67 protein-coding genes are annotated in these 83092 nt (G+C 74.5%); 57 read left to right on the top strand and 10 right to left on the bottom strand.

Annotation, left to right across the window (positions count from 1 at the left end):
- The first annotated feature begins 119 nt into the window (after nucleotides 1–119).
- The 5 genes from IEW07_RS11625 (at nucleotide 120) to IEW07_RS11605 (ending at nucleotide 7511) form a co-directional block, all read left to right on the top strand.
- On the top strand, nucleotides 120–959 hold the full coding sequence (locus IEW07_RS11625; RefSeq protein WP_188537388.1) for a fumarylacetoacetate hydrolase family protein: 840 nt from the start codon (nucleotides 120–122) through the stop codon (nucleotides 957–959).
- Nucleotides 960–984: 25 nt separating this feature from the next.
- Nucleotides 985–1953 (top strand): TIGR03885 family FMN-dependent LLM class oxidoreductase, encoded by a 969-nt coding sequence (locus IEW07_RS11620; RefSeq protein WP_188537386.1) that lies wholly within the window; start codon nucleotides 985–987, stop codon nucleotides 1951–1953.
- 201 nt (nucleotides 1954–2154) lie between these two features.
- Nucleotides 2155–2841: a class I SAM-dependent methyltransferase gene (locus IEW07_RS11615; RefSeq protein ID WP_188537384.1), complete on the top strand. Its 687-nt coding sequence runs from the start codon at nucleotides 2155–2157 to the stop codon at nucleotides 2839–2841.
- A 112-nt stretch (nucleotides 2842–2953) separates the two neighbouring features.
- A complete protein-coding gene (dnaE, locus tag IEW07_RS11610; protein ID WP_188537382.1) occupies nucleotides 2954–6358 on the top strand; it encodes a DNA polymerase III subunit alpha in 3405 nt (1134 codons plus the stop codon).
- A gap of 208 nt (nucleotides 6359–6566) precedes the next feature.
- The gene (locus tag IEW07_RS11605; RefSeq protein ID WP_188537380.1) at nucleotides 6567–7511 is read left to right on the top strand and encodes a DUF2382 domain-containing protein; all 945 of its coding nucleotides are present in this window, start codon (nucleotides 6567–6569) and stop codon (nucleotides 7509–7511) included.
- Between the two features lie 157 nt (nucleotides 7512–7668).
- Here the strand turns inward: IEW07_RS11605 and IEW07_RS11600 are convergent, their stop codons facing one another.
- Nucleotides 7669–8868 (bottom strand): MFS transporter, encoded by a 1200-nt coding sequence (locus tag IEW07_RS11600; protein ID WP_188537378.1) that lies wholly within the window; start codon nucleotides 8866–8868, stop codon nucleotides 7669–7671.
- A 172-nt stretch (nucleotides 8869–9040) separates the two neighbouring features.
- Between IEW07_RS11600 and thrS the strand changes: the two genes are divergently transcribed.
- Together thrS and IEW07_RS11590 are read left to right on the top strand one after the other, a co-directional pair.
- A complete protein-coding gene (gene thrS, locus IEW07_RS11595) occupies nucleotides 9041–11152 on the top strand; it encodes a threonine--tRNA ligase (protein WP_188537376.1) in 2112 nt (703 codons plus the stop codon).
- Nucleotides 11149–11727: an HIT family protein gene (locus IEW07_RS11590; RefSeq protein WP_188537374.1), complete on the top strand. Its 579-nt coding sequence runs from the start codon at nucleotides 11149–11151 to the stop codon at nucleotides 11725–11727. The genes thrS and IEW07_RS11590 overlap by 4 nt, the downstream gene beginning before the upstream one ends.
- 91 nt (nucleotides 11728–11818) lie before the next feature.
- Here the strand turns inward: IEW07_RS11590 and IEW07_RS11585 are convergent, their stop codons facing one another.
- Together IEW07_RS11585 and IEW07_RS11580 are read right to left on the bottom strand one after the other, a co-directional pair.
- A complete protein-coding gene (locus IEW07_RS11585) occupies nucleotides 11819–13909 on the bottom strand; it encodes a M3 family metallopeptidase (RefSeq protein ID WP_188537372.1) in 2091 nt (696 codons plus the stop codon).
- Nucleotides 13910–14116: 207 nt separating this feature from the next.
- The gene (locus IEW07_RS11580; protein WP_188537370.1) at nucleotides 14117–14353 is read right to left on the bottom strand and encodes a DUF6953 family protein; all 237 of its coding nucleotides are present in this window, start codon (nucleotides 14351–14353) and stop codon (nucleotides 14117–14119) included.
- A gap of 92 nt (nucleotides 14354–14445) precedes the next feature.
- Here IEW07_RS11580 and IEW07_RS11575 point away from each other — a divergent pair, with 92 nt between their 5' ends.
- The 10 genes from IEW07_RS11575 (at nucleotide 14446) to IEW07_RS11530 (ending at nucleotide 26081) form a co-directional block, all read left to right on the top strand.
- The gene (locus tag IEW07_RS11575) at nucleotides 14446–15753 is read left to right on the top strand and encodes a Mur ligase family protein (RefSeq protein ID WP_188537368.1); all 1308 of its coding nucleotides are present in this window, start codon (nucleotides 14446–14448) and stop codon (nucleotides 15751–15753) included.
- 11 nt (nucleotides 15754–15764) lie between these two features.
- On the top strand, nucleotides 15765–16511 hold the full coding sequence (locus tag IEW07_RS11570) for a type 1 glutamine amidotransferase (RefSeq protein WP_188537367.1): 747 nt from the start codon (nucleotides 15765–15767) through the stop codon (nucleotides 16509–16511).
- A gap of 140 nt (nucleotides 16512–16651) precedes the next feature.
- Nucleotides 16652–17413: a YebC/PmpR family DNA-binding transcriptional regulator gene (locus tag IEW07_RS11565; RefSeq protein WP_188537365.1), complete on the top strand. Its 762-nt coding sequence runs from the start codon at nucleotides 16652–16654 to the stop codon at nucleotides 17411–17413.
- Entirely contained in the window at nucleotides 17410–18036 is a 627-nt protein-coding gene (gene ruvC / locus IEW07_RS11560; protein WP_188537409.1) for a crossover junction endodeoxyribonuclease RuvC, read from the top strand. Before IEW07_RS11565 ends, ruvC begins: the two co-directional genes overlap by 4 nt.
- 136 nt (nucleotides 18037–18172) lie before the next feature.
- The gene (gene ruvA, locus IEW07_RS11555) at nucleotides 18173–18814 is read left to right on the top strand and encodes a Holliday junction branch migration protein RuvA (protein WP_188537363.1); all 642 of its coding nucleotides are present in this window, start codon (nucleotides 18173–18175) and stop codon (nucleotides 18812–18814) included.
- Nucleotides 18815–18816: 2 nt separating this feature from the next.
- Complete coding sequence (gene ruvB, locus IEW07_RS11550; protein WP_229741800.1) at nucleotides 18817–19950, top strand: Holliday junction branch migration DNA helicase RuvB; 1134 nt, start codon at nucleotides 18817–18819, stop codon at nucleotides 19948–19950.
- Nucleotides 19951–20072: 122 nt separating this feature from the next.
- Nucleotides 20073–20564, top strand: coding sequence for a preprotein translocase subunit YajC (locus IEW07_RS11545; RefSeq protein WP_188537361.1), 492 nt, complete (start codon nucleotides 20073–20075; stop codon nucleotides 20562–20564).
- A gap of 87 nt (nucleotides 20565–20651) precedes the next feature.
- On the top strand, nucleotides 20652–22538 hold the full coding sequence (gene secD, locus IEW07_RS11540) for a protein translocase subunit SecD (RefSeq protein ID WP_188537359.1): 1887 nt from the start codon (nucleotides 20652–20654) through the stop codon (nucleotides 22536–22538).
- A complete protein-coding gene (gene secF / locus IEW07_RS11535) occupies nucleotides 22538–23557 on the top strand; it encodes a protein translocase subunit SecF (protein ID WP_188537357.1) in 1020 nt (339 codons plus the stop codon). Before secD ends, secF begins: the two co-directional genes overlap by 1 nt.
- Before the next feature lie 127 nt (nucleotides 23558–23684).
- Nucleotides 23685–26081 (top strand): RelA/SpoT family protein, encoded by a 2397-nt coding sequence (locus IEW07_RS11530; RefSeq protein ID WP_188537355.1) that lies wholly within the window; start codon nucleotides 23685–23687, stop codon nucleotides 26079–26081.
- 260 nt (nucleotides 26082–26341) lie between these two features.
- Here the strand turns inward: IEW07_RS11530 and IEW07_RS11525 are convergent, their stop codons facing one another.
- Nucleotides 26342–26953: a type IV toxin-antitoxin system AbiEi family antitoxin gene (locus IEW07_RS11525; protein WP_188537353.1), complete on the bottom strand. Its 612-nt coding sequence runs from the start codon at nucleotides 26951–26953 to the stop codon at nucleotides 26342–26344.
- A 100-nt stretch (nucleotides 26954–27053) separates the two neighbouring features.
- Nucleotides 27054–28625 (bottom strand): DUF349 domain-containing protein, encoded by a 1572-nt coding sequence (locus tag IEW07_RS11520; RefSeq protein ID WP_188537352.1) that lies wholly within the window; start codon nucleotides 28623–28625, stop codon nucleotides 27054–27056.
- A gap of 215 nt (nucleotides 28626–28840) precedes the next feature.
- Here IEW07_RS11520 and hisS point away from each other — a divergent pair, with 215 nt between their 5' ends.
- Nucleotides 28841–30205: a histidine--tRNA ligase gene (gene hisS / locus IEW07_RS11515; RefSeq protein ID WP_188537350.1), complete on the top strand. Its 1365-nt coding sequence runs from the start codon at nucleotides 28841–28843 to the stop codon at nucleotides 30203–30205.
- Between the two features lie 143 nt (nucleotides 30206–30348).
- Here hisS and IEW07_RS11510 read toward each other — a convergent pair whose 3' ends face one another.
- On the bottom strand, nucleotides 30349–31635 hold the full coding sequence (locus IEW07_RS11510; RefSeq protein ID WP_188537348.1) for an APC family permease: 1287 nt from the start codon (nucleotides 31633–31635) through the stop codon (nucleotides 30349–30351).
- Between the two features lie 154 nt (nucleotides 31636–31789).
- Between IEW07_RS11510 and aspS the strand changes: the two genes are divergently transcribed.
- The gene (gene aspS / locus IEW07_RS11505; RefSeq protein ID WP_188537346.1) at nucleotides 31790–33604 is read left to right on the top strand and encodes an aspartate--tRNA ligase; all 1815 of its coding nucleotides are present in this window, start codon (nucleotides 31790–31792) and stop codon (nucleotides 33602–33604) included.
- A gap of 228 nt (nucleotides 33605–33832) precedes the next feature.
- Complete coding sequence (locus IEW07_RS11500; protein ID WP_188537344.1) at nucleotides 33833–34477, top strand: maleylpyruvate isomerase family mycothiol-dependent enzyme; 645 nt, start codon at nucleotides 33833–33835, stop codon at nucleotides 34475–34477.
- Nucleotides 34478–34487: 10 nt separating this feature from the next.
- Here IEW07_RS11500 and IEW07_RS11495 read toward each other — a convergent pair whose 3' ends face one another.
- Nucleotides 34488–35087 carry a phosphatase PAP2 family protein gene (locus IEW07_RS11495; protein ID WP_188537342.1) on the bottom strand — a complete coding sequence of 200 codons (600 nt, stop codon included), beginning with the start codon at nucleotides 35085–35087 and terminating at the stop codon, nucleotides 34488–34490.
- Between the two features lie 56 nt (nucleotides 35088–35143).
- Between IEW07_RS11495 and dtd the strand changes: the two genes are divergently transcribed.
- The 3 genes from dtd to IEW07_RS11480 are packed head-to-tail and all read left to right on the top strand — an operon-like array spanning nucleotide 35144 to nucleotide 38520.
- A complete protein-coding gene (dtd, locus tag IEW07_RS11490) occupies nucleotides 35144–35599 on the top strand; it encodes a D-aminoacyl-tRNA deacylase (RefSeq protein ID WP_188537340.1) in 456 nt (151 codons plus the stop codon).
- Nucleotides 35596–36990: a heparan-alpha-glucosaminide N-acetyltransferase domain-containing protein gene (locus tag IEW07_RS11485; RefSeq protein WP_229741794.1), complete on the top strand. Its 1395-nt coding sequence runs from the start codon at nucleotides 35596–35598 to the stop codon at nucleotides 36988–36990. Before dtd ends, IEW07_RS11485 begins: the two co-directional genes overlap by 4 nt.
- Nucleotides 36991–36999: 9 nt before the next feature.
- Nucleotides 37000–38520 carry a replication-associated recombination protein A gene (locus IEW07_RS11480; protein ID WP_188537338.1) on the top strand — a complete coding sequence of 507 codons (1521 nt, stop codon included), beginning with the start codon at nucleotides 37000–37002 and terminating at the stop codon, nucleotides 38518–38520.
- Between the two features lie 4 nt (nucleotides 38521–38524).
- Here IEW07_RS11480 and IEW07_RS11475 read toward each other — a convergent pair whose 3' ends face one another.
- Nucleotides 38525–39481, bottom strand: a complete 957-nt coding sequence (locus IEW07_RS11475) for a sugar-binding transcriptional regulator (RefSeq protein ID WP_188537336.1) — start codon at nucleotides 39479–39481, stop codon at nucleotides 38525–38527.
- 122 nt (nucleotides 39482–39603) lie between these two features.
- On the opposite strand from IEW07_RS11475, the gene IEW07_RS11470 reads away from it, so the two are divergent.
- The 30 genes from IEW07_RS11470 to IEW07_RS11325 all read left to right on the top strand — a co-directional run bounded on the left by IEW07_RS11470 (nucleotide 39604) and on the right by IEW07_RS11325 (nucleotide 73221).
- Nucleotides 39604–41349 (top strand): glycerol-3-phosphate dehydrogenase/oxidase, encoded by a 1746-nt coding sequence (locus tag IEW07_RS11470; protein WP_188537334.1) that lies wholly within the window; start codon nucleotides 39604–39606, stop codon nucleotides 41347–41349.
- A gap of 108 nt (nucleotides 41350–41457) precedes the next feature.
- Entirely contained in the window at nucleotides 41458–42207 is a 750-nt protein-coding gene (locus IEW07_RS11465) for an MIP/aquaporin family protein (protein ID WP_188537406.1), read from the top strand.
- A gap of 199 nt (nucleotides 42208–42406) precedes the next feature.
- Nucleotides 42407–43906 carry a glycerol kinase GlpK gene (glpK, locus tag IEW07_RS11460; protein WP_188537404.1) on the top strand — a complete coding sequence of 500 codons (1500 nt, stop codon included), beginning with the start codon at nucleotides 42407–42409 and terminating at the stop codon, nucleotides 43904–43906.
- Between the two features lie 343 nt (nucleotides 43907–44249).
- Nucleotides 44250–44882, top strand: coding sequence for a 30S ribosomal protein S4 (rpsD, locus tag IEW07_RS11455; RefSeq protein ID WP_188537332.1), 633 nt, complete (start codon nucleotides 44250–44252; stop codon nucleotides 44880–44882).
- A 191-nt stretch (nucleotides 44883–45073) separates the two neighbouring features.
- Nucleotides 45074–45502, top strand: coding sequence for a DUF948 domain-containing protein (locus tag IEW07_RS11450; protein WP_188537330.1), 429 nt, complete (start codon nucleotides 45074–45076; stop codon nucleotides 45500–45502).
- Nucleotides 45503–45515: 13 nt separating this feature from the next.
- Nucleotides 45516–45899: a hypothetical protein gene (locus IEW07_RS11445; protein ID WP_188537328.1), complete on the top strand. Its 384-nt coding sequence runs from the start codon at nucleotides 45516–45518 to the stop codon at nucleotides 45897–45899.
- Nucleotides 45899–48595: an alanine--tRNA ligase gene (alaS, locus tag IEW07_RS11440; protein ID WP_188537326.1), complete on the top strand. Its 2697-nt coding sequence runs from the start codon at nucleotides 45899–45901 to the stop codon at nucleotides 48593–48595. The genes IEW07_RS11445 and alaS overlap by 1 nt, the downstream gene beginning before the upstream one ends.
- Entirely contained in the window at nucleotides 48592–49254 is a 663-nt protein-coding gene (gene ruvX / locus IEW07_RS11435) for a Holliday junction resolvase RuvX (protein WP_229741793.1), read from the top strand. Before alaS ends, ruvX begins: the two co-directional genes overlap by 4 nt.
- Nucleotides 49251–50474 (top strand): endolytic transglycosylase MltG, encoded by a 1224-nt coding sequence (mltG, locus tag IEW07_RS11430; protein ID WP_188537324.1) that lies wholly within the window; start codon nucleotides 49251–49253, stop codon nucleotides 50472–50474. The genes ruvX and mltG overlap by 4 nt, the downstream gene beginning before the upstream one ends.
- The gene (locus IEW07_RS11425; RefSeq protein WP_188537322.1) at nucleotides 50465–51358 is read left to right on the top strand and encodes a shikimate dehydrogenase; all 894 of its coding nucleotides are present in this window, start codon (nucleotides 50465–50467) and stop codon (nucleotides 51356–51358) included. The genes mltG and IEW07_RS11425 overlap by 10 nt, the downstream gene beginning before the upstream one ends.
- Before the next feature lie 64 nt (nucleotides 51359–51422).
- Nucleotides 51423–52670: a chorismate synthase gene (aroC, locus tag IEW07_RS11420; RefSeq protein ID WP_188537320.1), complete on the top strand. Its 1248-nt coding sequence runs from the start codon at nucleotides 51423–51425 to the stop codon at nucleotides 52668–52670.
- On the top strand, nucleotides 52667–53263 hold the full coding sequence (locus tag IEW07_RS11415) for a shikimate kinase (protein WP_188537318.1): 597 nt from the start codon (nucleotides 52667–52669) through the stop codon (nucleotides 53261–53263). The genes aroC and IEW07_RS11415 overlap by 4 nt, the downstream gene beginning before the upstream one ends.
- Nucleotides 53260–54363, top strand: coding sequence for a 3-dehydroquinate synthase (gene aroB / locus IEW07_RS11410; protein ID WP_188537316.1), 1104 nt, complete (start codon nucleotides 53260–53262; stop codon nucleotides 54361–54363). The genes IEW07_RS11415 and aroB overlap by 4 nt, the downstream gene beginning before the upstream one ends.
- A 172-nt stretch (nucleotides 54364–54535) precedes the next feature.
- Nucleotides 54536–55099, top strand: a complete 564-nt coding sequence (gene efp, locus IEW07_RS11405; RefSeq protein WP_188537314.1) for an elongation factor P — start codon at nucleotides 54536–54538, stop codon at nucleotides 55097–55099.
- A complete protein-coding gene (gene nusB / locus IEW07_RS11400) occupies nucleotides 55096–55506 on the top strand; it encodes a transcription antitermination factor NusB (protein WP_188537312.1) in 411 nt (136 codons plus the stop codon). Before efp ends, nusB begins: the two co-directional genes overlap by 4 nt.
- A 200-nt stretch (nucleotides 55507–55706) precedes the next feature.
- Entirely contained in the window at nucleotides 55707–56669 is a 963-nt protein-coding gene (locus tag IEW07_RS11395) for an ABC transporter ATP-binding protein (RefSeq protein WP_229741792.1), read from the top strand.
- Nucleotides 56659–57450, top strand: coding sequence for an ABC transporter permease (locus IEW07_RS11390; RefSeq protein ID WP_188537310.1), 792 nt, complete (start codon nucleotides 56659–56661; stop codon nucleotides 57448–57450). The genes IEW07_RS11395 and IEW07_RS11390 overlap by 11 nt, the downstream gene beginning before the upstream one ends.
- Before the next feature lie 248 nt (nucleotides 57451–57698).
- Nucleotides 57699–58322: a bifunctional pyr operon transcriptional regulator/uracil phosphoribosyltransferase PyrR gene (gene pyrR, locus IEW07_RS11385; RefSeq protein WP_188537308.1), complete on the top strand. Its 624-nt coding sequence runs from the start codon at nucleotides 57699–57701 to the stop codon at nucleotides 58320–58322.
- Nucleotides 58319–59320 (top strand): aspartate carbamoyltransferase catalytic subunit, encoded by a 1002-nt coding sequence (locus tag IEW07_RS11380; protein WP_188537306.1) that lies wholly within the window; start codon nucleotides 58319–58321, stop codon nucleotides 59318–59320. The genes pyrR and IEW07_RS11380 overlap by 4 nt, the downstream gene beginning before the upstream one ends.
- Before the next feature lie 4 nt (nucleotides 59321–59324).
- Nucleotides 59325–60635, top strand: a complete 1311-nt coding sequence (locus IEW07_RS11375) for a dihydroorotase (protein WP_188537304.1) — start codon at nucleotides 59325–59327, stop codon at nucleotides 60633–60635.
- Between the two features lie 59 nt (nucleotides 60636–60694).
- A complete protein-coding gene (locus IEW07_RS11370; protein ID WP_188537302.1) occupies nucleotides 60695–61201 on the top strand; it encodes a PH-like domain-containing protein in 507 nt (168 codons plus the stop codon).
- A gap of 50 nt (nucleotides 61202–61251) precedes the next feature.
- Nucleotides 61252–62499, top strand: a complete 1248-nt coding sequence (carA, locus tag IEW07_RS11365; protein WP_188537300.1) for a glutamine-hydrolyzing carbamoyl-phosphate synthase small subunit — start codon at nucleotides 61252–61254, stop codon at nucleotides 62497–62499.
- A gap of 1 nt (nucleotide 62500) precedes the next feature.
- On the top strand, nucleotides 62501–65821 hold the full coding sequence (carB, locus tag IEW07_RS11360; RefSeq protein WP_188537298.1) for a carbamoyl-phosphate synthase large subunit: 3321 nt from the start codon (nucleotides 62501–62503) through the stop codon (nucleotides 65819–65821).
- Complete coding sequence (pyrF, locus tag IEW07_RS11355) at nucleotides 65814–66725, top strand: orotidine-5'-phosphate decarboxylase (protein ID WP_188537296.1); 912 nt, start codon at nucleotides 65814–65816, stop codon at nucleotides 66723–66725. Before carB ends, pyrF begins: the two co-directional genes overlap by 8 nt.
- Nucleotides 66726–66952: 227 nt before the next feature.
- On the top strand, nucleotides 66953–67267 hold the full coding sequence (gene mihF, locus IEW07_RS11350) for an integration host factor, actinobacterial type (protein ID WP_188537294.1): 315 nt from the start codon (nucleotides 66953–66955) through the stop codon (nucleotides 67265–67267).
- Nucleotides 67268–67364: 97 nt separating this feature from the next.
- Nucleotides 67365–67988 (top strand): guanylate kinase, encoded by a 624-nt coding sequence (gene gmk, locus IEW07_RS11345; RefSeq protein ID WP_229741791.1) that lies wholly within the window; start codon nucleotides 67365–67367, stop codon nucleotides 67986–67988.
- 28 nt (nucleotides 67989–68016) lie between these two features.
- A complete protein-coding gene (gene rpoZ / locus IEW07_RS11340; protein WP_188537293.1) occupies nucleotides 68017–68532 on the top strand; it encodes a DNA-directed RNA polymerase subunit omega in 516 nt (171 codons plus the stop codon).
- Complete coding sequence (gene coaBC, locus IEW07_RS11335; RefSeq protein WP_503826678.1) at nucleotides 68459–69820, top strand: bifunctional phosphopantothenoylcysteine decarboxylase/phosphopantothenate--cysteine ligase CoaBC; 1362 nt, start codon at nucleotides 68459–68461, stop codon at nucleotides 69818–69820. Before rpoZ ends, coaBC begins: the two co-directional genes overlap by 74 nt.
- Before the next feature lie 66 nt (nucleotides 69821–69886).
- On the top strand, nucleotides 69887–71092 hold the full coding sequence (metK, locus tag IEW07_RS11330) for a methionine adenosyltransferase (RefSeq protein WP_188537289.1): 1206 nt from the start codon (nucleotides 69887–69889) through the stop codon (nucleotides 71090–71092).
- Nucleotides 71093–71094: 2 nt separating this feature from the next.
- Nucleotides 71095–73221 carry a primosomal protein N' family DNA-binding protein gene (locus tag IEW07_RS11325; RefSeq protein WP_188537287.1) on the top strand — a complete coding sequence of 709 codons (2127 nt, stop codon included), beginning with the start codon at nucleotides 71095–71097 and terminating at the stop codon, nucleotides 73219–73221.
- On the opposite strand, the gene IEW07_RS11320 is transcribed toward IEW07_RS11325, so the two are convergent.
- The gene (locus IEW07_RS11320; protein ID WP_188537286.1) at nucleotides 73205–74323 is read right to left on the bottom strand and encodes a glycosyltransferase family 4 protein; all 1119 of its coding nucleotides are present in this window, start codon (nucleotides 74321–74323) and stop codon (nucleotides 73205–73207) included. The two genes, IEW07_RS11325 and IEW07_RS11320, sit on opposite strands and share 17 nt — an antisense overlap.
- Nucleotides 74320–75477 (bottom strand): alpha/beta fold hydrolase, encoded by a 1158-nt coding sequence (locus IEW07_RS11315; protein WP_188537285.1) that lies wholly within the window; start codon nucleotides 75475–75477, stop codon nucleotides 74320–74322. Before IEW07_RS11315 ends, IEW07_RS11320 begins: the two co-directional genes overlap by 4 nt.
- Before the next feature lie 200 nt (nucleotides 75478–75677).
- On the opposite strand from IEW07_RS11315, the gene leuS reads away from it, so the two are divergent.
- From leuS to IEW07_RS11295, 4 genes are all read left to right on the top strand, one after another.
- Nucleotides 75678–78170, top strand: coding sequence for a leucine--tRNA ligase (leuS, locus tag IEW07_RS11310; RefSeq protein ID WP_188537282.1), 2493 nt, complete (start codon nucleotides 75678–75680; stop codon nucleotides 78168–78170).
- Between the two features lie 20 nt (nucleotides 78171–78190).
- Nucleotides 78191–79159: a DegV family protein gene (locus IEW07_RS11305; RefSeq protein WP_229741790.1), complete on the top strand. Its 969-nt coding sequence runs from the start codon at nucleotides 78191–78193 to the stop codon at nucleotides 79157–79159.
- 145 nt (nucleotides 79160–79304) lie between these two features.
- Nucleotides 79305–80414, top strand: a complete 1110-nt coding sequence (locus tag IEW07_RS11300; RefSeq protein WP_229741788.1) for a ComEA family DNA-binding protein — start codon at nucleotides 79305–79307, stop codon at nucleotides 80412–80414.
- Nucleotides 80411–83077, top strand: coding sequence for a ComEC/Rec2 family competence protein (locus IEW07_RS11295; RefSeq protein WP_188537281.1), 2667 nt, complete (start codon nucleotides 80411–80413; stop codon nucleotides 83075–83077). Before IEW07_RS11300 ends, IEW07_RS11295 begins: the two co-directional genes overlap by 4 nt.
- The last annotated feature ends 15 nt before the right edge of the window (nucleotides 83078–83092 follow it).

The raw sequence follows: 83092 nt of genomic DNA, 5'->3' as shown, positions 1-83092 counted from the left end.
CCGCCGACTCGGGCATCCAGTCTGCTCTACAACGGAACAGACGGTGCAGTCCCATTAGGATCGGGGCGGAACCCGCCTCCCGGACCCCGGCGGCACCCGCCCAGAGAAAGGCAGCACCCGTGAGACTCGGCACCGTGCGACGCGACGGCACCACCCAGGCCTTCCGCCAGGAGGGCGGGCGGACCGTCTACCTCCCCGTCCCCGACGTCGGGGCCCTCCTGGCCGGCGGAGACCTCGGTCTGCCGGGGGAGCCGGGCCCGGAGCCCGCGCCGGAGCAGCTGCTCACCCCCGTGCTGCGTCCCGGCAAGATCCTGTGCGCCGGGCTGAACTTCTACGACCACGCCGAGGAGGTCGGCCAGGAGATCCCGCAGCACCCCACGATCTTCGCGAAGTACGCCAACGCCCTCATCGGCCCCACGGATCCCATCGCCATGCCCGAGGAGTCGGAGAAGATCGACTGGGAGGCCGAGCTCGTGGCGGTGATCGGCACGGCCGTCCGCCACGCCACCCCCGAGCAGGCCCGCGCCGCGATCGCCGGGTACACGATCATGAACGACATCTCCGTGCGGGACTGGCAGGGCCGGACCTCCGAGTGGTTCCAGGGCAAGAACTTCGACCGCACCACCCCCGTGGGCCCCGTCGTCGTCACCCCCGACGAGGTGGACCCCGAGGCCGGGCTCGCGATCCGCTGCACCGTCGACGGCGTCCGCCACCAGGACTCCGCCACCGACCGGATGATCTTCTCCGCCGTGGACCTCGTGGAGTACCTCAGCCGCTTCATGACCCTCGAGCCCGGCGACCTCGTGGCCTGCGGGACCCCGGCCGGCGTGGGGCTGGCCAAGAAGCCCCGCCGGATCTGGCTGAAGGACGGCCAGGAGGTCGTCACCGAGATCGAGGGCATCGGCGCGCTGCGCAACGTCTGCACCCCGGCCGAGGAGCTCCCGCCCCTCGGCGCCTGAGCCCGTCCCGTCCCCTGGAGGACCCATGACCGTCATCGGTTTCCACGCCTCGCACGAGCAGATCCCGCCCGAGCGGCTGCTGCGCGACGTCCAGCACGCCGAGCAGGCCGGCTTCGCCGCCGCCATGTGCTCCGACCACCTCGAGCCGTGGTCCCCGCGCCAGGGGCACTCCGGTTTCGCCCTGTCCTGGCTGGGCGCCGCCCTGGCCACCACGAGCCTGCCGTTCGGGTTCGTGCACGCCCCCGGCCGCCGCTACCACCCGGTGGTCACCGCCCAGGCCACGGCCACCCTCGCCCGCATGTTCCCCGGCCGGGTGTGGGTGGCCCTGGGCAGCGGGCAGAAGCTCAACGAGCGGGCCGTCTCCCCGGAGTGGCCGGCCAAGGAGCAGCGCCAGCAGTTCCTCGAGGCCAGCTTCGACGTCGTCCGCCGGCTGCACGCCGGGGAGAAGGTCACCTGCGACGGGCCCGTCCACGCGGACCGCGCCCGCGTCTGGGACGCCCCGGAGGTGGCGCCCGCCCTGGTCGTGCCCGCCCTCACCCCGGCCACCGCCCGGCGCTTCGCCCCCCTGGCCGACGGCCTGATCACCGTCAACCAGCCGCTGGAGGACCTGCGCCGGCTGCTCGACGCCTACCGCGAGGGCGGCGGCACCGGGCGGGCCGTCCTGCAGGTGCACCTGAGCTGGGCGGCCTCCGAGGAGCAGGCGCGTGCGGTCGCCCGCGACCAGTGGCGCACCAACGTCTTCGACCCCGTCACCATGGCCGAGCTCTCCTCGCCCCAGGACTACGAGCGCAAGGCGGTCCAGGAGGACGTGGGGGACGAGCGGATCGCCGGGGCGGTCAACGTCTCCGCGGACCTCGGCCGGCACGCGCAGTGGCTGCACGAGTACGCGGAGCTCGGCTTCGACGAGCTCCAGCTCCACCACGTGGGCCAGGAGCAGGCCCCCTTCATCGACGCCTTCGGGCAGGGGGTGCTCCCGCAGCTCGCCGGCGGCTGACCGCGGCCCCAGGATCTCGGTCCGGGGGCCAGGGGTGCGCATGGATGACGCGGCCGGGGCGGCGCTCGGCGGGATCCTGGCGGTGCGCACGCACGAGACCGCCCGCCCCCGCAGCCGGCCGCTCCCCGGGGCTGATCCCGCGGGGGAGAAACATCTGCCGGGCCCCTGGGAACGCAGGGGCCCGGCGGCCATCCTGAGCACATGAGCACCCCGCCTCCTGCCGGGAACACGGCCGCGGCCGCCTTCGACGCCCGTGCCGAGCAGTACGACCGGTGGTTCGACGAGCACACGGCTCTCTACCGCGCCGAGCTCACCGCGGTCGCCGAGCTGCTCGCCCCGGTCCGGGCGGCCGCCGGGGCCGGGGCCGAGGGCCTGGAGATCGGCGTGGGGACGGGGCGCTTCGCCGCCCCGCTGGGCATCAGCCACGGCCTGGAGCCCGCACCCCGGATGGCCCGGCTCGCCCGGGCCCGTGGGATCGACGTCGTCGCCGGGGTCGCCGAGGACCTGCCCTTCGGCACCGGACGCTTCGCCTACACCGCGCTCCTGACCTCGTTGTGCTTCGTGACCGACCCCGCCCGCGCCCTGCGCGAGGCCCGCCGTGTCACCGTCGGGGGCGGGGCGGTCCTGGTGGCCTACCTCAACCGGGTCGGCCCGCCCGGCCAGGAACTTGCGGCGCGCCAGGCCGAGGACCCCTACTACTCCCACGCCCACCTCATGACCACGCCCGAGCTCGAGGCCCTGCTGCGCGGGGCAGGCTTCCTCCCGGAGGACTCCCGGCAGGTCCTCGCCGGTCCCGAGGGCGCACCCGTGGTGCGGCCCGGTGCCGAGGAGGGGTTGTTCTGCGTGCTCCGCGCCCGCGCCCAGGGCGCAGGGCACACCACGGCATGAACCTGTCCTGGGCGGTCTCCCGCTCCCGGATCCGCCGAGGCCGGGTGCTGCTCCGGGAGGGTCCGATGATTTGCAATTGACTTAAGCTTCGAACACATATTCGAATATGGGGGTGAGCTTTCCGCACCTGCACGTCGCCACCGCCTTCAGCGCCCACTACGGGGTCAGCCGCCCGCACGTCCTGGCGGCGGCCGCCGCGGCGGACGGCGCCGACGCGCTCGCGTGCACCGACCGGGACGGGCTCTACGGCGCGGTCAAGCACCTCGGGGCGTGCCGGGAGCACGGGCTCGACCCTCTGCTGGGCGCCGACCTCGCCCTCCTGGGGCCGGGGCGCGACGGCCCCGCCGGGCGGGTGGTGGTCCTGGCGGCCGGCGGCACCGCCGGCGCCGGCTACGCCGCCCTGTGCCGGCTGGTCTCGGCGGCCCACGCGGCCCACGCGGCCGGCGGGGCCCCCGGGGTGACGGCCGAGGACGTCGCCGCCCACGCGCGCCCGCCCGGCCACGAGCACCCCGTGCTGGTCGTCCTGCTCGGGCCGGCCTCCGACGTCGGCCGCGCGCTCGCCGCCCGCCGCTACCGCGCCGGGCGCGCCGCCCTGGCCCGGTGGCAGGCCCTGCTGCCCGCCGGGGCGATCGCCGTGGAGGTGGTCTCCCACCTCGCCGCCCCCGGCACGGCGTGCAGCACCTCCCACGCGGCCCGCACCCTGCGGGCCGCCCTCGAGGCGGGACTGACGCCGGTGCTCACCAACGCGGTGCGCTACGCGACCCCCGCCGAGGCCGCGACCGCGGACGTCCTCGACGCCGCCCGCGCCCTCACCCCGCTCGAGGCCCTCGGCTCCCTCCGCGGCGCGGGGACCCGGCCCGCCGGCGCCCCCGGGGGCCGCAGGGGGGCCGGGGAGGGCGGGAGCGGGACGGGGCGGCGGAGCGCGCCGCCGCCGGGCGCGGAGCCGCTGCAGCCCAACGGGCAGGGCTGGCTGAAGCCGGCCCGGCAGATGCGCGCGCTGGCCCGCGAGATCGCCCGCGCCGCGGACCTCGGGGCCGCGGGGGCCGCCGCGCTGCTGAGGGGCACCGAAGAGGTCGCCGACCGGTGCCGGCTGGACCCGGTCGCCGACTGCGGATGGGGCCGCCCGGTGGTGCCGGAGGCCGCCGTACTGGGCCTCGCCCGGCCCGCGGCCGAGGAGCTGCGGGTCCGCTGCGAGGCCGGCCTGGCGCGCCGCTACCCCGGCCGCCGCACGACGCCGGCCGTGCGGGACCGGCTCGAGCAGGAGCTGGAGGTCGTCGAGCACCTCGGCTTCGCCTCCTACTTCCTCACCGTGGCCGAGGTCTCGGCCACGATCGGGGCGATGGGGATCCGCCACGCCGCCCGCGGCTCCGGGGTCTCCTCCCTGGTCAACCACCTGCTCGACGTCTCCCAGGTGGACCCCCTCGAGCACGGGCTGCTCTTCGAGCGGTTCCTCTCCCGCGACCGCTCGACCCTGCCGGACATCGACATCGACGTCGAGTCCGCCCAGCGCCACCGCGTCTACCGCGAGGTCTTCGCGCGCTTCGGCCCCGAGCGGGTGAGCCTCATGAGCATGCAGAACGCCTACCGGGCCCGCGGCGCCGTCCGGGACGCCGGCCTCGCGCTCGGCCTGGACCCCGACACGGTCGACACGGTCGCCAAACAGCTGTGGCACCTGCCGGCCTCCGCGCTGCGGGAGACCCTCGCCGACCAGCCGGAGCTGCGGGACCTCGCGGACCAGGTGGCCCGCGAGAAGCAGCTGGACCTGCTCGTGGACCTCACCGAGCGCCTCGACCGGCTGCCCCGGCACATCTCCGTGCACCCGTGCGGGGTGATCCTGGGGGACCGGACCCTCCTGGACCGCACGCCGGTGCAGGCCAGCGGGATGGGGCTGCCCATGAGCCAGTTCGACAAGCACGACATGGACCCCATGGGCATGCTCAAGCTCGACATCCTCGGCGTGCGGATGCAGTCGGCCCTGGCGCACGCCGTCGAGGAGGTCGCCCGCACCGATCCGCGGCGGCCCCGCCTGGACCTCGAGGCCCTCCCCGTGGACGACGAGAGGACGTTCGAGCTCATCCGCTCGACCCACACCCTGGGCTGCTTCCAGATCGAGTCCCCGGGCCAGCGCGAGCTCATCGGCAAGATGGCGCCCGAGTGCTTCGGGGACCTCGTCGTGGACATCTCCCTCTTCCGGCCAGGGCCCATGCACTCGGACATGGTCCGCCCCTACCTGGAGCACCGCCACGGGTGGTCGCGGCCGGTGTCCGTCCACCCGGACCTCGACCCGATCCTCGACGAGACCCACGGCGTGACCGTCTTCCACGAGCAGGTGCTGCGCATCCTCGACGTCTTCACCGGCTGCGGCCTCGCCCGGGCCGACGAGCTGCGCCGCCGGCTGGGCTCCGAGCGGCAGCTCGAGGTGGAGGCGTTCTTCCGCGAGCGCGCCCGGGAGCGGGAGTACCCGCTGGACGTGGTGGACCGCGTGTGGGGGATCCTCGCGGCGTTCGGCTCCTTCGGCTTCTGCAAGGCCCACGGAGCCGCGTTCGCCGTGCCCACCTACCAGTCCGCGTGGCTGAAGGCCCACCACCCGGAGGCGTTCCTGGCCGGGCTGTGGGAGCACGACCCCGGGATGTACCCGAAGCGCCTGCTGGTGGGAGAGGCCCGCCGGATGGGCATCCCCGTCCTGCCCGTGGACGTCAACCGCTCCGACGAGCACTACCGGGTGGAGCGGCTCGACGACGACCCCTCCCGCCTCGGCGTGCGCCTGGCCCTCGCCGGGATCCACGGGGTCTCCGCGGCCGAGGTCCGCCGGATCTCGGCCGGCCGGCCCTACGCCTCCCTCGCCGACCTGCGGGAGCGGGCCCGCCCCGCCCGGCGCACCCTCGAGCGGCTCGCCGCCGTCGGCGCGCTCGACGGCCTGCTGCACCGCTCCGGCAGCGCGGCCTCGCGGGCCGACCTGGTGCACGCCCTGCGCGCCCGGGCGGACGCCGCCCGCCCGCCCCGCCCCCGGGGCCGGGAGGTCGAGGGGCAGCTGGCCCTCCCGCTGGGGGACCTCGAGCTGCGGGCGCTGGTCCCGGAGCGGCCGGAGCCCACCCTGGAGCAGAAGGTGCGCACCGAGCTGGACCTGCTCGCCGTGGACGTCTCGGCCCACGTCATGGACGGCTGGGCGCCCCTGCTCCACGAGCTCGGGGTGACCCCCGCGGAGCGGCTGCTCGAGCTGCGCAGCCGCTCCGAGGTGCTGGTGGCGGGCGTGCGGGTCTCCACCATGACCCCGCCCCAGCGCAGCGGCCGGCGGGTGGTGTTCGTCAGCCTCGACGACGGCACCGGCGCCGTCGACTGCGCGTTCTTCCCCGACGCCCAGGAGTGCTCGGGCCCCCACCTGTTCGGCACGCGGATGCTTCTGGTGCGGGGCCGGACCCGGCGCACGGGGCCGCGGGGGATCAGCATCAGCGCGCTGCAGGCGTGGGACCTCACCGATCCGGGGACCCCCGCCGCGGCCCGCGCCGTCCTGGCCTGAGCGCCCCGCGGGGACCGGAAAATACTCCCCGGAAGGGGCGAGCGCACGGGGTTTCTCTCTTGGTGAAGCCATTGGTAAGTGGGGTGATAGGCAGTATGGTTACTAACAACAGCGGACGATCTGCACCCCGCCCCCCGGCGGGAACCGTCCGCACCGGGGTCTCTGCCCAGAGGCCCCGTTGCCCCGCAGAAAAGGAAAAGGAGTTCTCATGGCTACGTACGACGTCAACGCCCTTCTCTCGGCCACCGCCTATGGTTCCGACGGCGACAAGATCGGCAAGGTCGAGCAGGTCTTCCTGGACGACAACACCGAGGAGGTCACCTTCGTGACCGTCAACACCGGTCTGTTCGGCAGCAAGGAGAGCTTCGTCCCCGCGGACGGCGCCCAGCAGGACGGCGACCGCCTGGTCCTCCCGTACACCAAGGCCGTCGTCAAGGACGCCCCCAACGTGGACGCGGACCAGCACCTCTCCCCGGCCGAGGAGGAGGAGATCTACCGCTACTACAAGATGAACTACTCCGGCACCGACACCGACCGCACCGCCGGCTACACGGACACCGACCGCGACCGCGCCGGCCGTGACGACCGCTACGCGGCCGACACCGACCGCAACGCCGTGCCCGCCTCGGGCGTCGCCGGCGCCGGCTACGCGGACACCGACCGCGACCGCGGTCTCAACGACCGCGACCGCGACCTCACGGACCGCGACCGCACCGACCGCGAGAGCGTGACCCGCCACGAGGAGCGGCTGCACGTCGGCAAGGAGAACGTCGCCACCGGCCGCGCCCGCCTGCGCAAGTACGTGGTCACCGACACCGAGACCGTCGAGGTTCCCGTCCAGCGCGAGGAGGTCCGCGTCGAGCGCACCCCGCTCAACGGCAACGAGTCCGTCTCCGACCGCGCCATCGGCGAGGAGGACGTCGAGGTGACGCTGCACGAGGAGCGCCCCGTCGTCGCCAAGGAGACCGTCGGCGTCGAGCGGGTCGGCCTGGAGAAGGAGACCGTCACCGACACCGAGCGCGTCGACGCCGAGGTCCGCAAGGAGCAGGTCGACGTGGAGAACGACGTCGACCGCCGCAGCGGCCTCACCGACCGCGACCGCGACCTCACCGACCGGGACGTCACCGACCGGGACCGCCGCGACCGCATCTGATCCGTCCTCCCGCCGGTGAGCCACCGGCAGGAGACCCCGGAGCCCCCGTCACCGTGTGGTGACGGGGGCTCCGTCGTCATGAGGGGGGCATCGTGAGGGGCGGGGCGCCGTCGCCCCGGTGGCGCGGAACGCCGCGGACGGCGGGGAGCGGGAGCGCTCAGGCGCCGCCGGCGGCCGGGCGCCCGCCCCGCCGGGCCGGCACCGCCGCGTAGTACACGAGACCCAGCACCACCACGCCGGCGGCCGCGACGTACATGCCGCGGTAGCCCAGCGCCGGCACCAGCGCGCCCAGCAGGACCGGGCCCAGCGCGACCCCCACGTCCATGCTGAGGAAGAACGTCGAGGTGGCCAGGCCCACGCGGGTCAGGGGCGCCGAGCGCACCGCCGCCGCCTGGGCCGCGGAGAGCACCGCGCCGTACCCGACGCCCAGGACCGTGCCGGAGGCCAGCATCACCGCCGCCGAGTCCGCGGCGGCGAGCAGCAGCAGCGCGACCGCGAACAGCACCAGCGCCGGGTAGAGGACCGCGTTGTCCCCCCGCCGGTCCTGCAGCCGCCCCGCGAAGGGTCGGCTCACGAGGATCGTGGCGGCGTAGGCCAGGAAGTACGCCCCAGCGGGACCGACCAGGTCCTCCTGCACGGCGAAGGGGTTGATGAAGGACAGGATCGAGGCATAGCCGGTGCCCACGAAGAGCATGAGCGCGGCCACCGGCAGGGCCCGGGCCTCCACGAACTGCGACGGCGCGAAGGAGCGCAGGCCCCGGCGCTGCTCCGCGGACAGGGTCAGCTCGGGCACCCGCGTGACCACCCCCAGGAGCGCGCCGGCCGCGGCCACGCCCGTGCACGTCCAGAACAGGACGGGGTACCCCGCCGCGGTGGACAGGGTCAGGCCGACCAGGGGGCCGAGCGCCGCGGCCAGCGTGGTGGAGAGCATGAAGTACCCGGTGCCCTCGCCCCGGCGCCCCGGCGGGATCAGGGCCTGCACGGCGGCCGGCAGGACGGTGGTGGACATCCCGAAGGCCACGCCGTTGAGCACGCGGACCACCAGCAGGCCGGCGAACCCGGTGTCCAGCAGGTAGGCCGCCGAGCACAGCGTGAGCAGGACGAGGGCCGCGAGGAGCACCCGCCGGCGCCCCACGATCTCCATGTACTTGCCGGTGAGCAGCCGCGCCACCACGGCTCCCACGATGAACGTGCTGGTGGCCACCCCGGCGCTGGACTCGTCCGTCCCGAACCGCTCCATGGCGTAGAGGGCCATGACCGTCATCAAGAGGTAGAAGTTCATCGAGACCAGGAACTGGCCCGCCCACATCAGCACGAAGCCCTTCGTCCACACCCGCTGCGGTTGTTCTTCCGCCATCCGGCCTCACCTCCGCCGTTCATCCTCTCACTGCCCGCCCGCCGTCCCGTCCCGGGCCGCCCCGCCGGGGACGGGTACCATCGGAGGCAGTGCGTGCCGCCCCGGGCGGCGCCGCTTCCACGCGCCCCCCGTACGGGTGCGTGCCGTCTGCTGACCGAAGGAGCCCCCTCCCATGACCACCGCGCCGGATCCCACGCCAGAGTCCGCCCCCCTCACGATCACTGTCGACGGCGAGCAGCGCACGGTCGGGACCGGCACCACCGCCGCGGACCTGTACCGGGAGGACCGGTCCGTCGTCGTGGCCCACGTCAACGGGGTGCTCAGGGACCTCGCCACGGAGCTCGCCGACGGCGACGTCGTGGAGCGGGTGCTGGTCTCCGACCCGGAGGGCCTGGAGGTGCTGCGCCACTCCGCCGCCCACGTCATGGCCCAGGCCGTGCAGCAGCTGCACGAGGACGCGAAGCTCGGCATCGGCCCCTACATCACCGACGGCTTCTACTTCGACTTCGACGTCGAGCACCCCTTCACGCCCGAGGACCTCAAGGCCATCGAGAAGCGGATGCAGAAGATCGTCAACTCGACGCAGTCCTTCCGCCGCCGCGCGGTGAGCGAGGAGGAGGCCCGCGCCGAGATGGCCGGCGAGCCGTACAAGCTCGAGCTCATCGGCCTGTCCCAGGGCCCCGGCTCCGGCGGGGACGTCGACGCCGCCGCGGAGGGCGCCTCCGTGGAGGTCGGCGCCGGCGAGCTGACGATCTACGACAACGTGGACCGCAAGAGCGGGCAGACCGTCTGGAAGGACCTCTGCCGCGGCCCGCACCTGCCGGACACCAAGCTCATCAGCAACGGCTACGCCCTCATGCGCTCGGCCGCCGCGTACTGGCGGGGCTCCGAGAAGAACAAGCAGCTGCAGCGCATCTACGGCACCGCGTGGCCCTCCAAGGAGGAGCTCGTCGCCTACAAGGACCGCCTGGCCGAGGCGGAGCGGCGCGACCACCGCAAGCTGGGCGTGGAGCTGGACCTGTTCTCCTTCCCGGACGAGCTCGGCTCCGGCCTGCCCGTCTTCCACCCCAAGGGCGGGATCATCAAGCGGGAGATGGAGGACTACGTCCGCGACCGCCACGTCGCCGAGGGCTTCCAGTACGTGGGCACCCCGCACATCTCCAAGGACGGGCTGTTCCACACCTCCGGGCACCTGCCGTACTACGCGGACACCATGTTCCCGCCCCTGCACGTGGACGAGGAGCGGGACGAGGACGGCACCGTCACCAAGCCGGGCCAGGACTACCGGCTCAAGGCGATGAACTGCCCCATGCACAACCTCATCTACCGCTCCCGCGGCCGGTCCTACCGGGACCTGCCGCTGCGGCTGTTCGAGTTCGGCCACGTGTACCGGTACGAGAAGTCCGGCGTGGTCCACGGCCTCACCCGCGTCCGCGGGTTCGCCCAGGACGACTCCCACTCCTACGTCGCCCGGGAGGACGCCCCGGCGGAGATCCGCCACCTGCTGGACTTCATCCTGGGGCTGCTGCGGGACTTCGGCCTCAACGACTTCTACCTCGAGCTGTCCACCCGCGACCCGGAGTCGGACAAGTTCATCGGCTCCGACGAGGAGTGGGCGGAGGCCACCCGCGTCCTGGAGGAGGTCTGCACCGAGACCGGCCTGGACCTCGTGCCGGACCCGGGAGGGGCCGCCTACTACGGGCCGAAGGTCTCCGTGCAGGCCAAGGACGCGATCGGCCGCACCTGGCAGATGTCGACGATCCAGTACGACTTCAACCAGCCGGAGCGCTTCGACCTCGAGTACCAGGCCGCCGACGGCACCCGGCAGCGCCCGGTGATGATCCACTCCGCCAAGTTCGGCTCGATCGAGCGGTTCATGGGCGTGCTCGTGGAGCACTACGCGGGGGCGTTCCCGGCGTGGCTGGCGCCCGTGCAGGTCGTGGCCATCCCCGTGGCCGAGGCGTTCAACGACTACCTGCAGGGCGTCGTGGAGACCCTGCGGGCCCGCGGAGTGCGCGTGGAGCTGGACGCGGGCTCCGACCGGTTCCCCAAGAAGATCCGCACCGCCTCCAAGGAGAAGGTCCCGTTCGTGCTCATCGCCGGCGGGGAGGACGCCGAGGCCGGCGCGGTCTCCTTCCGCTTCCGCGACGGCTCGCAGGACAACGGCATCCTCGTGGGCGAGGCCGTGGAGCGGATCGTGGCGCACGTCCAGCGGCGCGTCAACGAGGACCCGACGGCGGCCGTCCACGACAGCTCCGAGGAGACGGCGGGGGTCGGGCAGTGACCGGCGGGGCGTCCGCGGCCGGGCCCCCGCACCACTGGATCCGCCAGGACGAGTTCGAGATCCCCGGGGTCCCCGACAGCTTCCAGCGGCTGTGGACCCCGCACCGGCTGGCCTACGTGCGCGGCGAGGACCCCTCGGTGCACGCGGACCCGGGCTGCCCGTTCTGCAACGGGCCCCGCCGCGCGGACGAGGAGTCCCTGATCGTCCACCGCGGCGAGCACTGCTTCGTGATCCTCAACCTGTTCCCGTACAACCCCGGGCACCTGCTGGTGTGCCCGTACCGACACGTGGCGGACCTGACGGAGCTCGACGACGACGAGGCGCGGGAGCTCACGGCGCTGACCTGCACCGCCATCGAGACGATCCGCCGGGTCGCCTCCCCGCACGCGTTCAACGTGGGGCTCAACCTGGGCGCCGCGGCGGGCGGGTCCCTCTCGGAGCACCTGCACCAGCACGTGGTGCCGCGGTGGAGCGGGGACGCGAACTTCATGCCGGTGCTCGCCGGGACCAAGGCGATCATGCAGACGCTGGGGGACACCCGCCAGGACATCGCCGAGGCCTGGCCGGGAGCCTGACACCAGGGCCCGGCCGCGCTCCGCGGCGTGGCGCCGTCCCGCCCGGTCGTTCCCGGGCGGGACGGCGCCGTGCTCGCGGGCCCCGTGCCGCTCAGGCGCGGACGGCCGACTCCGCGGCGGGGGCGCCCCGGCGCCGGTGCACGAACTCCTCCCGGGGCAGCAGCCCGCGCCGCTCCAGGAGGGCGCGCAGGTGCGGGCGGCGGCCCACCAGCGCCTCGAACATCTCCAGCGCCGCGGCCTCGTTGCCGCGGGAGAGGACCTCCTCCTGGAAGCGCCGGCCGTTCTCCCGGGTGAGCCCGCCCCGGGCGGTGAACCACTGGACGGTGTCCGCGTCGAGGATCTCCGCCCAGACGTAGGTGTAGTAGCCGGCGGAGTAGCCGCCGGCGAAGATGTGCTTGAAGTAGCCGGTCCGGTAGCGCGGGGGGATCCCGTGCACGTCCACGCCGGCCCGCGCGAGCGCGTCGTCCTCCACGGTGCACGGGTCCGGCAGCTCGGCGGGGTCCGTGATCCCGTGCCAGGCGAGGTCCAGGTAGGTGGAGGCCAGGTACTCCACGGTCCGGTAGCCCTGCCCGTGCGCGGACGCCTCCCGCAGGGCCCGGAGGGTCTGCGCCGGGAGGGGCTCCCCGGTGGCGTGGTGGCGGGCGTAGTGCGGGGCGACGTCGGGGTGCAGCACCCACATCTCGTGCACCTGGGAGGGGTACTCGATGAAGTCCCGCGGGACCTTGGTGCCCGAGAACGAGGGCAGGTGCACGTCCGAGAGCAGCCCGTGCAGGGCGTGGCCGAACTCGTGGAAGACGGTCACCACCTCGTCGAGGGTCAGCAGCTTGGGCTGCCCGGCCGGCGGGCGCGTGAAGTTCGCGTTGTTGACGACGACGGGCCGCTGCCCGGCCAGCCGGTTCTGGTGGACGAGGGAGCTCATCCAGGCCCCGCCCTGCTTGGTGGGCCGGGTGAACCAGTCGCCGAGGAACAGGCCCACCCCGCGGCCGGCCTCGTCCGTGACCTCCCAGACCCGCACCTCCGGGAGGTAGCCGTGCAGGTCCGGGCGCTCGGTGAAGACCAGCCCGTAGAGCTCCCGGGCGGTGCGGAAGATCCCGTGCTCCAGGACCGACTCCAGCTCGAAGTACTCCCGCAGCGCCGAGGAGTCCACGGCGAAGCGCTCCCGGCGCAGCCGCTCCGCCCAGAAGGGCCAGTCCCAGGCCTCGAGGCGGTGGCCCGCCAGCTCCTCCAGCTCGGCGCGCTCCTCGAGGGCGTTGCGCACGGCGGGCTCGGTGATCCGGGCGAGCATCTCGTGCACCGCCTCCGGGGAGGGGGCGGTGCTGGCCTGCATCACGTAGTCGGCGTGGCTCACGCAGCCGAGCAGCCCGGCCTGCTCGGCCCGCAGCTGCGCGATCCGCGCGGCCACGGGCAGGAGGTCGATGCCGCTCTGGGAGCCCTCGCCGCCGTGCTCGCCCGTGCCGCGGTTCACGGCGGCCAGGTGGATCCGCCGGCGCAGCGCCCGGTCGGTCAGCACGGACAGCGCCGGCTGGACGGTGAACAGGGACGGGGTGAGCAGCCACCTGCCGGGGTGGCCGTTCTCGGCGGCGGCGACGGCGGCGGCCTCGACGTCGGCCTCGGCCATCCCGTCCAGCTCCGCACGGTCCTCCACCAGCACGGCGGAGGAGTGCACCTCCTGGATGAGGTCGTTGCCGAACCGGATGCTCAGCGCGGAGAGCTCGTCGTTGATGGCCCGCAGCCGGGCCTGCTCGTCGAGGGTGAGCTCGACGCCGGAGCGCTCGAACCAGGACAGGTACTCGTCCAGCACCCGCAGCTGCCAGGGCTCCAGATCCGTGCGGTCCACCCGCCGCACCCGGTGGTAGAGCTCCTTGTTGAGCGTGAAGTCCGCCCTGTGCTCCGAGAGCCGGGGCGCGAGCTCCTGGTAGATGCGGTGGATGCCGGGGGTGTTGTGCGCCGCGGTGAGGGCGAAGAACACCGACTCGACCCGGTCCAGGGCCAGGCCCCCGCGCTCGAGGGCCTCGACCGTGTTCTGGAAGGTCGGCGGCGCCGGGTCGGCGAGGATCTGCCGCACGCACTCCAGGTCCTGCGCCATCGCGGCGTCGAAGGCCGGCAGGAAGTGCTCCTCCCGGATGCCGCGGAAGTCGGGCAGCTCGTAGGGGAGGTCGCTGGGGCGCAGGAGAGGGTTCACCGGGATCAGCTTCTGTCGGGCTCGGGGCGGGTCGGGCGCGCGGATTTGCTCGGGACACAGTACCGCGCCCGTGTTGCGGGGAGGCTACGTCCCAGGCGGCACGCCCCGGGGCCGGCAGCTCCTGGCCCGGGACGCGCCTCCGCCCCGGGCCCCCTCCCGGCGGAGGCCCGGATGAAGTTCAGGGGTGGAGGCCCAGGGTCGGCCGGGTCACTCGGTGAGCGACCAGAACCGCCTGTCCCGGTCCCACTGGACCGCGCCCTTGTGCGCCCGGCGGAAGCTCTTCAGGACGTCCTTGTGGATCGCCGTGTGGCCCCGCTCGTTCTCGTGCACCCACTCCGGGCCGAACTGCTCCCGGATCTCCGCCACGGCCTCCTCCTGGGAGACCCGGGCCCGGGTCCTGATCTGGCCGATCAGCCAGTCTGCGATCTCTTCTGCTGTAGTCATGGGCTCACCCTATGGGCAGCCCGGCCCCGCGACCACGCCGCGCCCCCGGCCGGGGGAGCGCCGGCACCGGGCGCACGCGCGCACGCCCTAGGATGGAGCGCATGTCCAGACCCCACGTGCGCCTGCTCGGCCAAGGCATCCGGTACCTGACGAAACTGCGCGGCGGAGGCTCCGCGTTCCCCGGCCTCGTCATGGAGCGGCTGCACCCCGGCTTCGTGGCGGAGGAGCTCGCGAAGCTCCCGCACGGGGTCGTGGTGATCAGCGGCACCAACGGCAAGACCACCACCACCAAGATGGCCGTCCAGCTGCTGCGCGCCCAGGGCTACAAGGTGTTCACCAACCGCACCGGCTCCAACTTCGTCCGCGGCGTGGCCGCGGCGCTGCTGGGGGAAATGAGCCTCACGGGCCGCCTCGACGCGGACATCGCCGTGCTGGAGCTCGACGAGGCGCACGCCGTGCACTTCGTGAAGCAGGTGAAGCCGCGCTACGCGCTGCTGCTCAACGTCATGCGCGACCAGCTCGACCGGTTCGGCGAGATCGACACGACCCGCCGGATGCTCGCCCAGGTCGCCGCGGCCACCACGGGCACCGTGGTCCTGAACCGCGAGGACCCCCGCATCGCCTCCCTGGCCGAGCACGTCCCCGAGGGCACCGGCGTGCGCTGGTTCGGCCTCGCGCCCGCCCTGCGGCCCATGTTCCCCTCCGACGACGACATGCGCTCCGCCGGCGGCCCCGACGCCGAGGAGGACCACGAGCAGGAGCTCGCCCCCCGCCCTCCCGCCGCGGTGGAGCTGACCTCCTTCGAGGCGAACCGGGTGCGCCTCACCGTGGACGGCGAGCCCCTCGACGCCACCGTGGAGCTCTACGGCGTCTACAACATCTACAACGCCGCGGCGGCACTGGCGCTCGCGCTCGCGGTGGCCGGCCCGGACGCCGACCGCACCGCGCTGCTCGACGAGCTCTCCCGCGTCACCCCGGCGTTCGGCCGCGGCGAGACCATCGAGGTGGGCGGGCGGCCCCTGCAGCTGCTGCTCGTGAAGAACCCCGCCGGGTTCCGCCTCTCCCTGGCCTCGGCCCGGCCCGGGGACTACGCCACGATGATCACCATCAACGACGAGTACGCCGACGGCCGCGACGTCTCCTGGCTGTGGGACGTCGACTTCCACTCCCTGCGCGAGGGCGGCGTGGACGTGGTCTCCGGCACCCGCGCCTGGGACATGGCGCTGCGCCTGGACTACGACGAGGTGGCCGTCCGGGAGGTCGTCCCGGGCCTCGGCGACGCCCTGCGCCGGTTCGTCGCCGGGGCCGGGGACCGGCCCATGCGCGTCTTCTGCACCTACACGTCCATGCTCGAGCTGCGCCGGGAGCTGTCCCGGGTGGCCGAGGTCGCCGAGATCTGAGAGCCGACCGAATGACTTCCTCCACGCCCACCCCCCGGACCGAGCGCACCGTGCACCTCGTCCAGCTCTACCCGCGGGACATGAACATCTACGGGGACTGGGGCAACACCCTCACCCTCAAGCGCCGGCTCGAGCGGTACGGCTACGCCGTGCGGCTCACCGACCACGACCCCGGGGACCGGTTCCCCGCCGACGCCGACCTGCTCGTGGGCGGCGGCGGCCAGGACTCCGGGCAGTTCCGGGTCCAGGAGGACCTGCAGCGGATCGCCCCCGAGCTGCGCGCCATGGCCGCCGACGGCGTGCCGATGCTCGCGATCTGCGGGCTCTACCAGCTGTTCGGCCACGAGTTCCGCACCGGGGCGGGGGAGACCCTGCCCGGGATCGGGCTGCTGGACCTCACCACCGTGGGCGGGCCCACGCGCCTGATCGGCAACATCGTGCTCGAGTCCCCGGAGTTCGGGACGGTCGTGGGCTACGAGAACCACTCCGGGATCACCCGCCTGGGCCCGGGCCAGGCCCCGCTGGGGCGGGTCGTCAAGGGCGCCGGCAACAACGGCGAGGACGGCACCGAGGGGGCGCGGCTGCACAACGTCGTGGGCTCCTACCTGCACGGGTCGATGCTGCCGAAGAACCCCGCGGTGGCCGACCACCTGATCCGCGCGGCCGTGGAGCGCCGGTGCGGGGGCTTCGACGCGGAGCCCCTCGACGACACCTTCGCCGAGCGCGCGCGGGAGGTCGCGCAGGCCCGGCCCCGCTGAGCGCAGGCCCCGGGCGCGACCGCACCCGGTAGAATGGACCAGGACTTTTCCGGCCCGTCCCGCCATCCCGCCGGGACGGGCCGTGTCGGACCGACGACCGGGACCCTCCGGGACGTCCCGCTGATTCCGAGGAGGAACGCATGTCAGGGCACTCCAAGTGGGCCACGACCAAGCACAAGAAGGCCGCGATCGACGCCAAGCGCGCCAAGGCCTTCGCCAAGTACATCAAGGGCATCGAGGTGGCGGCCCGCATGGGCGGGGCCGACACCGCCGGCAACCCCGCCCTGGACCTCGCCGTCTCCAAGGCCAAGAAGAACTCCGTCCCGGTGGCCAACATCGACCGCGCGATCAAGCGCGGCGCAGGCCTGACCGGTGAGGTCGTGGACTACACCGAGATCCTCTACGAGGCGCGGGGCCCGCAGGGCACGGCCCTCTACATCGAGTGCCTCACCGACAACAAGAACCGCGCCGCCTCCGAGGTGCGCGTGGCGGTGACCCGCAACGGCGGCACCATGGCCGACTCCGGCTCCGTGGCCTTCCTCTTCGAGCGCAAGGGCGTCGTCGAGGTCGCCAAGAAGGACGGGCTCGCCGAGGACGACGTGCTCATGGCCGTCCTGGACGCCGGGGCCGAGGAGGTCGTGGAGCTGGAGGACGAGTTCGAGGTCGTCTCCGAGGCCACCGACCTCCCGGCCGTCCGCACGGCCCTGGACGAGGCGGGGCTCGAGTACAACAACGACGACCCGCAGTTCCGGCCCACCATGAAGGTGGAGCTGGACGCCGAGGGCGCCCGCAAGTTCCTGCGGCTCGTCGACGCGGTGGAGGAGCTCGACGACGTGCAGAACGTCTACTCGAACGCCGAGATCCCCGCCGAGGTCATGGCCCAGCTCGAGACCGAGGACTGACCACGGCCTCCCAGCGGATCCTCGGGATCGACCCCGGGCTGACCCGGTGCGGGTTCGGCCTGATCGACATGGCCGCCAACCGGACCGCGTCCTTCGTGGACGTCGGGGTCGCCGGCACGGAGGCGGCCGACCCGCTGGACCGGCGCATCCTGCGGATCTGGGAGGCGGCCGAGCGGTGGATCGAGCGCTACGCCCCGGACGCCGTGGCGCTGGAGCGGGTGTTCGCCCAGGCCAACGTGAACACGGTCGTGGGCACGGCCCACGCCTCGGGCGCGGTGATCGCCGCCGCGGCCCGGCACGGGATCCCGGTGGCCTGGCACACCCCCTCCGAGGTGAAGGCCGCGGTCACCGGGGACGGCACGGCCGACAAGGCGTCCGTGGGCCGCATGGTCGTGCGGATCCTCCGCCTCGAGGAGGCCCCGAAGCCGGCCGACGCCGCCGACGCCCTGGCCATCGCGATCTGCCACGGCTGGCGCGGGGGCGGGACGGGCATGGACACCACCGCCCGCACCGAGACCCACCAGGGCGCCCGGCCGGTGGCCCACCGGCGCCGCGCCATGACCCCCGCCCAGCAGGCCTGGGCCGAGGCGGAGGCCCGGGCCCGCCGGGGCGGCCGCCGCTGACCGGGCCGGGGCCGATCGGGCCGCGGAGGCCGTGGTGGTCGCGTCGGGGCGCACTGCTAGAGTGGCCGCGACAGCGTATTCGTAGGTGTGTTCGACTCGGCGCGGCCGGGCCGGAGCACGGGGAAGGAGCCGCGCGGTGATCGCGTCCATCACGGGACAGGTCGAGCACGTCGGCCTCACCACCGCCGTCGTGTCGGTGGGCGGCTTCGGCGTCCAGGTGCACGCCACGGCCGAGACGCTCTCGGGGCTGCGCACCGGGGCGGAGGTGCGGCTGGACACCGCCTACGTGGCGCGCAAGGACGAGGCGCCCCTGCTCTTCGGCTTCCGCGGGGCGGCCGAGCGGGAGGTCTTCGAGATCATGCTCGGCGTCAGCGGCGTCGGCCCCCGCACCGCGCTGGCCGTGCTCTCGGTGCTCGGCCCCGACGACGTCCACCGCGCCATCGCGCAGGGCGACGCCAAGGCGTTCACCCGGGTCCCCGGCATCGGCCCCAAGGGCGCGCGGCGGATCGTCCTGGAGCTCGCCGACAAGCTCATCGTCCCCGAGCGGCCCGCCGCGCCGGCCGCCGCCCCCGTCGAGCCCTGGCGGGCGCAGCTGCTGGAGGCCCTCGTGGGCCTGGGCTGGAACGAGAAGGACGCGGCCCGCGGGATCGCCGACGCCCTCGCCGACCGCGACGACCTCGTGGCCTCCGGCGACGTCCCGGTCCTGCTCCGCACCGTCCTCGCGTGGCTGGGCGCCGCGAAGGCCGGCACCCGCAGCGCCGCCGAGCGGGGGGCGTGACCGTGGCCCGCGAGGACGGCGCCGCCGTCAACTCCCGGGACCGGATCGTCTCCGCGGACAACGAGCCCGACGAGAAGCAGCTGGAGGCCGCCCTGCGGCCGGCCAACCTCGACGAGTTCGTGGGCCAGAAGCGGGTCCGCCAGCAGCTCTCGCTGGTCCTGGAGGCGTCCCGGCTGCGCGGGCGCTCCGCCGACCACGTCCTGCTCTCCGGCCCGCCGGGCCTGGGCAAGACCACCCTCGCCATGATCATCGCGGAGGAGATGGGCGCGCCCCTGCGCATCTCCTCCGGCCCGGCCATCCAGCACGCCGGCGACCTCGCCGCGATCCTCTCCTCCCTCACCGAGGGGGAGGTGCTCTTCCTCGACGAGATCCACCGCATGTCCCGGCCCGCCGAGGAGATGCTCTACATGGCCATGGAGGACTTCCGGGTCGACATCGTCGTCGGCAAGGGCGCCGGCGCCACGTCCATCCCGCTCGACCTCCCGCCCTTCACCCTCGTGGGGGCCACCACCCGCGCCGGGCTGCTGCCGGGGCCGCTGCGCGACCGCTTCGGCTTCACCGGCCACCTCGAGTTCTACTCCGTGGACGAGCTGGAGCTCGTGCTGCGCCGCTCCGCCGGTCTCATGGACCTCGCGATGACCGCCGAGGGCTTCACCGAGGTCGCCTCCCGCTCCCGGGGGACCCCGCGCATCGCCAACCGGCTGCTGCGCCGGGTCCGGGACTGGGCGCTCGTGCACGGCGTCGACCGGATCGACGCCCGGACCTCGTCCACCGCCCTGGACATGTACGAGGTGGACGCCCGGGGCCTCGACCGGCTCGACCGCTCCGTGCTCGAGGCGCTCGTCGCCAAGTTCGGCGGCGGGCCCGTGGGCCTGTCCACCCTGGCGATCGCCGTGGGGGAGGAGACCGAGACCGTCGAGACCGTCGCCGAGCCCTACCTGGTGCGGGAGGGCCTGCTGGGCCGCACCCCGCGCGGGCGGATCGCCATGGCCGCCGCCTGGGAGCACCTGGGCCTCGTCCCGCCGGAGCACGCCGCCTTCCGCGACCCCGGCCTGCGCGCCGCCTTCGGCGGGGTCCCCCCGGTCGCAGCCGTGGCCGACGAGGCCGCGGACGCGCTACCCCTGTTCGAGGACTGACCCCCCCCCGGCACCGCGGCGGCCGGGACCGCGGTCCCGTCACGGACGGCGGCCTCCAGGGGGCTCCGGGTTCCATCCCCTACCATGGGACCCGACACCCGCAACCGACCGAACGGAAGTCCGTGAGCCAGCTCGTCCTCGCCCAGTCCCTCGCCGCCCAGGCCGCCCAGCCGACGGGAGGCGGCACCGCCTGGCTGCTCCCGCTCATGCTGGTGGCCATGGTGCTGCTCCTCTGGCTGCCCATGCGCCGCCAGAAGAAGGCCATGGCGCAGATGAAGGAGAAGCAGTCGACCATGATGCCGGGCACGGACGTCATGACGAACTTCGGCCTCTACGGCACCGTGCGGGCCATCGACCGGGACGCCAACAAGGCCGACCTGGAGATCGCCCCCGGCACCGTCGTCACGGTGCACCTGCAGACGCTCACCACCGTCGTGGAGGAGCAGGCCCCGGCCGAGCAGTCCGCCGCGGCCGCCCCGGAGGCCCGCACGGAGAGCCGCGCGGAGACCCGCACCGACACCCGCTCGGACGCCGCCGACGAGCTCCCCGGCTCCACGGCCGCGGAGCACCGGGACGACGAGGCCCCGCGCGAACCCGGACAGCGCAACGACTGACCCCCCTCGGGACCACGGGCCGACCTCTGGTCGGCCCGTTCCCATGAGCAGGCCCGGGACACCGGGCCGCTGCGCGTAAGGAAGACCATGGCACTGACCACACGCAAGACGTCCGGCGCCGCCGGACCCGAGGCCCCGGGCGGCTCCCGCGCGGCGCGCCCCTCCGGCGGATCGGGCGCCCCGGTGCGCTCGGGCGTCCTGGCGGCCCTGTCCGGGGCCCGCCGCTCCCTGATCGGGCTGCTCCTGCTGCTCGCGCTGCTGGCCGGGCTGCTGGCCTGGGGCGCCGGCACCGACCGCACCGGCTGGGGGCCGAAGCTGGCCCTCGACCTCGAGGGCGGCACCCAGATGATCCTGTCCCCCTCCCTCCAGGGCGAGGACGCGGGGCAGCAGATCACCTCGGAGCAGCTGAACCAGGCCGTCGAGATCATCCGCCAGCGCGTGGACGGCTCCGGCGTGGCCGAGGCGGAGATCGCCACCCAGTCCGGGAGCAACATCGTGGTCTCCATGCCCGGCGTGCCCTCGGCGCAGACCCGCGAGCTGATCCAGACGTCCGCGGAGATGAACTTCCGGCCCGTGCTCACCAGCGGCCCGGCCGCGGCGGTGCCCGAGGACCAGCGCACGCCGGAGGACGAACTGCCGGAGCCCACGGCCGAGCCCGCGGACTCCTCCGACCCCAACTGGATCACCCCGGAGCTCTACCAGGAGTTCGAGGCGACCGACTGCACGGTCCCGCTGCCCCCCGAGGAGCGCGAGGCGCAGCCGGCCGACGAGCCGGTCGTGGCGTGCGAGCCCGAGACCGGCACCAAGTACCTGGTGGGCCCGGTCGAGATCCAGGGCACCGGCATCGCCGACGCCTCCTACGGGACCGCGCAGAACTCCCAGGGCGCGTCCCTGAACCAGTTCGCCGTGAACATCCAGTTCGGCCCCGAGGCCACCGACCGCTTCCGCCAGCTCTCCGAGCGGCTCTACGGCATCGGCCAGTCCTCCCAGGGCGACCCCCGCAGCCAGTTCGCCATCCTGCTCGACGGCCAGGTGGTCTCCGCCCCGTCGATGAACGCCGTGATCGCCGACGGCCAGGCGCAGATCACCGGCAGCTTCACCGAGGACCAGGCCCGCTTCCTGGCCGAGCAGCTCAAGTACGGCGCCCTGCCGGTGAGCTTCTCGATCCAGTCGGAGCAGCAGATCTCCGCGACGCTGGGCTCCGACCAGCTGCGGATGGGCATCATCGCCGGCATCATCGGCCTGGTGCTGGTGTGCGTGTACTCGCTGTTCCAGTACCGCCTGCTCGGCCTCGTGACCATCAGCTCCCTCGTGGTCGCGGGCGTGCTCACCTGGCTCGCGATCACCCTGCTGGGCTGGTCCGCGAACTACCGCCTGTCCCTGGCCGGGGTCGCGGGCCTGATCGTGGCCATCGGCCAGACCGCCGACTCGTTCATCGTCTACTTCGAGCGCATCCGCGACGAGATCCGCAGCGGCCGCTCCGTCCCCGCCGCCGTGGACCACGGCTGGCGGCGCGCCCGCCAGACCGTGCTCGCGTCCAAGGCCGTGAACCTGCTGGCCGCCGCGGTGCTCTACTTCGTGGCCGTCGGCAACGTCCGCGGCTTCGCCTTCACCCTGGGCCTGACCGCCATCGCGGACCTGCTGGTCGTCTTCCTGTTCACCCACCCGGTCATGGTCCTGCTCACCCGCACCCGCTACTTCGGCGGCGGCGGGAAGCACTCGGGGCTCAGCCCCGAGGCGCTCGACGCCGTGCCCCTCTACCGGGGCGCCGGGCGGCTGCGGGAGCCCGGCGCGGAACACGACGGGCTGACCATCGCCGAGCGCCGCCGGCGCGCCGCCCAGGCCGGCACCGAGGCCGGGACCCCGCCGGGCACCCCGGCCGACACCCCGGCCGGAGGCCCCGGCACCGCACCGGCCGGCGCCCCGGTGGGCGCGTCGCCGTCCACCGACCGCACCCCTGAGGAGAACGCCTGATGTCCCGGTTCGCTGATTTCGGCAACGCCCTGCACAGCGGGCGCACCTCCTACCCCTTCGTGGCGAAGGCGAAGCTCTGGCTCACGATCGCCGCCGTGCTCGTGGTCCTCTCCGCGCTCGTGCCCGTGGCCAAGGGCGGGTTCAACCTCGGCATCGACTTCACGGGCGGGTCCGAGTTCACGGTCTCCGCCGTGCCGGAGGCCGACGTCGCCACGGGGGAGCGCGCCGTGGCCGAGTCCTCGGACGCCGCGGAGGCCGAGGTCACCAACATCGCCCCCGAGACGATCCGGGTGCGCACCGAGCAGCTGGACGACGACGAGACCCTCGCCGTGAAGGAGGCGCTGGTGAGCGCCTACGGGGTCGGCGAGGACGACGTGACCTCGAACTTCGTGGGCCCCACCTGGGGCGCCGGCGTCACCAGCCAGGCCCTGTGGGGACTGGTGGTGTTCGTCGTGCTGGCCACCGCGCTCATGGCCCTGTACTTCCGCACGTGGAAGATGTCCGTCTCGGCGATCGCGGGCATGCTCGCGACCGTCGCGATCACCGCGGGCGTCTACTCGCTCGTGGGCTTCGAGGTCACCCCCTCGGCGGTCATCGGCTTCCTCACGGTGCTCAGCTACTCCCTCTACGACTCCGTGGTGGTCTTCGACAAGGTCCGCGAGAACACGGAGGGCCTGCTGGAGGGCACCGCGCCACCCGAGCGGGCCGGCCGGACGTTCTCCGACCAGGTGAACCTCGCGGTCAACCAGACCCTGGTGCGCTCGATCAACACGTCCGTGGTGGGCATCCTGCCCGTGGGCTCGATCCTGTTCATCGGCTGGCTGGTGCTCGGCGCCGGCACGCTCAAGGACCTGTCCCTGGCCCTGTTCGTGGGCATCATCGTGGGCACCGTGGCCACCCTGTTCGTGGCCTCGCCCCTCTACGCGCTGCTGCGCCGCTCCGAGTCCGCCGTCCGCGCGCTGGAGGCCCGCGTGGCCGCTCCCGGGGAGCGTGCCGCCGAGCCCGCCGCGGCGCACTAGAATGTAGTCCACACCGTGGGCGGGTCGCGCAGGAGCCCCGCCGCACAGCACACGTCAGCTCGACGCCCGGGGCGGCGGCCGCACGGCCGCCGCCCCGGGCGCATCTTCCCGGAAGGGAGCACCGGTCATGAGCTCGTCCGACGACGGCGCCGTCCCCGCAGGCCAGGGCACCGCACCGACCCCGCCGCGCCGGTCCGACATGGCCGGCACGCACTACGTCCTGCCCGCCTCCCGCCCGATTGTGGGACGGGCCGTGTTCCCCGGCCGCAGCGACCGCACCCGCTCGAGCCTGTCCTACCTCTCCGGCCGGCCGATGACCCACTCGCCGATCCTCGAGCCGCTGCTGCGCACCGTGCGCACCACCCACCCCGAGGAGGACCTCGAGGTCCTGGAGCGGGCCTTCAAGGTGGCGGAGAAGTGTCACGAGGGGCAGAAGCGCAAGAGCGGGGACCCCTACATCACCCACCCCGTGGCCGTGACCACGATCCTGGCGGAGCTCGGCATGACCGGCGCGACCCTCGTGGCCGCGCTGCTGCACGACACCGTCGAGGACACCGACTACACCCTCGAGCAGCTCCGCGCGGAGTTCGGGGAGGAGGTCGCAGCCCTCGTGGACGGCGTCACCAAGCTGGACAAGGTCCAGTACGGGGACGCGGCGCAGGCCGAGACGGTGCGCAAGATGATCGTGGCGATGGCCAAGGACATCCGGGTGCTCGTGATCAAGCTCGCCGACCGGCTGCACAACGCCCGCACCTGGCGCTTCGTCTCCGCGGAGTCCTCGGGGAAGAAGGCCCGCGAGACCCTCGAGATCTTCGCGCCGCTGGCCCACCGCCTGGGCATGAACACCATCAAGTGGGAGCTCGAGGACCTCGCGTTCGCCGCGCTGTACCCCAAGGTCTACGACGAGATCGTGCGGATGGTGGGGGAGCGCCAGCCCCAGCGCGAGCGGTCCCTCGCCAAGATCCGGGAGCGGATCGCCGAGGACCTCGGGGAGGCGGGGATCGAGGCGACCATCACGGGCCGGCCCAAGCACTACTACTCGATCTACCAGAAGATGATCGTGCGCGGGAAGGACTTCGACGAGATCCACGACCTGCAGGCGGTCCGGGTCCTGGTGAACACGGTGCGCGAGTGCTACGCCGCCCTGGGCGCGCTGCACGCGCGGTGGCGGCCCCTGCCGGGGCGGTTCAAGGACTACATCGCCATGCCGAAGTTCAACATGTACCAGTCCCTGCACACCACGGTGATCGGCCCGGACGGACGGCCGGTGGAGATCCAGATCCGCACCCACGAGATGCACCGCCGCGCCGAGTACGGCGTGGCCGCGCACTGGAAGTACAAGGACCAGGTCAACCAGGCGAACTCGGCCACCCCGAAGGCGCAGGAGGGGGACCTCAACTGGCTGCGCTCCCTCGTGTCCTGGCAGGAGGAGACGAAGGACTCCTCCGAGTTCCTCGACTCCCTGCGCTACCAGATCAACACCTCCGAGGTGTACGTGTTCACGCCCAAGGGCGAGGTCATGGCCCTGCCGGCGGGCTCCACCCCGGTGGACTTCGCCTACGCGGTGCACACCGAGGTGGGCCACAAGACGATCGGCGCCCGGGTCAACAGCAAGCTCGTGCCGCTGTCCTCGGAGCTCCAGCACGGGGACTGGGTGGAGGTGCTCACCTCCCGGTCCGAGCACGCCGGACCGTCCCAGGACTGGCTGAAGTTCGTGCGCTCCCCGCGGGCGCGCAACAAGATCCGCCAGTGGTTCTCCAAGGAGCGCCGGGAGGAGGCCATCGAGAAGGGCAAGGACGCGCTGACCCGGGCGCTGCGCAAGCACCACCTGCCGCTGCAGCGCACGCTCACCCAGGAGTCCCTGCTCGCCGTGGCCCAGGACTTCCACCGCTCGGACATCAGCTCCCTGTACGAGGCGATCGGCACGGACGTGGTCAGCGCCCAGGACGTCGTCGAGAAGCTCGTGGGCAACCTGGGCGGCGCCGACGGCGCGGAGGAGGACCTCGCCGAGTCCACCCTCGCCACGCAGCCGGTCCGCCCCCGGGTCTCCGACTCCGGCGTGGTCGTCAAGGGCGCCTCGGACGTCTACGTGAAGCTCGCCCGCTGCTGCACCCCGGTGCCGCCGGACGACATCATGGGGTTCGTCACCCGCGGCGCCGGGATCTCGGTGCACCGCAGGGACTGCGCCAACATGCTGGCGCTGACCTCCACGGAGCGGGTCGTGGAGGTGGAGTGGGCGCCCACCCAGTCCAGCGTCTTCCTCGTGGAGATCCAGGTGGAGGCCCTCGACCGGAAGTCGCTGCTCTCCGACGTCACCCGGGTGCTCTCCGAGAACCACGTGAACATCCTCTCCGCGTCCGTGCACACCTCGAAGTCGCGCCTGGCGATCTCCCGGTTCTCGTTCGAGATGGGCGACCCCCGCTACCTGGACCACGTGCTCAACCAGGTGCGCCGGATCGACGGGGTCTACGACGTCTACCGCACCTCCGGCCACCGCCCGATCTCGGAGCCCTCCGGGCGCTGAAGCACCGGGCGCTGCGCCGCCGGGTGCTGAACCGCCGGGGCGCTGAACCGCCGGGGCGCTGAACCGCCGGGGCGCCGAGCCGCTGAGGCACCGTGCCGTCCGGCCGGGACCCGCACCGTGGGCGCCCGCTCGCCTCAGTGCGCTGGTTCGCCCCAGCGCACCGGCCGGCCTCAGTGCGCCGGCTCGCCTCAGCGCACCGGCTCGCCTCAGCGCACCGGCTCGCCTCAGCGCACCGGCTCGCCTCAGCGCACCGGCCCGCGTCAGCGCACCGGCCGGCCGAGGGCCCGGGCGGCCCGGCGGACCCGCACCAGCGCCGCCTGGCGCCCGGGCATCCGCTCGAAGCTCTCCAGGGCGGCGTGCACCAGGTCCGGCGGGCAGTGCAGGTGGGGGGCGTGCATGAGCTTCTCCAGGGCCGCCGTGCCCTCGCGCCCCGGCACGTGCAGGGCCAGGTCCACCGCGGTGCGCAGCGGCGTGGTGACGCGCACCGGACCGGCGTCGTGCAGGTCGTAGGCGCCCAGCGTCACCTGGTGCAGGGTCAGCCCGTCCGGGACGGGGGACATGGTGGTGCGCCGCAGCTTGTCCAGCAGCACGGGCAGGGTCGCGGGGGCGCGGGCGCAGTCGTAGAACCACGCCGCGGAGAGCCGCCCCAGCGCCCCGCGGAGCAGCAGGTGCGGGGGCAGCTGCGCCACCAGGGCCGCGACCTTCACCGCCCGGGTCACCGGCCGGCCCCGCAGCACGTGGGCCTCCAGCACCACGGGCACCACCACGCCGTCCGCCACGAGCGCGGAAAGCTCGACCCGCGGGAACGGGCGGCCGGGCAGCAGGAGGGCGTCGGGGTGCCACGGGTCGTCGGGGAGCCACGGGGCGTCCATGGCCCCAGCCTGGCCCGGCGCCCCGGCCACGCGGAAGGCCCCGCGGCGGCGCTGTGGACAACGCGGCCGCGGGGCCTCCCGGGGGCTCGATGCAGGTGGCTCAGTGCAGGTCGGCGGCGGAGCGGCGCAGCGTCTCCAGCCACTGCCGGCTCGTGGCGAGCTCGCCCTCGAGCTTGGCGGCCCGCCTGGTGTCCCCGCCGGCCTGGGCCTTGGCCAGCGCGGCCTCCTGGTCCTCGATCTTCGCCTCGAGCTGGGCGAGCATCGAGTTGGACCGGGCCTTCGTCTCCGGGTTGGAGCGCTGCCACTTCTCGTCCTCGACCTTGCGCACGGCGTCCTCGACGGTGCGCAGCTCCGCCTCGACCCGGCGCATGTGGGCGCGGGGGACCTTGCCGGCCTGCTCCCAGCGGTCCAGGATGTCGCCGAGCGCGCGCTTGGCGGCCTTGAGGTCCGTGACCGGCAGCAGCGCCCTGGCTTCGGCCAGCAGCTGCTCCTTCACGGCGAGGTTGCCCTCGAACTCCTGGTCCAGCTGGTCGTTGGCGGCCTTGCGCGCCTCGAAGAACCGGTCCTGGGCGGCCCGGAACCGCGTCCACAGGGCGTCGTCGTCCTTCTTGGAGGCCCGCTTGGTCTGCTTCCAGCGGTCCATGAGCTGCCGGTACTCGCCGGCGGTCGCGCCCCAGTCCGTGGAGCCGGACAGGGCCTCCGCCTCGGCGATGAGCGCCTCCTTGGCCTTCTTCGCCTCGGCGTTGTCCGCGTCCAGCTGGGAGAAGAACGCGCGGCGGTGCTTGTCGAAGGTGGTGCGCGCGGTGCGGAAGCGCTTCCACAGGGCCTCCTCGGCGGACCGGCCCAGGCGCACGCCCGACTTCTGGTGCGCCTTCCACTGCTCGAACAGCTCGGCCATCCGCGCGGACGCCTGCTTCCACTGGGTCCGCTGGGGGTCCTGGGCGGCGATCTTCTCGGCCTCCGCCACGATCGCCTCCCGCGCGGCGACGTTCTGCGCGCGCTGGGCCTCGTGGGCGGCGCGCTCCGCGGCCTCCAGCTCCCGGATCGCCGGGCGCAGCGCCTCGAGCCGGGCCTCCAGGGCCTTGACGTCCCCCAGCATGTTGCGCTGGGCGACCTGCTCGACGAGGTGGTCGACCGTCTTGAGCATGTCCGACGACGGGGCGCCCGCGGCCACGCGCTGCTCGAGCAGCGCCACCTGGGCCTCCACGTCCTCGAACTTCCGGGCGAAGTAGCCCAGCGCCTCGTCCTCGGTGGCGTCCGGGAACTGCCCGCAGAGCACCTCCTCGCCGTCGACCACGACGTAGACGTGGCCGTCCTCGGTGACCCGGCCGAAGGGCCGGGCCCGCTCCAGGGTCTCCGGGGAGGCCAGGGCGGGGGCCGCCGCCGGGGCCGGCCCGGGGTTCGACGCGGGCGCGGGCGCAGGTGCCGCGGGCACCGCCGGTGTCGCGCTCGGGCCCGGGGCCGGTGCCGCCGGGGCGGCGGGCGCCGCCGGTGCGGCCGAGGCCTGCTGGGGAGGCGCCGGCACGGCCGGCTTCGGCGCGGGTCCCGGGGCGGGGACGGGGCGGGGTGTGGGCTGGTCGTCGGATTCGAGACGTTCGGTCACCGCTGAAACTACTTTCGCTCTCGCCGGGACCGCCGCCGGAGCGTGCGCCCGGTGATCGGCGTCCGGCATCGGACAATCGTCGTGCCCATACTACCGAGGGCGTCCAGGCCGGCCGCTTCCGGGCGGGTCCCTCCGGTCCCGGGCCCCGGTGCTTTGGGCCGGGCGGGCGTCGCTCTCTAGGATGAGGGGCGGACGCGCACGCCCCGGCCGCCGCACCGCACCGCCGCGCCGCCGTCCCCGCATCCTGTCGCCCGACCGCCGTCCCACCCGAGGAGCACGTCCCCATGGCCCGCAAGACCTCCCTGTCCGGTTTCCCCGAATGGCTTCCGGAGGAGCGTCTGGTCGAGCTGCACGTGCTCGACGTCCTGCGCGAGACCTTCGAGCTGCACGGCTTCTCCTCCATCGAGACCCGCGCGGTCGAGACCGTGGGGCACCTGCTGCGCAAGGGCGAGATCGACAAGGAGGTCTACGCCGTCTCCCGGCTCCAGGAGGACGAGGACGCAGGCTCCCCGAAGGGGGAGGACCAGCTGGCGCTGCACTTCGACCTCACCGTGCCCTTCGCCCGCTACGTGGTGGAGAACAGCGGCTACCTCACGTTCCCGTTCCGCCGCTACCAGATGCAGAAGGTGTGGCGCGGTGAGCGCCCCCAGGAGGGCCGCGCCCGCGAGTTCACCCAGGCGGACATCGACGTGGTCGGCGACGGCACGCTGCCCTTCCGCTACGACGTGGAGCTGGCGCTCGTGATGATCGACGCCCTGTCGAGGCTGCCCATCCCGCCGTTCACGCTGCGGATCAACAACCGCAAGCTCGCCGAGGGCTTCTACCGCGGGATCGGGCTCACCGACGCCGACGGGGTGCTGCGCAACATCGACAAGCTGGAGAAGATCGGCCCCGAGAAGGTCGCCGAGGCGCTGCGCGAGGAGCTCGGCGCCACCGCCGAGCAGGCCGCGGCCGCCCTCGAGCTGGCGTCCATCCGCACCGACGACACCTCCTTCGTGGAGCAGGTCCGCGCCCTGGGCGTCACCGACGAGCTGCTCGACGAGGGCCTGGCCGAGCTCGCCGAGGTGGTCGGCGAGGCCTCCCGGCGCGCCCCCGGCAAGGTCGTCGCAGACCTGTCGATCGCCCGCGGCCTCGACTACTACACCGGCACCGTCTACGAGACCGTCCTGGTGGGCCACGAGCACCTGGGCTCCATCTGCTCGGGCGGCCGCTACGAGTCGCTGGCGTCCACGGGCAAGAAGACGTACCCGGGCGTCGGGCTGTCCGTCGGCGTGACCCGGCTGGTCACCCGCATGCTCTCCCAGGGCATGGCCGTCCCGTCCCGCAAGGTCCCCACGTCCGTCCTGGTCTCCCTGGTCGACGAGGAGTCGTGGTCCCAGGCCCAGGACGTGGCCGGGCAGCTGCGCGCCCGCGGCGTCTCGTGCGAGGTCTCGGCGACGGCCGCCAAGTTCGGCAAGCAGATCAAGTACGCGGAGCGCCGCGGCATCCCGTTCGTGTGGTTCACCACCCGCGGCGAGGACGGCGCCCTGGCCCACGAGGTGAAGGACATCCGCTCCGGCGAGCAGGTCCCCGCCGACCCGGCCGCCTGGGCCCCGCCCGCCGAGGACCTGCGCCCGGTCGTCCGGGCCGTGGCGGCCGTCGGCGCCTGACTTCCGGCGCGCCGAGTCCCCTCCCACACGCGCCCTGCCACGGCGAGTCCCCTCCCACGCGGCAATCCCCCATGTCACTGCATGGGGGATTGCCGCGTTCAGGGGGACTCGGCGCAGGGCGGGGGCGGCAGCGGGGGTCAGGGTCAGTCGTGGCGGCGGGCCAGCACGAGCGCGCGGCCGGCCAGGCCCACCGCGAAGACCCCGAGCATCGTGAGCACCGACGGCCACGGCAGCGTGAACGCCAGCAGCAGGCACCCGGTCAGCCCCACCGCGTTGACAGCCCGCGGTGCCCACCCGGGACGCTGCGCCATGGTCAGCGCGGAGAGGTTGGCCAGCGCGTAGTAGACCAGCACGCCGAAGCTGGAGAACCCGATGACCGTGCGGACGTCGCCGAGCAGCACGAGCACCACCACGATCCCGGCCACGGCCAGCTCCGCCGCCCACGGCGACCGGCGCCGCGCGGAGACCGCGCCCAGCGCCGGGGGCAGGTCGCGCCGCCGCGCCATGGCCAGGACCGTCCGGGAGATCCCGGCGACCAGGGCCAGCAGCGCCCCGAGCGTGGCCAGCGCGGCGGCCACGGTGACCACGGCGGCGCCGGCGGTCGTGGCCCCCGCGAGCCAGCCGGCGCTCTCCACCGCCGCCAGCAGCGGGGCCGGGGACGCCGCGAGCCGGTCGACGCCGAGGAAGCGCAGCAGCCCCAGCCCGAGCAGGCCGTAGAGCAGCAGGGTGACCGCGAGCGCGCCCAGCACGGCCCGGGGGATGGTCCGCTCGGGGTCCCGGACCTCCTCGCCCATGGTGGCCACGCGGGCGTAGCCGGCGAACGCGAAGAAGAGGGTACCCGCCGCGGGCAGGACGCCCCACGCCGTGCCGTCCCAGGCCGCGCCGGCACCGGCGGCGGGCCCCTCGCCGGAGAGCAGGAGCACGGCCAGGCCCAGCAGCACGGCCAGGACCGGCAGGACCAGCAGCTGCGTGAGCCGGGCGGTGCGGCTGACCCCGCCCAGGTTGACGGCGGTCAGTCCCACCACGGCGGCGACGGCGAGCAGCCGCGCCCAGGCGTCGTCGGCCCCCGCGAGCTCGGCCGCGTAGAGGCCGAACGTCAGGGACATGGCGGCCGCAGAGGCCGTCTTGCCGGTCACGAACCCCCAGCCGGCCACGAACCCCGGCCACGGGCCGAGCCGCTCGTTGGCGTACACGTAGGTGCCGCCCGAGGCGGGGTAGCGGGCCGCGAGCTGGGCCGTGGAGGTGGCGTTGCACCACGCCACGACCGCGGCGAGCACCAGGGCCAGCGGCAGCCACGGGCCCGCGTGCGCGGCCGCGGGGGCGAACGCGACGAACACCCCGGCGCCGACCATCGAGCCCACGCCGATCAGGGCGGCGTCCAGGGTGCCCAGCCGCCGGGCGAGGCCGTGCGGGGCGGGGGAGGTGCTCATCGTGGTCCTGTCGTCCTGCCGCCGGAGGGGCGGGCTGTAAACTCGTGTCCGAACGAGAGTAGGGGCACCGGGCAAACCCCGGGTGAACACCGCGGGACACACCGCGCGCCGTGTCGTCCCCGTCCGAACCTCCCGAACAACGAAGGGTTTTTGAGTGCTGCGCACACACAACCTCGGCGGACTGCGCGCCGAGCACATCGGAGAGACCGTCACGCTGGCCGGCTGGGTCGGCCGGCGCCGCGACCACGGAGGCGTGGCCTTCCTGGACCTGCGCGACGCGTCCGGGATCGCCCAGATCGTGGTGCGCGACGAGGCGGACTTCCACCACCTGCGCAACGAGTTCGTCCTGCAGGTCACCGGCACCGTGGAGCGCCGGCCGGAGGGCAACGAGAACCCGGCCCTGGCCACCGGCGAGGTCGAGGTCATGGCCCGGACCGTGACCGTGCTCAACACGGCCGCCCCGCTGCCCTTCCAGATCGACGAGCACGTGGAGGTCGGCGAGGAGACCCGCCTGCGCCACCGCTATCTGGACCTGCGCCGCCCCGAGCCGGCCCGCATCCTGCGGCTGCGCTCCGAGGCCAACCGGGTGGCCCGCGAGCTGCTGCACGGCGACGACTACCTCGAGGTTGAGACCCCCACGCTGACCCGCTCCACCCCCGAGGGAGCCCGCGACTTCCTGGTCCCCGCCCGCCTGGTCCCGGGCTCCTGGTACGCCCTGCCGCAGTCCCCGCAGCTGTTCAAGCAGCTGCTGCAGGTCGGCGGCGTCGAGAGGTACTTCCAGATCGCCCGCTGCTACCGCGACGAGGACTTCCGCGCCGACCGCCAGCCGGAGTTCACCCAGCTCGACATCGAGGCCTCCTTCGTGGAGCAGGACGACGTCATCGCCCTGGGCGAGCGCATCGTCGCCGCCCTGTGGAGGCTCATCGGCGTGGAGATCCCCACCCCGATCCGGCGCATGACCTACGCCGAGGCCATGGCCCGGTACGGCTCCGACAAGCCGGACCTGCGCTTCGGCCTGGAGCTCACCGAGCTCACCGAGTACTTCCAGGACACGACGTTCCGCGTGTTCAAGGCCCCCTACGTGGGCGCCGTGGTCATGCCCGGCGGGGCCTCCCAGCCGCGCCGCACCCTCGACGCCTGGCAGGAGTGGGCCAAGCAGCGCGGGGCCAAGGGCCTGGCCTACGTCCTGGTCGGCGAGGACGGCACCCTGGGCGGCCCCGTGGCCAAGAACCTCACCGAGGCCGAGCGCGAGGGCCTGGCCGCGGCCACCGGCGCGCAGCCCGGCGACTGCATCTTCTTCGCCGCCGGCGAGCGCAAGGCCTCCCGCGCCCTGCTCGGCGCCGCCCGCGGGGAGATCGGCCACCGCACCGGCCTGATCGACGAGGACGCCTGGGCGTTCGTGTGGGTCGTGGACGCGCCCATGTTCGAGCCGGCCTCCGACGCCGTCGACTCCGGCGACGTCGCCGTGGGCGCCGGCGCCTGGACCGCCGTGCACCACGCGTTCACCTCGCCCAAGCCCGAGTTCCTGGACACCTTCGACCAGGACCCCGAGTCCGCGCTCGCCTACGCCTACGACATCGTGTGCAACGGCCACGAGATCGGCGGCGGGTCCATCCGCATCCACCAGCAGGACGTGCAGAGGCGGGTCTTCGAGGTCATGGGCATCGGCGAGCAGGAGGCGGACGAGAAGTTCGGCTTCCTGCTCGAGGGGTTCAAGTACGGCGCGCCCCCGCACGGCGGCATCGCCTTCGGCTGGGACCGCGTGGTCGCGCTGCTGGCCGGCGCGGACTCGATCCGCGAGGTCATCGCGTTCCCGAAGACCGGCAACGGCTTCGACCCGCTGACCGCGGCCCCGGCGCCCATCACGCCGCAGCAGCGCAAGGAGGCCGGCGTGGACGCCAAGCCGGAGCCCAAGGTCAAGCAGGTCGAGGGCGCCCAGGGCGAGCCGGTGGAGGCCGCCGCGAAGTAGCCGGCAGAGCAACCCCGCGGCCGGGACCGACGCACCGCGACGGTCCCGGTCCCGTCGTCCTCGGGAGGAAGGGAGGGCCGCCGCCGGAGCCCCGGCCGGGGCAGATGACCGTCCGTGACGGCCCGCACCCCCGGATCGGGGCGTGAGGGGTGCGCGGGCGGTCGATGTCGTCCATCATGGGGCGCGGACGGCCGTCGTCCCGACGGCACCGCCACCGAGGGGGCCCCCATGACCCGTCACCCTGCCACCGACCGAGACCCCGCCCTGACCCGCACGGCCTTCGAGAACGCCGGGGCCTGCTTCGCCGAGCTCGTCGCCGACATCGCGCCCGACCAGTGGGCCACCCCGGCCCTGGGCGCCTGGGACGTCCGGTCCCTCGTCGGCCACACCAACCGCGCCCTGACCACCCTCACCCGCTACCTCGACGAGCCCGAGGCGCAGGAGGTGTGCACCAGCCCGGGCCAGTACTACGCGCTGTCCGCGCGGGCGACCACCCCGCAGGAGGTCGAGGCCCGGGGCGTCGCCGCCGGCCAGGACCTCGGCGACGACCCCGCGGCGGCCGTGCGCACGGCCCTCGAGCGGGCACGGGCCGCCCTGGCGCGCTTCCCCGTGCCGGAGGACCCCGTCATCCGCACCGTCGTGGGCGGCATGCGGCTCAACGCCTACCTCCCCACCCGCACGTTCGAGCTCGCCGTGCACGGGCTCGACCTGTGCTCCGCCTGCGGACTGGAGATCCGCCCGCCCGACCACGTCCTGGCGGACGCGACCCGGACGGCGATGGAGATCGCCCATGAGAGCGGGCGCGTCCCCGACGTCCTGCTGGCCCTCACCGGGCGCCGGCCCCTCCCCGCCGGGTTCTCCGTCCTGCCCTGAGCGGCTGCGCTCAGAGCACCCGGTCCGCCGCCGCGGCGTAGCCCAGGCCGATCAGGAGCCCGATGAGGGCCCCGGCCACCGCCTGGGCCGGGGTGTGGTCGCCGGTGCGCACCCGGGACACGGCCACGGCCAGCGGCACCGCCGTGGCCGGCGCGGCGGCCCACGGCACCACGAGGACGCCGATCGCCACGGCCCAGCATGCGGCCATCGCCACGTGGGCCGAGACCTTCCACCGCAGGGTCACCACCAGCAGCACGAGGATGCCCCCCAGCACGAACGCCGTGGTCAGCGGCACGACGGGCGGCGCCCCGAGCGCCACCTGCGCCCCCCCCACGAGCGCGGTCAGCGCCCCCGTGGCGGCGTAGACCGGCAGCCGCTGCGCCCGGGTCCGCACGAAGTGCCCGTCCACGAGCCCGCGCCGGGCCAGCACGCGCAGCACCAGCATCGGCAGGGAGGCCACGACCAGCGCCGTGCCGAGCCCCCACAGCGCGCCCGGCCACCCGGCCCCGGACCAGCCGGCGAGCACCAGCAGGGAGAGCACGAGCGGGGCCGGCGCGAACGCCTCGGCCACCAGGGTGCTGAGCCGTGCCGCGCCGCGCGTGTCGTCCATGGGACGGGACTAGCGGCGGTCCCGGGCGCCGCCGGCCGTGTGGTGGACTGGGGCGCATGCGCATCGTTCTGCAGAGAGTGACCCGGGCCGCCGTGAGCGTCGGCGGCGAGACGGTGGGGGCCTTCGACGGGCCGGGCCTCGTGGCCCTGGTGGGCGTGACCCACGACGACGACGCCGCCGTCGCCGCGAGGCTGGCCGAGAAGACCTGGACCCTGCGGCTGCTGGCGGGCGAGCGCTCGTGCGCCGACCTCGCCGCCCCGGTCCTGGCGGTCAGCCAGTTCACCCTCTACGGCGACGCCCGGAGGGGCCGGCGCCCGTCGTGGTCCGCGGCCGCTCCCGGTCCCGTCTCCGAGCCGCTGTTCGACGCCTACGTGCAGGCGCTGCGGGACCTGGGCGCCCGCGTGGAGACCGGCCGGTTCGGGGCCGAGATGCAGGTGGAGCTCGTCAACGACGGGCCCTTCACCGTGATCCTGGACAGCGCGGAGCTGGAGCGGCCCCGGCGGTCCTCATGAAACTCTCAGCGTCCGGCTGGCACCCTGGGCGCGAGGGGCGCCGGTGCACCGGTGCTCCGGGCACGGCCACCGGCCGGGACCTCGTGGTCCGGGAGGTGGCCCGGGCGACGGGGGAAGCCATGGGACGGTCCGCACGGACGGAGGAGCCCTCCCGCGCGGGGGCCGGGAGCGCTCCCGTCGGGCGGGGACGACGGCTGACAGGCGTCGACGCGGCCCGCGGACTGGCCCTGATCGGGCTGATGTCCGTCCACATCCTGCCGTCCTGGGACTACGCGGACGACGAGCCGACCTGGTCCTACATCCTGTTCTCCGGGGACTCCGCGGCGCTGTTCGCCCTGCTGGCCGGGGTCGGGCTGGGCCTGACCACCGGCGGCCGGCACCCGCACGAGGGGCGGGACCTGACCCGCGACCGGGTGGGACTGACGGTGCGCGCGCTGCTGATCGCCCTGGTGGGCCTGGGCATCGGCTACCTCATGCCGGAGGACGCCCCGGCGGACAACATCCTGATCTACTACGGGGTCTTCTTCCTGCTCGCCCTGCCGTTCCTGGGGCTGGGGGCCGGGGCGCTGTTCGCCGCGGCGGCCGGCTTCGGCCTCGGCGCCCCCGTGCTCATCTGGGGGGCGGGGGAGTCGCTGCCCGAGTTCGTCTCCGGGAACCCCACGGTCACGGACCTGCTGGCGGAGCCGGGGGCCACGCTCGCGCAGCTGGTGCTGACAGGCACCTATCCGGGCCTGACCTACGCGACCTACCTGCTCGTCGGACTCGGCGTGGGCCGGCTGGACCTGCGCCGGAGGGAGGTCCAGCTCCGGCTGCTGGTGGTGGGCCTGGGGACGACGCTCCTGGCCCGGGCGGGCTCCTACGTCCTGCTCCACGTCGCCGGCGGCTACCAGCAGCTGCTGGACAGCCCCGGGGTGGACGAGGAGGGACTGGCGGAGGCCCTGCTCTGGGGGCCGGACCAGCCGGCCGGCTCCACGGCGTGGTGGCTGGTGATCGACACCCCGCACTCCAACACCCCGTTCGCCATCGCGGCGAGCCTGGGGGTGGGCCTGGCGGTGCTGGGCTTCTTCCTGCTGGTCTCCCGCGGTGCCGGGGGGTGGCTGCTGCCGTTGGCGGCGATGGGCGGGATGACCCTGAGCCTGTACACCGCGCACCTGGTGGCGCTGTCCCTCGAGGTCCACTACGACCACCCCTACCTGTGGTTCTCGATCCAGCTGGCGGCCGCGGTGCTGTTCGCGGTGGCCTGGCGGCGCTCGCTGGGGCAGGGGCCCCTGGAGCGGGGGGTCGGGGCCGCGGTGCACGGCGCCCGCCGGCTGGTGCCGGGCGGCCCCTCCGTGACCGGGGGGGCACCGGTGAGACCGGGGGGCGGCCGGCCGCCGCAGGACAGTCGCTAGCCTGGAGGGGTGACCGGCTCCCTCTTCGACGACCTCGAGACCCCCGATCCCGGCGCCCACGGCGACCGGAGCACCGGCCAGGACGGCGACCGCGACGACCCCGCGGCGCCCGTGCGCCCCGGGGGCCGCTCCCGCCGGTCCCGCAGCCGCGCCCCGCTGGCGGTGCGGATGCGCCCGCGCACCCTCGACGAGGTCGTGGGCCAGCAGCACCTCCTGAAGCCCGGCTCGCCGCTGCGGGTCCTGGCGGGGCAGGACCGGGGCCCGGCGGGACCGTCGTCGATCATCCTGTGGGGCCCGCCCGGGACGGGCAAGACGACCCTGGCCCACGTCATCGCGCGCGGGGTGTCCCGGAAGTTCGTGGAGCTCTCGGCCATCACCGCCGGGGTCAAGGACGTGCGCCGCGTGATGGACGAGGCGCTCACCGACCGGGACCTGCACGGGCGCACCACCGTGCTGTTCCTCGACGAGATCCACCGCTTCACCAAGGCCCAGCAGGACGCGCTGCTGCCGGGGGTGGAGAACCGCTGGGTGGTGCTCGTGGCGGCGACCACCGAGAACCCGTCCTTCTCCGTGATCTCGCCCCTGCTCTCGCGCTCGCTGCTGCTGACGCTGCAGCCGCTGGAGCGCGCCGACATCGCGGCGCTGCTGGACCGCGCGGTCGTCGACCCCCGGGGCCTCAACGCCGAGGTGGAGCTGTCCGAGGAGGCGCGCGAGCACATCCTGGACCTGTGCGGCGGCGATGCCCGGAAGGCGCTGACCTCCCTGGAGGCGGCGGCCGGGGTCGCGTTCTCCGAGCTGGACGACGGCCACGACGCGGACGGCGACGACGCGGACGGCGACGACAACGGGGACGGCGGGGACCGCGAGGACACCGGCGCCGTGGCGCGCCGGGTGCCCGTCATCACCCGGGAGCACGCGGAGGAGGCCCTCGACCGGGCGGCCGTGCGCTACGACAGGAACGGGGACCAGCACTACGACGTGGTCAGCGCGTTCATCAAGTCGATCCGCGGCTCCGACGTGGACGCGGCCATGCACTACCTGGCACGGATGATCGAGGCCGGGGAGGATCCGCGGTTCATCGCCCGCCGGCTGATCATCTCCGCGTCCGAGGACATCGGGATGGCCGACCCCTCCGCGCTGCAGACGGCCGTGGCCGCCGCCGACGCCGTCCAGCTCATCGGCATGCCCGAGGGCCGGATCCCCCTGGCCCAGGCCGTCGCGCACCTGGCGACCGCGCCGAAGTCCAACGCCGCGTACACCGCGATCAACGAGGCGATCGCCGACGTCCGCGCCGGCCGGGCCGGTCCGGTGCCCCTGCACCTGCGCGACGCCCACTACCCGGGGGCCGGGCAGCTGGGCCACGGCCGCGGCTACGTGTACTCCCACGACGAGCCCAACGGGGTGGCGGCGCAGCAGTACCCGCCGGACGAGCTCGTCGGCACGGACTACTACCGGCCCACCGAGCACGGCCGCGAGCGGGAGATCGCCCACCGGCTCGGCATCCTGCGCGGCATCGTCCGGGGCCGGTAGCGGCTCACCGCCCGGAGAGCCGGCGCAGCACGGCGTCGGCCGTGCGCTCGTCGATGACGAGGTCCGTCACCACCCCGGCCCGCAGCGCCCCGATCACCCCCGGCACCTTGTGGTCCCCGGAGACCACGCACAGCCGCCGGGGGATCCGGCGCAGCTCCAGCGGCGTGGGCCCGGTGGCGCGGCGGTTGAGGCCGATGTCCGCGTAGGTGCCGTCCTCCCGCAGGAACACCGTGCACACGTCGCCCACCACCCGGTGGGCCGCGAGCTCCCGCAGGGCGTCCTCGTCGAGGTAGTCGCCGCTGTAGACCTGGGAGATCATCGGCCCGCGGAACGCCCCCACGCTGAACACGGCGAGGTCCGCGGCGTTGCGCACCGCCAGCACCCGCCGGACGGTCGACTCCTGCCACATCAGGGTGCGGGTGCGCTCGTCGTCGAAGAACGCCGGGGTGGGGAACGGCAGCAGCGACGCCCCGAAGGCCGAGGACATCTGCCCCAGCAGAGCCGGCGACTGCGCCGTCAGCGGCGAGCGCGCGCTCACCGCCCCGTTCATCTGCACCACGACGGCGTCCCGCGTCGGCTTCGGCTGCAGGTGCGCCGCCACGGCCGACGTCGTCGTCCCCCAGGCGACGGCCAGCGTCGTCCCGTCCCCGAACCAGTCCGCGAGCAGCGCCGCGGCGGACCGGGCCACCGACTCCAGCCGCTGCGGCTCCGTGGCGGCGCGCGCGGTCCCGGCCACGTGCGCGGTGACCCCGAACACCTCCCGCAGCCGCCGGGACACCTCGTGGCCCGCCGCAGGGGGAGCGGAGAGCGTGATCCGCACGATCCCCCGGTCCCGGGCGGCCTGCAGCATCCGCGACACCGTGGGGCGCGAGACCCCGAACCGGTCGGCCACCGCCTCCATCGTCATGCCCTGCACCCAGTACAGCTCCGCCGCGTGGTGCAGCTCGGCATCTCCGTGCACCTGCAACCCCTCCTTCTGCACGTCTGTTCATCCAGGTTGAGCATAGGTGCAATCGGGAGAAGAGTGTGAGGCACAGCACACCCGGGGCCACCCGCCCCGGCCGACCACAGGAGCACGACACCATGTCCCTCCCCACCCTCTCCGCCACCGACCGGGACCGTGCGCTCGCCGAGATGAGCGACGGGCCCGAGCTCGACGTCCTCGTCGTCGGCGGGGGCATCACCGGAGCCGGCATCGCCCTGGACGCCGTCACCCGCGGCCTGCGCACCGGCATCGTCGAGGCCCAGGACTGGGCCGGCGGCACGTCGCAGTGGTCCAGCAAGCTGGTCCACGGCGGTCTGCGCTACCTCCAGCAGCTCGACTTCAAGCTGGTCTCCGAGGCCCTCCGGGAGCGCGAGCTGCTCCTCGACTTCCTCGCCCCGCACCTGGTCCGCCCGGTCCCCTTCCTCTACCCGCTCACCCACCGCCTCTGGGAGCGCCCCTACGTGGCCGCCGGCATCGGCCTCTACGACGCCATGGCCCACGTCGGCGCCAAGGTGGCGACCCTGCCCTACCAGCGCCACTACGGCCTCAAGGGCATCCGGCGCGCCTTCCCCGACGTCCGGCCCGGCTCGATGGTCGGCGCCGTCCAGTACTGGGACGGCCGCGTGGACGACGCCCGCCTGGTCCTCACCATCGTCCGCACCGCCGTGCGCTTCGGGGCGCTCGCCGCGAACCGCACGAAGGCCGTCGCCTTCCCGAAGGACGAGAGCGGACGGGTGGTCGGCGCGACCCTGCGCGACCAGGAGACGGGCCAGGAGCGCACGGTGCGCGCGCGGACGGTCATCGCGGCGACCGGCGTGTGGACCGAGCGGACCCAGGACCTGGCCCACGCCGAGGGCGGGCTGCGCGTGCTCGCCTCCAAGGGCATCCACATCGTCGTCCCGCGCGAGCGGATCCGCGGCGAGATCGGGCTGATCCTGCAGACCGAGAAGTCCGTGCTGTTCGTCATCCCCTGGGAGCGGTACTGGCTCATCGGCACCACCGACACCCCCTACGAGCAGGGCCTCGAGGACCCGGTCGCCTCCGGCGAGGACATCGACTACGTCATCGACCACGCCAACGTGGTCCTCGACCGGCCGCTGACCCGCGACGACGTCATCGGCGTCTACGCCGGCCTGCGCCCCCTGCTCCAGCCGGGCACCAAGAAGGGCGGGGAGGCCCAGTCCACCAGGATCTCCCGCGAGCACACGGTCACCGAGATCGCTCCGGGGCTGATCTCCATCGCCGGCGGCAAGCTGACCACCTACCGGGTGATGGCCGAGGACGCGGTCGACCTGGCCCTGGGCGAGGAGCGCGCCGCGCAGGTGCCGTCGGTGACCGACCGCACCCCCCTGCTCGGCGCGGACGGCTACCTCGCCCTCCACCGGCAGGCCGCCGCCCTCGGGGCCCCCCACGGCTGGGACGAGGAGCAGGTCCAGCACCTGCTCGGCCGCTACGGCTCCGCGATCTCCGAGATCGTCGAGCTCGTCGAGGAGCGCCCCGACCTCGCCCGCCCGCTCGCCGGGGCCGCGCCGTACCTGCGGGCCGAGATCGTCCACGGCTGCACCCACGAGGGAGCCCTGCACCTCGAGGACCTCTTCGACACCCGCACCCGCCTCACGTGGGAGCAGCCCCGGCACGGGCTCGATGCCGTCGAGGAGATCGCGGACCTCGCCGCCGAGGCCCTCGGCTGGGACGAGCGGCGGCGAGCCGCCGAGGTCCGCGCCTACCGGGAGCGCTGCGCGGCCGAGGACGCCGCGGCCGCCACCGCCGACGACGCCGCCGCCGCCGCGGCCCGGGACGTCGCCCCCGACGTGCTCGAGCTCGTCCACCGCGCCTCCGGCTGAGCCGGTCCCGCCCACCGGGCCCCGGGCCGATCGGCCGGCCCGCCCGCCACCCACCCCTCGTCACCCACCACCCGAGGAGCCGCAGTGCTGCCCACGTCCACCCTCCTGATGCAGACGGTCGAGTCCGGGGCCGTCACCCTGCCCACCGTGTTCTGGTCCGAGGTCGCCGGCACGGCGACGCTGATCCTGCTCGGCGCCGGCGTCGTCGCCAACGCCGTGCTCCCCAGGAACAAGGGGGAGGGAGGCGGCTTCCTCATGATCAACTTCGGCTGGGGCCTCGCGGTCTTCGCCGGCGTGTACGTCGGCTGGCAGTCCGGGGCCCACATCAACCCCGCCGTCACCGTGGGGCTGTGGGCCAGCGGCGCCGCCGAGTACGCTCCCGGGATCGCCGTCACCCCGGTCAGCACGCTCGTCTACTTCGCCGGGGAGTTCGCGGGCGCCTTCCTGGGCGCGGTCCTGGCGTTCCTGGCGTACAAGAAGCACTTCGACGAGGACGGGGACCCCGGGGCCAAGCTCGCCGTGTTCTGCACCGCCCCCGCCATCCGCTCCTACGGGTGGAACGTCGTCACCGAGGTGATCGGCACCTTCGTGCTCGTCCTCGTGATCCTCCTCTTCGGCAACACCCCCTCCCAGATCGGCCCGCTGGCCGTGGCCCTGCTCGTGGTCGGCATCGGCGCCAGCCTCGGCGGGCCCACCGGCTACGCCATCAACCCCGCCCGGGACCTCGGGCCCCGCATCGCCCACGCCCTGCTGCCCATCCGCGGCAAGGGCCGCAGCGACTGGTCCTACTCCTGGGTGCCGGTCCTCGGCCCCGTCCTCGGCGCGATCCTCGCCGGCGGCTCCTACCGGATGTTCTGAGCCCGCCCCTGCGCAGCGGTCCCTCCGCAGCCGTCCCTCCGCGGCCGTCCGATCCCACCCTCCGACCCACCGTCCGTTCCACCACCACGCAGCTCCACCGAAGTCCCGAAAAGAGGTCCCGAAAAGAAGTCCCGAAGAACTCCCGACGAAGTCACAACGAAGTGAGGTACCACCCGTGAGCACCTACCCGAAGTACGTCATGGCCATCGACCAGGGCACCACCAGCTCCCGTGCGATCATCTTCGACCACCAGGGCGAGATCGTCAGTGTGGGCCAGCTGGAGCACGAGCAGATCTTCCCGCGCGCCGGCTGGGTCGAGCACGACCCCCTCGAGATCTGGCGCAACGTCCGCAAGGTCGTCGCCGACGCCGAGGCCAGCGCCGACATCAACACCCGGGAGATCGCCGCCGTCGGCATCACCAACCAGCGCGAGACCACCGTGGTGTGGGACCGCACCACCGGGCAGCCGGTCCACAACGCCATCGTCTGGCAGGACACCCGCACCCAGCCGCTCGTGGAGGAGCTGGCCGGGGACGCGGGCATGGACCGCTTCCAGGAGCGCACCGGCCTCCCGCTGGCCAGCTACTTCTCCGGGCCCAAGATCCGCTGGATCCTCGACAACGTCGACGGCGCCCGGGAGAAGGCCGAGCGCGGAGACCTCATGTTCGGGACCACGGACTCCTGGCTCGTGTGGAACATGACCGGCGGCGTGGACGGCGGCGTGCACGTCACCGACGTCACCAACGCCTCCCGCACGATGCTCATGAACCTCGACACCCTCGACTGGAACGAGGAGATCTGCGCGGAGATGGGCGTGCCCGTCTCGATGCTGCCGGAGATCCGCTCCTCGTCCGAGGTCTACGGCAAGGGCCGCACCCGCGGCTTCCTCAAGGACGTGCCGATCGCCGGGATCCTCGGGGACCAGCAGGCCGCCATGTTCGGCCAGGCCTGCTTCGAGAAGGGCATGGGCAAGAACACCTACGGCACCGGCAGCTTCGTGCTGATGAACGTGGGCACCGAGGTGGTGCCCGCCAGCCACGGGCTCATCGGCACCGTCTGCTACAAGATCGGGGAGCAGCCGGCGGTCTACGCGCTGGAGGGCTCCATCGCCGTGACCGGGGCCCTGGTGCAGTGGCTGCGCGACAACCTCGGCATCATCTCCTCCGCCGCGGAGGTCGAGCCGCTGGCCGCCTCGGTCGAGGACAACGGCGGCGCGTACTTCGTCCCGGCCTTCAGCGGCCTGTTCGCCCCGCACTGGCGCCCCGACGCCCGCGGCGCGCTCGTGGGCCTCACCCGCTACGTGACCAAGGCCCACGTGGCCCGCGCCGCGCTCGAGGCCACCGCCTACCAGTCCCGCGAGGTGGTCGACGCGATGGACGCGGCCTCCGGCAGCGCCATCACCGAGCTGCGCGTGGACGGCGGCATGACCGCCAACGAGCTGCTCATGCAGTTCCAGGCGGACCAGCTCGGCGTGCCCGTCGTGCGCCCGGCCGTCACGGAGACCACCGCCCTCGGCGCGGCCTACGCCGCGGGGATCGCCGTGGGCTTCTGGTACGACACCGAGGAGGTCGCCCGCAACTGGGCCGAGGACAAGCGCTGGACCCCCGCGATGGACGGCGACCGGCGCGAGCGGCTCTACCGCAACTGGAAGAAGGCCGTGACCAAGTCCGAGGACTGGGTGGACGCCGACGTCGACTGAACCTTCCCCCGGTCCCTCCGGGACCGCGACGCCCCAGCAGGCGCGCCGCCCGGCACGTGCGGGCGGCGCGCCTCCGCCACGCCCTCCGCCGGCGCCACGCGGAGGCGGCGGGCAGGCTATACTGGGACGTCGGCCGGCAAGGCCCGTGCTCCCGCACGCCCGACCACCGCGTCAACCACGGTGGCCGGACGGACGGCCACGGCGCTTGCAGGACGAGAGGATTGCGGCTGATCCTCACCTCTCCGGCGGGACCGATCCCGTCCTCGGAGGCCGGACCGACCAGAACACGCTCCCCCCGCACCGGACGACGGACGGGGAGAGCACCGCATTGTGAAAGGTAAACGTGGCTAACAACACGCGTGCGCGCCGTCAGGTGCGCAAGTCCCGCGCCCTCGGGATCGCCCTGACCCCGAAGGCCGAGAAGTACTTCGAGCGCCGTCCCTACGGCCCCGGTGAGCACGGCCGTGCCCGCCGGAAGGCCGACTCGGACTACGCCGTCCGTCTTCGCGAGAAGCAGCGTCTCCGGGCGCAGTACAACATCCGCGAGAAGCAGATGCACATCGCCTACGTCGAGGCGAAGCGCCAGGAGGGCCAGACCGGTGAGAACCTGGTCGCCCTGCTCGAGTCCCGCCTGGACGCCCTCGTCCTGCGCTCCGGCTTCGCCCGCACCATGGCCCAGGCCCGCCAGATGGTCGTGCACCGCCACATCCTGGTGGACGGCCAGCGGGTGGACCGCCCCTCGTTCCGCGTGAAGGAGGGCCAGCTGATCCACGTGCACCCCAAGTCGGAGAAGATGGTCCCCTTCCAGGTCGCCGCCGCCGGCGCGCACCAGGCCGTGCTGCCCGACACCCCGGGCTACCTCGACGTCCAGATCGAGAAGCTGCAGGCCAAGCTGGTGCGCAAGCCCAAGCGCGCCGAGGTCCCCGTGACCTGCGAGGAGCAGCTCGTGGTGGAGTACTACGCCCGCATGGCCTGATCCTGCGGGCCCCCGTCCCCGGCGCCCGCCGGGGATGGGGCCTCACCGGGCAGAGCCCGCGGCGCCCGCGCCGCGGGCTCTCCTGTTCTGTAGAGTTGACCACCGGGCACCGCGCCGGTGCCCGTCCCCGCACGTCCCGGGTCGGTCCGCCCGCCCGGCCCCGGACCGACCAGCAAGGAGCGCCCCGCCCCATGACCGGTGGAGAAATCGCAGGACTGCTCGCGGCCGGGGTGTTCGCCGTCCTGGTGGCCCTGCTCGCCGTCCCGATCCTCAAGCTCGGCAAGGTCTTCGACGAGCTGCGGCTGGCCGTCCGCTCGCTCAACAACGAGACCGTCCCGCTCATCGACGAGGTCACCCGCACCGTGTCGACCACGAACTCGCAGCTCGAGAAGGTGGACGGGATCACGACGAACGTCTCCGACGCCTCGGCGAACGTCTCCGCGCTGTCCTCCCTGGTGGCCTCCACCGTGGGCCAGCCGCTGATCAAGGTCGCGGCGTTCTCCCACGGCGTCCGGCGGGCCTTCACCGGCGACGGCGCCCCCGCGGCCGCCCACCGCGCCGACCCCTTCGGCGCCGACGGAGCCGCCTCCGAACCGGGTCCCCGGGACCCGGCGGCGTAGGGAAGGACCGACCATGAGCCTCTGGGGCAAGATCGCCCTCGTCGCCGCCGGCGCCGTCGTCGGCGCGGCCGCCACCCGCCTGGCCCGCACCCCCGGCCAGGACCTCGCCGTGCGCGCGGGCTCCGACGCCGCCCGCCCCCCGCGCGCCGACGACTGGCGCTCCCGCCTCTACCGCTTCGCCGCCGTCGTCAGGGCCGGCATGGACGAGCGCGAGGCGGAGCTGCGGGAGTCCTTCGGCGTCACCGCCCCCGGGGCCTCGCGGGCCGGGCTCGCGGGCCGCGGGCCCGCCCCGCAGGTCCTCGACGGCCCCGGGGCCGCCACCCCCCACCGGCCCGGGGCCGCGCCCCCGGCCGGACCCACAGACCCCTCGACCGACCGCGAAGGAAAGCACCGGTAATGCTCTCTCAGGAAATCACCAAGCGCTGGCTGGACTACTTCGAAGGCCAGGGCCACACCGTGGTGCCCTCCGCCTCGCTGATCTCCTCCCAGCCCGGTGCCATGTTCACCATCGCCGGCATGGTCCCGTTCATCCCGTACTTCCTCGGCCAGGAGACGCCCCCGTTCCGGCGCGCCACCTCCATCCAGAAGTGCATCCGCACCCTCGACATCGACGAGGTCGGCAAGACCGCGCGCCACGGCACCTTCTTCCAGATGGCCGGCAACTTCTCCTTCGGCGACTACTTCAAGGAGAAGGCCATCCCCATGGCCTGGGAGCTGCTGACCAGCCCGCTGGAGAAGGGCGGCTTCGGCCTCGACCCCGACCGGCTGTGGGTGACCGTCTACGAGGGCGACGAGGAGTCGTACGCCCTCTGGAAGGACACGGTGGGCCTGCCCGCCGAGCGGATCCAGCGCATGGGCCGCGACGAGAACTACTGGGACACCGGCCAGCCCGGCCCCGCCGGCCCCGACTCGGAGATCTTCTACGACCGCGGCGCCCGCTACGGCCGGGAGGGCGGCCCGGCCGTCGACGACGACCGGTACATCGAGATCTGGAACCTCGTGTTCATGCAGTACCAGCGCGGCGAGGGCACCGGCAAGGACTACGAGATCCTCGGCGACCTCCCCGAGAAGAACATCGACACCGGCCTGGGCGTCGAGCGCCTGGCCATGCTCCTGCAGGGCGTCGAGAACTTCTACGAGACCGACCAGGTCCGCCCCGTCCTGGACAGGGCCGCCGAGCTCTCCGGCCGCACCTACCGCGGCTCCGAGCGGGCCGGCGAGGAGGGCTACGACGACGACGTGCGGATGCGCGTGGTCGCCGACCACGTCCGCTCCTCGCTGATGCTCATCGCCGACGGCGTCAGCCCCTCCAACGAGGGCCGCGGCTACATCCTGCGCCGCCTGCTGCGCCGCGCCATCCGCGCGATGCGCCTGATGGGCGTCACCGAGCCCTGCCTGCCCGTGCTCCTGCCGGCGTCCCGGGACGCCATGAAGGGCGTCTACCCCTACGTGGCCGAGGACTTCGAGCGGATCTCCCGGATCGCCTACGCCGAGGAGCGGGCGTTCCTCAAGACCATCGAGTCCGGCACCACCCGGCTCAACGAGGCCGTGTCCACCGCCCGGCAGCGGGGCCGGGCCGTCTCCGGCGCCGAGGCGTTCGCGCTGCACGACACCTACGGCTTCCCGATCGACCTGACCCTCGAGATGGCCGCCGAGGCCGGCGTCGCCGTCGACGAGAAGGCCTTCCGCGGGCTCATGGAGGAGCAGCGCCACCGCGCCCAGGAGGACGCCCGCGCCAAGAAGGGCGCCCACGCGGACCTCTCCGTCTTCCGCCGGCTGGTCGACGAGGGCGGCTCGGTCTTCACCGGCTACACCCAGCTGCGCGACGAGACCGTGCTGCGGGCGCTGCTCAAGGACGGGGTGAGCGTCCCGGCCGCCTCGGCCGGCGAGCACGTCGAGGTCGTCCTCGACGAGACCCCGTTCTACGCCGAGGCCGGCGGCCAGGCCGCCGACACCGGCACCATCAGCGGCGACGGGTTCGTCCTCGAGGTCTCCGACGTTCAGCAGCCCGTCAAGGGCCTGTCCGTGCACAAGGCCGTCGTGCGCGAGGGGGAGGCCGTCTCCGGGACGCCCGTGGTCGCGCAGGTCGACGTCGCCCGCCGCCGCGCGGGGGAGATGGCCCACTCCGGCACGCACATCGTCCACGCGGCCCTGCACGACATCCTGGGCCCCGAGGCCGTCCAGCGCGGCTCCTTCAACAAGGAGGGCTACCTGCGCTTCGACTTCGCCTGGGGCGAGGGCCTCAACGAGGAGCAGCGCCGGGAGGTCGAGGAGGTCTCCAACGCCGCGATCCACCAGAACTTCGAGGTCGTCACCCAGGAGATGGCCCTGGACGAGGCCAAGGCCCTGGGCGCGATGTCCCTGTTCGGCGAGAAGTACGGGGACCGCGTGCGCGTGGTCGAGATGAACGGCCCCTGGTCCCGGGAGCTGTGCGGCGGCACCCACGTGGGCGGCACCGCCCAGATCGGCTCGCTGACCCTGCTCACCGAGCAGTCCGTGGGCTCCGGCAACCGCCGCGTGGAGGCCCTCGTGGGCCTGGACTCCTTCCGGCACCTCGCCGCCGAGCGCACCCTCGTGCACCAGCTCACCGACATGCTCAAGGTGCAGTCCTCGGCCGAGCTCCCCGATCGCCTCGCCACCACGCTGGACAAGCTCAGGACCGCGGAGAAGGAGCTCGCCGCCCTGCGCCGCGAGAAGCTCCAGGCGCAGGCCGGCTCCCTGCTGGACGGCATCCGCCAGGTGGGCCCGGTCAAGGTCCTCGCGCACGACATGGGCGAGGTCGCCGGGGCCGACGACGTGCGGTCCCTGGCCCTCGACCTGCGCGGCCGCATGATGGCCGACGCCTTCGTGGTCGCGGTGACCGGCGTGGCCAAGGGCCGCCCGGTGGTCCTCGTGGCCACCACGGAGGGCGCCCGCGCGGCCGGCGTGAAGGCCGGCCAGCTCGTGCGCACCGCCGCGAAGGTCCTCGGCGGCGGCGGCGGCGGCAAGGACGACGTCGCGCAGGGCGGCGGGCAGGACCCGTCGCGGACGGGGGCCGCCCTCGACGCCGTCCTCGCGGACGTCGCCGACGCGACGGGCGGCGCCACCGCGTGAGCGGCGGCTTCGCCCGGGGCCGGCGGATGGGCGTCGACGTCGGCCTCGCCCGCGTCGGGGTCGCGCTGAGCGACCCCGACGGGATCCTCGCCACGCCGCTGACCACGCTGCGGCGGGACCCCCAGAAGGGCTTCGACGTCAAGCTCCTGGCCGGGCTGGTCCACGAGCACGACGCCGTGGCCGTCTACGTCGGCCTCCCGCGCAGCCTCGACGGCGGGGAGAACACCTCCACCGCCATGGCCCGGGACTACGCCTCCGCCCTCGTCCGGCGGCTGCGGGCCAAGGGCTGGGCCGTGCCCGTGCGGCTGATCGACGAGCGGCTGTCCACCGTGGACGCCCACCGGGCGCTCCTGGAGGCCGGCGTCGCCCGCCGCCACCACATGGACAAGGTGGACCAGGTGGCCGCCGCGACCATCCTGCAGAGCGCGGTGGACCGGGGCCGGGCCACCGGCGCGGAGCCCGGCACACCGGTGGACCCGCCCGTCCACCACACCGCGACCACCGCGGTCCCCCATAATGGGGGAGACCCTGATGCGGAACCCCCTGCCGCGGCACACCGTGCGGCAGGGCCCTCGGGCGCCGAGGACGCCGTCCCGCCGCCCGACCGGGCCCGGGAGGCGCCGTTGACGACCACCGATCCGGACGGAGAGCATTCGTGAGCGACGACCCGTACGACCAGGCGGCTCCCCGCCGCCCCGAGGCGCCGCGGGGGTCCTCCGGCGGCTCCCTCGGCAGCCTGCTGGACGCGCCCTCCTCGCGGGAGCACTCCACCGGCCTGCGCGGCGTCTTCGAGCACGAGGAGCTCACCCCCGAGCAGATCAAGCGGCGCAGGCGCCGCGGCCGCGCGTCCCTGACCACGGCCGTGGCCCTGTTCCTGCTGGCGGCCCTCATCACCGTGTCCGTGCTGGGCTCGACCTTCGGCTGGTTCGAGGTCCGCGACTACCGCGGGGAGGGCAAGGACCCGGTGACCTTCTCGGTCGCCCAGGGCGCCACCACCGGCCAGGTGGCGGTGTCCCTGGAGCAGCAGGGCATCGTCGCCGACGCCGAGACCTTCATCGAGGCCTACCAGGAAGAGCACGCCGAGGAGTTCATCCAGCCCGGCGAGTACGAGCTGCGGACGGAGATGAGCTCCGAGTCGGCGATCGACGCGCTGATGGAGAAGGAGGAGGCGACCCACTACGCGGCCGTCGCCCAGACCCTGCGCATGACGGACGTGTTCGGCATCCTCAGCGAGTCCACCGGCATCCCGGTCGAGGAGTTCGAGGCCTACGCCGAGGACACGGAGACGTTCGGGATCCCCGACCGCTTCCCGACCCTCGAGGGCTGGCTGCACCCGGGCGAGTACCGCTTCCCCCTGGACGCCACCGCCGAGCAGGTCCTGCAGTCCATGGTGGACCGCACCCGGACGACCCTCGACGACAACGGGATCACCGAGGAGGACCAGATCTTCGAGGTCCTCACCATCGGCTCGATCATCGAGTTCGAGGTCCAGCCCGAGCACTACGACGTGGTGGCCGGCGCGATCGAGAACCGGCTGCAGAACCCCGACGGCGAGACCTCCGGCTTCATCCAGTCGGACGCGTCCGTGACCTACGGCCTGGGCCGCAAGGGCTACGACTTCACCGAGGAGGAGCGCCAGGACAAGGGCAACCCGTACAACACCTTCGCCCACCAGGGCCTGCCGGTCGGCCCGATCGGCTCGCCCGGCGACGCCGCCATCAAGGCCGCGGCGGCCCCCGAGGACAACGGCTACTACTTCTGGGTGACCGTGAACCTCGACACGGGGGAGACGAAGTTCGCCGAGACCTACGCCGAGCACCTCCGGAACGTGGAGGAGTACAACGAGTGGTGCGGCGACAACGAGGGCCGGTGCGCGTGAGCCCCGCCCGCGCGGCCGTGGTGGGCCACCCCATCGGCCACTCGCGGTCCCCGGACCTGCACCGGGCCGCCTACGCGGTGCTGGGCGAGGACCTCGAGTACACCGCCCACGACCTGGTCGAGGAGCAGCTGCCCGCGTTCGTGGACGCCCGGCGCGGGGACCCCGCCTGGCGGGGGCTGTCCGTGACGATGCCCCTGAAGTCCGTCGCGGCCCGGTGCGCCGACGAGCTCACCGAGCTCGGGACCGCCGTGGGCGCGGTGAACACGCTGGTCTTCCGCCCCGGCGGGACGGTCCTGGGCCACAACACGGACGTCGCCGGGATCGTGGGCGCCGTCCGCGCGGCGGGAGCGGTCCCCGGCACCCCGGCGGCCGCGGTCCTGGGCGGCGGGGGCACGGCCACGGCCGCCGTCGCGGCGGCCCAGCGCCTGGGGGCCCCGGCGGTCGACGTCTTCGTCCGCTCCGCGGCGCGCGCCGAGCGGGCCGTCGAGGCCGGGCGCGGGCTCGGCCTGCCCGTGCGGCTGCGGCCCTGGGCCGAGGCCCCCGGCGCGCTGGCGGGCTACGACGTCGTCGTCTCCACGCTGCCGCCCCACGGCGCCGACGAGCTCGCCGCGCAGGTGGCGCGGTCCGGGCGGACGACCACCGGCGTCCTGCTGGACGCCGCCTACGACCCCTGGCCGTCCGCGATCGCCAGGGCGTGGTCGGGGGCCGGGGGAGCCGTGGCCCCGGGACTCGATATGCTGATCTACCAGGCGGTCGATCAGATCCGCCTCTTCACCGGCCGCAGCCTCGGCGACCCCCTGCCCCGCGAGCAGGACGTGATCGCTGCGATGTGCACGGCGGTGGGACGGCCCATCCGCGCCGTCCCGTCCCGGCCCCGGACCTGAACCTGTCGGCAGGACGCGCCCTCCCGGGCCCCTGCCGTCCAGACCACGAACGGAAAGAGTTGTTATGTTGCGTTGGCTCACGGCCGGCGAGTCGCACGGCGAGGCACTCGTCGGGATCATCGAGGGCGTCCCCGCCGGGGTCGGGCTGACGAGCGCGGACGTCCAGGCCGCCCTGGCCCGCCGCCGCCTCGGCTACGGCCGCGGGGCGCGGATGAAGTTCGAGCAGGACCAGGTCCGCCTGCTCGGCGGCGTGCGCCACGGCGTGACGCAGGGCGGTCCCGTGGCGATCGAGATCGCCAACACGGAGTGGCCCAAGTGGCGCGACGTCATGGCCTCGGACCCGGTGGACCCGGCGGTGCTCGAGGGCCGCGCCCGCAACGCGGCCCTGACCCGGCCCCGCCCGGGCCACGCCGACCTCACCGGCATGCAGAAGTACGCCTTCGACGAGTCCCGCCCCGTCCTGGAGCGCGCCAGCGCCCGGGAGACCGCCACCCGCGTGGCCCTCGGCGTCGTCGCCGCGAAGATGCTCGAGGCGCTGGGCGTGAGCCTCGTCTCGCACACGACCGCCGTGGGCGACGTCAGCGCCCCCGTGGACGCCCTCCGCCCGCTGCCCGCCGACGTCGAGGCCCTGGACGCGGACCCGCTGCGCTGCTTCGACGCCGCCACCTCCGAGGCGATGGTGGCGGCCGTGGACCAGGCCCACAAGGACGGCGAGACCCTCGGCGGCGTCGTCGAGGTCCTCGCCTACAGCCTGCCCCCGGGACTGGGCTCCTACGTGCACTGGGACCGGCGGCTCGACTCCCGCCTGGCCGGCGCCCTCATGGGCATCCAGGCGATCAAGGGCGTGGAGGTCGGCGACGGCTTCCTCACCGCCGCCCGCCCGGGCTCCGCGGCCCACGACGAGATCGTGCGCGGCCCCGACGGCGTCGTGCACCGCGTCAGCAACCGCGCCGGCGGGATCGAGGGCGGCATGTCGATCGGCGACGTGCTGCGCGTGCGCGCGGCCATGAAGCCCATCGCGACCGTCCCGAAGGCCCTGCGCACCGTGGACGTCGCCACCGGCGAGCCCGCCCGGGCACACCACCAGCGCTCGGACGTGTGCGCCGTGCCGGCCGCCGGCGTGGTCGCCGAGGCCATGGTCGCCCTCGTCCTGGCGGACGCCGTCGTCGAGAAGTTCGGCGGGGACTCGATCGTCGAGACCGCGCGGAACAAGGACGCCTACCTCGCGGCGATCCCCGCGTCCCTCGCCTCCTCCGGCGAGCTGGGCGCCTTCGACGAGGCCGCCGTCTCCGGTGAGGAGGCCCAGGCGTGAACGCACAGTTCCCGGCCCCGGCCGACGCCGCCCCGGCGCCCCAGCGCCCGGTCGTGCTGATCGGGCCCATGGCCGCCGGCAAGTCCTTCCTGGCGCTGCACATGTCCAAGTTCTACGGCTACGACTTCGTGGACGCCGACCAGGTCATCGTCTCGCGCCACGGCGTGATCCCGAAGATCTTCGCCGAGCACGGCGAGAAGTACTTCCGGGACCTCGAGGCGGACACCATCGCGGAGGTCCTGCGCGACCCCGACCACGCCAACGCCATCTTCTCCGTGGGCGGGGGCGCCCCCATGACGCCCTCCGTGCGGGAGATGCTGCGGCACGAGCTCGTGGCCTACCTGAAGGTGGACACCGAGACGGTCCTGCCCCGGATCAGCGGCAACCGCACCCGGCCCATGCTCCAGCCCGACCCGGAGCGGCGCTGGCAGGAGCTCTACGAGGCCCGCCGCGGCTGCTACGAGGAGCTCGCCGACATCACCCTCGACGGCACGCGCAACCGGCCCGTGGCCGAGATCGGGGCCGACCTCGAGGCCGCGATCACCCGCCTGCGCTCCGGCGCGCCCGACACCACCCAGGAGGTCCAGGCATGAGCGAGCCCGTCCCCGGCACCGTGACCACCATCCCCGTCACCGGCGCCGGCCCGTCCGAGAACTACGACGTCCTCGTGGGCCACGGCCTGCTGGGGGAGATCCCGCGCGTGCTCGGCGACCGGGTGCAGCGCGTGCTGGTCATCCACCCGCGGGCGCTGCGCAGCACGGGCGACGTCGTCATGGAGGAGCTGCGCACCCAGGGCTTCCAGGCCTTCACCGCGGAGATCCCCGACGCCGAGGAGGGCAAGCACGTCCAGGTCGCCGCGTTCTGCTGGCAGGTCCTGGGCCAGAACGACTTCACCCGCTCCGACGCGGTCGTCTCCGTGGGCGGGGGCTCGGTCTCCGACGTCGCCGGCTTCGTGGCCGCCACCTGGCTGCGCGGGGTGCGGGTCGTGCACATCCCCACCACCCTGCTCGGCATGGTCGACGCCGCGGTGGGCGGGAAGACCGGGATCAACACGGCCGAGGGCAAGAACCTCGTGGGCGCGTTCCACCCGCCCGCCGGCGTGCTGTGCGACCTCGACACCCTGAAGACGCTGCCCGAGAACGAGCTGCTCACCGGCATGGCCGAGGTCGTCAAGTGCGGCTTCATCGCCGACGAGCGGATCCTCGAGCTGATCGAGCAGAACCCCCAGGGCGTGCGGGACTCCCAGTCGGACGTGGTCCGCGAGCTCGTCGAGCGCGGCATCCGGGTCAAGGCCGAGATCGTCTCCGGGGACCTGCGGGAGGCCGGGCGCCGGGAGGTGCTCAACTACGGGCACACCCTCGGCCACGCGATCGAGCACAACGAGCGCTACCAGTGGCGCCACGGCGCGGCGGTGTCCGTGGGCATGGTCTTCGCCGCGGAGCTCGCCCGCACCGCCGGCAGCCTCGCCGACGAGGTCGTGGACCGGCACCGGTCGGTCCTGGAGTCCCTGGGCCTGCCCACCACGTACCGCTACGACCAGTGGCCGAAGCTGCTGGAGGTCATGAAGCGGGACAAGAAGACCCGCGGGAACCTCCTGCGCTTCGTCGTCCTCGACGCGGTCGGCAGGCCGCGGGTGATGGAGGTCCCGGACCCCGCGATCCTCTTCGCGACCTACCAGGAGATCGCGGTCTGAGCCCCCGTCCCCGGGCCCCGGGCGGGGCCCGGGGACGACGCGCTAAGCTGGACCCCGGTCCGCGCCGGGCGGTACCGCGCGCCGCGCCGCCCGACGACCTCCGCGCACCCCGAGAGACCGATGCGGCGTCCCACCACGACCCGCACCCCGAGACCCACCAGAAAGCGAATCTGTGGCTACCACCAACGACATCAAGAACGGCACCGTCCTGAAGCTGGAGGGCAACCTCTGGAACGTCATCGAGTTCCAGCACGTCAAGCCGGGCAAGGGCGGGGCGTTCGTGCGCACCAAGATGCGCAACATCACCTCCGGCAAGGTGGTCGACAAGACCTTCAACGCGGGCGCCAAGGTCGAGACCGCGACCGTGGACCGCAGCGAGTACCAGTACCTGTACCAGGACGGCGCCGACTACGTCTTCATGGACAACAAGACCTACGACCAGATCACCGTCCCCGGTGAGGTCGTGGGCGACGCCGCGAACTTCATGCTCGAGAACCTGAACGTGACCATCGCCATGCACGAGGGGGCCCCGCTCTACATCGAGCTGCCCGCCTCCGTGGTCCTCGAGATCACCTACACCGAGCCGGGCCTGCAGGGCGACCGCTCCACCGGCGGCACCAAGCCCGCCACCGTGGAGACCGGCTACCAGATCCAGGTGCCCCTCTTCCTCGAGCAGGGCACCAAGGTCAAGGTCGACACCCGCACGGGCGACTACCTCGGCCGCGTCAACGAGTGAGCGCCCGGGGCAAGGCGCGCCGCCGCGCCGTCGAGATCCTCTTCGAGGCCGAGCAGCGCCACGAGGACGCCCGGCAGGTCATGGAGCGGCGCCGCCTGCACAGCGACGCCCTGGTCTCCCCGTACGCGGAGGAGCTGGTGCTGGGCGTGCTCATGCGCCGCGGTGAGATCGACGAGTACCTCGAGACGTACTCCCAGGGCTGGACCCTGGAGCGCATGCCCGCCGTGGACCGCAACGTCCTGCGCGTGGGCGCCTGGGAGCTGCTGTTCAACGACGACGTCCCCGACGCCGTCGCCGTGGCCGAGGCCGTCAACGTGGCCAAGGAGCTCTCCGGCGACGAGTCCCCGGGCTTCGTCAACGGCCTGCTCGGCCGCCTGCAGAAGATGAAGCCGACCCTGCTGGGCTGAGCCCGCACCGCGGTCGCCACCCGGGCGCCCCGTGCTCCCGCGCCGCCGCGCGCCGGAGCACGGGGCGCCCGCGTCTGCCGGTGCGCCGCGGCGCGTCCGTCCGTGTCCGGGCCGCCGTTGACGCCCCGCGCCGGGGGGCTACCCTCCGAGGAGGAGGCCGCCCGGGGGGCGGCCGCGCGGGCACGGCGTGAGGAGGGTCGGTGGACGGTCCGGACGGGAGCGCCGGGGCGGCGGGCGGGCCGCCGCGGGTGCTCCTCCACGAGGTCTCCAAGCGCTACGGGCCGGTGAGCGCCGTGGACTCCGTCTCCCTGAGCATCGGGGCGGGCGAGGTCTACGCGCTGCTGGGGCTCAACGGCGCGGGCAAGACCACCCTCCTGCGCCTGCTGCTGGGCATGGTCCGGCCCAGCGGCGGGACGGCCGCGCTGCTGGGCCGGCCGGTGGGGGACCGGCGCACCTGGGCCCGGGTCGGCTACCTCGTGGAGACCCCCTCGGCGTACCCCGAGCTGACCGTCCGCGAGAACCTCGAGGTCGTCCGCTACCTCCGCCGCCTGCCGGACCGCACGGCGGTCGACGACGCCGTGGAGCGCTTCGGGCTGACCGCCTACGCCGACCGGCGGGCCCGGGCCCTCTCCCTCGGCAATCTCCAGCGCCTCGGCCTGGCCAAGGCGCTGCTGCACCGGCCCGAGCTCGTCGTGCTGGACGAGCCGGTCAACGGGCTCGACCCCGCCGGGGTCGCCGAGATCCGCGCCCTCCTGGCCGGCCTCGCCCGCGAGCACGGGGCGACCGTCCTGCTCTCCAGCCACCTCCTGGGCGAGGTGGCCCGCATCGCCACCCGGATCGGGGTGCTGCACGAGGGCCGGCTCGTGGAGGAGCTCGACGCGGCGGCCCTCGCCCGGCGCGTCCACCGGCACGTGCGGGTCACCACGCGCGACGACGCGCGCGCCGCCGACGCCCTGACCCGCGCCGGGCTCGCCCCGCGGCGCGTCCCCGGCGCCGTGCTCCTCGAGGACGCGTGGTCCCGGGACCGCCCCGACGCCGTGGCCACCGTCCTCGTGCGCTCCGGCGTGCCGCCCACCGGCCTGGCCGTCGTCCAGGAGGACCTCGAGAGCCACTTCCTGCGGGTCGTCGGCGCCGACCCGGCCGGGAGCCCCGGTGACCGGTGACCTGTCCGCCGCCCTGCGCGCGGAGGCCCTCAAGGTGCGCCGCTCCCGCGTGCCCTGGGCCACGGGGGCCGCCATGGTCCTGGCCGGGCTGGTCTCGGCCTTCTTCCTCTTCGTGCTCCAGGACCCCGCCCGCGCCCGCGAGCTGGGCCTGCTCGGCGCCAAGGCCCAGCTCGCGGGCGGCGCCGCCGACTGGGCGGGGGCGTTCTCGCTCGCCGCGCAGGTCGTGGCGGTCGGCGGGCTGATCGTCTTCGGCACGGTGGCGCTGTGGCTCTTCGGGCGGGAGTTCTCGGACCGGACCGCCAAGGACCTGCTGGCCCTGCCCGTCCCGCGGCGGGCTGTCGTCCTGGCCAAGCTGGTCCTCGGCCTGGCGTGGTGCCTCGCGCTCACCGTCCTGCTCCTGGGGACGGTCCTGGCCTCCGGCGCGCTGCTGGAGCTGCCCGGGTGGTCCCCGTCGACGGCGCTGCAGGGGGCGGGCACCGTGCTGGCCACGGCCGCGCTGACCGCCGGGCTGGCCACCACCTACGGCCTGGCGGCCAGCGTGGGCCGCGGCTACCTGCCCGCCGTCGGCGTCCTGTTCCTCACGGTGCTCGCCGCCCAGGTGGTGGCCGCGGTCGGCTACGGCGCCTGGTTCCCGTGGGCGGTGCCGGCCCTGCTCGCCGGCACCGCGGGGCCCGGCCACCCGGCACCCGGCGCCGCCGGGATCGCGGCGGTCGTGCTGCTCGCCGCGGGGTGCTCCGCGGCCACCGCGGTGTGGTGGGAGCGGGCGGACCACAGCACCTGACACGGCGCCCGGCGCCTCCGTGACCGCGCGCCGGGAGCCGGGCGGGCACGGCCTCACCCCGGGCGCCCTCGCCGCCCTGGGCGACTGGATCGGGGAGCTCGCCGGCCGGGCCTGAGCCCGTGCCCGGCCGGCCGGGGAGGCGCGCATCACGTCCCCCCGGGGCCGGGTGACCAGGGGCGCTGTGCTAGTTTGGGTTGAGCAAGCAACCTTTAAGTCCGTCCTGTGAGGCGGGGAAGGAGGCGGCACCCATGAACGACGACACCTCCACGGCCGGTCCCCCGACGGGGCCCGCGACCGCGCGCGTCATCCTCTCGGCAGCCGACATCGACCGCGCCCTGACGCGCATCGCCCACGAGATCCTCGAGTCCAACAAGGGCAGCTCGGACCTCGTCCTGCTCGGCATCCCCCGCCGCGGCTACCCGCTGGCGCAGCGCATCGCGGAGAAGATCGCCGCGACCGACCCGGACTTCGACCCCGCCGCCAGCACCGGCCAGCTCGACGTCACGATGTTCCGCGACGACCTGCGCAAGAACCCCGCCCGCACCCCCCAGCCCACGCGCATCCCGGTCCAGGGCATCGACGGGCGCACCGTGGTCCTCGTCGACGACGTCCTCTACTCCGGGCGCACCGTCCGGGCCGCCCTCGACGCCCTCGTGGACGTCGGCCGGCCCCGCGTGGTCCGCCTGGCCGTGCTCGTCGACCGCGGCCACCGCGAGCTGCCCATCCGTGCCGACCACGTGGGCAAGAACCTGCCCACCTCCTCCCAGGAGAAGGTCCGCGTCCGGCTCGCCGAGACGGATCCCGACCCCAGGGCGGCCGAGCACGCCGACTGCGTCGTGATCGAGGCACCCGCCCGGGCGGCCGGCGCATGAGGCACCTGCTCTCCACCAAGGACCTGTCCTACGACGAGGCCCTGACGATCCTGGACACCGCGGACCAGATGGCCGCCGTCGGGCAGCGCTCCGTCAAGAAGCTCCCGGCGCTGCGCGGGCGCACCGTCGTCAACCTCTTCTTTGAGGACTCGACCCGCACCCGCATCTCCTTCGAGTCGGCCGCCAAGCGGCTCTCCGCGGACGTGCTGAACTTCTCCGCCAAGGGCTCCTCGGTCTCCAAGGGCGAGTCCCTCAAGGACACGGCCCAGACCCTCGCCGCGATGAGCGCCGACGCCGTGGTGATCCGCCACTCCGCCTCCGGCTCCCCGCAGCAGCTGGCCGAGTCCGGCTGGATCGACGCCGCCGTGGTCAACGCCGGTGACGGCACCCACGAGCACCCCACGCAGGCGCTGCTCGACGCCATGACGCTGCGCCAGCACCGCGCCCGCACCGAGGGCCGCGCCGGCACCCGGGGGCTGGACCTCGAGGGCATGCACGTGGTGATCGTCGGCGACGTCCTGCACTCCCGGGTGGCCCGCTCCGACCTGTGGCTGCTCACGGCCCTCGGCGCCCGCGTCACGTTCGTCGCCCCGCCCACCCTGCTGCCCGTGGGCATCGCGGACTGGCCGTGCGAGGTCGTGTTCTCCCTCGACGAGGCCCTCGACCCCGCCCCGGACGCCGTGATGATGCTGCGCGTGCAGCGGGAGCGGATGAACGCCGCGTTCTTCCCCACCGCCCAGGAGTACGCCCGCGAGTGGGGCCTGACCCCCGAGCGGGTCGCCGCCCTCGACGCGGCCGGCGCGACCACCGCGATCATGCACCCGGGCCCGATGAACCGGGGCCTGGAGATCTCCTCCGCCGCCGCGGACTCGCCGCGCTCCACCGTCCTGGACCAGGTCCGCAACGGCGTCTCCGTGCGCATGTCGGTGCTCTACCTGCTGCTCTCCGGCGACGACCTCGACACCCCGTCCGACCCCGCACACCCCCAGGAGCGCTGAGACCGTGACCTCGTACCTCATCAAGGGCGCCGCCCTGCTCGGCGAGCAGACCGCCGACCTCCTCGTCGCCGAGGGCGTCATCCAGCGCATCGGCCCCGACCTGTCCGCCGAGGCCGGCGACGCCGTCGTCGTCGACGCCGCCGGGCTGGTCGCCCTGCCCGGGCTCGTGGACATCCACACCCACCTGCGCGAGCCGGGCCGGGAGGACGCCGAGACCGTCGAGACCGGCACCCGGGCCGCGGCCCTCGGCGGCTACACCGCCGTCTTCGCCATGGCCAACTCCAACCCCGTCGCGGACACCGCGGGCGTCGTGGAGCAGGTGCTCGAGCTCGGCCGGGCCGCCGGCTGGGTCGACGTCCGCCCCGTGGGCGCCGTGACCGTCGGGCTCGCGGGGGAGCGGCTGTCCGAGATCATGGCGATGGCCCACTCCCGCGCCGCCGTGCGGGTCTTCTCCGACGACGGGATGTGCGTGCACGACCCGGTGCTGATGCGCCGGGCGCTCGAGTACGTCAAGGGCTTCGACGGCGTCGTGGCCCAGCACGCCCAGGAGCCCCGGCTCACCGAGGGCGCCCAGATGAACGAGGGCACCGTCTCCGCCGAGCTCGGCCTCACCGGCTGGCCGGCGGTCGCGGAGGAGGCGATCATCGCCCGCGACGTGCTGCTCGCCGAGCACGTCGGCTCCCGCGTGCACATCTGCCACCTCTCCACCCGGGGCTCCGTGGACATCGTGCGCTGGGCCAAGCAGCGCGGCATCGACGTCACCGCCGAGGTCACCCCGCACCACCTGCTGCTCACCGACGAGCGCGTCCGCACCTTCGACCCCGTCTACAAGGTGAACCCGCCGCTGCGCACGGACGAGGACGTCCACGCCCTGCGCCGGGCCGTCGCCGACGGGACGATCGACGTCATCGGCACCGACCACGCCCCGCACCCGGCCGAGGACAAGGAGTGCGAGTGGTCCTGCGCGGCCAACGGCATGACGGGCCTCGAGACCGCCCTGTCGGTCGTGCAGCTCAGCCTCGTGGACACCGGCCTGCTCACCTGGCGCGACGTCGCCCGGATCACCTCCGAGACCCCGGCGAGGATCGGCCGCCTCGGCACCCAGGGCCGGCCCCTCGCGGAGGGCGAGCCCGCGAACATCACGCTCTGGGACCCCGCCGCCACCACGGTGGTCGACCCGGCCCGGCACGCGTCGAAGGGCCGCAACAGCCCCTACCGCGGGATGGAGCTGCCGGGCGCCGTGCGCGCGACCTTCTTCCGCGGCCACCCGACCGTCCTGGACGGCGCCCTGAACAGCCCGGCGCCCCGCGCCTGAGCGGGGCCCGCCCCCGAACCCCACGTCCTTCCCCCTCACCGCCTGGAGGCTCCCGTCCCATGGGATACCAGTTCACCACCGTGGTCGTCACGGTCCTCGTGGTCGCCGCCCTGTTCGCCCTGATCCGCCGGGGCTGGACCTCCCGCGTGCGGCGCCAGTCCGGGATCGCCCCGCTGCCGGAGCTGCCGGCGGGGGTCGAGGACCGCGAGCCCCTCCTGGCCGTGCCGGGGATGTACGTGAGCACCACGGAGGCCGGCGCCCCGCTCGAGCGGATCGCCGCCCGCGGCCTGGGCCTGAGCGCCCGGGCCCGCGTCCTCGTCCTCGACGAGGGCGTGCTCTACGACCGCCGGGGCGCCCCCGCCCTCTTCGTGCCCGCCGCGGACGTCGTCTCGGTGGGCACGCAGTCCGGGATGGCCGGGAAGTTCGTGGAGAAGGACGGCCTCGCCGTGCTCACCTGGACGCTCGGCGACACCGTCGTGGACACCGGCTTCCGCACCCAGCACGCCGAGGACAAGCAGCGCTTCCTGTCCGCCGTCGAGGCCATCGCCCCCGGGCTGCGCGCCTGAGCCGGCCCCCCAGACCCTTCCGACCCGCAGCAACGAACGTGAGGACGACCTTGAGCTCGATCACCACTGAACCCGCCGTGTTCGTGCTGGAGGACGGCCGCGTCTTCCGCGGCCGCGCCTACGGCGCGCTCGGCACCGCCCTCGGCGAGGCCGTGTTCTCCACCGGCATGACCGGCTACCAGGAGACCATCACCGACCCCTCCTACGCAGGCCAGCTCGTGGTGCAGACCGCACCGCACATCGGCAACACCGGCGTCAACGCCGCAGACGCCGAGTCCCGGCGGATCTGGGTCGCCGGCTACGTCGTGCGCGACGCCGCCCGCCGCCCCTCCAGCTGGCGCTCCGAGGGCCCCCTCGACGAGCAGCTGGCCGCGCAGGGCGTCGTCGGGATCCAGGACGTCGACACCCGGGCGATCACCCGCCACCTGCGCGACCGCGGCGCGATGCGCGGCGGCATCTTCTCCGGCGACGCCGCCCTGCGCCCGGAGGCCGAGCTCGTGGCCGAGGTCGCCGCGAGCGAGCGGATGGAGGGACGCTCCCTCGCCGAGACCGTCACCGCCCCCGAGGCCTACGTCGTGGAGCCCGCCGAGCACGGCTGGACGGGCGAGGTGCGCCACGAGCTGGTCGCGGTGGACCTGGGCATCAAGTCCATGACCCCGCACCGCTTCGCCGAGCGCGGCGTGCGCGTGCACGTGGTCCCCGCCGGCACCGGGTTCGAGCAGATCGCGGCCCTGCGCCCCTCCGGCGTGTTCTTCTCCAACGGCCCCGGCGACCCCGCGACCGCCCGGACCCAGATCGAGACCCTGCGCGAGGTGCTGCGCGCCCGGATCCCCTTCTTCGGGATCTGCTTCGGCAACCAGCTCCTGGGGCGGGCGCTGGGCTTCGGCACCTACAAGCTCGTCTTCGGCCACCGCGGGATCAACCAGCCCGTCCTGGACCGGAGGACCCGCCGGGTGGAGATCACCGCGCACAACCACGGCTTCGCCGTCGACGCCCCGCTGGAGGGGCCGGTGACCGCCCCGGAGGCCGAGTTCGGCCGGGTGGAGGTCAGCCACGTGTGCCTCAACGACGACGTCGTCGAGGGCCTGAACTGCCTGGACCTGCCCGCGTTCTCGGTGCAGTACCACCCCGAAGCCGCCGCCGGCCCGCACGACGCGTCGTACCTCTTCGGGCGGTTCGTCGAGCTGATGGACAGCTACCGTGACGGCCCGGCCGACACCACCATCGACAACGCCGTCCCCGGCGGCGCGCAGGGCGCGCAGGAGACCCGGGACGCAGACACGGAAGGGCAGCACTGACATGCCGCGCAGGACAGATCTCAAGAGCGTGCTGGTCATCGGCTCCGGGCCGATCGTCATCGGCCAGGCCGCCGAGTTCGACTACTCGGGCACGCAGGCCCTCCGGGTGCTCAAGGAGGAGGGCCTCCGCGTCATCCTCGTGAACTCCAACCCGGCGACCATCATGACCGACCCCGAGTTCGCGGACGCCACCTACGTGGAGCCCATCACCCCCGAGGTCGTCGAGAAGATCATCGCCAAGGAGCGCCCGGACGCCGTGCTGCCCACCCTGGGCGGGCAGACCGCGCTCAACACCGCGATCGCCCTCGACGCCAACGGCGTGCTCGAGAAGTACGGGGTGGAGCTGATCGGCGCCAACGTCGAGGCCATCAACCTCGGCGAGGACCGGGAGAAGTTCAAGGGCGTCGTCGAGCGCTGCGGCGCCGAGTCCGCCCGCTCGGTCATCGTCCACTCCATGCCGGAGGCCCTGGCCGCCGCCGAGGAGCTGGGCTACCCGATGGTCGTGCGCCCCTCCTTCACCATGGGCGGCCTCGGCTCCGGCATGGCGTACAACGAGACCGACCTGCACCGCATCGCCGGCGCCGGCATCCAGTACAGCCCCACCTCCGAGGTGCTCCTCGAGGAGTCCATCCTCGGCTGGAAGGAGTACGAGCTGGAGATGATGCGCGACAAGAACGACAACGTCGTGGTCGTGTGCTCCATCGAGAACTTCGACCCCGTGGGCGTGCACACCGGCGACTCCATCACCGTGGCCCCGGCCATGACGCTCACCGACCGCGAGTACCAGAACCTCCGCGACATCGCGATCGCCGTGATCCGCGAGGTCGGCGTGGACACCGGCGGGTGCAACATCCAGTTCGCGATCGAGCCGGACACCGGCCGCGTCGTCGTCATCGAGATGAACCCGCGCGTCTCCCGCTCCTCGGCCCTCGCGTCGAAGGCCACCGGCTTCCCGATCGCCAAGATCGCCACGAAGCTGTCCCTGGGCTACACCCTCGACGAGATCCCCAACGACATCACCCGCAAGACCCCCGCCTCCTTCGAGCCGACGCTGGACTACGTCGTCGTGAAGGTCCCGCGCTTCGCGTTCGAGAAGTTCCCCGCCGCGGACCCCACGCTGACGACCACCATGAAGTCCGTGGGCGAGGCCATGGCCATCGGGCGCAACTTCACCGAGGCCCTGCAGAAGGCCATGCGCTCCCTCGAGCAGAAGGGCTCGGCGTTCTCCTTCGAGCGCCCCGAGCTCGACGCCGCCGGGCTGGACCGCCTGGTGGAGGCGGCCCGCACCCCCACCACGGAGCGGATCCACCAGGTCCAGCAGGCACTGCTGGCCGGCGCGAGCGTGGAGCGGCTCTACGAGGCCACGGCCATCGACCCGTGGTACCTCGACCAGCTCGTGCTGCTCAACGAGGTCGCCGAGGCCGTGCGCCAGGACCCCGACCTCACCCCCCGGACGCTGCGGCTGGCCAAGCGGCACGGCTTCTCCGACGAGCAGATCGGCGCGCTGGTCCACCTCGACGAGGCCGTGGTCCGCGGCGTGCGGCACGCGCTGGGGATCCGTCCCGTCTTCAAGACCGTGGACACCTGCGCGGCCGAGTTCGAGGCGTTCACCCCGTACCACTACTCCTCCTACGACGAGGAGTCGGAGGTCGGGCAGCACGAGTCGCCCTCGGTGATGATCCTGGGCTCGGGCCCGAACCGGATCGGGCAGGGCATCGAGTTCGACTACTCCTGTGTGCACGCGTCCATGGTGCTGCGCGAGGCGGGCTACGAGACCGTCATGGTCAACTGCAACCCGGAGACCGTCTCCACCGACTACGACATCTCCACGCGCCTGTACTTCGAGCCGCTCACGTTCGAGGACGTCATGGAGGTCGTCGAGACCGAGCGGCGCACCGGCGGGCTGCTGGGCGTGTTCGTGCAGCTGGGCGGGCAGACCCCGCTCAAGCTCGCCGCCCAGCTCAAGGCCGCGGGCGTGCCGATCCTCGGCACGACCCCGGAGGCCATCGACCTCGCGGAGGACCGCGGCGAGTTCGCCCGGGTGCTCGGCGAGGCCGGCCTGCGCCAGCCCAAGAACGGCACGGCCTCCACGTTCCAGGACGCCAAGCGGATCGCCGACGAGATCGGCTACCCCGTGCTCGTGCGCCCCTCCTACGTCCTGGGCGGGCGCGGCATGGAGATCGTCTACGACGAGGCCGCCCTGGCCCGCTACCTCGAGAACGCCACCGAGGTCTCCCCGTCCCGGCCGGCGCTGATCGACAAGTTCCTCGAGGACGCCATCGAGATCGACGTGGACGCCCTCTACGACGGGACCGACCTCTACGTGGGCGGCGTCATGGAGCACATCGAGGAGGCCGGGATCCACTCCGGCGACTCCGCGTGCACCCTGCCCTCGATCACCCTCGGCCCGGACGTGGTCGAGCGGGTGCGGGAGGCGACCCTGGCGATCGCCCGCGGCGTCGGCGTGCAGGGACTGATCAACATCCAGTTCGCCCTGGCCTCCGACGTCCTCTACGTCATCGAGGCCAACCCGCGCGCCTCCCGCACGGTCCCGTTCGTCTCCAAGGCGACGGGCGTGCAGATGGCGAAGGCCGCCGCCCTCATCGGCACCGGCACGACCATCCCGGAGCTGCGCCGGCAGGGCTTCCTGCCCGCGCGGATCGACGGGACCACCCTGCCGTCCTCGGCGCCGGTGGCCGTGAAGGAGGCCGTGCTGCCGTTCGCCCGGTTCCGCACCGCCGAGGGCGCCGTGGTCGACTCCCTGCTCGGGCCGGAGATGCGCTCCACGGGCGAGGTCATGGGCATCGACAAGTACTTCGACACGGCGTTCGCCAAGGCCCAGGCCGGCGCGGGCGGGCCGCTGCCGACCTCCGGGCGGCTCTTCGTCTCCGTCGCGAACAAGGACAAGCGGTCCTCGGTCGTCTACGTCCGCATGTTCCGCGACCTCGGCTTCGAGATCGTCTCCACCGGCGGCACCGCCGAGGTGCTGCGGCGCAACGGCATCGACTCCACCGTGGTGAAGAAGATCCGCGAGGGGCACGAGGGCGAGCGCACCATCGTGGACCTCGTCACCGACGGGGAGATCGACCTGATCTTCAACACCCCCTCCGGCGGCGACGCGCGCGGGGACGGCTACGAGATCCGCGCGGCGGCCACGAGCGTGGGCGTGCCCATCATGACCACGGTCGCCGAGTGCGGCGCGGCCCTGCAGGCCGTCACCGCCCTGCGCTCCTACGCCTGGGACGTCACCAGCCTGCAGGAGCACGAGGCGCGGCTGCGCGAGGCCGTGGCCGCGGCGGAGCCCGAGGTCGTCCGTGCCTGAGGCCGCGGCCCCGGCCCGGGCGCCCTTCGGCGCGCGGCTGGCCGCGGCCATGGACGCCCACGGGCCCCTGTGCGTGGGCATCGACCCGCACCCCGCCCTGCTCGACGCCTGGGAGCTGCCCCGCACCGCCGAGGGCGTGCGCCGGTTCGCCCGCACGGTGCTGGAGGCCGCCGCCGGGCACGCCCCGGCGATCAAGCCGCAGGTGGCCCTCTTCGAGCCCTACGGCGCCGCGGGCTTCGCGGTCCTGGAGGAGCTGCTCGCGGAGGCCGCCGCGGCGGGCGTGCTGACCGTCGCCGACGCCAAGCGCGGGGACATCGGCTCGACCATGGAGGCCTACGCGGCCGCGTGGCTGGGCGAGGGCTCCCCGCTGGCGGCCGACGCCGTGACGCTCAGCCCCTACCTCGGCTTCGAGTCGCTGCGCCCGGCGCTGGACCTGGCCGCCCGCACCGGCCGCGGCACGTTCGTGCTCGCCCTGACCTCCAACCCGGAGGGCCGCTCCGTCCAGCACGCCGGCGGGGCCGCCTCCGTGGCCCGCGCCGTGGCCGAGGCCGCCGCGGCGGAGAACGCCCGCCTCCTGGCCGGGACGGGCACGGCCGGCGCCGCGACGGCGGGGCCGGCCGGCCGGTCCGCCACGGGCTCCTGCGGGCTCGTGGTCGGGGCCACCGTCGGCGACGCCCTGGCGGAGCTCGGGATCGACCTCACCGCCGTGCGGGGCCCGCTGCTCGCCCCCGGCTACGGCGCCCAGGGGGCGCGCGCGGAGGACCTCCCGGCCGTGTTCGGCGCCGCGGGCGGCCAGGTGCTGGCCGCGTCGAGCCGCGCGATCCTCCGCGAGGGCCCCGCGGTGCCGGCCCTGCGGGAGGCCGTGCGGCGCTCCGCCGGCGAGCTGGCGGAGGCCCTGGGCTGACGCCCGGCCGGAGAGCCCCGGCGCGAGCCCCCCGCCCGGGGCCGCGCCGGGGCTCTCCCGTGCCCGGGGGGACCCCCCGCTCCTCGCGCTCCGCAGCGACACGCCTGGTCACGCGCGGGTTCCACCTGTTTACGATCCATCGTTAGTCATGTAGTTTCAGATGCAAACGGGCTGTCCGTCCCACCGCGGGACGGGGGCTGCGGCCCGTCGTGACGAGGAGGATCTACATGGCACTGCGTCCGTTGACCGACGACGAGCGGGCCGCCGCGCGGGAGAAGGCCACGAGGGCGCGCACCGCCCGCGCCGACGTGAAGAAGGGCCTGCGGGAGCGGCGGATGACGGTGGCGCAGATCCTCGAGCGCGCCGACCAGGACGAGGCCGTGAGCCGGCTGAAGGTCTCGGACCTGCTCGAGTCCACCCCGGGGATCGGGAAGGTCCGGTCCGCGGCGATCATGGACGAGATCGGCATCGCCCGCACGCGCCGGCTGCGCGGGCTCGGCGTGCACCAGCGCAGGGCGCTCATCGAGCTCCTGGACCGCTGAGCACCGGCCGCGCGCCCCCGGGGAGAGCGGGGGCGCGCGGCGGCCCGGCGCGATCGGCTAGATTGAGGGGACACACCCCACCCCCAGGAGGATCCCCGTGAGCCCTGACGCGCCCCGCGACGTGCCGACCCGCGTCCCCGGCGACGAGACCGGACGCCCGTCCCTCACCGTGCTCGCCGGCCCCACGGCCGTGGGCAAGGGCACCGTCTCCACCTATGTCCGGGACCACTACCCGCAGGTGCTGCTGTCGGTCTCCGCGACCACGCGCGACCCGCGCCCCGGCGAGATCGACGGCGTGCACTACTTCTTCGTCTCCGACGAGGAGTTCGACGCCATGGTCCGCGACGGGCAGATGCTGGAGTGGGCCGTCGTGCACAACTCCCACCGCTACGGCACCCTGCGCTCCACCGTGGAGCACGCCCTGGAGGCCGGGCGCAGCGTGCTGCTCGAGATCGACCTGCAGGGCGCCCGGCAGATCCGCAACACCATGCCGGAGGCGAACTTCGTCTTCCTGGCCCCGCCCAGCTGGGACGAGATGGTCGCCCGGCTCGTGGGCCGGGGCACCGAGACCCCGGAGCAGCAGCGGGTCCGGCTCGAAACCGCTAAACTGGAGCTCGCGGCTGAGCCGGAGTTCGACCACACCGTCGTCAACGACCGCGTCGAGCGCGCCGCCGCCGAACTCGTGTCGCTCATGGGGGTCGACCCCGTGCAGGCATCCTGAACCCGTCCACCTCGTCTGGAGCAATCGCTTGTCTACCCACGCCAAAGGCATCATCCACCCGCCGATCGACGCCCTGCTGAAGAAGTCCGACTCCAAGTACGGGCTCGTGATCTTCGGCGCCCGGCGCGCCCGGCAGATCAATGCCTACTACTCGCAGCTGCACGAGGGGCTGTTCGAGTACGTCGGCCCGCTCGTCGACACCCAGCTCAACGAGAAGCCGCTGTCCATCGCCTTCCGCGAGATCGACGAGGGGCTCATCGAGGGCCGCCCCGTCGAGCACGCCGGCTTCGCCGAGAACGGCCAGCTCACCACGGAGGAGGACCTCGCCGCCGACGTCTTCGGCGCCGACTTCTTCGCCCAGGGCACCGAGGAGGACACGACCGGGTTCTCCGCCGGGTCCGCCTTCTCCGACGGCGCCTCCGTGGACTTCTCCACCCCGCTCGGCGACCTGCCCGGCGGCGAGCCGGACCGTGACGCCTCCGGTTCCGGCGACGCCGCGGACGAGGTCCCGGAGGAGCCCGGACAGGCCCCCGGCGACCTGTGAACAGCCCGGCAGGCCGCCGCGGCCCCGACGACGCCCCCGTGAGCGCACTCGTGAGCACACCGTGAAGGTCGTCCTGGGCGTCGGCGGGGGCATCGCCGCGTACAAGGCGGCGCTGCTGCTGCGCCTGTTCACCGAGAGCGGCCACGACGTCGTGCCCATCCCCACGGAGGCGGCGCTGCGGTTCGTGGGCGCCCCCACGTGGGAGGCACTGTCGGGGCACCCGGTCAGCACGGACGTGTTCGACCGGGTGGACGAGGTCAACCACGTCCACCAGGGGCAGACCGCCGACCTCGTCGTCGTCGCCCCCGCGACCGCGGACCTGCTCGCGCGCGCCGCGCACGGGCTCGCCGACGACCTGCTGACCACCACGCTGCTGGCCACGCGGGCGCCCGTGCTCTTCGCCCCGGCCATGCACACCGAGATGTGGCTCAACCCCGCGACCCAGGCGAACGTGGACCTGCTGCGCGCCCACGGGCACACCGTGCTCGAGCCGGCCGTCGGCCGGCTCACCGGCCCGGACTCCGGCCCCGGCCGGCTGCCCGAGCCCGAGGCGATCCACGACGCCGCCCTGCGCCTGGCCGCCCGGGACGAGCCCGCCGCCGGGCCGCTGGCCGGTCTGCGCGTGCTCGTCAGCGCCGGCGGCACCCGCGAGCCCCTGGACCCCGTGCGCTTCCTCGGCAACCGCTCCTCGGGCAAGCAGGGCATCGCCGTCGCCGCCGCCGCCCGCGACGCCGGCGCCGACGTCGTCCTCGTGGCCGCGCACCTGGAGGCCCCCGTCCCCGCGGGGGTGGAGGTCGAGCACGTGGGCACCGCGGAGCAGCTGCGCCGCGCCTGCGTGCGCGCGGCCGCCCGCGCCGACGTCGTCGTGATGGCCGCCGCGGTCGCCGACTACCGGCCCGCCCGGGTCGCCGACGCCAAGATGAAGAAGGCCGAGGACGGGTCCAACCCCGTCATCGAGCTCGTGCGCAACCCCGACGTCCTGCGGGAGCTGGTGGACCTGCGCAACACCGCCCGGCGCCGCCAGCTCGTCGTGGGCTTCGCCGCCGAGACCGGCGACGACCGGACCGACCCGCTGACCTTCGGGCGGCAGAAGCTCGCCCGCAAGGGCTGCGACCTGCTGGCCGTCAACCAGGTGGGGGAGAACCTCGTGTTCGGCCAGGACGCCACCGTGCTCACCGTCCTCAGCGCCGCCGGGGGCCCCGAGCAGGTGCTCGAGGGCTCGAAGGCCGACGTCGCCCGCGGGCTCGTGGAGCGCATCGGGCAGGAGCTGGCGGCCGTCCGCGCCTGAGCGGCGCCACCCGGAGCGACCCCTGGCGCGCTGCGGCGTCCGGGGCGGACGGTAGTGTGGTCTCCCGTGAGCGAGACGACCCAGCACCTGAGACTGTTCACCTCCGAGTCCGTCACGGAGGGCCACCCCGACAAGATCTGCGACCAGATCAGCGACTCCATCCTCGACGACCTCCTGCGCCAGGACCCCGAGTCCTCCGTGGCCGTCGAGACGATGGTGACCACGGGCCTCGTGCACGTGGCCGGCGAGGTGAAGACCCGCGGCTACGTGGAGATCCCCAGCGTGGTGCGCAAGTGCCTGCTGGACATCGGCTACAACTCCTCGGTGCACGGCTTCGACGGGGAGTTCTGCGGGGTCTCGATCAGCGTGGGCGAGCAGTCCCGGGAGATCTACGAGGGCGTCTTCAAGTCCCTCGAAGTGCGCGAGGGCACCGCCGTGGACGCCCGCGACGCCCAGGGCGCCGGGGACCAGGGCATCATGTTCGGCTACGCCTCCAACGAGACGCCGGTGCTCATGCCGGCGCCCATCTCCATCGCCCACCGCCTCTCCGAGCAGCTCACCCGCGTGCGCAAGACCGCGGTGCTGCCCGAGCTGCGCCCGGACGGCAAGACCCAGGTCACGGTCGGCTACGACGGCGACCGGCCCGTCACCGTGGACACCGTGGTGGTCTCCTCCCAGCACGCCGAGGGCTACGACCTCGACCAGCTGGCCTCCGACCTGAGCCAGAGCGTCATCACGCCCGTGCTCCAGGAGTCCGGGCTGGACCTGTCCGCCACGAAGGTGATCATCAACCCCGCCGGCAACTTCGTGCGCGGCGGGCCCGTGGGCGACGCCGGGCTGACCGGGCGCAAGATCATCGTGGACACCTACGGGGGCATGGCCCGCCACGGCGGCGGCGCGTTCTCCGGCAAGGACCCCTCGAAGGTGGACCGCTCCGCCGCGTACGCGATGCGCTGGGTCGCCAAGAACGTGGTGGCCGCCGGTCTCGCCGACCGGGTCGAGGTGCAGGTCGCCTACGCGATCGGGCGCGCCGCCCCGGTGGGCCTCTACGTCGAGACCTTCGGGACCGAGAAGGTCGACCCCGCCCGGATCGAGCGGGCCATCCACGAGGTCTTCGACCTGCGCCCCCTGGCGATCATCCAGGACCTGGACCTCAAGCGGCCCATCTACGCGCAGACCGCCGCGCACGGGCACTTCGGCCGCACGGGACCGGACTTCACCTGGGAGCGCACGGACAGGGTCGCGGACCTGCGGTCGGCCGCCGGGGCCTGAGCATGGACCCGGAGGAGCCCCCGGCCGCCGCGGAGGCCCCGCGGCAGCTGTCCCTCCTCTCGGGCTTCCCGCCGCGGCCCCCCCGTCCCGACGCCAAGGGCGTGGGCGCCGCGCTGCCGGCCGAGCACGACCCCGTCGCGCGGGTGCTGCTGGACACCCACGTCCCGCACCTGGACCGGCCCTTCGACTACGCCGTGCCGGCCGAGCTGGCCGCCACGGCGGTGCCCGGGGTGCGGGTCAAGGTCGGGTTCGGCGGGCAGGTGCTCACGGGCTTCGTCCTGGAGCGGGCCGCCGACTCCGAGGTGATGACCCGCCTGCAGCCGCTGCGCCGGGTGCTCTCGCCCCTGCCCGTGCTCGCACCGGAGATCGCCCGGCTCGCGGAGGACGTCGCGGCGCGCTCGGCCGGCACCGTCGCCGACGTCGTGCGCGTGGCGGTCCCCCCGCGCGTCGCCCGCGTCGAGAAGGAGGTCGAGAGGGAGGTCGAGCAGCGCCTCGCCGAGGGCCCGGACCGCTCCACCGGCCTGTCTCCGCAGGCGCCCGGGCCCTCCCACGACGCCGCGTGGGCCGACTACGCCGGCGGCCCGGCGGTCCTGGCCGAGCTGGGCGCCGGGGGCGCGCCGCGGGCCGTCGTCGAGGTCCTGCCCTCCCACCCCGCCCACGACTGGACCGACGTGCTGGCCGCCGCCGTCGGGGCCGCCTGGCGGGCCGGGCGCGGGGCCGTCGCGGTCGTGCCGGACCAGAAGGCCCTCGCGCGGCTGGAGCGCGCCGTCGCCGCCGAGATCGGCGCCGAGCACCTCGTGCGCCTGCACGCCGAGGACGGCCCCACCCCCCGCTACCGCGCGTTCCTGGCGGCGGCCACCGGGCAGGTCCGGGTGGTGCTGGGCACCCGCTCCGCCGCCTACGCCCCGGTCGACGACCTGGGCCTGGTGTGCTGCTGGGACGACGGGGACGAGAACCTCGTCGAGCAGCGCGCCCCCTACCAGCACGCCCGCGACGTCCTGCTGCTGCGCGCCGAGCGCACCGGGTGCGCCGCCCTGTTCGCCGGCCACGCCGTGAGCCCCGAGGCCCTGCGGCTGGTCGTGTCCGGGTGGGCCCGCCGGGTCGCCCCGCCCCGGAACGTGCTGCGCACGCACATGCCCCGGATCGTGTCGACCGCCGATTCCTACCACGCCGCCCGCGACCCCCTGGCCAGCCGCGCCCGGCTGCCCGAGACCGCGTTCCGGGCCGCCCGCGAGGCCCTGGCCCGCGGGCCCGTGCTCGTGCAGGTCGCCCGCGCCGGCTACGCCCCGCACCTGGCGTGCGAGCGCTGCCGCGAGCCCGCCCGGTGCGCGCACTGCGAGGGGCCCCTGGGCGTGGTCTCGCGCCGAGGCGTGCCGCGCTGCGGGTGGTGCGGGCGCTCCGCCCACGGGTGGGCGTGCGCGGCGTGCGGGTCCCCGCGGATGCGCCTGGTCACGGTCGGGGCCCTGCGCACCGCCGAGGAGCTGGGCCGGGCGTTCCCGCAGGTGCCCGTGGTCGCGTCCTCGGGCGAGACCGTGCGCGCCACCGTGCCGGGCACGCCCGCCCTGGTGGTGGCGACCCCGGGGGCGGAGCCGGTGGCCGAGGGCGGCTACGCGGCCGCGCTGCTGCTCGACGGCAACCTGATGCTCATGCGCCCCGCGCTGCGCGCGGCGGAGCAGACGCTGCGCCGGTGGTTCAACGCCGCGGCCCTCGTGCGCCGGGCCCGGGACGGCGGCGTGGTGGTCGTCACCGCGGAGCACGAGAGCGCGGTGGGCGCCCTGGTGCGCTGGGACCCGGCCGGGCACGCGGAGCGGGAGCTCGCCGAACGGCAGGCCCTGGGGCTGCCCCCGGCGGTGCGCTCGGCGGCGCTGACCGGCCCGGCCGCGGCGGTGGCCGCGTTCCTCGCCGCGCTCGAGCTGCCGCCCGGGGTGCGGGTGATCGGCCCGACCCCGCTCGAGGACCACGAGCCGGGCCCGGCGGGGGAGCCCGCCCCGCACCGGGTGCTGCTGTTCTTCGGCTACGGGACCGCGGCGGAGGTCACCCGCCGGCTGCGGGCGGCCCGGGCCGAGGCGTCGGCGCTGCGCAAGCACGCCCCGGTGCACGTGCGCTGCGACGTCACCGACCTGCTGTGAGCCGCCGCTCGTGGACGCCGCGGGCGACGTCGAGCAGGGCCCGCGCCGAGTCCTCCCAGGAGTATGCCCGCGCACGCTCCAGGCCGGCCAGCACGCGGGCCCGGCGCCGCCGCGGGTCCTCGAGGGCGCGCACGGCGGCCGCGAACGCGGCGTCGTCGTCGGCGGGGGCGTAGCCGGCCGCGTCCCCGGCGACCTCCCGGAAGATCGGCAGGTCGCTGCACACGACCGGGGTGCCCGCGGCGAGCGCCTCCACGACCGGCAGGCCGTAGCCCTCGGCGCGGGAGGCGGTGAGCAGGGCCGCCGCCCGGCCCAGCAGCCGCGCGTACTCGGCCTCGGAGACCCCGCCGTGGAAGACGACCCGCGCCCCGGCCGGGACGAGGGCCTCCAGCTCGGCGCGGCGGCCCGGCGAGATGCCCGAGAGCAGGTGCAGCTCGTGGTCGGGCAGCCGGGCGGCGGCGCGGAGCAGGGTCTCCACGTTCTTGTAGGGCAGGAACGCCCCCATGTAGAGCAGCACCTTCTCCCGGCCGGGCAGCCGGGCGAGGGCGGCGGCGGGCTCGAGCACGGAGCCGGGCCGGGGGGCGTTGGGCACCACGTGCACGGGGCGGCGGGTGAGCCGGCGGGCGGCGATGAGCTCCCGGGTGGTGTCCGAGACGGTGACCACCGCGTCGGCGCGGTCCAGGAGCACCCGCTGCGGCCACCAGGCCTTGTGGTAGAGCCGCCAGCCCCCGCGCACGGGGGCGGGCAGGTCCGCGGGAGGCTGCGGGTGGTCGTAGTAGATGAGGTCGTGCAGGGTGAGCACCAGCCCGTGCCGGCGGCCGGCGGAGCCCATGGTCTGCATGGGGGAGAAGACGACGTCGGGGCGGTACCGGTTCACGACCAGGGCCGTGGCGGCCTCGGCCGCGGACACGGGGGAGGGGCCGGTCACGTGGGGGACGTCGGGGAGCATCGCCAGCTGCCGGGGGTCGCTCACGAGCATCGCGAGGTCCAGCCCCGGGTCGGCCGCGGCCAGCCCGGCCATGGCCCCGATCAGCCCGGCGCCGTAGCGGCTGATGCCGTCGTGGCGCCCCAGCCGGGTGTAGCGGGCGTCCATGAGCAGCCTCACGGGCCGCTCCTGCGGTGCCGGCCGCGCCGCACCACCTGCTGCAGGCCGGTGAACTGGGCGGTCTCGGGCTCGGCGGCGCCCGCGGGCGGGAGCTGCTCGTGCAGGGCGGGCGGGGCGTCGGCGGGCTCGGGGGCGGGGCCGGTGAGGAACCCGTCGACGAGCTGCGCGGTGCGCCCCGGCGCCTCGTAGTGGATGAGGTGGCCCAGGCCCTCCAGCACCTCCAGGCGGTGGCGGGGGATCCAGGAGGCCATCCGCCGCTGGGCGGGCACGGAGCCGAGCTCGTCCTCGGCGCCCACGACCAGCAGGGTCGGCATGGTCAGCTGCATGGCGACCTCCGCGACCGTGTGGGAGACCGACGCCTCGTAGGCCTCCATCAGCACGTCGCGGTCCGCGAAGACGGAGAAGTAGGCGCGGTGCTGGTTGCGCACGTAGCGGCGCAGCCCCGGGTCCGGGGACTTCGTCATCACCTCGCTCATCCCGTCGGTGACGGCGCCGCTGGCCAGCAGGCGGCGGCCGAGTGCCGCGGGCAGGACCCTCCCGAGCCGGTAGTAGGTGCCCGTCAGCCGGCTCAGCGCCGCGCGGCTGCCCTCGAGTGCGGGCTCGCAGATGGGGTTGACCAGCACGAGCCGCTCGACCATGGCAGGGTGGGCCGCGGCGAAGTGGGCGGCGACCACCGAGCCGAAGGAGTGGCCCAGCAGCACGATGCCGCGGCCGGGCCCGCCGTCGGCCTCCACTGCCTTCTCGTCTCCCGAGCCGGCCCCGGGCGTGCTCCCGGGGGCGGGGCGGTCGTGCACGGCCCCGGCGGTGAGGACCTCGACGAAGCGGCGGAGGAACTCCGCGTACCCGGCGACGTCGTGGGGGCGGTCCGGGAAGGGCTCGGAGCGGCCGAAGCCGGGGAGGTCGGGGACGACGACGTGGTAGCGGTCCCGCAGCCGGTCTGCGATCAGCTGCAGGCCGTGGTGGTCGCCGCGGAAGCCGTGGACCATGACGACCAGGGGCTTGCGGGTGCGGTCGACGTCGTAGAACCAGTACCGGACCTTGTAGCCGTCGAGCACGACGCTGCGCCGCTCCGCGTACGGGTTGCGCTCCGGCCAGGGGCCCTCCGCGACCGGCTCCCGGCCGGCGGGGCCCTGGGGCGCGGTGCTCTCCGACATCCTGTCCTCCCTGCGGGCCGGTGCTCGTCCGGTGTCCGCCGGCCCGCTGTCGATGCTATCGGCTCGCCGCGGATCCCCGGCCCGGCGCGGCCGGGGCGCGTCCCGCTGGGCTAGGATGGGACGGATCCCACCACCGTCGGCGCGCCGCCGGGGCCCCGTGATGCCCGGACGCCGCCGACGCGACCGCGAAGGCGAGGAACGTGACCGAACAGCAGCACACGACCGAGACCACCGGGTACGACGTCCGCGCCATCGAGGCGCGGTGGCCGGCGTTCTGGGAGGAGCAGAAGGTCTACGCGCCCGTCGACGACGGGACGCGGGAGCGCCGCTACGTCCTGGACATGTTCCCGTACCCCTCCGGCGACCTGCACATGGGCCACGCGGAGGCGTTCGCGATGGGCGACGTCGTCGCCCGCTACTGGCGGCAGAGGGGCTACGACGTCCTGCACCCGATCGGCTGGGACTCCTTCGGCCTGCCCGCCGAGAACGCGGCCATCAAGCGCAACGCGCACCCGGCCGAGTGGACCTACGCGAACATCGCCACGCAGAAGGCGTCCTTCCAGCGCTACGCCATCAGCGCGGACTGGTCCCGGGAGATCCACACCTCCGACCCGGAGTACTACCGGTGGACGCAGTGGCTGTTCCTGCAGTTCCACCGCAAGGGACTGGCGTACCGGAAGAACTCCCCGGTCAACTGGTGCCCGAAGGACCAGACCGTGCTCGCCAACGAGCAGGTCGTCAACGGCGCGTGCGAGCGCTGCGGCACCCCGGTGACGAAGAAGGCCCTGAACCAGTGGTACTTCAAGATCACCGACTACGCCGACCGGCTCCTCGACGACATGGCCGCGCTGGAGGGCCACTGGCCCGAGCGCGTGCTGGCGATGCAGCGCAACTGGATCGGCCGCTCCGAGGGCGCCCACGTGCGGTTCGTGATCGAGGGGGCCGGCGAGGACGGGGCCGACCGCGAGGTCACCGTGTTCACCACCCGTCCCGACACCCTCTACGGCGCCACGTTCTTCGTGGTGGCCGCGGACGCGGAGCTGGCCGCGGAGGTCGTGGCCCCCGAGCACGCCGCGGAGCTGGCCGCCTACCGCGAGCAGGTCAAGGCGCTGTCCGACATCGAGCGCCAGGCCACCGACCGGCAGAAGACCGGCGTGTTCCTGGGCCGCCACGCGGTCAACCCGCTGACCGGCGAGAAGCTGCCCGTGTGGGCCGCCGACTACGTGCTGGCCGACTACGGCACCGGGGCGATCATGGCCGTGCCCGCCCATGACCAGCGCGACCTCGACTTCGCCCGCACCTTCGGCCTGCCCGTGCGGGCCGTGCTCGACACCGGCGAGGAGGACCCGGCGGCGACCGGCGTCGCCACGACGGGCGAGGGCACCCTGATCAACTCGGGCGAGCTGTCCGGGCTGGAGAAGACCGAGGCCATCGAGAAGGCCATCGGCATGGTCGAGGCCGCCGGCACCGGCAACCGCCAGGTCAACTTCCGGCTGCGCGACTGGCTGCTGTCCCGCCAGCGCTTCTGGGGCGCGCCCATCCCGATCGTGCACTGCCCGGCCTGCGGGGAGGTGCCCGTGCCCGAGGACCAGCTGCCCGTGCGGCTGCCCGACGACCTGCGCGGGGAGCAGCTCGCGCCCCGCGGCCAGTCGCCGCTCGCGGCGGCCGAGGACTGGGTCAACGTCGAGTGCCCCGCCTGCGGCGGCCCCGCCCTGCGGGACACCGACACCATGGACACGTTCGTGGACTCCTCCTGGTACTACCTGCGCTTCGCCTCCCCGAACGACGAGAACGCCGCGTTCGACCTCGAGGAGACCCGCAAGTGGCTGCCCGTGGACCAGTACGTGGGCGGCGTGGAGCACGCGATCCTGCACCTGCTCTACTCCCGGTTCTTCACCAAGGTGCTCCACGACCTCGGGCTCGTGGACTTCACCGAGCCGTTCAAGGCGCTGCTGAACCAGGGCCAGGTGCTCAACGGCGGCAAGGCCATGTCCAAGTCCCTGGGCAACGGCGTGGACCTGGGCGAGCAGCTCGACGCGTTCGGCGTGGACGCGGTGCGCCTGACCATGGTCTTCGCCTCCCCGCCCGAGGACGACGTGGACTGGGCCGACGTCTCCCCGCAGGGCTCCCAGAAGTTCCTCGCCCGCGCCTGGCGCCTGGCGCAGGACGTGGCCTCGGAGCCGGGCGCCGACCCGGCGGCGGGGGACCGGGCCGTGCGCCGGGCCGCACACCGGGCCGTGGAGGACGCCGCGCAGCTCCTGGACGCCGGGAAGTTCAACGTGGTCATCGCCAAGACCATGGAGCTCGTCAACGTGGTCCGCAAGGCCATCGACTCCGGCTGCGGTCCCGCCGACCCTGCCGTGCGCGAGGCCGTGGAGGCGGTGTCGGTGCTGCTGTCGCTGGTCGCCCCGTACACGGCCGAGGACATGTGGCACGCGCTGGGCCACGAGGGCTCCGTCGTCGTCGCCGGCTGGCCGGCCGTGGACCCGGCCCTGCTCGTGGACGACACCGTCACCGCCGTCGTCCAGATCAAGGGCAAGGTCCGGGACCGGCTGGAGGTGCCGGTGGACATCACTGAGGACGCGCTGCGCGAGCTCGCCCTGGCCTCGGAGACGGTCCGCCGCCAGCTGGGCGACGCCGAGATCCGCAAGGTGATCGTGCGGGCGCCCAAGCTCGTCAACATCGTGGCCTGAGCCCGCCCGTGGACCCGGCCGTGGACCAGGTGGCGGACCCCGAGGCGGACGCCGTTCCGGAGCCCCCGGCGGCGCGGCGCCGGATCGCGGTGGTCACCGACGATGCCGCCGCCCTGCCCCCCGCGTGGCTGGAGACCGCCGCGCGGGAGGGCGGGCTGGAGGTCGTGCAGATGCCCGTGATGATCGACGGGCAGATCTTCCCCGTCCCCGACGGCCCGCACGACGACGAGATCCCGCAGGCCCTGATCCTCGCGCTGGCGGAGGGACGGCCGGTGACCACCTCCCGGCCCTCCCCGGGGCAGTTCCGGCGGGTCTACCAGCGGCTGCAGGAGGCGGGCTACGAGGGGATCGTCTCCGTGCACCTGTCGGCGGAGCTGTCCGGGACCACGGGGGCGGCCCGCATCGCCCGGCAGGCCATCGACGTGCCCGTCACGGTCGTGGACTCCCGCACCGCGGCGATGGCCCAGGGCTTCGGGGCGCAGAAGGCGTGGAACGTCGCCGGGACCGGCGCCGGGCAGGAGGAGGTCGCCGCGGCCGCCCGCGAGGGCAGCCGCGACAACACCCTGCTGCTGTGGGTGCCCTCCCTGGACTCGCTGCGCCGTGGAGGGCGGATCGCCCCCTCCTCGGCGGTGCTCAACGCCGTGCTGCAGATCCGCCCGCTGCTGTCGATCGCCGACGGGAAGCTCGTCGCCGTGGAGAAGCCCCGCTCGCCCGCCCGTGCCCGCGCGCGGTTCGCGGCGCTGGTGGGCGAGGCCCTGGCCACCTCCGAGCACGAGGACCCGGTGCTCGTGATGCACCACCTCGGCGACGAGAACGGCGCCCGTGAGCTCGGCGAGGAGCTCGTGGAGGCCCACCGCCCCGACGCGACGCTCGTCGTCTCCCAGCTCCCGCCCGTCCTGGCCGCCCACGTGGGCCTCGGGGCGCGCGCCGCGGTCGTCGAGGGCCCCTCCGCCCGGCCCGTCCTGCACCCGGTGCCGCCCGGGAGCTGAGCTCCCGCCCCACCAGCCTCCCGCTCCATCCGCTCCGCGGAGGGCCCGGTGTCCGGGCTCCCCAGCCGCCCCGCGCGGGCGCTCCCGTCCCCAGCCGGGCTCCGCGCGCTCCGCGGAGGAGGGTCGCGGGGGTTGGCTGGTCCCCATGACCGGCACCGCGCACCACGGCAGGCGCCGCCCGACGCCGTCCGACCCCGAACCCCATGTCGGCCCCGGCCCCGGCCCCGGCCCCGGCTCCGGCCCCGGCCCCGGCCCCGGCGCCGGTACCGGCTCCGGCCCCGCCTCCGGCTCCGCGGAGCGGCTGGCGGCGCTGCTCGCCGAGGCCTCCTCCGGTCCTCGCGGCGACGACCCTGCCGGCACTGCCGGCGGCGTCCCCGGCGGCGTGCCGTCCGGGACGCCTCCCCGCCGGCCCGGTGAGGACCCCTCCGGCGCCGGGACGGGCCCGGGACACCGGTGGGAGGTCGCCGCCCGCACCCGCGTCCCGCACTCCCTCCTGCTCCTGGCCCTCGCCGGGGTGGCGGTCCTGGCCTGGGCGGTGCTCGGACCGGGCCCCGGCGCAGGGGAGGGCTCCGCCCTGGCCGAGGTGGATGTGGCAGGACCCTCTGCCGCGACGGCCCCCGCCGCGGCACCGTCCGGTGCCATGCCCGGTGCCATGCCCGGTGCCATGCCCGGTGCCATGCCCGGTGCGTTGCCGGGTGCGTCGTCCGGTGCTCCGCCGCCCCGCGCGGCGCCGGGCACGGGGCCCGCCGACGGGGCCGCGCCGGGCGGGACCCTGCTCGTGCACGTCACCGGGGAGGTGGCGCGTCCCGGCGTGGTGGAGGTGGCGGCCGGCGACCGGGTCGTGGACGCCGTCGAGGCCGCCGGGGGGCTCACGGGGGCCGCCGTCACCGGGGGCGTCAACCTCGCCGCCCCCGTCGCCGACGGGCAGCAGGTGCTCATCCCCGGCGCGGACAGCGACCCCGCCGCCGGGGCGCCCGCCCCGTCCCCCGGTTCCCTGTCCGCTGCTGTCCCGTCCCCGGACGGGGCCGCGGCGCCCGGAGCGCCCGCCGCGCCCGGCGCAGGTGGCCCGCTGGACCTCAACGCCGCGACGGCCGCGGACCTGGAGGCGCTGCCGCGGGTCGGGCCGGTGCTCGCCGAGCGGATCGTCGCGTTCCGGGACGGGCAGGGCGGGTTCACGTCCGTCGAGGAGCTGGACGCCGTCCCGGGGGTCGGCCCCGCCGTGCTGGAGGCCCTCCTGCCCCTGGTGACCGTGTGAGGAGCCTGTCAGCGTGGTGGGCCGGGGCCCTGGAGCACCAGGCCCACCGGGATGCCCGCGCACCCGGGCGGACGTGGGACCTGCGCCTGCTCCCGGCCGCCCTGGCCGCCTGGGCCGCCGGGATGCTGGGCACGCGCCTGCCGCTCGCGCAGGCCGCGCTCGGGGCCGCGGCGTGCGTCGTGGTGCTCGCGCTCCTGGGGGCGGTGCTCCGGGTCGTCCTGCGGGCTGTGGCGGACGTCGTAGCGCGGGGACCCGCGGCGGGCCAGCCTCCAAGTCCCCGTCCCCCGGGACATGGCGCGGGCCGGGCCGGCGCAGCTGGTGGGGCTCGCGCCGACGGGAGGCGGAACGGACCCCCGCGCGGGAGCGCATCCTGGTCGGCGCTGGCCCTGGCCGCCCTCGCCGCGGCGGCCGTGCTGCTCAGCGCGGCCGCCGACCGGCCGGCGACCGGGGCCCTCGGCACGGTCCTGACCGACGGCGGGACGCTGACCGTCACCGCCCGGGTGCTCGATCCGCCGCGACCGTGGTCGGCCCCGGGGCCGGACGCCCCCGCCGCCGGGGAGGACCGCACGGGGGTGGTGCTCGAGCTGGCCCTGGAGGAGATCGTGCACGAGGGGCACCGGGAGCGGGTGGAGACGCCGGCCACCGTGTTCGCGGACGGGCCCGCGTGGGCCGGGCTCGCCCCCGGCGCCCGCCTCACCGCGGTGCTCCGGGCCGACGGGGGTCAGGAGGCCGGCACCCCCGTGCTGCGCGCCGCCGCCCCGCCCGGCGTGCTGCCCGCCCCGGAGCGCACCGCCCGGGAGGACGTGCGGGCGCGGTTCGTGGTCGCGGCGGCGGGCCTGGGCCCCGACGCCGCCGGGCTGCTCCCCGGCATGACCTTCGGCGAGCGCTCCGGCCTGGATCCCGAGCTGGAGCAGGCCATGAAGGACACCGGGCTGACCCACCTCACCGCCGTCTCGGGCTCCAACTGTGCTCTCGTCACGGCCCTGGCCGGACACGCGGTCCTCGCCCTGGGCGCGGGCCGGCGCACCTGCCTGCTGGCCGGCCTCGGCGCCCTCGGCGCGTTCGTCGCCCTGGTGGGCCCCGACCCCTCGGTGCTGCGCGCCGCGGTGATGGGAGCGCTCGGGGCCGCCGGCCTGCTCACCGGCCGGACCGCCCTCTCCCTCACGACCCTGGCCGGCGCCGTCGTCGCGCTCCTCGTGGTCCGCCCGGCGCTCGCCGCGGAGTACGGGTTCGTGCTCTCCGTGCTCGCCACCGCCGGGATCGTGGTGAGCGCCCGCCCGCTCGCCCGGCTGCTGGGGACCCGGGTCCCGGAGGTCCTGGGGATCGCCGTCGCGGTCCCGGCGGCCGCCCAGGCGTGGTGCGCTCCCGTGGTGGTGCTCCTCCAGCCCGCCGTGCCCGTGTACTCGCTGCCCGCCAACGTCCTCGCCGGACCCCTCGTGCCGCTCGTGACCGTGTGCGGCCTGGCCGGCCTGCTCCTGCTGGGCCTGCCCGGCGCCCCCGCAGCGCTCGCCGAGGCCGCCCTCGTGCCGCTCACCGCGGGTGCCGCGGGCACGCGACTGGTCGCCGGGACCGCCCGCCTGTTCGCCGGCGCCCCGGCCGCGCTGGCCCCGTGGCCGGACGGGCCGGCCGGGGCGCTGCTCATGGCCGTGCCGAGCGCGGCCTTCGTGCTGGGCGTCCACGTCCTGGACCTGCGGCGCCGGCGCCCGCGGCCGGTCAGCGGGACCCTCCGGGACGGACCGGCCCCGCCCGCCCCCACGGAGGAGGACCGGCGCCGGGCGGCCCGGCGCCGACGCCGGCGGCGCGCCGCGGTCGCCGTCCTGGCCCTGCTCCTGCTCGCCGGTCCCGTCCTCCGGGCCGTGCTCGACGCCCGCAGGGGCCCGCCGGACTGGCAGGCCCTGGTCTGCGACGTGGGCCAGGGGGACGCCGTCCTGCTGCGCACCGGCCCGGGCCGGGCGGTGCTCGTGGACACCGGCCCCGAGCCCCGGGCCCTGGAGCGGTGCCTGCAGCGGGGCCGGGTCGAGCGCCTGGACCTGGTGGTCCTCACCCACGCCCACGCCGACCACACCGGCGGGCTCCCCGGGGCGCTCCACCGCGCGGACGTCGCCGAGCTCTGGTACTCCACCGCGGCCCCCGGCCCCCCGGAGCAGGTCCACGCCGCCGCACCCGGCACGCCCGTGCACCGGCCCGCCGCGGGGGAGACCCGCACCCTGGGGGACCTGCGGCTCACCGTGCTCGCACCGCAGGGACCCGCCCCGCGACGGCGGGGGCCCGCGTCGTCGTCCGAGGAGAACGACGCCTCCCTGGCCCTGCGCGCCGAGCTCACCGGCCAGGACGGCACGACGGTCTCCTGGCTGCTCGCCGGGGACCTCGAGGAGGACGGGGCCCGTGCCCTGCTGCGCACCGCCGGGCCCCTGGCCGACGTCGACGTCCTGAAGCTCTCCCACCACGGGGCCCGCAACGGCGGCACCGACATCATCGACGCCGCCAGCCCGCGCCTGGCCGTGGTCTCGGTGGGCCGGGACAACGACTACGGCCACCCCCACCCGCAGATCCTGTCCCACCTCGCCCGCGCAGGCGTGCCCCTGCTGCGCACCGACGAGCACGGGGGCGTGTTCCTCCTCCGCGAGGGGGACCGGCTCCGGGCCGTCCCCGCCGACCGCTGAGCCGTCCGCGGGGGG

This window comes from Kocuria dechangensis (assembly GCF_014636775.1).
GTDB classification, from domain to species: domain Bacteria; phylum Actinomycetota; class Actinomycetes; order Actinomycetales; family Micrococcaceae; genus Kocuria; species Kocuria dechangensis.
Note: the sequence above shows the minus strand (reverse complement) of the source record. Positions and strands in the feature narration are given on the sequence as shown.

Bases quoted from the DNA above. Each gene is read 5' to 3' on its own strand.
- IEW07_RS11525 (WP_188537353.1), bottom strand. From the start codon at position 26,953: ATGGACGCCCCGTGGCTCCCCGACGACCCGTGGCACCCCGACGCCCTC.
- IEW07_RS11325 (WP_188537287.1), top strand. From the start codon at position 71,095: ATGGACCCGGAGGAGCCCCCGGCCGCCGCGGAGGCCCCGCGGCAGCTG.
- IEW07_RS11450 (WP_188537330.1), top strand. From the start codon at position 45,074: ATGACCGGTGGAGAAATCGCAGGACTGCTCGCGGCCGGGGTGTTCGCC.
- IEW07_RS11465 (WP_188537406.1), top strand. From the start codon at position 41,458: ATGCAGACGGTCGAGTCCGGGGCCGTCACCCTGCCCACCGTGTTCTGG.
- IEW07_RS11530 (WP_188537355.1), top strand. From the start codon at position 23,685: ATGAGCTCGTCCGACGACGGCGCCGTCCCCGCAGGCCAGGGCACCGCA.
- IEW07_RS11470 (WP_188537334.1), top strand. From the start codon at position 39,604: ATGTCCCTCCCCACCCTCTCCGCCACCGACCGGGACCGTGCGCTCGCC.
- dtd (WP_188537340.1), top strand. From the start codon at position 35,144: ATGCGCATCGTTCTGCAGAGAGTGACCCGGGCCGCCGTGAGCGTCGGC.
- secF (WP_188537357.1), top strand. From the start codon at position 22,538: ATGTCCCGGTTCGCTGATTTCGGCAACGCCCTGCACAGCGGGCGCACC.
- IEW07_RS11600 (WP_188537378.1), bottom strand. From the start codon at position 8,868: ATGGCGGAAGAACAACCGCAGCGGGTGTGGACGAAGGGCTTCGTGCTG.
- thrS (WP_188537376.1), top strand. From the start codon at position 9,041: ATGACCACCGCGCCGGATCCCACGCCAGAGTCCGCCCCCCTCACGATC.
- aroC (WP_188537320.1), top strand. From the start codon at position 51,423: ATGTTGCGTTGGCTCACGGCCGGCGAGTCGCACGGCGAGGCACTCGTC.
- IEW07_RS11520 (WP_188537352.1), bottom strand. From the start codon at position 28,625: ATGCCGGACGCCGATCACCGGGCGCACGCTCCGGCGGCGGTCCCGGCG.
- IEW07_RS11495 (WP_188537342.1), bottom strand. From the start codon at position 35,087: ATGGACGACACGCGCGGCGCGGCACGGCTCAGCACCCTGGTGGCCGAG.
- carB (WP_188537298.1), top strand. From the start codon at position 62,501: ATGCCGCGCAGGACAGATCTCAAGAGCGTGCTGGTCATCGGCTCCGGG.
- IEW07_RS11315 (WP_188537285.1), bottom strand. From the start codon at position 75,477: ATGTCGGAGAGCACCGCGCCCCAGGGCCCCGCCGGCCGGGAGCCGGTC.
- glpK (WP_188537404.1), top strand. From the start codon at position 42,407: ATGGCCATCGACCAGGGCACCACCAGCTCCCGTGCGATCATCTTCGAC.
- IEW07_RS11370 (WP_188537302.1), top strand. From the start codon at position 60,695: ATGGGATACCAGTTCACCACCGTGGTCGTCACGGTCCTCGTGGTCGCC.
- aroB (WP_188537316.1), top strand. From the start codon at position 53,260: ATGAGCGAGCCCGTCCCCGGCACCGTGACCACCATCCCCGTCACCGGC.
- mihF (WP_188537294.1), top strand. From the start codon at position 66,953: ATGGCACTGCGTCCGTTGACCGACGACGAGCGGGCCGCCGCGCGGGAG.
- IEW07_RS11620 (WP_188537386.1), top strand. From the start codon at position 985: ATGACCGTCATCGGTTTCCACGCCTCGCACGAGCAGATCCCGCCCGAG.
- IEW07_RS11570 (WP_188537367.1), top strand. From the start codon at position 15,765: ATGACTTCCTCCACGCCCACCCCCCGGACCGAGCGCACCGTGCACCTC.
- hisS (WP_188537350.1), top strand. From the start codon at position 28,841: ATGGCCCGCAAGACCTCCCTGTCCGGTTTCCCCGAATGGCTTCCGGAG.
- IEW07_RS11380 (WP_188537306.1), top strand. From the start codon at position 58,319: ATGAGGCACCTGCTCTCCACCAAGGACCTGTCCTACGACGAGGCCCTG.
- pyrR (WP_188537308.1), top strand. From the start codon at position 57,699: ATGAACGACGACACCTCCACGGCCGGTCCCCCGACGGGGCCCGCGACC.
- IEW07_RS11580 (WP_188537370.1), bottom strand. From the start codon at position 14,353: ATGACTACAGCAGAAGAGATCGCAGACTGGCTGATCGGCCAGATCAGG.
- IEW07_RS11565 (WP_188537365.1), top strand. From the start codon at position 16,652: ATGTCAGGGCACTCCAAGTGGGCCACGACCAAGCACAAGAAGGCCGCG.
- IEW07_RS11510 (WP_188537348.1), bottom strand. From the start codon at position 31,635: ATGAGCACCTCCCCCGCCCCGCACGGCCTCGCCCGGCGGCTGGGCACC.
- IEW07_RS11605 (WP_188537380.1), top strand. From the start codon at position 6,567: ATGGCTACGTACGACGTCAACGCCCTTCTCTCGGCCACCGCCTATGGT.
- IEW07_RS11500 (WP_188537344.1), top strand. From the start codon at position 33,833: ATGACCCGTCACCCTGCCACCGACCGAGACCCCGCCCTGACCCGCACG.
- IEW07_RS11445 (WP_188537328.1), top strand. From the start codon at position 45,516: ATGAGCCTCTGGGGCAAGATCGCCCTCGTCGCCGCCGGCGCCGTCGTC.
- secD (WP_188537359.1), top strand. From the start codon at position 20,652: ATGGCACTGACCACACGCAAGACGTCCGGCGCCGCCGGACCCGAGGCC.
- alaS (WP_188537326.1), top strand. From the start codon at position 45,899: ATGCTCTCTCAGGAAATCACCAAGCGCTGGCTGGACTACTTCGAAGGC.
- IEW07_RS11575 (WP_188537368.1), top strand. From the start codon at position 14,446: ATGGAGCGCATGTCCAGACCCCACGTGCGCCTGCTCGGCCAAGGCATC.
- IEW07_RS11300 (WP_229741788.1), top strand. From the start codon at position 79,305: ATGACCGGCACCGCGCACCACGGCAGGCGCCGCCCGACGCCGTCCGAC.
- IEW07_RS11485 (WP_229741794.1), top strand. From the start codon at position 35,596: ATGAAACTCTCAGCGTCCGGCTGGCACCCTGGGCGCGAGGGGCGCCGG.
- IEW07_RS11615 (WP_188537384.1), top strand. From the start codon at position 2,155: ATGAGCACCCCGCCTCCTGCCGGGAACACGGCCGCGGCCGCCTTCGAC.